Source organism: Flavobacterium sp. YO64 (assembly GCF_004119505.1).
GTDB lineage: Bacteria > Bacteroidota > Bacteroidia > Flavobacteriales > Flavobacteriaceae > Flavobacterium > Flavobacterium oncorhynchi.
Window position 1 is genome coordinate 57672 of sequence record NZ_NRQV01000010.1, and the last position, 108073, is coordinate 165744.

A 108073-nucleotide genomic window follows, 5' to 3' on the forward strand; every position below is an offset into this window, starting at 1 on the left:
TCTTGTTTCTGCCAAGCTTTAAGCGCACTGATAATATCAAAATCATCTAATTGAGAAAACAGATCCAATTTCTCAGCATCAAAATCTTCAATTGTAATTTTGTTTTGCATGAAATACAAAAGCGGTTCACTGCAAGGCAGTTTAACTCCTTTTAAAGTCAATTCTTTTGCTCTTTTTAAAACTTTCATCAAAATCAACTCAGCCACCAAACTTGTTTTATGCAAGTAAGCCTGCCAATACATCAATCTTCTTGAAAGTAAAAATTTCTCTACTGAATAAATCCCTTTTTCTTCAATTACCAAAACACCGTCAACCACATTCATCATCTGAATTAAACGTTCAGAATTCACATTTCCTTCGGCAACACCAGTATAAAAACTGTCTCGTTTTAGATAATCCATTCGATCCATATCTAACTGACTTGAAATCAATTGAAGCATGAACTTTCGATGATAATCTCCTTTAAAAACTTGAATGGCTAAACTTAATTTTCCGTCAAATTCATCATTTAACTGATTCATGAATAATAAAGAAATCGCTTCGTGATTTACATCTTCCACAATACTTTTTTCCATCGCATGCGAAAATGGCCCGTGTCCAATGTCATGCAGTAAAATTGCAATATACAATGCACTTTCCTCTTCTCCAGAAATCGCAACACCTTTAAATCTAAGTGTATCTACAGCTTTCTGCATTAAATGCATACAGCCAAGAGCATGATGAAAACGGGTGTGATTTGCTCCCGGATAAACCAAATACGACATTCCCATTTGCGAAATACGACGCAAACGCTGAAAATACGGATGCTGAATTAAATCATAAATAAGTTCGTTCGGGATAGAAATAAACCCGTAAATAGGGTCGTTGAATATTTTAAGCTTGTTATAATGAGTCACTAGTTGGCTATTTTTTGGTCAACAAATATAAGTAATTAACTATAAACAGGTTTTAGTTTTTAATTTAAAATATCGACATTTAACATCAGTATTTTCTTAATCTTTAAGGAAAGACAAAAATTACAGTAGAATTAATTTATATTTAACATTCCTAATTTTATACTATTTTTAATACTTTTTAAGTTCTATACTTCTAAATTGCATTAAAATTAATCGTTTATGGACAAAATAAAAATACTTTGGGTCGATGATGAAATCGATCTTTTAAAGCCACATATATTATTCCTTGAAAAAAAGAATTATGCTGTAACAACCTGTAACAATGGTCTTGACGCAATTGCTTTATTTGAAGAAGACAATTTTGATATCGTTTTTTTAGATGAAAATATGCCTGGAATGAGCGGCTTGGAAACGCTTTCTGAAATGAAAGAGAAAAAATCAGCTATTCCTATGATTATGATCACCAAAAGTGAAGAAGAATACATAATGGAAGAAGCAATTGGATCTAAAATTGCCGATTATCTGATTAAGCCTGTAAATCCAAATCAGATTTTACTGAGTTTAAAGAAAAATCTAGACGATTCAAGATTGATTTCAGAGAAAACCACTTTAGATTATCAAAAAGAATTCAGAAAAATTTCGATGGAATTAGCAATGGTTAATTCTTACGAAGACTGGGTTGAGCTTTATAAAAAACTGCTTTTTTGGGAATTAAAACTAGAGAATATCAACGATCAAGCGATGATTGAAATTCTGGAATCTCAAAAAGTAGAAGCCAATTCACAATTCGGAAAATTCATTGAACGAAATTACGAAGATTGGTTCGCTCCAAAAGCTGACAAGCCTATTCAGTCTCACAATTTATTCAAAGAATTAGTCGTTCCAGAACTTAAAAAGAAAGACAAACCTATTTTATTTGTTGTAATCGACAACCTTCGATATGATCAATGGAAATCATTTGAAACTGTGATTTCTAACTATTACAAATTAGAAAAAGAAGTTCCATATTTTTCAATTCTGCCTACAGCAACACAATATGCAAGAAATGCTATTTTCTCTGGTTTAATGCCTTTAGATATGGAAAAACAATTTCCGCAATATTGGAAAAACGATGTCGAAGATGGCGGAAAAAACCTGTACGAAGCAGAATTTTTATCGGCGCAATTAAAACGTTTGGGTTTAAACATTAAAGAAGATTATTTTAAAATCACCAATTATGCCGGCGGTAAAAAACTAGCAGAAAACTTCAAGGCTTTAAAAACAAATGATTTAGTTACAGTAGTTTACAACTTTGTAGATATGTTGTCACACGCCAAAACAGAAATGGAAGTTGTAAAAGAGCTGGCATCAGATGATAAAGCGTATCGTTCCTTAACATTAAGCTGGTTCAAAAATTCTCCGTTATTAGAAATTATCCAACAAGCACAGCTTTTAGGCTTTAAACTAATTCTAACAACAGATCACGGAACCATAAATGTAAAAAACCCATCAAAAGTTGTGGGTGATAAAAATACAAGTCTAAATTTAAGGTATAAAACGGGTCGCAGCTTAACTTATGAACAAAAAGATGTTTACGTAGTAAAGGAGCCAAAAACAATTGGTTTACCTGCAATAAACATGAGCAGTTCGTTTATTTTTGCCAAAAATGATTTTTTTCTGGCTTACGTAAACAACTACAATCATTATGTGAGTTATTATAAAAACACCTATCAGCACGGCGGAATTTCCTTAGAAGAAATGATTATTCCGTTTTTGGTCTTTAACCCGAAATAAAAAAATATCGCCTCGAATTTCATGAATTTTTATTTTATATAAAAAAGTAAATTTTAATTCGTGAAAATTTGTGAAATTCGTGGCAAAAATAACATAACAATGAACATCGTTTTTTCTTTAGATCAAATTCAAGAAGCAGCAACACAAATTTTAGCTTCAAATCCTAAAAAAATCATTCTTTTTAATGGTGAAATGGGTGTTGGAAAAACTACTCTAATCAAGCAGTTATGTAAAAGTTTAGGCGTTAAAGATGCTACCAGCAGCCCAACTTTTTCATTGGTTAACGAATATTATACTTCTGACAATCAAATTGTTTATCATTTTGACTTTTACCGTTTAAATAAAGAAACTGAAGCACTAGATATGGGTGTTGATGATTATTTGTATTCAGGAAACTGGTGTTTTATAGAATGGTCTGAAAAAATTGCAAGTCTTCTTCCTGAAGATACTTCAACTATTACAATTGAGTTGTTGGCAGATGGAAAAAGAGAATTAAAATTGGTCTAAAAAACTTAAAAATACCTTTGAAGAATCTTTGCCGTAAATTTTTCTCTTAAAAATATGTAATGATTCGAACTTAAGAAGCACAAAAAAGAGAATGAAGAATACCGTAGAAATAATCCCTTTTTCACAAGATCTGAAAGAGCACATTAAAACTTTAAATATAGCTTGGCTAATCAAATATTTTAAAGTTGAAGAAAAAGACAAAATAACGCTTTCAAATCCTCAGGAAGAAATTATCGACAAAGGCGGAATGATTTTCTACGCAAAATACAACGACGAAATTATTGGAACAGTTTCTTTACTAAAAGTTGACGATTCAACATTTGAACTAAGCAAAATGGCTGTTTCTGATACCGCACAAGGATTAGGAATTGGTAATAAACTACTTGAACATTGTATCGATATTGCGAAAGAAAATGACATAAAAAAACTCTTTTTATACTCTAATACAACTTTACTTCCAGCAATTCATTTGTATAAAAAATTTGGTTTTGCAGAAATCCCTTTAGAAGCAGGGGTTTACAAAAGAGCCGACATTAAAATGGAGAAAATAATATCTTAACATTTGACTTTAGTATTAGCAGAATTTTTACACTAATTCTAAAACTTTTTACGTAATTTGTACTCTTAATTTTTTGTATAACTCATGTCAATTACCTTAACTCCATTTACAAAGCAACAATTAATTCCACAAGAAGAAAAACTTGAGGTTGGTCGTTTTAAAAGAGAACTTTTTATAGGAATTCCAAAAGAAACAAGCTATCAGGAAAGGCGTATCTGCCTGACTCCAGACGCAGTAAACTCTTTAACCTATGAAGGTCATCGTGTAATGATAGAATCTGGCGCAGGAGAAAGTTCAAGTTATACAGACAAAGAATATTCTGATGCTGGCGCAGAAATCACTAAAGATACTAAAAGAGTTTTCGGTTGTCCGCTTTTATTAAAAGTAGAACCGCCTACTTTAGCTGAAATTGAAATGATAAATCCAGAAACTATTATCATTTCGGCAATTCAATTAAAAACAAAAAAAGGTCTTATTTTGAAGCTTTAGCACAAAAAAAGATTACAGCATTAGCTTTTGAATATATTAAAGACGAAGACGGTACTTATCCTGCTGTAAAATCTTTAAGCGAGATTGCTGGAACCGCTTCAATACTCATCGCTGCCGAATTAATGATTACAACTGAATTTGGTAAAGGGCTGTTATTTGGAAACATTACCGGCGTTCCTCCAACCGAAGTAGTTATTTTAGGAGCAGGAACCGTTGGCGAATTTGCTGCAAAAACCGCAATAGGGCTAGGTGCAAATGTAAAAGTATTTGATAATTCTATCACTAAATTACGCCGACTGCAGAATAATTTAAGCCAGCGTATTTTTACATCTACCATTCAACAAAAGGCATTATTAAAAGCATTACGACGTTGTGATGTTGCGATTGGCGCCATGCGAGGCAAAGAACGCTGCCCGATTATTGTTACTGAAACTATGGTAGAACACATGAAAAAAGGCGCTGTTATTGTTGACGTAAGTATTGATACTGGCGGCTGCTTTGAAAGTTCTGAAGTAACAACGCATGAAAAACCAACTTTTATTAAAAACAATGTTTTGCATTATTGTGTGCCAAACATCCCTTCACGCTATTCAAAAACAGCTTCATTGTCAATAAGCAATATACTTTCACCGTACCTTCATCAAATTGCTGAAGACGGCGGATTAGAGAGCGCCATCAGATGTAACAAAGGGCTTAAAAACGGAATTTATTTATATCATGGAATTCTAACAAATAAAGCAATTGGCGACTGGTTTGATCTGCCAGACAACGATATTAATTTACTTGTATTTTAAAGGAACTTTAATGTACCTTTGCAAAAATTTTATTTCATGAAGTTCGTACACCGTTTTGCATATTATTTGATTGGTTTAGTAATGGGTTGTTTTGTTGTAGCCCTTATTTTTAGTGGTAAAGATACTCGTTGCAACTATTTCCCAAATGCCAGAGTTTTAAATGATTTAAGAACAAAACCTTTTCAATATTCTGATAAAGCCGTTCAGACTTTAAATGAAAAATGGGTTGATACTGCCGATGTAAAAAACACATTGACGTATGGCGATGTAGATTTTGACCAAAGTAATGTTCCGTTCAAAAACGGAAAAATATACATTATTGAAGGAAAAACAGCTAAAAATCAAGAGATTATTCTAAAAGTAGTAAACTACGAAAAGAAAGCGGTATTAGAAGAAATAACTAAAAAAGAAACTGAAAAATAAATCTTTTTAAAAGTGCTATTTTAAAACCATTCTATTTCTTTAATCCCTTTTGATTTTAGAAAAGCATTTGTTTGACTGAAATGCTTGTTCCCAAACCATTTTCCTTGATTGGCACTCATAGGAGACGGATGGCCTGATTCTAAAATATAATGTTTAGAGCGATCTATTTTTAATCCTTTTTTCTGCGCAAAACTTCCCCATAACAGAAAAACAACATTTTCTTTTTGGTCAGAAACAGCCTGAATTACAGCATCTGTAAAGAGATGCCATTTTAAATGTTTGTGACTATTTGGACTATCTTTACGAACAGTCAGTGAAGCATTTAAAAGTAAGATTCCCTGCTTTGCCCATTTTTCAAGATTTCCTGATGACGGCATAAAAATCGAATCCAGGTCAGTATTTATTTCTCTGAAAATATTACGAAGTGACGGTGGAATTTTGACTGTATCATTTACTGAAAAACTCAAACCATTGGCTTCTCCTTCTCCATGATAAGGATCTTGACCAATGATTACGATTTTCAAATCGGCAAAACTGCAATTATTAAAAGCTGAAAAAATCAACTCAGCCGGAGGATAACAAGTATGCGTTTTATACTCAACATCTAAAGCCTCCATTAATGTAGAAAAATAAGGTTTTTGAATCTCGTCTTTTAAAACACCCTGCCAATCTTGAGATAAATTAATTTTCATTCCAATAAATTATAAGTTAAAATCAAAAATAGTATAAAATAAAAAGTGCGATATATTAATTTCCAGCCAATTCTCCTCTTTGCACCATGCAGAAGATATAGAAGCAGAAAAACTAAAACCGTCTCCTTCAATAAAGGAACTTTTTGACATTTTAACAACTGCTTCCTTTATTAACTCTTCGTCGAAACCAGCAACATCTACTTTTATTACATATGGATCTGTATTAATCTCATTCTTAAAATCTATATCTGAACCATTTACAAAAACTTTCGCCTTTTTATATTCTAATTTTCCATTCAAGATATTATTTCTAATAATTCCAAAAACTAAATTATCATCATAATCAACTAATTTCTTTTTCATCAATTAAAATTTTATCACAAATTACGCAAAGTTTTTTTCAAACTACTAATCAATAGTACTATTTAGTTTTTAAAACTTTGTAACTTTGAAACCTTACAATTTACGATATATAATGATATCTATTACTGAAAAAACATTACAAGATTTACAATTTCCAACAGTGCTCGAAACTATTTCGGCTGGCTGTAACACAGATATTGGAAAAGAAAAAGCTTTACAAATAACACCTTTTAGAGATAAAGAAACATTGATGCAGGCTTTAATGCAAACTTCAGAATACGTTTCTTCTTTTCAAAATAATAACGCATTGCCAAATCACGGATTTGATGCAATAACGCACGAAATTAAATTTCTGGCAATCGAAGACAGTTTTCTAGAAGTAGGAAGTTTTAGAAAAATTGCCACACTTTCGTCAACAACAAATACCTTGCTTACTTTTCTAAAAAAGTTTGATGATTATTATCCCAATATAAATGCAAGAGCTTCAAGAGTTGAATATACAAAAGACATTGTTTCTTTAATTGATGCAATTGTAGACAAATACGGGGAAATAAAAGACAATGCCTCTCCTGCTCTTTTGAGTATTCGTCAGAGCATGAATTTAGTCCGCGGAAAAGTGAACCAAAGTTTTGGTGTTGCTTTAACTCAGTACAACAGCTTAGGATATTTGGACGATATTAAAGAAAGTTTTGTTCAAAATCGACGCGTTTTGGCTGTTCTTGCTATGTATCGTCGTAAAGTAAAAGGTTCTATTTTAGGAAGTTCTAAAACAGGAAGTATTGCTTACATCGAACCAGAAGCGACTTTAAAATACTCGCGTGAATTAAGTAATTTAGAATACGAAGAAAAAGAAGAAATCACTCGAATTTTAAAACAGTTATCAAATTCAATTCGTCCGTTTTTACCGCTTTTAATTGAATATCAAGAATTCCTGAGTGATATTGATGTTGTTGCCGGAAAAGCAAAATACGCTAACCGAATTAATGCCATTTTACCAACGATTACAGAAGAAAGAAGATTGTTTTTTAGAGAAGCTTATCACCCAATTTTATATCTCAATAACAAACAAAAAAACGAGGTTACGCATCCGCAGACTATTGAACTAAAACAAGAAAATAGAATTATTGTAATTTCTGGTCCAAATGCCGGAGGTAAAACTATTTCCTTAAAAACAGTAGGTTTACTACAATTGATGCTGCAATCTGGAATGTTGATTCCTGTGCATGAGCGAAGCGAAACCTTTTTGTTTGATCGAATTTTAACAGATATTGGAGACAATCAATCGATCGAAAATCATCTAAGTACATACAGCTACAGATTAAAAAACATGAATTATTTCTTGAAGAAGTGCAACAAGAAAACCATGTTTTTAATTGATGAATTTGGTACAGGTTCTGATCCCGAATTAGGAGGCGCTTTAGCCGAAATTTTCTTAGAGGAATTTTACCATCGTGAAGCATTCGGAATTATCACAACACATTATTCTAATTTGAAAATTTTGGCAAACGAATTGCCATTTGCTACAAATGCAAATATGATGTTTGATGAAAAATCGCTTGAACCAATGTATAAACTGGCTTTAGGGCAAGCAGGAAGTTCGTTTACATTTGAGGTCGCTCAGAAAAACGGAATCCCATTTGGGCTGATTAACCGTGCAAAGAAGAAAATCGAAGTTGGAAAAGTTCGCTTTGACAAAACCATTGCAACACTTCAAAAAGAAAGATCGAAGCTTGAGAAAACTTCTTTAAATTTAAAAGAAGAAGAAACTCGAGCACGTGAGGAAAGCAAAAAGATGGAAAACATCAATGTAAAAATCAAACAAAAACTAGAAAGCTATCAGGAATTATACGACAGCAATCAGAAAACAATTTACATTGGTCAAAAAATAGAAGATATTGCGGAGAAGTACTTTAACAATAAAAACAAGAAAGAACTTATTGGTGAGTTTTTAAAAATTGTTGAAATCGAAAACTCTAAACGTAAAAAAGCAACTCCAAAAGAAAGTAAAGCAATTATTGAAAAGAAAAAAGAAGTAATTGCAGAAGTTTCTGTGAAAGTCGAAGAGATTAGAAAAGAGAAAAAGGAAAAGAAACTCAAACCCGTTATCGAAAAACCAAAACCTATTTTAAAAGTTGGCGACAGAGTTAGAATGCTCGACGGAAGATCTGTGGGAAGCATAGATTCTATCGAAAAAAATAAAGCAACCGTAAACTACGGAATCTTTACCTCAAAAGTAAGTTTAGACGAATTAGAGCTTGTTGAGGCTGTTAAGAAATAGTTGATGGTTTGTAGCGATGGCTGTTTATTAATACTTGATTCTTGATCTTCAATGGGTTTTTAGATAAATAAGACTTTATTCGGAAAACGATGAAATGAAGCGCATATATAAAATGGAAAAACAGAGTGAGATTGTTTCGCTGCTTCAAAAAACTGCAGAAAACAAAAAAATAATACTATTTGACGGCGTTTGCAATTTATGCAGCAGCGCCGTTCAATTTATTATAAAACACGATAAAAAAGATACTTTTCGTTTTGTGGCTTTACAATCTGACTTAGGAAAAGAAATTTGTATTTATATTGGTGTCGATCAAACTAAAATTGACAGCATAATTATGTATCATCCTGCTGTCGCTTATTATTATAAATCTAACGCTGTAATTGAAATTGCCGAAGATTTGGGCGGTTTATACAGTATAATGACGATCTTTAAAATTTTACCTGAAAAACTTCGAAATTACATATACGATTACATCGCAGCTAATCGCTACAAATGGTACGGCAAAAAAGAATGCTGCATGATTCCTACACCAGAACTAAAAGCAAAGTTTTTGTGAAAAACATCTTGAAATCAAAAACTAAATTTACTATTTAACTTCTTCAAAAGTAAATTTAGGGTCTTTATAATTTAAAGTTCCAGGCAAAAAGCAAGGAAGATTCATATAAGTCCCCACTACACCGCTTCCTAAAACTAGTTTATTTTCTTTTCGCAAAAAAGCCAAAGGAACTCTTTTCCAGCTTCCGCCATTAGAAATAAAATGAAAATCGCCTCTAAACGTATCTCCCTTTATATCGCCTCTTACATCTCCAGAATCTTTACCAATCCTATTATACAATATTTCATAACGTCCAAAAAAACGTTTATCACTAATATTTAAAACCAAAATTGCGGTATCATTATTAGTTACAGCACGATAAAAAACTTGTTTGTAACCTGTTTTTTCTTCCTTAGAATTACAAGAAACAATAATTGCAAAAACCGAAAAAAGAAACAAAAGTGATTTTAAATTCATAGTATATTTTTATTTTGACATAAGTTAACATTATTCATAACTCACTTGTTAAGCGGTTTACTTATATCATTTATAATAATTTAAGTAATTTACAAACGATCTTTTACAAACTCAATTTGAGTTTTTCCGTGAGCTCTAGGCTTACCATTTTCGTCTAAATTTACCATTGTAGTTTCGTCGATTGTAATAATGGTTTCACGCGTCATCATATTTCTAACTGCACATTTTAAAACTACCGAAGTATTCCCAAATTTAACCACATCAATACCAATCTCGACAATATCTCCTTGTCTTGCAGAACTTCTAAAATTAATTTCAGACATATGTTTGGTTACAACTCTCGGATTCTCTAACTGAATTATAGTATAAAGCGCCAGCTCTTCATCTATCCATGCTAATAATTTTCCTCCAAATAAAGTTCCGTTAGGATTTAAATCTTCGGGCTTAACCCACTTTCTAGTATGAAATCGCATAATTTTAATTTATAAAAGTAAAAATAGAGTTTTTTGTATTTGAAATTTTTATAAATTTAAAGAAAAAACATGGCAGATAGAGACACTTTTTTTAAAAGAATTCAGAGGCGAAACTTTAGGAACTGTAAGTGCTCAATCTTCGGCAGATGAGTTGTTTCAAAATCAAACAATTAGACCTATTTTAAAGCTTCAAAATGATTTATTCATAGCCGTTTTTATTAATTATGTAAATAAAAACAAAGCCGATTTTTATTCGTACACCATCGAAAAGAAACTCCAAACTATAGAAAATTCGATTCAAAAAGATATTAAGTTTCGAAATTCTTTAAAAGGAATTGTTATGGCCCTTTTTACGATTGAAGAATACGATACATACATTAAAAATTCATCAAGTTTAAACAAGCGCATGATGAATTTATTGATTGACAGACTAAAAAGTCAAGTGCAGTTGTTTGAATTTGATAAAAAAGAAAATTAAATTATTGTTTTCAGAAATTATTTAGCATAAAAAAACAGGTTTAGCTAGATTATTAATCTCACCAAACCTGTTTTTAAAACTATCTTTTTTTAAGAAAACTATTCCTCCGAAAGCATTAACTCTTTAATGTATTTAACTGGAGCACTTCCAAAGCTTAAAAACTTTTCATGGAACTTTTTCAAATTAAATTTATCTCCTTCTTTCTTTTTAAGTTCTTCTCTTAAATTATAAATTTCAGTATAACCTGTAAAATAAGAACATAACTGTACTTGAGATAAAGTTACACGTTTCCATTTTCCATCTGCCTCAGCTTGCTGCTGAAAAGCTTCTTTAGTCAATAAACTGATTCCAGCTTCTTTAGACATGTTTTTAGTGTGAACACTAATATCTAGAATTGTATTGCAGGTCGTTCTTAAATTCCATTTATAATACATCAACCACATTTCATCAGAATTTTTATAACCGCTTTCTAACATCATTTTCTCAGCATAAACCGCCCATCCTTCTACCATAGCGCCATTTCCTAAAATAGATTTAATGATACTTGGAGATTGATTACTGTAAACCAATTGTGTATAATGTCCAGGAATTGCTTCGTGAATATTTAAAATTTGAAGAATATAATCGTTGTATTCGCGTAAATAACTTTCAGCATTTTCAGCCGTCCATCCTGTCATACTTCCTACATTGTAATACGTATTGGCATTTTTATCATATGGTCCCGGAGCCGAAATTGATGCTCCTGCTACTCCCGCCATATAAGCAGGTTCTTTACGAACTACAAGTGGTTTTGATGGATCGATGTATAACAAATCTTTAGCTTTTACATAAGCTGTTAATTCAGGAATTTGTTTTTCGATTTCAGATTGAAACTTCTCTGGAGTTGTGTGCTGTAAAGATATTTTATCAATAACCTGCTTGATTAAATCTAATTTATCAGCTGGTTTTGGATCTTTTCCTTTGTATTTCGCCCAAAGTTTATCAGCCAGAACAAACATTTTATCGTGTAAATCTTTTTTATGATCTATTGCAATTTTGTAAATCTCATCGGCAGTATAGCTTGATTGGATATCAAAATTGAATTTTTTAGCATACAATGCAGAACCAAGTCTAAAAGATCTAGGCGTTTTGTTCGGTAAAGCTTTTAACCAAGCAGCATAATCAGTGATCGCTTTTTTAGCCACTTTAGCCTTATCCTGCATTTCTTTTTTCTCAGAATCACTCAATTTACTTTTTCCCAAAGCTTCATTAAGATCAACATCAAAAACTGTCGAACCGCCTAAGTTTTGTGCAATTGCAAGTTCTGTGTGTTCTATCGTAGGATTTTTAATATTGGCTTTTGCCGCTTCGTAATAAGCAGGAACATTGTCCATTTTAGCACCAAAAGCACGAAGACGCGCTTCTAATGAATCGTATTTTCCATTTAATATTTCAGAGAAAGCACCGCAAACATTATAATCTGCTGGATTCCATTGCGATGATTTTACTTCTTTAATGCTGAAAATTGTACTTTCAAGCTGATTTTTTATCATTTGAAAATCTGTCTTATTATTATCTGACAAATCTTCAAGCTTAAACTGCTTTAATGAATCTAATTGTCCATTTGCAAAATCAAGTTGTTTTTTTTCTTCGGCTGCGTTTGGAACAACTAAAAGATTATCAAACTTGTGATATCCTACACCAGAAGCCCAGCCAGGATTAATTTCCCACAAAGCCGTTACAAAGCCGTCTTTGTATTTATCAAATTTTTCATCTAAAGCTTTGTCAGCATTAGACTTAGCACCTTTATTACAAGAAAAAAGCAATGCAATAGCAAAAATTGAAACAAACAGTTTTTTCATAAGTCATTTTTTTTATGGTTTAAAGATAAAAAAAATGTTCATTATGCAAAACAATGTGATTTTTATAATCAATATTTCAATAATTCTAATAAAACTTCTTCGAAACGATTTTTAGGCAAAAATTGATCTTCTAAAGCTTTTGTAAACGGAATTGGTGAATCAAGACTTGCCACTCTTTTTACTGGAGCGTCTAAATGCTCAAAACATTCCTCCATAATCAAAGCCGAAATATCACTTGCAATACCTCCGAATAAAGTATCTTCTTGATAAATAATTACTTTTCCTGTCTTTTTTACTGAGGCAAAAATAGTTTCAGTATCAAGTGGCTGCAACGTTCTTAAATCGATTAAATCAGCTTTTATTTCAGGATATTTCGCTAACGTTTCCAGCGCCCAATGCACTGAAGCACCAAAAGCAATGATAGTTATCGAAGTTCCTTCTTTTAACAAAGCTGCTTTACCAAACGGAATTGTATAATAATCAGTAGGAACATCTTGATGTACACTTCTGTACAATTGCTTATGCTCAAAAAACAAAACTGGGTTTGGATCGTTAATCGCGGTATTCAATAAACCTTTTGCATCATAAGGAAAAGCAGGATAAACCACTTTTAAACCCGGAGTTTTTGTAAACCAAGCTTCATTTGTCTGCGAATGAAATGGTCCCGCCTGAGTCCCGCCGCCGCAAGGCATACGAACTACAACATCGGCTTTTTCGCCCCAGCGATAATGTGATTTTGCCAGTAAATTGACTATTGGATTAAATCCTGTTGAAACAAAATCGGCAAACTGCATTTCGACAATTGCTTTATAATTATTTATAGACAATCCCATCGCAGTCGAAACAACCGCACTTTCGCAAATGGGCGTATTTCTAACACGATCTTTTCCAAAAAACTCTACAAATCCGTCGGTAATTTTAAAAGCACCACCATATTCAGCAATATCTTGTCCCATCATGACAAGGTTTTTATGACGCTGCATCGATTGTTCTAAACTATTTCGAATAGCATCTATAAAACGAATATTCTTATTTTCAGCTGTCGAAACAACTTCTTCATATTCATATGGTTTATAAACATCTTCTAATTCACCGCTGTAAGTAGGTATGATTTCAGGTTCAGCATTGGCGATGGCAAGATTCTCGTCAATTTCCTGTTTTATTTCGTTGTGAAACCCTTCATCAAGCTCAGAAGTAAGAACGCCAATTTCAGTTAAATAGTTTCTATAATTTACAACAGGATCTTTAGTTTCCCATTCTTCCATTAATTCTTTCGGAACATATTTGGTACCACTTGCTTCCTCATGACCGCGCATTCTAAAAGTTTTAAACTCGAGCAAAACAGGATGCGGATCGTTTTGCATAACTTCTTTTAATTTTGACAGTTTATTATAAATCTCCAAAATATTATTACCGTCTATAATATAACTTTCAATACCATAACCAATTCCTTTATCGGCTAAATTCTCGCAAGAATATTGTTCTTTCGTTGGCGTAGACAATCCGTAGCCATTATTTTCAATAACAAACATTACAGGGAGTTTCCAAACTGCAGCAATATTCAACGCTTCATGAAAATCGCCTTCGCTTGTACCGCCTTCACCAGTAAAAACAGCGGTAACTTTTTTATTATCTTGAAGTTTATTCGCTAAAGCAATTCCGTCAGCAATTCCTAACTGCGGACCCAAATGCGAAATCATTCCAATAATATTATATTCTTGAGTTCCAAAATGAAAACTTCTATCGCGGCCTTTTGTAAAACCATTTGCTTTTCCCTGCCATTGCGAAAATAATCGGTGCAAAGGAATATTTCGTGTAGTAAAAACTCCAAGATTTCTATGCATTGGCAAAACATATTCAGACTCGTCTAAAACAGAAGTAACGCCAACAGAAATTGCTTCCTGCCCTATTCCCGAAAACCATTTAGATACTTTACCCTGCCGAATTAAAATGAGCATTTTTTCTTCGATTAAACGCGGCTTAAGCAGTTTTTTGTATAAGTCTAACAACTGCCCATCTGTAAGGTTTTCTCTATAAAAGATCATAGTTCTTGTTTTTTGTATATCAAATATAAAAAAATATAACAATTTTACTTGTTTATGTTATAAAATTTTAATTTTATTATAACTTTTAAAATTCAATTCTAAAATATTCTCTACCTTTGTTATATAAAGGCTTTAAAAGGCCTTTTTTTCTTAAATAAAAATGTAAAGTATGCAAAACATTCCTAGTGTAGACTTACGTGATTTCCTTTCGGACGACCCGAAACGTAAACAAAAATTTGTAAATGAAATCGGCAGTGCATTTGAAAACATTGGCTTCGTAGCCCTAAAAGGTCATTTTCTTGACGACCAATTGGTAGACGAACTTTATGGTGAAATTAGAAAATTTTTCGCCTTGCCAGTAGAAACTAAGCATAATTATGAAATTCCTGGAATTGGCGGACAAAGAGGTTATGTTTCTTTTGGTAAAGAGCATGCTAAAGGACGCAAAGAGGGAGATTTGAAAGAATTTTGGCATTTTGGCCAATACGTTGACGAAAACTCAAAATACGCATCAGAATATCCTGAAAATGTAGAAGTTACTGAGTTACCTCGTTTTAATGCTGTAGGAAAAGAAACTTACCAGATGCTTGAAAAAACTGGAGTTTATGTATTAAGAGCATTAGCTTTACACCTTGGTTTAGATGAATTTTATTTTGATCAATATGCAAAAGATGGAAACTCTATTTTAAGACCAATTCACTATCCGCCAATTACTTCTGAACCAGAAAATGCAATTCGTGCAGCGGCTCACGGCGATATTAATTTGATTACATTATTAATGGGTGCTCAAGGTAAAGGACTTCAGGTTCAAAACCACAATGGCGACTGGATTGACGCTATTGCAGCCGATGACGAATTGGTTATTAATGTTGGAGATATGTTGTCTAGACATACTAATAACAAACTTAAGTCAACCATTCACCAAGTAGTGAATCCTCCTAGAGAATTATGGGGAACTTCACGTTTTTCTGTGCCGTTTTTTATGCATCCTGTAAGTGATATGCGTTTAGATTGTTTAGAAAATTGTATTGATGAAGAAAACCCAAAAAAGTTCGATGATATTACCGCTGGTGATTATTTATACGAACGTTTGGTAGATCTAGGTTTAATCAAAAAATAAAACTTATTTAAGTTTCAATTTTAAAAATTCCAAATTCCAAATTTTCATTGGAATTTGGAATTTAATTTTTAAATTGGAACTTATTTTTTTAGAAGAAGAAAACATATGGATTTTAAAGATCAATTAAAAAATTTATTCCCCGATCATATCGAATCAAACGAACCAGAAGAGGTTCAAGAGCAGGATCATGTTCTTTACATTCAGAAAGAACCCATGATCTGCAAGTTTGAAAAACGAAAAGGAAAAGCAACTACCATAATCGAAGGTTATGAAGGAAGTGATGAAGATTTTAAACTATTGGCCAAAGAAATAAAAACCAAATTAAGCGTTGGCGGTACTTTTAAAGATGATTCTATAATTATTCAAGGTGATTATCGCGATAAAATTATGGCTATTTTAAAAGAAAAAGGATTTAAAACGAAACGCGTTGGCGGATAAATGGAAAATTTCAATTTTTTAAATTCCAAATTCCAACTTTAGAAAAAATTTAACCGCAATCCCGATAGCTATCGGGAGCAAAGAATTATAACGATAGGATTTATAAAAAACGCAAAGATCACAAGGCATTGTGTAAATTTGAATAATTGGAATTAAAAAAAAGACGCACTTCTGTGCATCTCTACAAAAAAACCTTAGAACCTTAGCCTCTCGGCCACTTAGAACCTAAAAAAAATGATACAATCATCAGAATTAATACTTAATCCAGACGGAAGTGTTTACCACTTAAACCTTCGTCCTGAACATATTGCCAATGATATAATTTTTGTTGGCGACCAAAATAGAGTTGAAAAAATCACTCAGTTTTTTGATTCAATTGAATTCTCGACACAAAAAAGAGAATTTAAAACTCAAACTGGAATTTACAAAGGCAAAAGAATTTCTGTAATATCAACGGGAATTGGCCCTGATAATATTGATATTGTTGTAAATGAGCTGGATGCTTTGGTAAACATCGATTTTAAAACCCGTGAACCAAAAGAAAACCTAACTTCATTAAATATTATAAGAATTGGAACTTCTGGTTCTTTACAAGAAGATATTCCTGTGGATAGTTTTGTAATGTCGAAATTTGGACTTGGTTTAGATAATATGCTTCGCTCCTATTTAATCGACGAAGTTTCAAATGCAGCTCTTGAAGATGCTTTTATTAAACATACTAATTGGGACAGCCGTAAAGGAAGACCTTATGTAATTCCGTGTTCAGAAAAACTGGAACAACTTATAGAATCTGATAAAATTTTTAAAGGAATTACTGCAACTGCTGGAGGTTTCTATGGTCCGCAAGGAAGAGTTTTACGTTTGAATATTCAGGATGAGGAATTAAACAGTAAAATGGATAATTTTAAATTTGAGGATGACAGAATCACAAATTTAGAAATGGAAACTGCTGCAATTTATGGACTTTCGGCACTTTTAGGTCATAATGCTTTATCTTTAAATGCCATTATTGCCAACCGTGCATCAGGAACATTCAGCGAGGATCCTTACAGAGCAGTTGATGAGCTTATTACTTATACACTGAATAAATTAGCAGGGAAATAATGTTTGGTTTTGTAATTGATCACTTGATTTTCAAACCAATAAGAAAATTCACACTAGGTATAGGAGGTTTATTTAGATGGATGTTTTTCCAAATCCTAAACGCATCTATTGAAGAAAATATCCTAAAAGTTTAGATTACTATTGGGATCATGATAATGAAAGCACCGATAATAATGGATTTAGCACATCTCAAAAGAATTTGTTTGCTGGATTTTTGCTTTTTATTTGCTTCATAATTTTAATTGAAAAATTAGAAGGTTGATGTCAAATAATCTGCTAATTTAAAAATAAGATAATTTAAAAATCTAAAATTATGTTTTTAAGAGTTGCAAGACACACAGATAACTTAGAAATAATTGAAAATTTTTATATCAATATTCTTGGTTTTGAGCGATTAGGTGATTTTCAGAATCATAAAGATTATGACGGCGTTTTTATTGGAAAAACAGGTTTAGACTGGCATTTTGAGTTTACACAATCTAAAGTAAAAGCCAATCATTCTTTTGATGAAGATGATGTTATTATCCTTTATCCAAAAACAATTTTAGATTACAATGAATTAATAGATAAGCTCGAGCATCATAACATTTCGACTATAACTGCCGTAAATCCTTTTTGGAATGAAAACGGAAAAATGTTTCAGGATCCTGATGGTTATAGAATTGTTATATCTCCATTGAAAGCAATAATAAGTGAAATTAATTAAGCAATTATAGAATTAGATAATGAAAAGAGATTGCACAAAAAAAATATTACAAAATAAATAATGGCAGAAACACATAAAAAAATCCTATTCAAATACTATAGCGATTATCTAGAAGAAACCGTTTCAGAAACTATGTGGGCTGAAATTGTAGACTTAGAAAAGGGACTTTTTAAATTAGATAATATTCCTTTTTTTGGAGCATTAATTGCTACAGACGATTTGTTTTATGCTGAATTAGATGAAAAAGAAGAACGTTTGGTCTATCAAAAAACGATTGAAAGTTCAGGAAATTCAATAGTTCAGATTTTAATTTTAGAAAAAGATTTTGACAAGGAAATTATAATCGAAAAACTAAAAGCAATTAATTGTTTGTCTGAAAGTTTAAACGATACTTTTCTAGCTGTCGAAATTGCAAGAGAAACAGATTATTCGATTGTGCGAAGTGTTTTAAATGAATATGAAACACTTTCTGTTTTTGAATTTGCAGAGCCATGTCTTTCTGAAAAACATCGAGCTGATTTATTAAAAAACTAAACAAACTTAAATACGCATACCAAACTTAACTTAAACTTAACTACAATGAAAACCGTAAAAATTGCAGGTGTTCCGGAACACTTCAATCTGCCATGGCATTTATGCATTGAAAATGGCGAATTTGAAGCAGAAAATATTGATTTGCAATGGAAAGACATTCCAGAAGGAACTGGTAAAATGTGCCAAATGCTGCGCGATGGAGAAACGGATATGGCGGTTATTTTGACCGAAGGAATTGTAAAAGATATTGTTGCAGGTAATCCTAGTAAAATTGTTCAGATTTATGTGCAATCGCCATTAATCTGGGGAATTCACGTTGCTGCAAAATCTGATTTTAAGAATATCACAGATTTAAAAAATAAGAAAGCCGCGATTTCTAGAATTGGATCAGGCTCTCAATTGATGGCTTATGTTAATGCAAACGAGCAAGGCTGGAATAGTGATGATTTGCAATTTGAGATTATAAATACAATTGATGGCGCTGTTGAAGCTTTGACAAACGGAACTGCAGATTATTTTATGTGGGAACGTTTTATGACAAAACCTCTTGTAGATAAAGGTATTTTTAGACGCATTGGCGACTGTCCTACTCCATGGCCGTCTTTTGTAATAACAGTTCGCGACGAATTTTTGAAGAAAAATCCAAAAGTTGTTGAAAAAGTCTTGGAAATTATAAACAGAACTACTGTTGATTTTGCTCAAATTCCGAGTATTGATAAAACATTGGCCGAATTATTCAACCAAAAAGCAGAAGACATTCAAGAATGGCTAAAATTAACCCAATGGTCTCAAAAACATTTAAATGAGAAAGCTTTTATCAAAATCCAAAATCAATTATTTGATCTGGGAATTATTGATAAAAAAAGTACTTTTGTTGAAACGGTAAAAGCGCTGTAAAAACTGCTTTCGATTCTTATGATAAATTTTCCTAAAATTGACTTTCCGCAATTAAAATCCAAATTACAGGTGAAATCACCTTGGGATAGGGTGATTATTATGCTGTTGAGTCTTTTGATAACGATACCTATTTTTATCATACTGCATCAAAATTTACGCGATTTAAATTGGGCATTCAATTTAGATCGTGTGTTTATTTTTATATTCGTTTTTGCTGCAATTTTCTTTCTCTTAATGTTGCTGCGAACCATAATAATTTTATGCATCGCTGTTTATTTATTGATTCTAATTTATGGAACAGTCGTTGGAAATTATGGTTTCAGCGAAATATCTGAGGATTATAATTCGATGATTTACACCATGTCAGACAATCCTTTTCCTCAAGATATTATTGTCGCAAAACTGCTGCCGTTTCCAAACAAATCAAAAATCATAAATGCGATCGAATATCAAAATCCAAAAGTTAGGAATTTTGCTATCATGGCAACTACTAAACATTTTAAAGGCATAAAAGGATATTCTGATTATAGAACTATAATTCAATGTTTTGCTGTATTTAAAGAGATAAACAGCCGCTGGAATTATGTAAATGATCCAAAAGAGGGTGATTATATTGCAACCGCCAGCGAATCATTAGAATATTTTTCTGGAGACTGCGACGATCACTCTATTCTAATGGCGGCAGCAATTCGTTCTATTGGCGGCACTCCGCGATTAATTCATACAAAAGGACATATATATCCTGAAATACTAATTGGTTCTTTAATCGATTTGGAAAAAGTCAATTACCTAATCAAAAATGTACTTTTTCCAAAGGAAAGTTATAAAAAGAAAATTCACTATCACATTGATGAGCGTGGTCAGGTATGGATGAATCTCGATTATACTGCTAAGTATCCAGGAGGGCCATTTATGTACGAAGAAATTTTAGGAGCTTTGACTCTTAATTAGCTTTTTTAATGGAAAGAAAATAGCATCTTATCAAACTCTTTCTAGAAATAAATAAAACCAAAGCAAGCAATAACAATTTCAATAAAATATTATAAATCAGATACATTAATTCATTTTGTGTTAATAAAATGTTAGGAGTAATACTTTTTTTTGTAACTTTTCCTGTCTAATTTTTAATCACAAAATCATGAAAAAATCTAAATTATTTATCTTCGGAATTGCATTGGCTGCAGTATTAATTATTTCATGCGCTAAGGGTAGAAATAAACTAGTAAATTCTTGGAAAATTACTGCTGTAGAAGCTAAAATGCCACTTTCAGATTCTTTAAAAGCAGTTATTCTAAGCGACGGAACCCTAACTTTTACAGAGGATGGGCACGTAACTGGCTTTTTAACTAGAGAGATTACAAATGGTACTTATGCATTGACAAAAGGTGGAAAAAGTTTAGTAATAAAAGATGAAGTTGGTACTCCATACCCTTGTGAAAGCACGATTACATCAGATGAACTGGTTTTAGATACAAAAGAAATGAAGCTTACACTTAAGAAAATCTAACTTAAGTTTAATGTAACATTTTTAAAATCAGAATCATAATTCAAAAAAAATAAAGACATCGAAAACTCCTAAATAAATAATTTAGGAGTTTTTTTTTGAAAAAACTTAAAAAAATATTGCGCAGTCAAATAACTGCATTATATTTGCAGTCAAATAACTGCGCAATGGAAATTAGAAGAGATGTTTTTCAAGCGATCGCTGATCCTACCCGCCGAGCTATTTTGAGCTTAGTGGCTATACAAGCAATGACTCCAGGAGCTATTGCCGAAAATTTTAAATCGTCTAGACAGACTATTTCAAAACATATACAAATATTGAGTGAATGTGAGTTACTTCATCAAACGCAAAATGGAAGAGAAATTCACTATCATTTAAATCCAGAAAAAATTAAGGAAATCGACAATTTTATTGAACCTTTTCGTAAAATGTGGGATGACAGGTTTAATAAATTAGAAAGTATAATGAAAAACTATAAACCCAAAAACGATTAATATTATGGAACCAAAAACTAAAGTCAGCGCTGTAAATGGACAGCAGCAATTAGTGATTACTAGAGATTTTGATCTTCCGTTGGAATTACTTTTCAAAGGATATACCGAAGCCGAATTTGTTGAGCAATGGATGGGAACCAAAGTACTGAAACTAGAAAATAAAAAATACGGCGGCTGGCAGTTTGAAACTTCTGATCCTAGTGGAAATGTAGTTTTTAAAGCAAACGGTGTCATACATGAATACATTCCTAATCAAAAAATAACACGAACTTTTGAAATGGAAAATACAAACTTCTCTCCTCAATTGGAGTTTTTAGAATTTGAAAAACTTACTGATGAAACCAGCAGACTTACTATTCAAATTATTTACAGATCAATTGAACTTAGAGATCAAACATTAAAAATGCCGTTTGCACAAGGTATTAATATGGCGCATAATCGATTACAAGAAATTTTAAGTAAAACTTTAAACTAAAAAATTATGAGTAAAAGAAACAAAATTATCTATTGGATTGCTACGCTTTGGCTGGCATTAGGAATGACTGCAACAGGAATCGTTCAATTATTAAAAATGAAAGATGAAGCAGAAATGATAACACGTTTGGGTTATCCTTTATACTTTTTAACTCTTTTAGGTGTATGGAAACTTCTTGGAGTTATAGCAATATTAATCCCTAAATTTTCTTTGTTAAAAGAATGGGCATATGCCGGATTCTTTTTTGCCATGACGGGAGCTGTTTTTTCACATTTTGCTGTAGGAGATGCCGCTAAGGATTATTTTGGACCAATATTGTTAATCGTTTTAACTATTGTGTCTTGGTATTTTAGACCTGCAGAAAGAAAAACCAGCGCAATCTAAAAACAGTGAAAAGCATAAAAACTTTGAACTCAAACTGCATCTATTAATTTTCGTATTAAGCGCATTAATTTATCTGTAAAGACAATAAATATTTCAATTAATTGTTTTTATAAATACACCTCAATAGTGTTTAATCCATAAATAAATAGTTCAGAGATATGAAAAAAATAGTTTTTTTAGTTATTATGTTTAGTGTTTGCTTACAAGGATATTCGCAGGACGAACTGAATGCCAAATTTAAACCGATTCCTAAAAAGAATGCAGAAATTAAAGAAGTAATTCCTCCTCCTAAAGAAAACACTCCAAAAGCAGAACCACCGGTTGCTGCCGAAAAACCAGATCCTTTAAAAGTTAATCCAGAGGAGCTTTTTAAAGATACCAATATATATAAAAAAGAATCAAATGTTGATGGTATTTTTTATAGACGAAATCAATTTTTAGGAAGTTTTAAAACAACATCTTTTACTTCTACAATTCGTTATCGTGATGCTGCTTTTGTAGACGGCGATAAAATAAAAGTATATTTAAACGATAAAGTTGTTGAGCCAGAAGTAAGCTTAGACGGCGAGTTTAAAGGTTTTAAAATCAATTTGGTAAACGGAATTAATAAAATTGACTTTGAAGCTTTGAATGAAGGATCTGCTTCGCCAAATACAGCAGAGTTTCAAGTTTATGATGACAAAGGCGTTGTGATTGAAGCTAGTCAATGGAATGTTGGTACAGGTTACAAAGCAACAATTATAATAGTGAAAGAATAAAAATCTAATTTTTTTAGTTCTTATTTTAAATTAAAAACGGTCTTAGCAGGCCGTTTTTTGTTTTTATACTATTTTCAATAGAATAACTAAAAAATCCCAATAAAACAGGAGTGTTTAGACAAATTCAAAACAATTATAACAAAAACTGAAAGACCAATTTGCACCTCAAGTTTAACTTCGCTTTTGTAAATCTCCAATTAAAATGGATATAGATCTAAAAACGATTAAACTATGAAAAAAACCTTTAACCTCTTTTTTACTGCTTTTCTAATTACCTTCAGTTCGTTTTCACAAACCAATCAAAATGATCCCTCGCTGGATTGGTTAAAAAAAACATCTGAAGTAATCCATTACCAGCTGAGCAAAGCTGCAGAAACGTATAAACCCGGAAAAAATCCTCGTTCAACAAATCCCGACGGAACAGTTAGACTTGCTGGTTTAACGGATTGGACAACTGGATTCTTCCCTGGAAGTCTTTGGTACGGATATGAATTAACCGGCGACAAAAAACTAGCTCAAGATGCACAAAAATTCACTCTAGCACTTGATTCTATCCGACATATAAAAAACACGCATGATTTAGGCTTCATGCTTTATTGTTCTTATGGGAATGCCTACAGAATTACTGGCGACAAAACTTATCTTCCAGCACTAGCAGACGGAGCAGGAAATCTTTACGCACGTTTTAGTCCAACCGTTGGAGCCATTCGTTCTTGGGATTTTGCTTGGTGGCACTACCCTGTTATTATCGACAACATGATGAATCTTGAATATTTGTACTGGGGAGCAAACCAGTTTAATAAGCCTGAATATGCAAATGCTGCCAATTTACACGCTTTAACGACAATTAAAAACCATTTTAGAAAAGATTACAGTTCTTATCATTTGGTAGATTATGATCCAAAAACAGGCAAAGTACTGCGTAAAGCAACACATCAAGGAGTAACAGACGATTCGGCTTGGGCACGTGGGCAAGCTTGGGGACTTTACGGTTATGCAATGTGTTATGCAAATACTAAAAATCAGAAGTTTTTACAACAGGCAGAAAATATCGCTTCGTTTATAATGAATCATCCTCGTATGCCGAAAGACAAAGTTCCAGTTTGGGATTTTGATGTTCATAATGCAATGGATACTGATGAACTAGCCCCAAGAGACGCATCGGCAGCAGCAGTAATTGCATGCGGATTATTGGACTTAAGCACAGAGGTTAAGAATGGAAAAAAATACTTAGATTACGCTGAAGAAATACTAAAATCTTTATCTTCTGAAGCTTATTTAGCTAAACCGGGTGAAAATAATTACTTTTTATTAAAACATAGTGTTGGCGCATTTTTATACAATTCAGAAATTGATACACCTTTAGATTATGCAGATTATTACTATCTGGAAGCATTAAAGAAATATGCGGCAATCAAAAAAATTACAATTTAAAAGAATAACTTGCCTTAACAAACTATAAAATGAAAAGAATAATAAACCAAATTGCAATACTGGTATTCATACTGCTTATGAATCCTGTAAGAGCACAAGAAAAACCTGTTACTAAAGAGAGCTTTGATAATATCAACCTCTCCTATCCAGGTCTTGAAAAAACAAAACAGCTTTATGATGCCGCAAAATACAATGATGCAGCAAAAGAATTATTAAGTTACTACCGCAATCGCAAAAACATAAAACATCCTGAATTTAATGTAGGAGATGAAAATAGATTAAAAGGGAAAGATGTTGGAAAAGCAAATCAAGAAAAAGCCGACAATGCTTTGCAACACAAATTCCAACCTATAAAAGGTTACAGCTATTTTGATTATGGCGCAGATATAGACTGGAATTATTGGCCTATAAAAGATAATGAAATGCGCTGGCAGCTGCACCGCGTAAATTGGTGGCAGCCAATGGGCATTGCGTACAGAAGTTCTGGCGATGAAAAATATGCAAAAGAATGGATTACTCAGTTTAGAGATTGGGAAAAAAAGAATCCTTTAGGACTTTCTAAAGACAATGATCGATATGCGTGGCGTCCGCTCGAAGTTTCTGATCGTGTACAAAGTCTCCCGGGAACTTTCAATTTGTTTGTGCCTTCTCCAAATTTCACACCTGCTTTTTTAATGGAGTTTTTAAACTGTTATGCTAAACAAGCGGCTTATATTCCAGCTCATTACACTAAAGATGGAAATCACTTATTGTTTGAAGCACAGCGAATTTTAGGCGCTGGTGCTTTTTTTCCAGAACTAAAAGAAGCGGCTGCATGGCGTAAAAGTGGAATTGATGTTTTAAACCGAGAAATAAAATCACAGGTATTGCCAGACGGAGTTCAGTGGGAACTTTCGCCAACTTACCATGTTGCTACGATAGACATTTTCTTAAAAGCCTATAATTCGGCTAAAATGGCTGGAGTTGAAAAAGAATTTCCAGACTCTTTTTCAAAAACAATTGAAAAAATGATTATTGCACTAGCAAACATCACTTTCCCTAACTACAACATTCCAATGTTTGGTGATGCATGGCTGGTTGAAAAAAATGCACGACTAAAACAATTTGTAGTATGGTCAAAAGCTTTCCCTGAAAACGAAGAAATCAAATATTTTGCAACAGATGGTGCATCAGGAAAACTACCGTCAAACTTATCAAATGCATTGCCAGACGGCGGTTTTTATACCTTTAGAAATGGATGGAATGAGCAGTCAACCGTAATGATTTTAAAAGCCGGTCCTCCGGGAGAATTCCACGCACAACCGGATAACGGAACTTTTGAACTTTGGAATAACGGACGTAATTTTATGCCGGACACAGGCTGTTACATTTACAGCGGTGATGCCGAAGTTACCAAAATGAGAAATTGGTACCGTCAAACCAAAGTACACAGCACCTTGACATTAGACAACCAAAATATGGTTATCACCAAAGCAAAACAAGAGAAATGGCAGACTGGACAAAATTTAGATATTTTAACCTACACAAATCCAAGTTATAAAGATTTAAACCATCAGAGAAGTGTGCTTTTTATTAATAAAAAATATTTCTTGATCGTTGATAAAGCTATTGGAAACGCGGTTGGAAAACTAGGTGTTCATTTTCAGTTAAAAGAAGACAGTAAACCATTTTTTGACAAAACTAATAATAAGGTGTATACCACTTATGAAGACGGCAACAACTTGTTGATACAATCTTTAAATTCAGATAAAACAGCTCTTAATGAAGAAGACGGGAAAGTGTCGTATGCATATGGCAAAGAAACTCCAAGACCAGCTTTTGTATTCGAAAAAAATAAAATTGATAACAAAACACAAGATTTCATAAGTATCGTATATCCTTACAATGGTTCTAAAGCACCTGAAATCAGTATTAAACCAAATGCCGATCATAATCTGGAAAAAGGAATCGTAAGCCTTACAATTAGTATTGACGGTAAGAAAAGCGATATTAAAACATCCTTGTAAAGCAGTAAAAGAAAATATTTTAAATATTCTATTTCAAAGACGTCTCAACTGGACGTCTTTTTTTTGTCTTGTTTTTATCTTGTCTTTTACAAAAAAACTAAACCAATCTTTTAGCAAATAACCAATGCATATAGTTTTTAAAATCTAGGTACAAGAAATAAGCCGTAAGAGATTAAAATGACTTTCTATTTAAATATCAGCGGCTTATATCGTCGTTATTTTTCGCTTATTTAAACACATTTTAAACCTACTTGATCTTTTGCATGAAATAGAAAAAGATAATACTAAATAAAAAGTAAGAAAAAATATTAAAAACACATTTTTACCCTTAATTTTTTGGGGTTTGAAGCTTGTTTTAATCAAAATCAATAGTATTTTGGACGTTTTCAAAACTGTCATTTTAGGTCGATTTCTATATTTGTTTCTATCAAATAATAACCAACATGACTAATCAAAAGCTAATGAATCATTTATTACAAAATCATTTTTTGTTTATACGACAGAAAATACCTAAGGCATTTTTACAAGTTCATAAATTGTTATACTTTTCTCCACAAACCACAATAAACCAATTGTGATTTATAAAGAAAACAATTTAAGCGACATTGAACCAAACCTTACTAAAGTCAATTTTTACAGCTTTCAAATAAAAGCAGTTATAACTTTTACTTAACAAGGTTAAAAAACTAACTTAAATAATAGCTATCTGGAATAATGAAAAAGTATTCCGGTAAAAAACCAAAACTATGAAAAGGACTCTATTTTTATTTTTACTGCTGACAACTTGTGTGATGTACGGGCAAGATGTTATTACAGTTAAAGGTGTTGTAACCGACTCCCAAAATATGCCTATGCCTGGGGCAACTGTTTCTGAAAAAGGAACTAAAAACAGCACAGTTACCTCTATGGATGGTGAATATCAAATTAAAGTAAAATCTAATGCTGTTTTAGTATTTACTTTTATAGGAACTAAAACTACTGAAGAACAAGTAAAGAACAGAACACTTATCAATACAAAACTTATTGACAATGCCAATAATCTTGATGAAGTTGTTGTAGTAGGATACGGGACAAAAACACGAAAAAACCTTACTGGGGCTATATCTTCTGTAAAAGGAACCGAAATAGCCAAAATTCCAGTACAAGATGTAGCGCAGGCAATGCAGGGACGTATTGCGGGATTACAAGTAACCATGCCAGACGGAACTCCTGGAGCACAGCCTACATTACGAATTAGAGGTGGTACTTCGATTACGCAGAGTAATGAACCGCTTTATGTAGTTGATGGTGTCGCACAAACTGGCGGTCTTGCTTTTTTAGATCCAATGGATATCGAATCTATTGACGTATTAAAAGATGCATCCTCTACCTCTATTTATGGTGCGCAAGGTGCAAATGGAGTAATTTTGGTGACAACAAAAAAATCTGCCGGCGGAAAACTTAGATTAAGTTACGATACGTACGGCGGTATAAAAACCATTGCCAAAACTTTACCGGTAATGAATCCGTACCAATACACACAATTGGTTTACGAAAGTGCGACAGATGACACCAGAATGCAAAAATACCTGAACACTTTTGGCACCTATGAAGAGATGGAAGGACTTTACAAAAATAGAGCGGGAATCAACTGGCAAGATGAAGTTTTTGGAAACGCTGTTGTAAATCAATATCATAAAATAGGTATCAGCGGCGGCGAAAGCGATACAAAATACAATGCTTTTTATTCGGTTAATAACGATCAAGGAATCATGATTGGCAGTGAATCTTTAAAAAACATTGCAAAATTGCAGGTAACACAAGCGATAAGCAAAAAATTTACCGTTAATGCTATTGTCAATTATTCGAATCAAAAAATTACAGGATTATCTACAAATGATGGTGGAAATGCTAGATTAAGTATGCTGCAAACACTATTACAGTATCGTCCTACTATTGGAAAAAATGGTTCTGACGATGAACTTAAATATTTACTGATTGATCCATTAGACAATCAAGCTTCACCAGCATTTCAAAGTCCGCTTATTACTATTGACAGTCAAAAAAGAGAAACAGTAAATCGTTCTATCAACATGAACTTTCAACTTTCGTACTACCTTACACCAAAATTAGTTTACAGCGGTTTGGTAAGTTACACGGATAACAGCGTTAAAAGTAAGTACTTTAATGGCGCTGATGGAATTCAAGCTATTAGATCTGGCGGAGCAAATGGAGGTATTACACATAATCTTTCAACTCGTTTAAATTACAACAACGTATTAACCTACAATAATACATTCGCTAAAAAACATAAACTTAGTGTAACAGCAGGTCAAGAGTATATTTATAATTATTCTGAAGGAATCTCTGCATCTGCATCGGCATTTCCTGATGTAAATTTAGGATGGGATAAATTACAATTGGGAACAATTGCGGCAATGCCAACCTCTTTTGCTGAAGATGATAAATTATTATCCTTTTTCGGAAAAGCAGATTATTCATTCAAAAGCAGATATTTACTGTCGGCAAGTTTACGTGCAGACGGTTCTTCTAAATTTGGAACTGAAAATCAATGGGGGATTTTCCCTTCGGTTTCTGCTGCCTGGAGAGTTATTGAAGAAGATTTCATGAAAAACATTCCTGCATTTTCTGATTTAAAATTCCGTTTAAGTTATGGGGAAGCTGGAAATAACAGAATTGCAAATTATGCCGCTTTAGGTATTTTCAATTCAGGATCATATCCACTAAACAATCAAGTAAACATTACTGCTTTTCAAAGTAATCTTCCAAACCCGTATTTGAAATGGGAATCTACTAAATCGACCAACATCGGTTTAGATTTAGGATTCTTTAAACAACGAATTTCTCTTACTACAGAATTGTATGAAAATCGCTCTAAAGATTTGCTTTACAACACTCGTGTTCCTGCAAGTTCTGGATTTAAAAAACAATTTCAGAATATTGGAGCAACTTCAAACCGTGGTATAGAATTTACCTTGAATACAACTAATGTTAAAAACGACAATTTTAACTGGAATACCACTTTTAATATTGCTTTTAACAAAACAAAAGTACTGGCGTTAAGTGAAGGCGAAACATCACTTATTACTAATAGTTATACAGACAAAAATGACTACATTCTAAAAGTGGGACAACCAGTTGGAGTAATGTATGGTTATGTAAACGACGGTTTGTATCAAGTAAGTGATTTTGATTATAACGCAACTGCCGGAACTTATACTTTAAAAAGCGGTGTAGTAAGTGATAATCTTGCCGTACAGCCAGGTTTTATTAAATTTAAAGACATCAGCGGTCCAAATGGTACTCCAGACGGTGTTATCAATGATCTTGACAGAACTGCAATAGGAGATGCAAACCCGAAATATACAGGAGGTTTAAACAATACTTTTAGTTATAAAGGGATTGACTTAAGTATCTTTTTAGATTTTACAGTTGGTAACGATATTTACAATGCCAACGTACTAAACAATTCGAGACTTAATTTAGACAATCTAAATACATTTGCCATGTTTGCTGATAGATGGACAACTATTAATGCTGCTGGACAACGTGTAACTGATCCTACTGAACTTGCCGCTTTAAATGTTGGAAAAACGAATCCTGCTTTCAACGGTAATGCTACCGGACGTTTGTACAGCGATATTATTGAAGACGGTTCTTTTTTAAGAATCAACAATATTAGTTTAGGTTATACATTGCCTAAAGCGTGGCTGAAAAAATCGTATATCTCAAATTTGAGAGTTTATTTTACAGCTTATAATTTATATGTATTTACGAAATATTCAGGATTTGATCCAGAAGTCAGCGTACTTAACAATGCGATTACCAGAGGAGTAGATTTTAGTGCTTATCCAAGAAGTAAATCCTTTATCACTGGTTTAAATATTTCACTATAATTTAAAGATTAGAAAAAATGAAAAACAAAATATTTTCCTCTGGAGCAATTATAGCAGCGAGTGTATCTTTTCTTTTACTACCGCTTAATTCATGTGAAAAAGAATTAGAAGTTACTCCATATTCTTATTTTACAACAGCCAATTTCTTTAAAACTTCAGACGAAGCCAATATGGCTGTATTAGGAGTTTATGAAGCAATGTCCTCTTTTGACAGTTATGGATGGAATATCTCTATACTTTTTGATACCGATACTGACATTCAACAAATCAACGGTTTAAGTGCCGATGACTGGCGTATGATTCCTCATTATCAAGGTATTTCGCAGACAAACGTTTTTTATGCCGTTTGGAGTAAATTATACGAAGGAATTGACAGGGCCAATGTTGCGATTGAAAGAATTCCGCAAATGACATTGTACACCGAAGGAACACAGGCTCAGAAAGATCAATTAAACAAATTCATTGGTGAAGCTAAATTTTTACGCGGCTTTTACTATTCTGAGTTAGTGCGTTTATGGGGCGATGTTCCCTTTAAAATAAAAAGTTCACAGGCAGGAGATGATTTAAAAGGCGGTCTTGTAGATCGAAAAGAAATCTACACCCAGATTATCAAAGATATGCAGGAAGCTGCCCTCGTATTGCCGGAACAAATCCCTACAGATGAACGTGTAAATAAATGGGCTGCCAAAGCTATGCTGGCAAGAGTTGCCCTATTTGCAGGCGGATATTCATTAGGTGCTGACGGTGTAATGAGCCGTCCTGCCAACTATAAAGACTTTTATAAACTGGCACAACAGCAAATCAACGAAGTAATGGCACAAAACCCGTATAAGTTGAATCCATCGTATTCAAAGGTTTTTAAAAATCAATGTCTGCACGTTTTAGAGCCTACTGAAAACATTTTTCAAGTTGCCTTTTACAATCCAGCAGGATATAGAGAAAACTCCTCTAACATTGGTAATTTTAACGGTGTAACAACTGCAAATGGTTTTTATTCTTCGACTAATTCAAGATGTGTTGTTCCAAAACCTTTTTATAATGGATTTAATGCAGCAGATCAAAGAAGAGATTTCTCGATTGCCATGTACACACTAAATGCCGCTGGAAATAAAGTAGCGCTTTTAACTACAAGACAAGACGAGAGCTGGACAGTTGGAAAATGGAGCCGTGAATTTCAAACCAATTCAATTCAAGAAAAAGCATACAGCCACATTAACTGGGTTATTATGCGCTATTCTGATTTGCTTTTAATGCGTGCCGAAGTAGAAAACGAATTAAATGAAGGTCCAAATGCCATTGCTTACGATGCCATTAATCAAGTTCGCAGAAGAGGTTTTGGTGCCGACGTACAAGGAAGTCGTATTGCTGTTGACTTAAAAACAAAAGGTACTGGATATAGTTCTGCGGCAAATGTAGTAATCCAAATTACAGGCGGCGGCGGTTCTGATGCTTCTGCAGCTGTTGTAACTTTGGCAAGCGGTGCCATCAATACAATTGCAATGCTTCGTACTGGAGACGGTTATACTTCTGTGCCAACTGTTACAATTACAAGTGTCGACGGAAAAGGTTCAGGCGCAACGGCAACAGCTAGAATTTTGCCAAAACCAACAACAGCGGAGATGAATTTGCCAACAGGTCTTGATAAAACTAGTTTTCTTAAAGCTCTTCAGCAAGAAAGAGCTTTGGAACTTTCTTTTGAAGGAATGAGAAGAGCCGATTTGATTAGATGGGGAATCTTAGGAGATAAAATAACTGAAACTGCTAATGCTGTGAAACTTATTCGCTCAAACTATTTCTATCCTTCAGTAGGAAACTTTGTAGCAGGAAAGCATGAACTTTATCCTTATCCTCAGAATGAAACTGATGTAAATAAGAACATTACACGACAAAATCCTAAATATTAAACGGGCGGTTCTTGAATATTTACAATTCATTTTCCCCTCAGAAAAAATATCTTTTTAAAACATTAATGCAGGACCTCGTTCTGCATTAATTATTTCATCCAAATTGAAAACCTCAATTTTTCATTTAATGTTACCTAAACATTCCATTCAAATTTATCCTCCGAAGCTAAAATAAACACTTCAAGAGATAATTAAAATTACAATTATGATAAACTTACATAATTCTGAACTGTCATCATCTTACGCAGTTGGAATCGATATTGGCGGTACTTCACTTAAATGCGGTCTTGTCAATGAAGAAGGAAAAATTTTGCTATCCTTTTTAGTTCCCTTACAGAATGCCCGCACCCAAGAAGAAATTATACAACTAATCGCAGACGCAATCAACCAATGCACCTTACAATTAAAAAAGCCAATTGCCGGCGTTGGTATCGGTTTTCCTGGTCTTGTTGAAAATGGTGTAATTATTGGCGGTGCGGATAATTTACCCGGTTTCGAAGAATTACCATTAGATATTATTTTAAATGAACTAACCGGTCATACAATCGTTATTGATAACGACGCTAACTTAATGGGACTAGGCGAATTAACCTATGGCGCGGCAAAAGATTGCACTGATGCTGTTTTTCTAACAGTAGGCACAGGTATTGGCGGAGCCATTTTAATTGATAAAAAACTTTACGGCGGTTTCAACAATCGCGGTGGTGAACTAGGTCATATCATAATACAGCAAAATGGTTTAGCCTGCACTTGCGGCGGACGCGGTTGTTTGGAAGCTTATGCATCTGTAACTGCTTTAATTGACGATTATAAATCTCAAAACAAGTTTTCTTCTGAAGAAGTTGACGGCAAATATATTGTCGAAAAATACCTAAATGGCGAAGAATATGCCGTTCGCGCTATGGAACGCCATTTTGATTCTTTAGCCACAGGCATCGCTAGTTTTATAAACATCTGCAGTCCGCAAAAAGTAATTATAGGCGGTGGAATCAGCGAAGCAGGCACATTTTATATCGACGAATTAAGATACCGAACAAAAACATTGTCAATTCCAGCTGCCTCAATTCATACCCAAATTGTTGCTGCCAAATTAGGAAATCAGGCAGGCATATTGGGCTGCACTGCAAATGTTTTTCAGAAACTTAAAATGGAGCACTATGAAACGAAATAATTTTCTGGTTGTAATGATTCTTGTAATTTGGTTTGTAATCTCTTTTGTAACCAATATTTTAGGTCCATTAATGCCTATAATCATTCAAACGTACAAACTCAGCCTTACAATGGCCGCTTTTTTACCATTCTCATTCTTTTTGGCTTACGGAATTATGTCTATTCCCGCTGGAATACTAATCGAAAAAATGGGCGAAAAAAAAGCAATGCTTCTAGCCTTTTCTTTAAACTTAATAGGTTCAGCAGCCTTTGCCATAAATCCTCTTTACAGCACTGCGCTAGGCTCTTTATTTGTAATTGGATTAGGAATGGCGATGCTTCAAGTTATTATTAACCCATTGATGCGTACAGCAGGCGGTGAAGAAAACTTTGCTTTTTACTCTGTTATGGCACAGCTTACATTTGGGTTGGCCTCATTTATCAGTCCGTTTGTTTTTACCTATCTCTTACATCAAAGCAATGCTTTTCTAGACTATATTTTTAATAATCTTGTCCAAAATAATCTAAACTGGACGATCTTATACTGGCTATTTACCCTAATTTTTATCGTAATTATTCTGGTAATAGCATTCCTGAAAATACCAATTGTAAAACTCAACGATGACGAAAAAACAGGAACTTCTCAAGTATATTTAGAATTACTGAAAAAACGAGAAATCTGGCTTTTCTTTTTAGGAATTGTCGCTTATGTAGGAACAGAACAATCATTAGCCAACTGGATGTCTGAATTTTTAAGAAGCTATCATGATGTTGATCCTGCGACTAAAGGTGCAAGTGCAGTAGCTTGGTTTTGGGGAGCCATGACTTTTGGCTGTTTACTTGGACTTGCCATTTTAAAACTATGGGACTCAAAAATAGTTTTAAAAACTGCCAGTATTTCCTCCATGATCGTCTTAATTGCTGCATTGTATGGCAATACCGAAATAGCGGTTGCAGCATTTATCACTTTAGGTTTTACCATTTCAGTTATGTTTTCAATTGTATTTTCGCTGGCACTCAATTCTACACATAAGCATCACGGTTCATTTTCAGGAATTTTGTGTTCTGGAATTTTTGGCGGTGCACTTGTGCCTTTAATTATTGGTACTCTCGGTGATTGCATCGGACTGCGTTATGCCATGTCTTTTCTATTTGTAACACTTGGGTATATCTTATTTTTGGCGTACAGCGCAAAACCTATCATTAATAACAAAACCACCAAACTGAAGAATATTTTCAAAAGCGAACAAAACTAAAGTGCAAAATCAGTATGAAATACCGCACAGGCATTGATTTTTAATTAAAATTAATAGCATTTTGTACAAAATCAAAACTATCTTAAATCAATGATCCCTAAATTCGTTTTGTACTTTCAAAGACTCTAAGTCCTATAAAAAGACAGCTAGCTATTAAATAAACCAGACCATTATGTTATTTAAAAAAACAATATTACTGTTATCTATTGCAGGTTTGATTACTGTTCCATTTGTGAGTAAGGCTCAAACCAGTGATCGTCCTAATATTCTAATTATAATGACCGATCAGCAGACTGCAGATGCTATGAGTATTGCAGGAAATAAAGATTTACATACACCTGCAATGGATAAATTGGCACAAAACGGTGTGCGTTTTACCAGAGCATATTGTGCGCAGCCTTTGTGTTCGCCGTCACGCAGTTCAATTATGAGCGGAAAAATGCCTTTTGAAAATGGTTTCATTGGAAATGCTCCTGAGAAAGACGGACAATGGCCAGAAGATTTACTTATGATGGGAAAAATTTTCCAAAACGGAGGATATAAAACAGGTTATGTTGGAAAATGGCATTTGCCAGTACCAACTGCAAAGAAAAGTCAGCATGGTTTTGAATATATTGAAAACACTAATTTTCAAGATTATAATGATGCTGCAACCCCATCGTTCTGTGCTCGCTTTATAAAAGAAAACAAAGACAAACCTTTTTTACTTGTTGCTTCTTTTCTAAATCCGCATGACATTTGTGAGTGGGCGCGCCATGAAGATTTAAAAATGGATGTTCTAGAAAAAGCTCCACCTGCAGCGCAATGTCCGCCCCTGCCTCTTAACTGGAAAATTCCAGATCACGAGCCTAAAATTGTGCGTGAACAGCAAAAAGTAAATCCAGGAACCTATCCTAGCGTAAACTGGACAGAAGATCAATGGCGTCAATACCGCTGGGCTTATAACCGCTTGGTAGAAAAAGTAGATGTTTATATCGAAATGGTTCTCGCTTCTTTGAAAAAATACAATATCGAAAAAAATACTATCATCGTTTTTACAGCGGATCATGGTGACGGTTATGCCGGCCACAGCTGGAATCAAAAACAAATATTATACGAAGAATCAGCAAAAATACCTTTCATAATTTCGAAAATAGGTCAATGGTCACCACGTACTGATGAAATGCTGGTATGTAACGGAATTGATATTATTCCAACCATCTGCGGATTTACCGGAGTACAAAAACCCAATTATTTAAAAGGAATCGATCTTAGCAAAAAAATAGCCAATCCAACGCAAAACCTACGCGATACTTTGGTTATTGAAACCGATTTTGCCGATAACGAAGATCTTTTAGGCATCAGCGGACGCGCTGTAATTTCAAAAGATTTTAAGTATATCGTTTACAATAAAGGCGATTTAAAAGAACAACTATTCAATCTAACCAATGATCCAGGAGAAATTACAAATCTAGCCGTTAATTCAGCCTATAAAAAACAGCTGAATGAAATGCGCCGTTATTTAAAACAATGGTGCAAAGAAAACGGAGACACTTTTCAATCTGGGTTATAAACCAAAAACAAGATTATGTTGCATAAAAAAACATTTATGTTATTACTTTTTGTAATTACATTTCAAATATATGGCCAACAGCCGGCGACAATTAAATTAACAGCTGAAACACTTCACGGCAGATTTAGAGAATGGGCTTATCCTGCTAACGGAGTAACTATCAATACAAACGCTCCTGCATTGCTATGGCCGGGAACAAATGGCGAGAAAAAAATTATGCTGCAAGGAGATATTGGAGACGATTTTACCATCGATCCAAAAATTCACCATGTAGTTTACAAAGTAATGGTGGCTTCAGATCCTGATTTTAAGCAAAATTTAATCAGCAGTGAAGAGCAAGAATGGGCAATGTATCCGCTGCATCAACCACTGAAATCTGGAAAATGGTACTGGAAATATGGTTATCGTCAGAAAAGCTCCCAAAACTGGGTTTGGTCGCCTTCATATGATTTTATCGTTAATCCAACAGCTGTAAACAACCCAGTTTCACCTACAGCCGCTACGGTTTTACAGCGTGTCAGCGGACAGCATCCGAGGCTTTGGAATATGAATAAAATAGGCAGCGATTTTTACTTAAAAAACCTGTCTAATCCTGAAGCTAAAAAATTTATCACTTATGCCGAAAAGTTAATGCTGGAGCCGCTTCCCGAAGAAAAGCCAAGACGTTACATTGATACAACCGGTAAATCTGAACTTCAGAAAAAAATCAATATTGAAGCCATGTATCACGGTTTTGGAGATATGGTGGGCAATCCTGTACGCAATCTTTGCATTGCATATCAGCTTACAAAAGACAAAAGATTCATTTTGGATGCTAAACGCAGAGCATTGAATATTGCCAATATGAACCCAGATGGTTTAGCTACGCGCGATGATTTTACGGGAGGAGCAATATTAGAAGCCGTTGCATGGTTTTACGATGCTGGATATGAATTTCTAAGCTCTGACGAAAAAACATTCTTAAAATCTGTCATCAAATTACGCGGTGAGCGAATTTATCGTCATCTTCCTAATCGCTTTGAAATCAATATAAACGACAATCACATTTGGCAGATTACGTTACGAAATTTGGCAATAGGCGCCGTAGCAACTATCGACGAAGTGCCCGAAGCCAACAAATGGCTGACTTATATTTATGAAGTCTGGTCTGCCCGATTCCCTATTTTAAGTAATAATGACGGCGGATGGCATGAAGGCAGCGGTTATTTTAAAGTAAATTTCAGATCATTTATTTATTTATCTCAATTATTAGGTGATTTAAGCGGTGTAGATTATTTTCAACTGCCTTGGATGCAAAACCTTCCATATTTCCTGCTCTACACACATCCATCGGCGGCTTCATGTATGGCTATGGGTGACATGTGGGAAAAAGAACCTAATATTGCTAAGATAGACGCTTCCTTTGCTGATGCTCTTACGTATAGAATAAACAACCCTTTTCTTAATACTTATGTAGCAGCAATTAAAAAGGACTATCCTAGCTACTTTACAGGAACAGACGATTTATTGCTTTATCGATTAATAAACTATAAACCAGAACGAAATCTGCCTGAATTGTCATTTAATGAGCTTCCGAAATCACGTTGGTTTAAAGATGTAGGTATAGCTGCTATGCATGAAAATTTATCTGATTCCTCAAAAAATTTAAGCAGTTATTTCTTTAGTTGTCCTATAGGTTCTTCGGGTCACGGTCATGCTTCACAAAATGCATTTACGATTAATTATAAAGGCAAAACTATTTTTGGAAGCACTGGCTATTACAGTAATTTCAGTGATCGTCATAACCTTTTAGATTATCGAACTTCTCGAGCCTATTCAACTATTTTAGCGGATAGTTTGGGACAGAAAATTGGTGAAGACGGTTACGGCTGGACACCTCGTTTTATTACAGGAAAACACATCCAATATGTCTTGGGTGATGCCACAAAAGCTTATGGCTCTATTACAAATGAATTTTGGCTGGATCGTTTTCAAAAAATTAATGTTGTACCAAATGAAGCAAATGGATACGGAGAGCGAAATATTACACTTTATCGCAGACATTATCTACAGTTAGAAGATGGTTATATTGTGATTTATGACGAACTCGAAGCTGAAAAGCCTGTAAAATGGACTACCCAATTTCAAGTACCTTATTACACCATCGAATCAAAAGAAACTGCCAGCAGCAAACAGCAGAATTTTACCGTAAAAACAGATGTAGGTTTAGTCAATACAAGTGTTTTTGCTAATACTGATCTTAAAATGCAAGTGCACGATAAATTTGCCGAAGCAGCCGTAAACTGGAACAAAGTAACGGGAGCAGACGGGAAAGTTTTCGAATACAAAAATCAATGGCATGCAGGGATAACTTCAACGCCAAGTAAAAAAATGCGTTTTCTGACCGTCATAAAAATCGATGGTAAAGCTGCAGAAGTCATAAAACCTGTCGCACTAAAAAATGGAAACATTCAGCTGAATTTTGGCAGCTGGGAGTTATCTGCACAATTAAACAATGACGAAGCGCCAATGTTGAATATTAAAAATGAAAAATTAAATTCGGCCTTTAATTACGGTGCCTCTTCTATTAAACTAGGAAAAAAAACGTATCAACATCAAACCAGCGGAAGCTCAATGCTTGTTGAAACTATCAATAACAAACCAATGCTGCAAGAAGTAATCGATGAATTACCAGATGTTGCAAAATATGATTCTAAAACGAAGTAATGAGTACCATGATAAAAAATATAAGTATTTCGATCTTACTAATTCTAAGTGGTAAATTATCTGCGCAGCAACCTGCAGAAATTAAACTCACTGCCGAAAAATTACATTCAAGAGTGCGCGAATGGCCATATCCTGTAAATGGAATAACGGTGCCTACAAATGCTCCTGCCCTTCTTTGGCCAGGAACAAACGGTAAAGAAATGGTAAAACCAATGGAAAGCGGCAGCGCAATTCCTGAAGATCCAAATATTGGCAACGTTCGATACAAAGTAATGCTGGCAAGTGATAAAAACTTTACTAAAGATTTAATCGCGAGTAATGAACAGCGCTGGGCAGTTTATCCTTTACATCAGGCTTTAAAATCTGGAAAATGGTATTGGAAATATGCTTATGCTTTAAAAAAGAGCAATCAATGGACGTGGTCTCCAACTTATGATTTCATTATTGATTCCAAATATGCAAACCAAAAAGTTTCACCGCCTGTAAACGAAGTTTTAAAACGAAATGAAGGAGCACATCCCGTTTTGTGGGATATGCGCACAATTGGCGAGGATTTTTACAAAAACAATCTTGATAATCCTGAGGCTAAAAAGTTTATCGCTTACGCGGAAAAATTAATGCTTGCTCCTCTCCCAACCGAAAAACCACAACGTGTAATTGATACAACCGGTAAAAATCCATTAGAAAAAAAGATCATTATCGAGCGAATGTATCATGGTTTTGGAGACGCCGTTGGTAATCCAGTTCGTAATTTATGTATTGCTTATCAGCTTACTAAAGACAAGCGTTTCATTCTAGACGCCAAACGCAGAGCCATAAACATTGCTAATATGAATCCTGACGGACTTGCAACAGGCGATGATTTTACGAGCGGTGCAGTACTTGAAGCTTTAGGCTGGTTTTACGATGCAGGATATGATTTCTTATCACCAGATGAAAAAGAGCTTTTTAAAAACATCATTAAACTTCGATCTAAAAGAGTTTATGATCATTTACCAAACCGTTTTGAATTACACGTAAGTGACAATCATGTTTGGCAGATTACTATGCGAAATCTTGCTATTGCAACCGTTTCGGTAATAAACGATGTGCCCGAAGCAAAAGAATGGCTTACTTATTTGTATGAAGTATGGTCAGCACGTTTTCCAGTTCTTGGCACAACAGACGGCGGCTGGCATGAAGGAAACGGCTATTTTAGAGTCAACTTTAAATCAATTATTTACCTGTCGCAAATGTTTGGCGATTTTAGCGGTGTTGATTATTTCAAATTACCTTGGATGCAGAATCTGCCTTATTATATGCTTTACACGCATCCTAATAAATCGGCAAGTACCGCAATTGGCGATATGTGGGAGAATATTCCTTACATTGTAAAAGGCGAAGCTTGGTTTGCAGATGCGCTGACTTACAAAATTGACAATCCTTATCTAAACTGGTATGTTGACGGGATAAAAAAAGAATATCCATCCTATTATCACGGTACAGATGATTTCCTGCTTTTCCGTCTTTTAAACTTTAAACCAAACCGAAAATTACCTGTTTCATCTCCCTCAGATTTACCAAAAACACGCAAATTTGGGGACGTGGGAGTTGTTGCCATGCATGAAGATTTAGCCAACGCCGATAAAACTTTAAGCAGTTATTTATTCAGCAGTCCGTTTGGTTCTTCGGGACACGGGCACGCATCGCAAAATGCATTTACCATTAACTATAAAGGAAAAGTACTCTTTGGAGGAACGGGTTATTACAGCAATTTCAGTGACAAACACAATCTTTTGCATTATAGATCTACAAAAGCGTACAACACCATTTTAGCCGACAGTTTAAACCAAAAAATCGGCGAAGAAGGTTACGGATGGATTCCAAGAGCGATCTCAGGAAAACGCATTCAATATGCTTTAGGAGACGCCAGCAATGCTTACGGCGAAATTAAAAGTGAATTCTGGCTGAACAGATTTGAACAAATTAAAGTTGCACCAAGCAAAGAAAACGGCTACGGAGAATCTGGCGTAACATTGTACAGAAGACATATGCTGCAATTAGAAGGCGGATATATTGTTTTATACGATGAACTGGAAGCCAAAAACCCAGTTAAATGGACAACACAGTTTCATTGTCCCTATTATACTATTGAAGGTCAGAATGCAGAAAAATCAAATCAGCAGCAATTTATCGTAAAAACTGATTTAGGAAATGTTACAGCTAATGTATATGCCGAAAGTCCACTAAAAATGGCAGTACACAATCAGTTTTTTGAAGCTGCTGTAAACTGGAACAAAGTTACCGACGATGAAGGTAAAATTAAAGATTTTAAAAACCAATGGCACGCCGGAATTACCTCAGAACCCAAACAAAAATTTAGATTCTTAACTATCATTCAAATCAAAGAAGGTAAAACAGAAGTCATTAAAACCTTATCAAACGTTAATGATTTAAAGCATTTACAAGTGGGAGATTGGGAAATTCTAGCGCAGTTAGACGGCAAAAAAGCGGCAGCATTACAAGTAATTGGTAAAACCGCAAAATCGGCATTTAGTTTTGGTAATCAATCTTTAGAATTTGAAGGAAAAAAATATACTCCAAAAATTGCAGGAAGTTCTGTATTACTAGAAATTTACAATTCTAAAGTAAACAAACAAGAAGTTGTTGACGAATTGCCAGATGCCGCTAAATACGATAAAAATTAAAAGAATAATGTGTTTTCTTTTTGTTTAAATTAGAGCTTACGTTCTTTTAAACAAGAAGCCAAACCAAACAATAAACTATAATTCAAACCTTTATGAAGAAAACGATTCTCCTTTTTACGTTTTTCTACATAACTCTTTTCTCAGCGAAAAGTTATGCGCAGGTACAAGATCGCTATTTCCGAACTATTTCGGTTGATAAAGGCTTGTCGCAAAGTTCTGTTTTTGCTATCCAGCAAGATACTTTAGGTTTCATTTGGATAGGAACACAAGACGGATTAAATCGTTATGACAGTAAAGGTTTTAAAGTGTATCGACCAATAAAAAACACTAAAAATAGTTTACAATCTTATTTCATTCGAAGTTTGTTTACAGATCATAAAGGACGATTATGGATAGGCGGAAATCAAGGTTTAAGTGTTTATAATTATGATACTGATAACTTTACCAATTACCAGTTTCCAAAAAGTTTGGGCGAATGGTATATCTCCTCTATTACAGAAGACAGTGAACACCGAATTTGGGCAGCATCAATTACAGGAGAAATTTTTGTTCTATCGCCAAAAGACGAAAAATTCACCAATATTAAATTTAAAGCCTCTTCTCACGAAATAAAAGAGATTGCTTACATCAGTTTTTGGCAGCAACAGCTTCTTATAGGAACCGATGTTGGTCTTTTTCAATTGAACCCAAAAACACATCAATTAAAAAAACTGAATTTAGGAATTAAAAAACCTTACATCAATAGTGTTTTTGCAGATAACAAGAACTTATGGATTGCAACTGAAGGTTATGGAGTGATTTTGTATAATGGTCAAAACCGCCAGACTTCTACTCTTGCACACAGTTCATCATCAAATAGTATTGCTGATAATAATATTCGTTGCGTGGGTAAAGATACAGAAGGTAATATCTGGTTTGGTACTTTTAGAGGTCTCTCTATTTATAATCAAGCCGCTAATTCTTTTACAAATTATTATCATCAAATTTCACAGCCATACACCATTGCTCAAAATTCAGTACGATGCTTTTTGAAGGATAAACAAAACGGAATCTGGCTGGGAACCTATTATGGCGGTATTAATTACTATCATAAAAACGATATTAAGTTTAATATTTTAAGCCAAAACTCAGCGAAACCATCCTTAAACGATGAAGTTATTGGCGTAATCAAACAAGATGCTAAAGGTAATTTTTGGATAGGAACCAATGACAAAGGAATAAACTATTGGAACAAAAACGCTGGTACAATCAGTTATTATTCAAATAGCGAAAACAATCCTAACAGTATAAGTTCTAATAATATTAAAGCCATTGCTTTTGATGATAATGGCAATGTACTTATTGGTACTCATAACGGAGGAATGAATCTTCTTAATCCAAAATCAGGAACAGCACAACGATTTCGTCATGACGAAAAGAATCCCAACAGTATTGCAGGAGATTTAGTCTACGCTTTGCTGAAAGATTCTAAAGGTCGTATTTGGGTGGGTACAAGGACTGGTTTAGACCAATTTCATCCCGAAACCAAAACTTTTACTCACATTCATTTAGACAAAGCAGGAAAACGTTTAACATCAGACGCTGTTACTTTTTTGTTTGAAGACAGTAAAAATCGTATTTGGATAGGAACTACAAACGGAGTTACGCTCTTTTATCCTGATACGCTTTTGTTTGGAAATGTGGGGCACGGAAAACTAAGTGAAGATATTATCAATTGTATTACTGAAGATCAAAAACACCGAATTTGGATTGGCACTAGAGAAGGCTTGCGTTTGTATGACGAAAATCAAGAATCTTTTATAAGCTTCAAAGCTCGAAAAGACTTTTTTGAAGAAACCATTTACGGAATTGTTCCTGATGATGATGGCAATTTATGGATTTCTACCAATCACGGCCTGATCAAATTTAATCCTGACAGCCGTTCGGTTCAAAATTTTGACGAAAGTGACGGTTTGCAAAACAAACAGTTTAACGAATATTCGTTTTGTAAAGCACAAGACGGTATGTTACTTTTTGGCGGTATCAAAGGTATTTCGTACTTCTATCCTGCTATGATCAAGCAAAAACCACTGCCTTTAAAACTAAGTTTTACAACACTTGAGGTTTTAAACAAAACGGTTGCCGTAAACGATGAAACCAATATTTTAGAACAACATATTGATCAGGTAAAAGAACTCGAAATTGGCTCTGAATACAAGCAGTTCAGTATCTTTTTCAACACATTCAATTACATTTCATCTAATAGAACTTATTACTATTATAAACTCGATGGCATCGATAAAGACTGGCAGCGCACAGATCAGCTAAAAGTGAGCTACAGCAATTTACCAGCAGGAAAATACAACTTTCAAATCAAAGCCGTTGGTCCAAATGGCGAAATGAGCGCTGTAAGGACTCTAACAATTGATATTCTTGCACCTTGGTATAAAACGCTTTGGTTTTCGCTGCTTTTATTAACCATTATTGGTATTGCTGTTTACATTGGTTTTAAAATTATTAAAGAAAGAATTCAAGCTGAACAACAGTTAAAATTAGAACGTATTGACAAAGAAAGAGTAAGTTATATCAACCAAGTAAAAATGGATTTCTTTACTAATGTTTCACATGAATTAAGAACGCCGTTAACATTGATTCTGGCTCCTTTAGAGGAATTATTAAAAACTCCTTTTGCAGATAAAATATCTAAAAAGAAACACGAACTAATGTTTATTAATGCAAAAAGACTATACAACTTAGTCGACCAGCTTTTTGAGTTTAGAAAAACCGAAATGGGAACGCGACAGCTTAAAGTAGGTAAAGGTGACATTGTTCGTTTTACTCGTGAAATTTATGAATCGTTTAAACCGCTTTCAGAAAAAAACGACATTCATTTTGCCTTTCATACAAACGAAGAACAGCTTTTATTTTATTTTGATAAAGATGCTATGGAAAAGATTTTGTTCAATCTTTTATCCAATGCTTTCAAATACACCAAAACGGGGCAAAGCATCACGCTGGAATTAGTAAAGAAAAATGAAACTGTAGAAATAAAAGTCGCTGACACGGGGGTTGGAATTAGTGAAGACGATTTATCAAAAGTATTCGATCGCTTTTATCAGGTAAACAATCGTGAAATGAATTTGGGCTCTGGTGTTGGTTTGGCTTTTACAAAACGCTTAGTCGAACTGCATCACGGAGAAATTTCTGCCGAAAGTACTAAAGAAGTTGGAAGTGTTTTTAAAGTAACAATTCCTGTTTCAGATCAAGTGTATAAAAACGATCAACATATCGAAGATTCATTATATGAGCTAGATATTGTTACCGATAATGAACTTGATAACGAAAATATTCTAGAAGAAGAAAATGAATTAGCAGAAAGAGATCAGCCAATAAAACTGCTTTTAGTTGATGACAATAAAGAGATTATAGATTATCTGCAGGATTACTTTGGTAAAATTTATGATGTAACAGTCGCTTACAATGGTCAAATGGCACTCGAACTTCTAGAAATTCACCAATTTGATATTATCATCAGCGATGTAATGATGCCAGAACTTGACGGATTACATTTTTGTAAACGTGTTAAACAAAACATCAATACTTCACATATTCCATTAGTGCTTTTAACCGCTAGAACCGAAACGAGCCAGCAGTTAAAAGGAATAGAAATGGGCGCTGATGATTATATTACAAAACCTTTTTCGACTCCAATATTGGCAGCGAAAATTACAAATCTGCTGCGCTCGCGTAAGCGTCTAAAGGAATATTATGCTGTAGGTAAAGAAATGGTTCCCGAAAACATTGCTTTTAATACGCTTGATGAAGATTTTCTGAAACAAGCCATACAAATTGTCGAAGATCATTTGGCCGATTCTGAGTTTTCAGTAGATCATTTCAGCAGACAAATTGGTATGAGCCGTTCTAATCTCTATTTAAAACTCAAAGCTATTACAGGTGAATCGGCAATGGATTTTATAAAAAGAATCCGATTTAAAAAAGCAGTAGAATTAATGCAGAGTAAGCGATACACCATCGCGCAAATTACCTATATGTGCGGTTTTAACTCTCCATCTTATTTTTCAACTGCATTTAAGCAGCATTATGGCTGTATGCCAAGTGAATATTTAGCCAAACTAGAGCAGCCAAAAGAATAACGAAACAACAATACAAACTAACTAATGCAAACAAAAAACATCTTTTACAATCCTCCGCCTGTTTAATTAAACAGTTGTAAAAACAAAGTCTTTACGCAAAGGCAAACTCAATAATTTCGAAAATTACAGACTCGGCAAAATGATTTCATTTTTGATCGACAAGTTCTTTTTATGCCTTTTTTTAAATCAAAACAGAAACAAAAGAAACACAAACAATAACTTCAAACAAAACAACATAACAAACTATTAATTAAAATTTTATGAAAATAATAAAATCTTTTTTTTTACTTGTTTTTATTCTACCCATTACTTCCATTGGGCAGACAAAAGCAAGTATTACTATCAAAAACAATTTGGCAGTAGACCAAACAGAAACAGTGGTTTCTATAAAATGGAAAGACATACTTTCCTCCTATCCGCAAATCGATACGGCGAACTTTATTGTAATTAATCCCAGTACAAAAAAGCAAATTCCTTTTCAATTGGAATACAAAGGTTCTGCTGCTGTTCAAAATTTATTACTGCAAGTAAATGTTAAAGCAAAATCAACACTAAATCTTTCTATTCAAAAAGGGAAACCCGAGATTTTTGCAGCAAAAACATATGCTCGCTACGTTCCTGAACGCAAAGATGATTTTGCTTGGGAAAATGATAAAATTGCATTTCGCGCTTACGGAAAAGCTCTAGAAAAAACTGAGGGTGATGCGTACGGTTTTGATGTTTGGGTAAAACGTACGGATAAGTTAGTATTAAATGACCGCTACAAACGCGATGATTACCATATCGATCATGGTGACGGCTTAGATTATTATCATGTAGGTTTTACATTGGGCGCCGGAAATATGGCTCCGTTTATCAAAGACACTATTCGATACTCAGGCAATTATCACCAATGGAAAGTTTTAGATAACGGTCCTTTACGTTCCACTTTTCAATTAAAATATGACGAATGGAATGCTGGCGGCATAAAAATGAGCGCAGTAAAAACTATCTCGCTTGATGCAGGTTCGCAGCTTAACCGAATCGAAAACATCTACACAATCAATGAAAATAAGCCTATTCCTGTTGTAGTGGGAATCATAAAAAGAGAAAAAGCAGGCGTTATTGCTTTAAATGAACAACAAGGTATTATGGGATATTGGGAACCTACTTTCGAAAAAGACGGCACAACTGCTGTAGGTTCTATTGTAACAACTCCAGTAACTTCTATGTGGAGCAGCAAAGAACAAATACTAACACAAACAACTGTCAAAAACAATGAACCGATTGTGTATTACACTGGGGCGGCTTGGGATAAAGCATCTAAAATCACTACTGCAAAACAATGGTTTGATTACTTGAATACTTTTCATCAAAAAGTAAACAACCCACTGATTGTAACAGTAAAAAAGAACTAAAACAGAATTACTATTAACTATAAACAAAAAAGAATGTCAATTAATTTATTTGATTTAACAGGGAAAACAGCATTAATTACAGGTGGTGTTCACGGATTAGGAATGGCAATGGCTAAAGGACTTGGACATGCAGGTGCAAAAATTGTAGTAAACGACCATTCGTCGCAAGAAGCTGTAAACAATGCAATCGCCGAATACAAATCGGAAGGAATTGAGGCTTACGGTTACTTATTTGATGTTACTGATGAAAATGCAGTAATCGAAGCAATTAATAAAATAGAGTCTGAAGTAGGTCCTATCGATATTTTAATAAACAATGCCGGAATTATCAAAAGAACGCCAATTATCGAAATGGAAGTTGCAGATTTTGAAGCTGTGGTAAAGGTTGATTTAACAGGTCCTTTTATTGTTTCTAAAAATATTGCTAAAGGAATGATTACACGCGGAGGCGGAAAAATTATTAATATGTGCTCGATGATGAGTGAACTTGGCCGAGATTCTGTAAGTGCTTACGCATCGGCAAAAGGCGGATTAAAAATGCTGACTAAAAACATGGCTACGGAATGGGCTAAATTCAACATTCAAACAAACGGAATTGGTCCTGGTTATTTTGCAACAAGCCAAACGGCTCCAATTCGAGTAAACGGACATCCTTTTAATGAGTTTATTATGGGAAGAACTCCAGCAGGACGTTGGGGAGATCCAGACGATTTACAAGGTGCAGCAATCTTTTTAAGTTCAAAAGCAAGTGATTTTGTAAACGGTCATATTGTTTATGTAGACGGCGGTATTTTAGCAACAATTGGAAAACCATCTAACGAAAATTAGATCGTAATTAACATCATAAAATCAACATTCGTTCGTTGAACTTACACTATTTTATAAAAAATGCTCCAGCGGAGTGGAATATATATTTTAAAAAAAAACATGCCGCTCCTCTGGAGCTTTTTATGCACGAAACTAAATTATGCTATAAATATTCAGCTCCGCTGGAGCTTTCTTCGGCAAAGCCTTTTGTTTACAGCATTAGGCTTTGCTTTTTTTACTGTTTCTGAGTATTTTACAGATAAATCTTAAAAAATTAAAAATTTCTTACTAAAAATATCGTTTTTTAAACGAAATTTGCACTTTAGTATTAAAAAATTAAAAACAAACCCCAAGTTTAATCAAAACCCTACTAATGAAAAAAACGTATTATTTTTTTCCAGTACTTGCCGTTCTGGCAAGTATCACTTTTTCGTGCAGTGACAAAGAAGACGGCGAAAATTACAAGCCAAATTATCTGCCTAGTATTGACGCCGCAACATTACCAGCAGGAAATCGTGCCTTTACAATGTTTGAAGACGCTGAAAACTCTTCAAAAATGTACGACAATAAAGACCGTTGGTTTAGAGTAAATGAGCCTTTGCAAGTAATTCAAAAAGGCAAAGATTCTGTTCAGGTATCACTGTATTCACCAGTTGGATTGACTGATGTGAAAATATATGCTAAATTACCTAACTACGAAAAACGCTTTGTTCTTTACAATTTTTCAAAAGTACCTGCTTTTCACAGATCTTTTCATCAAATTCCGTTAACAGCGGGTAAACATGACTACGAACTTGAAAACGGTAAAACAGTTACAATCGATAAAATCGAAGGATTTTCTTCGGGAGCAATCGAGTTTTATGTAGAATCTACTGATCCTTTATTTCAGAAATTTAAAAAAATCAAGTCTACACACTTAGTACAATTTAGCGCTGCGTATCACACTAATGAACTTGGTAAGTTTTTACCAATGAATCCAGTTTTGGCAAAAGAAGCCATAACTATGATCATCAATTATTCTTATGCTTTAAGTCATCCTTTGTATTACAGCACTTTTACAAATTTCAACAAATACAAACAAGAACAGGCCGCTACGGCAGGAACTGCAATAAATGGCGCACTTAATTGGCATGGTAATGCTGAAGATAAGGACGGGACTTATGACTATTTAACTAAAGAGGAAATAGAAAAAACATACTGGAATTACCTTGATGGCAGAACGGTAAATATGGCAATGGTTGGCGGTGCAGCAGCTTTAGGCGGCGGTGCATTGGCTTCTCAATGGGAATCTGGTTATGTTACAGGACATTGGTTAGGCGAAATGTCGGTTTGGTCACATGAATACTCGCATCATATTGGCTGGGGACACAGCAGTAACTTAGCAAACAGCGGTGAAGGCGGCGGTCAACAGGAAATGCTTACTGATTTTTATAAATACTTGATTTACTTAAACGATCTTCCTTTTACAGATCCTGAAGTCCTAAAAGGATACAGCAAAACAAGCTACCTAACGGGTAAATACAAAAAACCAGAGTTTAAGATCAATCCTAAAAACCCATTTTTACTAAAATATAAAGGAGAAGGAAAATGGAACTAACCCGCAAAATCAACATGAATAAACTACCTTTTTTAATACTGCTGCTTTGTTTTATTACCAGCTGCAGCAAAGATTCAGATGGTCCTGAACCAACAAATTACGACTATTACTACCCTACAAACGAAGCTTCGATTACAGCTAAACAAATTGGCGACGGAGCTGGAACGCTTGATCCTAAAGGAATCACGATTTCAAAAGAGAAATTATATGTTTGCAACGGCAATGTTTTAGAGGTTTTTAATGCCGTGACTTTAGCACATATTAAAACAATTGCAAACTACACAAAAGGAAGCACAACAATTCCGTTTGTTAATTTGACATCTGTTTCTATTGATAATGGACGAATTTATATAGGAAGTGTAGAATCGAGACTTTTTGTTCTTGACGAAACTACCACTCTTGGAATTAACACGGTTGGAAACGGACAATGGTGGCAGACTTTTGTACACGTTTTTGGCGTTGTGGTAAAGGACGGATTGGTATTTGTAAAGGAAAAAGAAAAATCTATTAAAGTTTTCGAAGCTTCACAAATTACTGAAACCAGTGACTGGAATCTAAAACCTTTTGCTAAATTAAATACTTTAAGCGGTTTCGATCAAGTATATTCTATGGATGTAACGGATGGGAATTTGGTAGTTGCAGGAAGAGACGCTAAAAGCTATTTATATTATAACATTGCTGGTATTCGTGCCAATGCTGCCGCTTCAATAACTACTCCATTAGAACCCGTAAAAGCTCCTTTTGAAGAAGCAAAACCAATTTCGGTAGTATTTAGTAAAGATTGGGCGATAACATCAGAAAACGCAGGAAACACCTCTTATTTACGTCTTTATCCAAAAGATGAGTTTAACAATAGAGAATACAAACCAAGAGTAAATGCTTCTGACATTATGGGACAAAATCCTTTTGGTACTATTGTAAGTACTGCACTGCTTAATGATCGCATCTTTTTATCTGATAATACAAATAAAACAATTCGAGTTATTAAGCTTAATAAATCAACAATTGCAGAGCAAAAGTAAAATTCTCCTCTGCCCTTGTTGAATACGTATTAAACACATAGAAACATAGACTCTATTTTTATCTATAACAAGGAGACAAAAAGAAACACGTTTCTCCTACATAGGCGCGCTATGTGCATTTAAATTAAGCGAAACACCTTTTATTGAAGTATAAAACTATGTTTCTATGTGTTAAAAATTATACGCAAAACATTTTAAACGATTCAATTACAATCAAAAACACCTCTAAAACCTTGGGCTTTAGAGGTGTTTTTATTTTATGAGAAATCGCTTTTATCGCTCTTCTTTAATCAAATACATTATGGAGGCTGACAATAAACATATTATAGAAATGACTAAGAATAAAAACTTCGTATTTCCTGTTTTTTCAATAATATACCCAAGTAAAGGCTCTCCTAAAGCTGCAAAAAGATAACCGCACATATTCATGGTTCCAATTGCAGTTCCTGTTCGCTCCCGCCCCATTATTTGCGGGCACAAAGCCCAAAAATTAGCTTGAGGTCCGTAAACAAAAAAGCCGCAGGCAATCAAAAGAAATCCTATCACAACTAGATTTGCATTATGCATAAAGAACAATAGAAATGAAAGCCCGCAGCAAACCAGCATTCCTATAAATATAGATTTGTAATTGCTTTTAAAAAGCGTTGTTGACAGCTGTCCAAAACTAAAAGCACCAAAAGCCATACCTAACGGAAGCAAAAAGGTAACCCAGATTAACGAAGGATCTTCTTTCCAGTTATCACCTAAAAAATGCACAGGAACCCAAAATATTAATCCGTAGCGCGCCATACTTTCTAACCCAAATGACAGACAGACTAATCTAAACTTTTTATGTCCCAAAACTTCACTATAACTCTTTTTTATTGCTGCAAAATCGAAACCTTTTGATTTTCTTTCTAAAGGAACAGGCGATGCTTTTATAAAAATTAAAAATACGGTGGCTGATATAAACAGTAATAAAACCGGCAGTCTAAACAACATTCTCCAGTCTAAATGCAGCGAGGTAATATAAATTGAAATACCAAAGGTCACTGCTGATGAAAATCCCGCTGCCATGGTATACAAACCAAAGGCTTTGTTCTGTTCTTCGGTTTTAAACCAATTGGCAATTATTTTTCCCCCAGGAGCCCAAGCCATCGATTGAAAATAGCCGTTTAAGAACCATAAAACTAAAATGATATAAGGCGAATGGGTAAAACTAATTCCTAAGTTGCAGGCAATAGACAAATAAGCTCCTATTGGCACTAAGTATTTTGGATTAAAACGATCGGCGAGATTTCCGTTGATAAACTGTCCTAGCGAATAACCTATCAGCATGGCAAAACTTATCCAGCCAATAAAAGTATATGAAATCCCTAAATCTTCACGCATTGCTTTTGTTGCCCAGCCAAAGTTATGTCTGCCTGTATAAAAAAACAGGTAACAAAACATGGTAATGAAAAGCATTTGGTATTTTTTTGAAATTTTACTAATCATTAAATTGTTATTAAAACCCTGTATGGTTTATGTTTAATTGCATATTGAAATGCTTCTAGGGTTTCTTGTAATGGAAATTCTTTTTCGATGAAAGTACCAAAAGGATAATCTGAAAAATGATCTTCAAAAAATGAAACGGCATTGATAAAATCTTCATAATTATAATTATGCATCCCTTTTATGCTTAATAATTTACGAATCATTACCTCAGCATTAACTTCAATACTTTCTGTTGGAGTTACGGCGCCTATCCAAATGTGTTCTGCTCCTACTGCGCTAAACTGCAAACCCGTTTTTATAGCTTCAATAGAACCGCTCATATCAATGATAACATCAAAACCTTTTTTATAAAATCCTGACGTTATTTGAGTAAGTTCTTCAATTGGATTTGAACTGTTATAAATATAATCGGCACCAAAAGATTTACTTTTCTCTAATCGCCTGTCATCAATATCAATCACCGTAACCGATGATGCTTTTTTCTGTTTTGCAATCGCTGCAGCAATTAAACCCAGAACTCCTGCGCCAAGAATTAAAACATTTTTGCTTTCAATTTGACTAATTAATCGATAAGCTGCCATTGCTGTAGCTCCAGCGCAATTAATAATTGGTGCAAATTTTTCATCTATAGAAGAAGGCAGTTTCAAAATCCCTGTTCCCTTTTTCAAAACACAATGCGTACCTAATCCGCCGTTAAACTTCTCGTTTTCGGTAAACTGAACGTGTCCGTATTTAAATAAACCAGCAGATTTTTGAGGCATTTTATCTCTTACAAACTCATCTGAATCTGTTGCAGCAAAAATGGTCCAAGTAATAAGATCACCCTCTTTTAAGATATTTCCATTTAAATCATAAAAAGGCTCGCTTTGCGATAATTCCAAAATTTCTCCTACGATCTCATGTCCTAAAACTATTGGCGACGGTTCTTTTCGTCTTCCTGTAAAAGTATGCAGGTCGCTGCCGCACAAAGTCGTGTATTTGTTTTTTACTAAAATCTCGCCTGCCTGCAATGCTGGCAAAGCCGTATATTCGGGAAGAATACTGCCGTTTTTTTCATTAAACAGCATAACACATGAACTACACATTTTTCTTTAAGTTGTTTAAGTTATCAATTGTAAAATCAGGGCCTTGCCTTTCGTCACCATCTCGCAGCAGTATATCGGAATTGAATTTATAACTGATGTTGATTTGCTTTTTACTCACTTTCAAAACAAAATAACCGTGAGCTGCAATATCATTGTAAATCATATGCGGATTAAGCTTGTATAAGAGTTTGCTTTTTTTGGCAATTTGCTCGCTGGTTAAGCGGTCATCATTTTTAGAAGTTATCGACGGCGTTAAAAACTCCCAAGCAATACGTTTATTACTGCCCGAATCTGGCGCGTTTAATTCTAAAACATGACTTTGATGATGATCTCCTGTTAAAATAATCGGCGGATTTTTCAAGCCCTCAAAAACTTCAATCAGCTGTTCTCTTTGATAAGGATAACCAGTCCACCAATCCTCTTCTTTTACCGTTTCTATTTTTTTGCTTTTATAACCTGTAAACATAACCTGATTTACAAGGAAATTCCATCTTGCATCACTATTTTTCAATTCATCTGACAAATGATCGAATTGTTTCTTGGAAATCATTTTTCGCTGCGGATTAAATTTCTCTGGGTCGCTGCTTAATAACTGTTTATCTCTGCCGTCTAATCGTTCTTCTAAGAAATAGAAATTAGCCTCCTTTCCTATTTTAATCGAACGAATCATTTCGCTTGTCGATTTAGCTCTCACAGGCATCCATTCAAAATAAGCTTGTACAGCAGCGGCACTTCTGTCAGTCCAATTCCCTTCGTTGATTTGATGATTTTTTGCTCCGCCGAAATAGGCATTATTAGCCAGTTCGTGATCGTCCCAAATACAGATAAAGGATTTTGTGCGATGTGCTTTTTGAAGCTCTTTATCTTTACGATAAAGAGCATATCTTTTTCTATAATCTGCTAATGAAATAAGCTCATGAAGCGGGTCGTTTAAACGATTACTTTCTTCAAGAAAAGCTTTATTAGCATATTGTCCTGTTCCGTATTCATAGATATAATCGCCTAAATGAAATACGTAATCAATCGCTTTATTATCTGCAATATGACGAAATGAGGTAAAATAGCCGTCTTCGTAATTGTTACAGCTTACAACTGCTATTTGAAGCGGTTTTAAAAGCGAATCAGGCAATGTTTTACAAACTCCAATATCAGAAGTCGTTTCGTTATAAATAAACCTGTAAAAATAAACCTGATTACTTTCTAGATTAGCTGCATCAATCTTAACCGTATAATCGCGGTCTTGTGATGTTGTTACGAAGCCTTTTTTTACGATATTTTTAAAAGCTTCATCATTTGCAATCTGCCATTCGACATTGCAAATCCCCGAAAATTCTGTAGTAATGCGTGTCCATAGTATTACGGCATCGTTTGTAGGATCTCCAGAAGCCACTCCATGCATAAAGTACGAATTGTTATTTTGGGCAAATAATGAAAATACTTTTACAGGAAACAACAGCGGAATCATTCCAAGCATTGACCTTTTTACAAAACCTCTTCTGTTCATCTTATCTTTATAAAAAACACAATAGTACTACTTGAATGTTACCTTTATGTTTAGAAATTATTAAAATCTATAGCTTGCTCCAATTTTACCACGAATACCGTAATACTCCACCTGCTCTGGTCTTGACACTACACCATGATAATAACGTAACTCTTGATTGTTAAGATTGTTAAGATCGATGAAGAATGTAATATTCTTAGGCGTTGTATAAGAAAGGTTCATATCGAGATGAAAATCTTTGTCCTGATATCTGTCAGCTCCTTTGTTATCGCGGATTTCCACTAAAAAGGCTTCACGATAATTGGCTGCCAATCGTGCTGCAAAACCTTTGTATTCGTATATAAGCGATGCATTAAAGATGTTTGGCGATTGATTCATTAAACCTATTTTTTCGTCGCCTCGATCTGATAATGTGGTTTCTGATTTTGTAAACGTGTAATTTGCTTTTAGACTAAAATTGCTTAAAAAACCAGGTAATTCTTTAAATTTCTTATTGAAACCTACTTCTATTCCGTACAAGAATGCATTGTCAGAATTTAAAGGTCTTGAAACTTTATACAAATCTTCGGCTCCGCCAACAGTTCTTATTTCGTCAGTTGTCGATGTATAAATTAAATCTTTAAGATCTTTATAGAAAACACTTCCTGTTACGTAATCGTTTTTGTTTAAATAATAAGAACCTACTACATCATAATTCCATGAAAATGTTGGTTTTAAATCGATGTTTCCTTCTACAACTGTATGATTATCGGGATTCACTCTATTACTCGGGCTCAATTCGTTAAAAGCTGGACGGGCAAAAGTTCTGGTAACTGCCGCTCTTAAATCCAATTTCTTTGATGGTTTGTAAATCAGATGCGCCATTGGTAAAAATGCACCGTAATTTTTACTTCCGTATATTGGTGTAACTACTTTGGTTTTATCATTAAACTCGTAGCTTTTTGCATCTACAGCTGTGTTTTCATATCGAACTCCACCCACAAAACGAAAATCGTCGTTAATATTCCATTCTGCAGATCCGTAACCTGCCCAAACTTTTTCGGTAGCATCATAATTACCTGTTGCATAACTTGAGTTAGTTACATCCTGATAGTTATACTTTAAGTTCTTAGCAATCGCAGGATTTCCCATTGGGTCAATAAAAGAGTTTTCTGTTGGATAATTGAATTTTAAATTATCATAATTATTATTCAATTCCGGAAACCAATTATTACTTGGAAATGCTTCTCTTTCCCATTGATTTAAATAGGCTTTTGGCGCTTTTGTATCGTAAATCCAGGTAATATAACGGTAGTCGTATGTACTGGTTTTGTTTCTAAATTTTCCTCCAAACTTAATTTTTAAATTTTCTTTTGCAGTATAATTAAAATCGGCGGCAGCTACTTGATCTTTCTCTTCAACATTACGAATTGAAGTTACATATCTGTCTAAATAATATTTTTCTGGATCATATGGCGCCGAAAAGTGCGGCTGAATATTATTGGATGGATCACCCACATAACCCGCTGGTCCGTCGCCTTGCAAAAACTTATAATTTGTACCGTCAACTTTTACCAAATTATCATATTTTACAGTTTGTATCCAGTTTCCGTAATAATAACCTCTATCATTTTTTGTTGCCGATGATGGACCATTATAACCTGCCCATGAAGTATAAGCAGCAACTTTGGCATTCATCTTCAACTTGTCTGATATTTTACTTTCGTATCCAAATTCACCACCATAATTTTTAAACAAATAATCTACAGTACTCCAACGCAATATGGCATTACTTGTCGTTTTATTAAAGTAGTGCATTGTTTTTCTGTTTTGCTCTTCGTCTAGAAATTGACTGTAGTAACCACGAGCGTAAATTTTGTTTCGGCTGTTAAAACGAAAATCTGTTGCAACATTAAATCCAGTATTGGTTCTCACTCCCTGATAATTTCTAACATCCAGCGTATTTACATTGTGTAATGCATTACCATAAACAACCTCATAATCATCTGTAGAATAAGTACGTCGATTGTAATTGGTCATGGCTAGAAAGCCGAATTTCTTCTTAAAAAATCGGTTACCGTATAATACTGTGCTATTATATCCCACTTTATCGTCTGCACGAAGATTAACAGGAATGGCAACAGTCGCACGAAAAGTTTCTTTTTTAGGAGAAAACTTCGGGATGTAATTAATCGTTCCTCCAATAGCATCTCCTTCATATTCTGGTGTAATTGCTTTTACAACCTGAATATATTCGAGAAATTCTGTTGGCAGTAAATCCATTGGCACGGTACGATTACCAAGCAAATCTCCTGAGGTTTTTGCCGATGGCATTCGGTCTCCGTTAATTGTGGCCGAACTCCATTGCGACGGTGTTCCTCTTACAGTTACGTATCTTCCTTCTCCCTGATCTCTGTCTATACTCACACCCGGAATTCTTTGTACGGCCTCAGCTGCACTAATATCAGGCATTTTACCCATTGCATCTGCACTAACAACATCCATAATAGCATTTGAACTTTGGCGCATATCCATCGCTTTTCGTTCTCCGCTGCTATAATATTCTAAAACTACTTCATCCAGTTTTTCTTCCCTACCAGCGAGAACAATAGTTCCTAAATCAATATTTTTTGTTGAAACGTTTACTGCAATTTTTTTTGAAGTATAGTTTTCACTTGAAATTTCTAAATGATATTGCCCTGCTTTAAGTTTAAAAGAGAAATTACCATTTTGGTCTGTGTCTACAGTTCTAGATTGCTCTATAACTAAAATCGAAGCCGGATGTAAAGGTCCGGATTCACTGCTGATTTTACCTTTAACTTCTTGTGCATACGAAGTTGTTAAGAATAATGCAGCTGCAATGTACAGTAAAGCCTTCATGAGTTTATTAATTAAAGTTTGTTTTTTAATTCTGATAAATCGTCAATAATATAATGGTGGAAGTGATGCTCTAATTCTTCTCGGCTGTATGCTCCAGTGGTTACACCAACTACTAATCCGCATTTTGCATTTTCACCTTGTTGTAAGTCTGACATTGTATCACCGACTTTTCCAACTAATGAAGCATCTGCGATATTAAAGTGCTCCATAGCTCTAAAAATCATATCTGGATAAGGACGTCCGTGCTCAACCTCATCAGATGTAATACTGAAATCGAAATCAACACCTTGTTTCCAGTTTAGTTTTTCGAAAATAGCATCGGCAATCGGACGAGAAAATCCTGTATCGAAAGCTACTTTTATCCCATTTTTTCTTAAGTACTGAATCGTTTCATGAGCATTTGAAGTTGCTTTTACATCATTGCTCTTCTCATAAAAAGCAATCATTTTTGCTACAAAAACTTGATGGATTTTATTTATTAACTCAGGTCTTTTCTCTTCCAATAAAATCGAAATCGCTACTGGTTTTTCATAACCCATTACTACATTAATCTGATCAAGAGAAAAATCATAACCAAATTCCTTTAAAACGGTTTGCAATGTTAAGCCAACTTTATTTTCATCATGGACTGTTGTGCCAGCCATATCAAATACAATTAATTCCATATTTTTGTCTATTTTTACAGTGCAATATTACTATACAAATGTTTACTATATGTAAACAAATTATGAAGTAATGTTTATTATAAATAAACTTTTGTATACAAATACTAAACATGGAAGGAGCTATTTTACTTGAAATCAGTAAGAGAATAAAACAATACCGAATCGAAAAAGGATTTACTGTACAGGAACTTGCAGATTTAAGTGACGTAAGCAAAGGCATGATTTCTCAGATTGAGAACGGAAGAAGCATTCCTTCATTAACAGTTTTACTCAGCGTCGTTTCTGCTCTGCAGATTAACTTGAGCGAATTCTTTAAGGATATGACTCAGGAAGATGAAATGGTGCTTATAAAAAGAAAAGACGAATACGACCTGTTTCAAAAGGAAGGATCAAATGGGTTTTCGTACGAGCGTTTTTTAACCCGCACCATAAAAAATTCTACTATTGATATTGTTTTCTTAACTCTTGAACCTAATAGTTACAGAGATCAGGTAAGTACTGATGCTTTTGAATATAAATACATTATATCCGGCGAAGTTGATTATTTGATAGCAAATGAAACCTACACTTTAAAAGAAGGTGATTCGCTGTTTTTTGATGGAAGATTGAAACACGTGCCGATCAACAAAAGCAAAAAGCCTGTAAAAATGCTAATCGTATATTTTTTCGATAATTAAAAAATTACTTTTTTAGCCGACAATAAAAAATCCCAAGTATCATCTTATTGATACTTGGGATTTTCTTTTTTCTAAAATCTTAAACTATTACTTCAAAGAAGCCATATCAATTACAAAACGATATCTTACATCGCTTTTCAGCATTCTTTCGTAAGCTTCGTTAATTTCCTGCATTTTAATAATTTCAATTTCCGAAACGATATTGTGTTTTCCACAAAAATCTAACATCTCTTGTGTTTCGGCAATACCGCCAATTACAGAACCTGCAACAGATTTTCTGCCTAAAATCATTGGCACCGTATTTAAAATAGGTTCTAAACCTCCTAAATAACCCACTAGAACCAAAGTTCCGCTGATACTTAACGTAGCAACATAAGGATTTACATCATGCACATATGGAACGGTATCAATAATTAAATCAAATTTTCCGCTTACTGCATTCATCTGATTATTATCTGTTGAAATTACTACAGCATCTGCACCGAGTTCTAAAGCGTCTTTTTCTTTATCTGGAGTTCTTGAAAACAAGGTAACTTCGGCACCAAGACCTTTTGCCAGTTTAATAGCCATATGTCCAAGTCCGCCCAAACCAACTACCGCGACTTTGCTTCCTTTGCCAACATTCCAGTGTTTTAATGGTGACCAAGTTGTAATTCCTGCACAAAGTAATGGTGCAACAGCCGCTAAATTTAAGTTTGCAGGCACTTTTAAAACAAAATGTTCATCAACAACTACTTTTTGAGAATAACCACCATAAGTATGTCCGCCTAAATGAACATCTCGTCCATTGTAAGTTCCTGTAAAACCATTTAGGCAATACTGCTCAAGGTCATTTTTACAACTATCACAAGTATGGCACGAATCGACCAAACACCCTACTCCTGCTAAATCGCCGACTTTAAGTTTCGTTACTTCGCTTCCTACCTTAGTTACTCTTCCCACAATTTCATGACCGGGAACAGCTGGATATTGTGTTCCTCCCCAATCGTTTCTTGCAGTATGTAAATCTGAATGACAGACACCACAATACAAAATTTCTATTTCGATGTCTTTTGCCAAAACTTCTCTGCGCGCGATTGTCATTTCTTCTAATGATGCATCGGCTGCAATGGTTCCAAATGCTTTTGCGTTAATTGTGTTCATACTTTATATATTAAATTATAGTGTAAAATTAAAAACCCTCTCTCTTTAAAAATAACAGAAAAGAAACATTTACTTATGAAATTCAAACAATTCTAAACCTTATAAAGGTAACTAATTGAATTGTTTTTTCATAACCAAAAAACAACTTAACAACTAAAAATCAATGCTTTAAAAACAAAAAAACTTCAGCAAGCATCGATTTTATACTGATAATTATATAATTACAAAGTTCAATGATATAAGCTTTCCAGCAATTATCGTTTTAACTTTGAAAAGAGCATTTTTTGAACTATAAACCGAAGATTATGGATTTATACATTTTCATACAACTGGTTTTAATTTCGGGAGCTGCGACATCAGCAATGACGTGGTTCAGTTACTTTATGTCTAAAAATTACAGAAAATTATACCGAGACCCCGTACTTCTAAACTCAGTATTAGTCCAAATGAACATTAATATCACGACTGAGTCTAAAAATAATTTGGGATGGTTTCTTCATTTTGTAATTGGCTTTCTATTTGTAGGTGCCTATCATATCATTTGGACAGAGGATATTTTAGCAGTTTCAGCACTTAGTGCTCTTATACTTGGAGTTATCAGTGGTATAATTGGTATAATCAGCTGGATGTTTATTTTTAAAATCACTCATTATCATCCCTCCATTGGATTTAGAGAGTACTATATTCAGCTGTTTTTTGCCCATATCATTTTTGCTGCCGCTGCAACAGCTCTTTACTTTCTTACTCTAATTATGCTTATTGTTACAAAAGCCTTTTTTACTGTATAAACACTGTAAAAAACTAACCAAAACACAAACAAACATTCTCAAAATAAATAATGGCGCTTTATCGCGCCATTATAACTTATTTATCCAAATTGTAAGTGTTACTTTTTATCAATTTTATAAAGCCTTCCTTGATCTGTTACAGCATACAACGCACCATCACTGCCTTGCGTAATATCTCTAAAACGCTGATTTTCGCTGGCAAGAAGTCTTTCTTCTCCTGCAACTTTATTGTCTTTAATAACAAGGCGAACGATGTGCATACCGCTTAAACAGCCAACAAACAAATTGTTTTCCCATTCTGGTATACGATTTCCGGCATAAAAAGTAATTCCGCTTGGCGATACAACGGGATCCCAATAATAAACGGGCTGTTCCATTCCTTCTTTTTGTTGAATTCCTGTACCAATTGGTTCTCCGCTATACTCAATTCCGTATGTAATTATCGGCCAGCCATAATTTAATCCAGCCTGAAGGCGATTAATTTCATCACCTCCTCGCGGTCCGTGTTCGCTCAACCAAATTTCTTTTGTAATTGGATGTACAGCCAATCCCTGTGGATTTCTATGTCCGTAAGTAAACAATTCAGGCAATGCTCCTGCTCCCGCAAAAGTTGGATTTCCAGTTGCTGCTTTTCCGTCTTTGGTGATTCTGATCACTTTTCCTAAGCTAGCTGTTAAAGATTGCGCCAAAGGTCTGGTTTCTAAAACGGAACGTTCTCCTGTGCTCACAATAAGGTTTCCAGTTTGATCAAAAAGAATTCGTCCTCCATAATGCAAATTACTAGCGTTTGCTGGACTTGAACGATAAATTACTGTAGCATTTTCGATCGTTTTCTCATCATTGGATAATTTTCCCTTTGCCACCGAAGATACATTCCCGCCCGAAACCGCTTCGGAGAAAACCCAGTAAATCATTCGGTTTGAAGTAAAATCAGGATCCAAACACAACCCTAATAAACCACCTTGTCCTGAAGCATTTACTGCTGGCAGACCAGTAATAGGAGCGCTTACAACTCCTGCAGGAGTAACAATACGCATTGTTCCTATTTTTTGAGTAACCAAAAGACGTCCGTCTGGCAGACTTTTTACTCCCCACGGATTTGTTAATTCTGATGTAAGAACAACAGCCTGAAACGCTGTATTGGTAGTCACGCCATTTACTCGGGTTTGCCCCGCAAATGCAGGTTTATAATTAGAATTTGGCTTTTCTTTTTCTACAGGATCCGTTTTTGTTCCTCCCTCATTCTTTGCTTTATCATTACTTGAACAGCTGAACATCAAAAAAGCAGTTGAAAGAACAAAAATGTATTTAATTTTTTTCATAGCAGTTATTAGTTAATTTGGGTTAATACAAACAAATATCTAAAATTAAGAATATTAAATTTTATAGGATTTTTATTTTAACTTATAGAATTTCACCAATTTACAAAAAAAAAGTCCAATCGAGTTGAATTGGACTTTTGAATTCTTTTAAAGAAAAACTTAGAGTTTTATTGCAATTTTCCCAATTGTTTTTCCTGACTCTAAAAGCTGGTGCGCCTTTTTTAGATTATCTGCTGTAAGACCTATTAATGTTTCATTTAAAGTCGTTTTCAAAACACCTTCATCTAACAAATCGGCTATTTTATTTAAAATGTTGTGCTGTTCGATCATATCTTCTGTTTGAAACATCGAACGTGTATACATTAACTCCCAAGAAAAGGATACACTTTTGCTTTTCAATTTATTCAACGCCACAGGATCACTGCTTCCAGTAATTGAAGCAATATGTCCTTGAGGTTTTATCAATTCAACCATTAAATCCCAGTACAAGTTTGTATCGACAAAGTCTAAAATAAAATCTACATTTTCAAAACCAGCTTCTCTAACAGATGCAATTAAGTTTTTATGATCAACAACAAAGTCTGCTCCTTGCTTTTTGCACCAATCTATCGTTTCTGGACGTGAAGCTGTTGCAATTACAGTTAAACCAGCGATTTTTTTAGCAAGTTGAATTGCAATCGACCCAACTCCTCCGGCACCTCCGATTATTAAAATTGATTTTCCTTTATCTTTCTCCGGATTTATTCGGATTCGATCAAACAAAATTTCCCAAGCTGTTAAGCCTGTCAACGGTATAACAGCAGCTTCTTCGATACTTAACGATTTTGGCTTTCTGCCGGTAATTCGTTCATCAATAATTTGATATTCGGCATTGCTTCCTTGTTTTGTAATATCGCCCGCATAATAAACCTCGTCTCCTTTTTTAAACAGTGAAACATTTTCGCCAACAGCTTCTACAATTCCAACAGCATCCCAGCCAATAATCTTCGGATTTTCTAAAACGGTATCTTTAGCACTGCTCTGGCGAACTTTAAAATCTACCGGATTTACTGAAATGGCATCTATTTTTACTAATAAATCATGGGCAGCAGGAACTGGTTTTGACGTTTCAAATTCAATAAAACTGTCTTTTTCCCCTATAGCCAATGATGTTTTAAATCCTATTGCTTTCATTTTTATACTTTTTTATTTCGTTATATCTGTTTTTAGTACTTACCTCAACTAGTTTACTCTAACAAAGATACAAGGAGATTAAAGTTTAAATATGGTATATTTTAATCCTATAATGGTACAAATTCAGCATTGTAAATATAAATTCATCATACGCTCTGAATATTATAATTGTAAATTTGTAAAAAGTAAAATACTCTATTATGATTATCAGAAAAGCTGTTATCTCCGATTCTAAATACATTGCGCCAATTTTGTTACTTGCAATGGAAGACATTATTTATAAATTTATCTGCAAAGACGATTATAACAGCGCACTTGACTTTCTGCAGCATTTTGTCGAAACAGAAAACAATCAGTATTCCTATCAAAATTGTTATGTAGCCGAAGCTGACAATGAAATTATCGGTGCAGTTAATCTTTATGATGGTGCCGATTTGCAAAAATTGCGCAATCCGATAATCGAATATGTGAGAAGTAATTACAATCCCGATTTTAATCCAGAAGATGAAACGCAGGCTGGAGAGTATTACATTGACTCTTTAGGCATAAATCCGAAACATCAGGGAAAAGGAATTGGTTCTGCAATTCTGCAATTTTTAATTGATAAATACGTTCATAAAAATAAAGAGACTTTAGGTTTACTTGTAGAAGAAGATAATCCAAATGCCAAAAAGTTATATTTAAAACTTGGTTTTAAACCCGTTGGACATAAAACTTTGGTAAAAAAGAATTTGGAACATCTTCAAATTAACTAAAATAAAAATAGATGAGAAACGTATCGACAGCAGATGCAGGATTAGTATTAAGAATAGTTTTAGGAATTACAATGCTTTCGGCAGTAGCAGATCGATTTGGACTTTGGGGCGCACCAGGATCTAACGCAGTTGCGTGGGGAAACTGGGAAAATTTTGTTATCTATACACAGTCTCTTAACACGTGGGCCAGTAAATCTACCGCAGAAATACTAGGCGCAGCAGCGACATTTTTTGAAATTCTGCTTGCCGTATTATTACTCAGCGGGTTTAAAACTAGAATTGCAGCTTTTGGCACCGCTGTTTTAATGCTTCTTTTTGCGCTCGCAATGGCTGGTTCTGTTTCAATAAAAGCACCATTTGATTATTCTGTTTTTACCAGTGCAGCTGCGGCTTTACTGCTTTCAACAATTGCTAAGACCACTTTTGCGGTTGATAATAGGATTTGATTGCCAATGCTTATAAATAAAAAAGAGTTTGCATAGCAAACTCTTTTTTTATGCTCATGAACTACAAACTATAAACCACCAACCATAAACTAAAAACCTTTTTAAGCCATTTTTAAGCCCCTTATTTTTTCAGGAACTGATATGTATTCGTAAATTAGCCACAAACAAAACATATCTTAATGACAGTACTTACATTTACCCTGATTATGCTTCTTGGCGCTTTTATGGCTGGTTTCATTGGTTCGTTGTCAGGATTGGGCGGTGGTATAATTATTATTCCTTTATTGACTATTATACTTGGTGTTGATATACATTATGCAATTGGAGCAGCTTTAGTTTCGGTAATTGCAACTTCTTCCGGCTCTGCGGCGGCTTATGTAAAAGAAGGAATTACAAATATGCGTCTTGGGATTTTTCTTGAAATCGCAACCACTATTGGTGCTGTTGGAGGCGCTTTACTTTCGGCAATTGCTCCTACTTCTTTCATTGCTGTTTTATTTGGACTTACATTGATTTTTTCGGCAATAAATTCTCTTAGAAAAAAAGAAGAACATATTGTTTTAGAATCAAGTCCTTTGGCTAAAAAACTAAAACTAGAAGGAACTTATCCTACTCATAACGGAGAAGTTGTTCATTACGGAACAAAAAATGTTATTGGAGGTTTCAGCATGATGGGACTTGCCGGAATGATGTCTGGTTTACTCGGAATAGGTTCTGGTGCTTTCAAAGTAATTGCAATGGATAATATTATGCGCATTCCGTTTAAGGTTTCGACTACAACAAGTAATTTTATGATGGGCGTTACAGCGATGGCAAGTTCAGTAATTTATATTCAAAAAGGATATATCGAACCCGGAATATGTATGCCGGTTGTTATTGGTGTATTGTTTGGCGCTATGGCGGGTGCTAAAATTTTGGTTAGAACAAACCCTAAAAAACTACGAATCTTTTTTGCGTGCTTGATCTTTGTTCTCGCAATTAATATGATATATAATGGACTTAATGGAAAAATCTAAAGTTATGCAGCACGAAAAATTTGGAGAAAAAGATTTTCAAACCATTATTGGTAATTTACTGCGTTACGGCGTTTGGATTTCTCTATCAGTAGCTTTTATTGGAGGTATCGTTTATTTAATGCATCATGGAAGTGACATTGAAAATTATTCCGTTTTTAAAGAAAATGACCGCAATATCTTTGAAGTAATTTCAACTGTTTATCAGGGAGTACTTCAAGGTAATGGGGAATATTTAATCTATTTTGGAATCATTTTGCTCTTCTTAACACCAGTTCTAAGGGTTATATTCTCTTTATTTTCATTCTTCCTTGAAAAAGATTATTTATATGTCGTGATTACTCTAATTGTAATTTTGATTATTATAACTAGTATTTCTTTTGGATTCTCGCATTAATTTAATCCTTCAAATTATATATCAAACAGATAGAAAAAGTGTTTTTCAGCATATTAATATAAGCTTTATTCTATTTTTCTATGTGTTAAATACTATTCCTTAGACAAAAACTAAACATAAATTTCACCTTTCAAATACAGTACAGCCTGACCAGATAATTTTACTCTCTCATTTAATAAAGTACATTTTATACTGCCTGTTCGCTCTGAAAGCTGAAAAGCACTTAACTGTTTCTTATTTAATTTTTCTGCCCAAAAAGGAGTAAGTGTTGTATGCGCAGATCCACAAACAGGATCTTCGTTTACACCAACTGCAGGTGCAAAAAAACGAGAGACAAAATCATGCTCAAGACCTGGCGCTGTTACAATAATTCCTCTTGCTTCTATTTTTTTTATAAGCGGTAAATTGGGTTTTAGTTTTTGAATATCTTCTTGTTTTTCAAAAAGCAGCATATAATCTGTTCTGCCTTTGTATACAGTAATTGGTGTTTTGTCTGTTAAAGATTTGAATTCATCTGACAATATTACTTCTTGAGGGATATCCACAGGAAAATCTAAAACAAAATTAGATTCTTCAACGGCTACAGATAAATTACCGCTTCTTGGAGAATAAAATTCAATTACATCTTTATTAAAACCTTCTTGAGTAAAAAGTACAAAAGCTGTTGCTAAAGTAGCGTGCCCGCATAAATCTACCTCAACTGTTGGAGTAAACCATCTTATTTCATATTTATTTTCTTTGGACACATAAAATGCCGTTTCAGACAAATTATTCTCTAAAGCAATTTTTAAAAGCAAATCATCAGGAAGCCATTCTTTCAATGGACAGACTGCTGCAGGATTACCTTTAAAAACACAATCTGTAAAAGCATCAACTTGATATATCGTAAGTTTCATAACTATAAATTTTAAATCGTATTTTTTATTAACTGACCTAATCGCTTTAAGTCAAATTCGGTTTTTTCATTCCATTCTACAGCAAAATTAAGCCTCATACAATTGTTGTATTGATCGTGCTGTGTAAAAATTCTGCCCGGTGCAAATCCTATTTTTTGTTTTACAGCGGTATCAAAAAGTACTGCTGTATCAATACTTTTGTCTAATTCAAGCCAAAGGAACGAACCTCCCTGCGGTTGTGAAATCTTTGTATTTTCTGGAAAATGATCCTCAATAGTTCGCTGAAAATGAAGCGAATTAGTATATAATGTGTTTCTAAAATTTCTTAAATGATGATCGTATCTTCCATGCTCTAAAAAATCAGCAACTACTTCTTGATACAATGAAGGCTGACAAATAGTCTGTACTAACTTTTCTCTGATTATCTGATCCTTAAATTTACCCGGAACAACCCATCCTACTCTATATCCCGGAGCCAAAGTTTTAGAAACAGAACCGCACCACATTACTATACCAGCTTCATCATAATATTTACACGGTTTTGGTCTTGATCTTCCAAAGAAAAGATTCCCATACAAATCGTCTTCTATAAGAGGAATATTATGATGTGTGAGCATTTTTACCAATTCGATTTTACTTTCATCCGGCATCAAACTTCCAAGCGGATTACTGAAATTGGTCACAAAACAACAGACATCAATTTTATGAATTACTTTTTTCAACGCTTCTAAATCGATACCAGTAACAGGATGAGTCGGCAATTCAATAATATTAAGTCCTAAAGTTTGGGCAACTTGAATAATTCCAAAATAAACAGGACTTTCAATCGCAATGGTATCGCCTCTTTTGGCAACAGCCATTAAACAATTATAGATAGCATTCATGGCGCCAGAAGTAATTACAAAATCATCTTCAGCTAATTTTCCATCTAATATAAATGACCATTTTGCTACATTTCGTCTCAAGTTTGCATTTCCTTGAACGGGCTCATAACTTGTACCGCTTTCAGCCCAATTGCGTGCTGCTTTCAAAAGTCCTTTGTTCAGCTTTGCAATTGGAAGCAGACTTTCATCTGGAACTCCTAATGAAAATCGGCTGATACTTTTATCCTTCAGCGTATCAAAAACCTTTGTAATCAAATCTTCTGGAGCGACTTGCTTTTCAGACAGTTTAAGCTTATTCATTGAAGGTATTGCGAGCTTTCTGTTTGATGTTTTACTAATGTAAAATCCAGATTTTGGCCGAGATTCTATCAGCGATTTACTTTCTAATTCTAAAAATGCCTGTTTTATCGTATTTAAACTTACATCGTATAACTTTTGTAAAGCACGAATTGATGGAAGTTTATCTCCAATTTTTAAAGTTTCAGAGAATATCTGCTCTTCAATTATATTTGCAATTTTTAGATATAAAACTTCTTTTGCCATCTTTTACCTCTTAATCTGTATCCTGTAAAAATATAAAAATTAAATCTGTAACCGTTTAAAATTAATTACAAACGCTTAACCAATTGGATAATTTCTCGGCTGCATTTTGAATTTTAACCGAACGCTTTTCAGCATCTTTAAATGTTGAATTAAAAATTGTTTCTGCATGAAACTTCAAACTTTGTTCTGCTTCAATGCTGTAAAATTCTTTCTCCCAATACGAATTAATTTCAGGCTCTTCTGCATTATTAATGGTAACAAAAGCATAACCAATAATTCGATTTTCAAAAGAAGCAATACTTAAAGGAATCCCCAAATTATTGATTAAGTACAATGATTTATCTTTAGAATTACTATTTAAAGCACTTTTATTTTGGTACATATTAACAACAGCTTTTAATGACGATACATTAACTTCATTAAACTGAATTTTGGCTGTATGAGTGGTTTTCATTTCTCTAGTTATTTAGTTTCAAAGCAAAATTAGCGGGCTGAACAGATTAGATACAGATACAAAAAACAATTATTTTACAGGTACAGTTGAGTAATATCAACAATCTTAAAATCGCTTTTTTTTGAGAAGAGAAAAAAATAATTTTAATATCTTTACTATTATGATAGAAATAGGAATTGACAGTTTTGCTTCGGCAATGTATGGCGACAACAACACTTTAAGCAGTGTTGATGCAATGGAACAACTGCTGCAAAGAATTGAATTTGCAGATCAGGTTGGATTGGACGTTTTCGGAATTGGAGAACATCATAAAAAAGAGTTTCTTGACTCGGCTACAGCTGTTATTTTAAGTGCGGCTGCGGCGAGAACAAAAAACATCAGACTAGCAAGTGCAGTTTCTGTTTTGAGTGCTGCTGATCCTGTGCGTGTGTATCAAAGTTTTGCGACACTTGATTTAATTTCTAAAGGAAGAGCTGAAATTGTTGTAGGCCGAGGATCTTCGATTGAAGCTTATCCCCTTTTTGGATACAATCTTAACGATTATGATGCTCTTTTTCAGGAAAAACTTGACTTGCTTTTACAAATTAGAGATAATGAATTTATAAACTGGAGCGGAAAATTTCGTCCGGCAATAAATAATCTGCCAATTTATCCTAGAGCATTACAGGAAAAACTTCCTGTTTGGCTGGGCGTTGGCGGAACTCCAGAATCATTTGTCAGAGCAGGAAGCTTAGGATTGCCTTTGATGGCTGCTGTAATTGGAGGACAAACGCATCGTTTTCGTCCGTTAATAGACTTGTATCGCGAAGCTGGAAAAGCGGCAGGTTTTAAACCACATGAACTAAAAGTAGGTTTACACTCTCCCGGTTATGTTTCGAATACAACTCAAAAAGCAATTGAAGAATATTATCCCGGCTATTCAGAACTTTGGACAAAATTAGGAAGAGAACGCGGCTGGCCTCCAGTAACAAAAGACAAGTTTGATGGATTAATAGATGATCTCGGCGTTTTAATCGTAGGAAGTCCTGAAAGAGCTGCCGAAAAAATCCTGCGTCACAGCGAGGCGCTTGGTGGAATTTCCAGATTTACTTTTCAAATGGATAATGCCGGATTAACACATTCTCAGTTAATGAATGCGATAGAACTTATTGGTACAAAACTAATTCCTTTAATACATAAAGGATAGTTTTTTTTTGCGATCCCGGTAGTTATCGGGATAAAAAGAGTAAAAGGATTGTTTTCACGCAGATTTGGCAGATTAAGCAGATTTATTTTTGATCCTAAAAATAGTGAAGTCTGAGGAGATCTGCTTAAATCTCTTTAAATCTGCGTGAAAGCTATTTTGATATAGATTTAAAAAACCTCTTAATCCGTGGCTAAAGTTATTTTATCGCAGCGTCCTCTGAATCACAGCTTAAAAGGATTTTTTATTTTATATCTCGCATTATCAAAACCGTTTAACTTCCGTAACAATAAACAACCATAAACCAAAAAAAAGCATCCGCCAAAACTGACGGATGCTTTTTTCATTTATAACAATTCTAAGGTTTTACTTAAAATTTATACGTTACACCAACTCTCACATTAATTGGCTGTTCTGTCTGCCAGTAATAAGCTGATAGATAAGAATAGTACGAACCACTGTAAAGGTATTTGTTTAAGATATTAAATACGTTTGCCGTAACTTTAAACTTTCTAGTATCATAAGATAAACCTCCATCAAGTTTAAAATAGTTAGGGAGCTTTTCAAGTCCTACACTCCAAGTATCAGTTAAACGTCCCGCAAGGTAAGTTCCTCCTATAGACGCTCCAAGACCTTTAAATGTTCCGTTTTGAATACTGTAGTTTAACCAAGCATTTGCCGTATGTTTTGCATAACCCGGAACAATAGAACCTTCTTTAATAGTTGAAACATTAGACTCTAATACAACAGATTCTGTAAAAGCATAATTTGCAATTAAATTAAGACCGTCAAAGATTTTTCCTCTCAAATCTAACTCAACACCTTGTGCTCTTTTTTCGCCTAAAACAAGACTAAACTGCTGCCCTGGCGTATTTGCAGGATCTGATGTTAATTCGTTTTTCTTTAAAATACTGTATGCAGCCAATGTTGTACTCCAAGAACCATCAAACCAGTCTTTCTTAATACCAAATTCAACATTATTTCCTGTAAGCGGTTTTACACTTTCTCCGCTTTTAATAACACCCGATTGCGGCGTAAAAGCCTGATCATATAAACCATAAACTGCTAAATTCTCAGTAATAGAATAACTAAGTCCTACACGAGGTGTAATATGGCTGTCTTCTTGCGTAGATCCCCAGCTTGATTGACTCAGCCAAGTATATCTTGCGGCAAGCGTTAATCTTAATTTATTTTCAAAAAAACCAAGTTCATCTTGAATATAACCAGCAGCATATTTAGAACTCATAAGTCCGCCTGCTCTTTGGCTTAAAGGTGTTTTATGATCAAACTCTGGAAAACCATTAGAAGGCGTTCCGTAATCTGGATTATAAACATTAAAAGGCTTGTCAACAGTATCAAGATCATGCGATTGTCCCCAATCTGCCATATAATCTTTGTTTCCTAAATCAACTCCTCCTAATACTTTATGCGATACAGAACCCGTATTGAATTTTCCGTTAACAAATATCTGCCCTAAATACATATTACTTTCAGCATCCCAAATACCAACATTTCTAATAATCTCTCCTTTTGCAAGAGTTCCTTCAGAAACACCATCAAAATTTCTATCTACATTACCTGGTCCAACTACTCCCGGCCAAGAACTATATCCTTGCTGAATGTATTTAAAATATGAAGTTTGCGCAGTAAGTTTCCATTTATCATCAAATTTATGTTCAAACATCAAATAACCGCTGTGATCTTGAATATTAGTATCTGGTAATCCAGGCTGTGTCATTGTAAAACCAACTGGCAATGTTGCATATCCATCAGATTCAGGTCCAAATACATAAAAAGAACCAACTTCAGTCATATTTGCATATTGAAAATTATACTCGGCAGTAATTTTTGTTTTATCATCAATTTGGTATGAAATAACCGGCGCAATTACGTAACGATCATTATGTTCGAAAGGACGATGTGAACCTTTTTTCTGTGCAGCACCATTAAAACGATATAAAAGTTTCCCTTTTTTATCCAATTTCCCGTCAAGGTCAATACTCGCTCTGTAAAAATCATAGCTTCCAGCCATTACAGTCGCTTCACCTTTTGTTATTCCAGTTGGCTTTTTAGTCACCACATTATAAAGTCCGCTTGGATCACCGCTTGAAAGCATAAATCCTGCAGGTCCTTTTACAAACTCAATATGATCTACAAAACTCATATCTTCTGTCAATGGTCCCCAAAAAGAAGAAACTACATTAAAGCCATTACGAAAAGCCTGAATTTGCGAACCGCGCATCGAAATATTAGTATACATATCGCCCCAATGCTCTATACGTACAGCACCACTCACATTACGAATTACTCCGTCGCTCATACTCACAATCTGCTGATCTTTTAAGGTTTGTGCGCTTACAATTTGAATGTTCTGCGGAATCTCTAAAACCGGCGTTTGAAGACGTAATGACAAAGACGGTTTGTCCTGCTTGTATTTGTTTTTTGTAATTACAACTTCCTCAAGATCTTCTTGGCTCTCTGAAAGTGAAAAATTCTTAGTTGTAATCTGATTTGCATAAATCTCAATCTCATTTTCTACTGCATGAATCCCAACTGCTCGAACACTTAAAATATAAGAACCCGGCTTAACATTTTTAATCTCGTACAATCCCTTATCATTTGTAACCGAAGTATATTTTGTTCCTTTTAGAACCACAGAAATACCTTCTGCAGGTTGTTTTCCGCTTAGCGAAACTTTACCGCTTACCTTCCCCAAGTTCTGACTTATCATGTTTAATGAACTCAAGAAAAGCATCAAAAAGCAAAATTTCTTAATCGTATTTATAATCATTTTAGTAAAATTTTAAGTTTTATTTGGCAAAAGTAATTGCTAATATTTTTCTACGCAAGTTATTTTTAATTATTCTAAATAAAATTAGTTAAAAAAAATATCTTAGATTATCAACGTCTAAATGGCATTTTTTTTCGCTGCAATCAAAATATCAATTAACTCTGCTTATCTTTAGTCTTAAAATTTATCTCATTGAAATAAAATTCTAGATATGAACAATTCCACAACACCCAGAAAAGTTGCCATTGTAGGTTATAATCGAATTCCGTTTGCAAGAGCAAATACTGCTTATTCTAATGTTGGAAACCAAGATATGATGGTTGCTTCCTTAAACGGGCTTATTGATAAATACCATCTAAACGGAAAATTACTTGGAGAAGTCGCAGGCGGAGCAGTAATAAAACATACTTATGATAATAATCTGATTCGGGAATGTGTAATGAAAACTTCTCTAGACCCTGCAACTCCTGCCTGTGATTTACAACAAGCCTGCGACACTGGAATTGAAAGCGCAATTTATATTGCTAATAAGATTGCACTTGGTCAAATAGAATCAGGAATTGCCGGCGGAGTCGATTCTATAAGTGATATACCAATGGCAATAAGCGAAAATTTGCGAAAGATTTTATTAGAAGCCCGAAATGCAAAATCATTAGGAGGAAAATTAAAAGCATTTCTAAAAATTCGTCCAAAGGATTTATCACCATTAGTACCTAAAAATGAAGAATCCCAAACGGGACTTTCGATGGGCGGACATACTGAAATCACAGCAAAATACTATAAAATATCTAGAGAAGAACAAGATCAATTCGCTCTTAAAAGTCATTTAAATATGGCAAAAGCGTATGACGAAGGTTTTTTTGATGATATGATTACGCCTTTTAACGGACTTGAAAAAGATAATAATCTGAGAAAAGACAGTTCCCTTGAAAAACTTGCAAAATTAAAACCGGCATTCGATAAAGTAAACGGAACGCTAACCGCTGGAAACTCAACTCCTCTTACCGACGGTTCTTCCTGTATTCTTCTTGCCAGTGAAGAATGGGCAAAAGAGCAAGGTCTACCTATTCTAGCCTATATTACATTTGCCGAAGTTGCCGCAATTGAATATGTAAAAAATCAGCAAAACCTTTTATTAGCACCTCTTTTTGCAGTAAGCAGAATGCTCGAAAAGGCAAATTTGAACTTACAAGATTTTGATTATTATGAAATTCACGAAGCCTTTGCTGCTCAAGTTTTAGCAACCTTAAAAATTTGGGAAAGCCCTGAATTAAGTACCGAAATTGGTTTAAAGAAAACACTTGGAGCAATCGACCGCGAAAAATTAAATATAAAAGGAAGCAGTTTGGCAGCAGCGCATCCTTTTGCTGCAACGGGTGGAAGAATAATTGGTGTTATGGCAAAATTGTTAAATGAAAAAGGCTCTGGACGCGGATTAATTTCAATTTGCGCTGCAGGAGGACAAGGCGTTACGATGATAATTGAAAAATAACATTTTACAAACTGACAATCAAACAATTACACAAAAAATCTAATCGGTTTACCTATAAAAACAATTAAAACTGTAACATAATTAAAAAAAAGGTCTCTATAGATAAAAAGCTATTATTAAATCAAAACTAATATTACTTAACCTTTTTATTATGAAAACATTAAAACTTGTTACATTACTCGTCTTTACTTTTGTTTCTTTTTCCAAAGTAAATTCTCAGACTGTACAAAACGATAGTTTAAAGCTCGATTATACTAAGATTTATTCACTCGCATTAGATGGAAATCCTAAACAGGCTTTATCTTTATTAGAAATCGACCCCAACAAAAAAATATCAAAAAAAGACTTAAAGTTTAAAACCGATTTTGAAAACCGATTTAAATTTAAAAATGACAAAAGCGATTTCCTTGAAACCCGAAAATCAAAAATCGATCAATTACTAAAAATATACAGAGATTACTGGAGAATGTCTTTTTTAGATAAGGAAAAGAAAAATGACACGCTGATTATGAAAAATGTTTTCAATTTTCTTAAAACAAAATTTCCTTCTTCAGAAAAACTAACCTTTAATGAAGATAGTATCAATGTGTATCAAAAAAAATACATTTCAAGTTTAGGTTATCACACCACAGGATTTGGTAAAACGGGAGGTTTGTACGATTTATTAGTTTGGAAAACGGAAAAAGATACTGTTTACAACCTCAATTATGACGGAAAAGAAACGGATGTCAAAATCTATTTCATGGATGATTTTGTTACTTTGGGCTGGAGCGAATATGCTACTTTAGGCCGTTATTATCCTGCAGGATGGGCAACAAAGGAAGCTTTGTTTTGTGTAAAGAAAGCTTATGATTTAAAATCTGAAACCTTTAAAATTAGCTACATTGGACACGAAGGAAGACATTTTGCTGATTATAAATTGTTTCCAAAATTAAAAGGAGTTGGTTCTGCTGATTTAGAATACAGAGCAAAATTGACTGAATTATCTCTTTATTCTCCCGATGGATTGTATAAAAGATTGCAATTCTTTATCAATAATGGCAATTATGACAGTGAAAATGGTCATTCTATCGCAGCTTTTTGTGTTATAAGAGATTTATCCAGACTATTATTTCAAAATGACTACGAAAAAGACCTGGAGAAATGGAAAGCAATTCCGGCAGCCAAAATAAATGAAGCCGCCACAAAGCTTCTAGAAGAAAATACAAAAGCATTGGAGAAAATTCCAGACGTAGAAAACCTTATCAAATAATAATCTTATCTATTCCACTTCAAACAAAAACACAGCTTAATTAAAGAGCTGTGTTTTGTTTTTATAATATTTCACATCTGAATATCAATTGGTAAGATAAAATAAAGTGAAATTTTACCGAACATTTTTACTGAATTTAAATAGTTTTTTATTTACAAAAAATCAAATTTTTATAGTAAATTAGACTTTCTTATAATTGAGTTTCTTGTTTAAGCTTTTGCATGAATTTATTTTAAACCGTAAAAGAATGATGGAATCAAAAATACCACACGGGCCTCTTCCCGAAAAATGGAGTACTTATAAAGCCAAAGCCAAGCTTGTAAATCCTGCAAATCGAAAAAAACTAAATATTATTGTCGTAGGTACTGGACTTGCGGGTGCTTCCTGCGCTGCCTCATTAGCAGAACAAGGCTATAATATTAAATCGTTTTGTTTTCAGGATTCCGCAAGACGAGCACATTCTGTAGCTGCTCAAGGCGGTGTAAATGCTGCCAAAAACTACAAAAATGATGGCGACAGCGTTTTTAGAATGTTCTACGATACTATCAAAGGCGGAGATTTTAGATCTCGCGAAGCAAATGTTTATCGCTTAGCCGAATGTTCTGCAGCATTAATAGATCATGCAGTTGCACAAGGCGTGCCATTTGCACGAGAATATGCAGGGTATTTAAACAACAGATCTTTTGGTGGTGTTCAAGTTTCAAGAACCTTTTATGCCCGCGGGCAAACGGGGCAGCAGCTTTTATTGGGTGCCTATCAAGCCTTAATGAGACAAGTTTCTACAGGAAAAGTAACCACATACACACGTCATGAAATGCTGGACTTGGTTATTATTGACGGAAAAGCAAAAGGAATTATTGCTCGAAATCTTGAAACAGGAGCATTAGAGCGTCACAGTGCAGATGCTGTAGTTTTAGCTTCGGGAGGTTACGGAAAAGTATATTATCTTTCGACATTGGCAATGGGCTGCAACAGTTCTGCCATTTGGAGAGCGCATAAAAAAGGGGCTTATATGGCAGGTGTAAGCTGGATTCAGTTTCACCCTACTTCTCTGCCTCAGCATGGTGCCAATCAATCCAAACTTACGTTAATGTCAGAATCGTTGCGTAACGACGGGCGCATCTGGGTTCCTAAAACGGCTAAAGATGATCGAAATCCAAATACAATTCCCGAAGAAGAAAGAGATTATTATTTAGAACGCCGCTATCCCTCTTTTGGAAATTTAGCTCCAAGAGATATTTCGTCACGTGCAGCAAAAGAAAGAATTGATGCCGGACATGGCGTTGGTCCAATGAAAAATGCAATTTATCTCGATTTTTCTGATGCCATAAAAGCGCAGGGAAAAAAAAGTATAGAAGCAAAATACAGTAATCTTTTTGCGATGTACGAAAAAATCACCGGAATCAATGCTTATAAAGAACCAATGTTAATTTCTCCCGCAGCACATTTTACGATGGGCGGACTTTGGGTTGATTATGAATTAATGACCACGATTCCGGGATTATTTGCTTTAGGTGAAGCTAATTTCTCTGATCACGGCGCCAATAGACTGGGTGCCAATTCATTGCTGCAAGCCTGCGTCGATGGTTATTTTATAGCGCCATATACTATTCCGAATTATCTATCGGGAGAACTTAATGCTCCTAAATTTGATAACAATCATCCCGCTTTTGAAGAGGCTGAAAAAGCAGTGAGAACACAGTTGGATCATTTTTTAAATAGTAAAGGCACTCTCAGTGCAGATTATTTTCATAAAACTATCGGAAAGCTTCTTTATGAAAAATGCGGACTTTCTAGAACCAAAGAAAACCTTGAAGAAGCGATTAGAGAAATCAAAAAATTAAAAACTTCCTTCGAAAAAGACCTGTTAATTACAGGCGACGATACACTTAACAGCGAATTAGAAAAGGCAGGACGTATTGCTGATTATTTAGAATTGGCCGAATTAATGTGTTACGATGCTTTACAGAGAGAAGAATCCTGCGGAGCTCATTTTAGAGAAGAGTATCAAACTACTGAAGGTGAAGCAGTTCGAAATGACAATGATTTTTGTTATGTTTCGGCTTGGGAATATCAAGGAAAAGAACATCCGCAGAAACTGCATAAAGAACCTCTTGTGTTTGAATCTGTAGAGCTTGCAGTAAGAAGTTATAAATAAATGATGAATTGTAAAATGGGAAATGCAACTGAAAAAAGAATGTTGCATGCAAAAACCACAAACCATAAACCACAAACTAAAAGCATATGAAACTATTTTTAAAAATATGGCGTCAGTTTGATACTTCCTCAAAAGGAGAAATCGTAGATTATGAAATAGACGGCGTTTCTGAGCATATGTCTTTTCTAGAAATGCTTGATCTTTTGAACGAATCGCTTATTCAGAAAAAAGAACGTGTTATCGAATTTGATCACGACTGCAGAGAAGGCATCTGCGGACAGTGCGGTGTTATGATTAACGGGCGTGCACACGGGCCTTTAAAAAATACGACAACCTGCCAGCTTCATATGCGAAGCTTTAAAGATGGCGAAACTATTTATATTGAACCTTTTAGAGCAAAAGCTTTTCCGGTGCTCCGAGATTTAAAAATCGACCGAAGTGCTTTTGATGCTATTATAACTTCTGGCGGATTTATTGGAGCCTCAACTGGTCAAGCGCCTGAAGCCAATAGTATTCCAATATCCTACGAAACTGCCGAAGCTTCGTTTGATGCAGCCGCCTGTATTGGCTGCGGTGCCTGTGTTGCTACTTGTGTAAATGCAAGTGCTGCTTTATTTGTCGGAGCTAAAATAACTCATTTGGCTTTGCTTCCTCAAGGAAAAATAGAAGCTTCAAAAAGAGTATTAAATATGGTGAAAGAAATGGACGCTGAAGGTTTTGGAAACTGTTCTGATACAAGAGCCTGCGAAATCGAATGCCCGCAAGGAATTTCGGTGCTTTCTATCGCAAAAATGAATTATGAATATAGCAAGGCTGTACTTTTGAGGAAATAGTTTTGGTATAATCTTTTTCAAACTCCCTATTATAGATAAAAAAATATGTCATTTCGACTGAAAGGAGAAATCGCACTAGGAATTCCCTAACAACGATCGCCAATCTTTGTCGACTCACGTGTGCGATTTCTCCTTTCAGTCGAAATGACAAATAATCTGCTTAATCAATATTTTAATACAAAACTTAGTGTCTTATTTCCTTTGCAGTAACAAAACTATTATACCGCAAAATAAGGCGTCAAAATATCTTCAAAATTATAAAGCCCTTTTTTCTTGTCTTTTAAGTTCTCAGCTACAAAAACCACTCCATTTCCAAAGGCTTCCCTTGAAATAGATTCATGAATTAACCGCACGGTTTGGAAAGGGAATCCAAAAATAACTTCGTGTTTTCCCACTATTCCTCCTGCTCTAACTGAATTTATATTTTCTTTTTCAATATCCAAGGCTTCTGCGATTTTTACCGCAGTTCCTGATGTTCCTTCTTTTTTCTTAAAATGCTCTTCATTAACTTCAATATCAACCCAAGGTGCAATTTTCTTTAAAAATTTGGCCGCAAATAATAAATAATTTACCCCTAAAGTGATATTTGGCGACCAAAAAACAGTGGTTTTATCGGCTAATTTTTTTAGCAGTTTTAATTCTTTATCTTTATAATGTGATATAGCCGAAATGATCTTAACTTTTCGATCAGCAGCAAACTCTCCATAAGTATAAATTCCCTCACTTGACGAAAAATCAATAATAACATCTACCGGATGTTTTTCTAACAGTTCTTCAACACCAGTATTAGAACTAGAATAGATTAATCCAGGTTCTTCTGATTCAATTCCTAAAAACTCCGGAACTGATCTGTGTTCTAAAACTTTACTTTGTCTTAAAACCCATTCCAAAGAGAATCCTTTATTTTCTAATAGTATTGAAGCTACTGATTTTCCAGTTTTTCCGAATCCGATTAATCCTATTTTCATATGTATTTTTTTTATTGAGTATGAAACTCGTTAACAGAAATTGACCTATTTAAGATGAAAAGTAAATCATAAAAAATGCATTTTATGAATCTTAAAAAATGTCCTAGTAAGGTAAAAATAGGGATTATATAACAGGCTGACTAACAAAAACTGCATTATATAACATTTCTTAATGCTTTTAACAGGAATAATAAGCGTATGTTTTTGAAGCAAAAAATAGTAATACTAATTCAAAAAAACACCAAAAAACATAAATTTCAAACCAAAACAACTAAATCAAACCTGCCAAATAAAGCAGAATAGTTGAAATAATTCTCATAATCTTTTATTAAAACAAATAAGATACTATATTTGCAACACTGTTGCGTTACTTGTTTTTACTAATGATACTAACAAATAGCGTACAGAAATACCACTAAATGAAAAAGAAAGTCGTAGTTGTCAATTTCATAATATCTTTAACTGTATTGTTTACAATGCTGTTTCAGACTATTCACTCCTACGAACACGTTTTTAAACAATTATCTGAGAAACACTGCGATCACAAATATACTGCTGGTCAAAATGAGATAACACACAGTCATTCTGTAGACTCAAGTTGTTCTATTTGTCATTTTGCGTTTAGCACATTTATTCCAAATAGTTTTCAGATCCCATCTTTTCATAAAGTAATTTCTGAAATATCTTATCAGTTTGTTTATTCTCAAACTGTTTCTACATTTTTCAAAGGCAGTCTTTTTGCCCTTCGTGCACCGCCCGCATTACTTTAGTTTACAAAATCTTATTCGTCACAATTTTAAAATTGCCTCATGCCTATTTCACTGTAAATAAGCAAAATCGCGTTTTATTATTATGTTATTATTTGAGCTGTTTTGTTCTAAAATCAGTTCAAACGCCTGAATAATCAATTTTCGTAAACAAATCTTCACATTTCTTTTTAACAACTAAAAATCAAGCTTTTACAAAACTGTATCAGCTCTAAGTTTCTATATCAAAAAATCAAAATAATCCATCCAAATACATAAAAAAATTATGCTGACAGCCGAGAATCTAACCAAAAAATATGGTGATAATATTGCTTTGAACAAATTGAATCTAACGATAAAAGAAGGTGAAATTTTTGCTCTTTTAGGTCAAAACGGTGCAGGAAAAACGACAACAATCAATCTTTTTCTTGGGTTTATTGAACCTACAGACGGCGAACTGCTAATCAATAATATTTCGGTTACAGAAAATACGCAGGAAACCAAAAAACACATAGCCTATATTCCTGAAACGGTTATGTTATATCCTAATCTAAGTGGTTTAGAAAATCTAAAATTCTTTTCGTCTCTGGCTGGATTCAAATATTCTGCGGGAGAACTGACCTATTTTTTAACAAAAGCGGGGTTGCAAACCACGGCGCACAACAAAGATTTAGGAGGTTATTCTAAAGGAATGCGCCAGAAAGTTGGAATTGCTATTGCCATTGCAAAAAAAGCCAAAGTGCTTTTGTTAGATGAGCCTACGAGCGGTTTGGACCCAAAGGCTTCTAATGAATTTTCACAGATTTTAAAAGAACTTTCTGCTGATGGAACGGCTATCTTAATGGCAACGCACGACATTTTCAGAGCCAGAGAAGTGGCTTCGCACATTGGAATCATGAAACAGGGAAATCTAGTTACGGTAATCGAAACTGACAAAATCTCTGCAAATGAACTTGAAAATCTGTATTTACAAACGGTATAAAAGGAAATCGAATTTCCATTAAAACAAAAAAATGAAACATTTATTCAGCCTTTTATTTTTAATAATTGGCACACATTATATACAATCTCAAACGGTTAACAGGAGATCAAAAGACACAATCGCTCTGGATTCTATCAAACGAAATGAGTTGCAAACAGTTGAAATTGTAGGCCGATCGACCAAAAAATACAACAGCGATTACTCGTTTGCTGCAACAAAAATTGCCGCTTTAAACAAAGATATTCCGCAGTCTATTTCGACAATAACTAAAGAGTTAATTGCTGATAAAGCTGCATTTTATCTAGCCGATGCAGTAAAAATGTCAAGCGGCGTTATTCCTGCCAGTTATTACAATCAATATACTATTCGAGGAATAAGTCAGAACGAAGAAGGTCAGATTATTAACGGAATGCGAACACGCCAATACTACTTTTTACAGCCTTTAACGAGTAATATCGAGCGTGTTGAAGTTATAAAAGGGCCGTCGAGTGCAACATTTTCATCTGTAGATCCAGGCGGAAGCATCAATTTAGTAACAAAAAAGCCATTGGCAATAGACAGAAAAGAAGTCAGTTTGAGCGTTGGAAGCTTCAGTACTTTAAGAGGAACTTTGGATTTTACAGGTCCATTAAACGAATCCAAAACACTTTTATATCGTGTAAACGGCGCCTATCAGCAAGCAAAATCATTTCGTGATTTAGTTAACAACAAATCGTTTTTATTCTCTCCTTCTTTCAGCTATATCCCGAACGAAAAAACGGCTATTAATACAGAATTGATTTTAAGTAATATGACAGGAATTTTAGACAGAGGTCAGCCTATTTTTGGCGCTGTTGCAGGAAAAACCAGTTTAAACAAAACTCCGATAAGCTTAAATCTTGGCGCACCAAGTGATTTCTTTAAATCGAAAGAAATGATCTTGACAACCAATTTTGCTCATAAATTCAGTTCGAAAATTGGTTTTAATGCTGTTTACATGAAACAAACCTGGACAGAAGATCTTCAGGAACATAGAACTACAAATGCTTTTGCGGTTGATATGAACAATAAACCTGTTACTAATCTGGCTATGATGCAGTTTGTACAGCGTCAGCAAAATTGGGATATTGACAACTTAAGTACTTATTTTAATTTTAATTTAAAAACCGGAAAATTAAATCATAAACTCTTAACAGGTTACGATCTAAGCAGCTGGAATAAAAACAAAGGCGGCGGACAAAATGCGGCAAGAGGTTATTTGTTGAAAGACGGAACGGTTGCAGGTTCTTTTGTCGCAGCAAATGCAGCAAATTACCAAACGGTTACCATTGACGGTGTAGTAATGCCTAAACCAAATGTTGATTATTTTAATTTGGGCAATCCTGCTTATAAAATCACAAGTCCTAACGATTATACTTTAAATGTTCGAACCGCTCTCCCATCAGCCTTAACAACTACAAATGCGGTTTATATTCAAGATCAAATACAATGGGAAAAATTTACTTTTTTATTGGGATTGCGAAATGAATGGTTTGAAGACATTACGAATTATGACACTAACAAGGAATTAAAAGTAAAAAAATCGGCTTTATTGCCAAGGGTTGGAATCACGTATGCTGTAAACGATGCAATTAATGTTTATACAACTTATCTTGAAGGTTATCAGCCACAATCAAACACGGTAACTTTAATGCCGCAAACAGGGACTTTGCCTGCCGGAAGTTTATTTGATCCGCTTGAAAGTGATTTGAAAGAAGTGGGAATAAAAACTACTTTTTTAAATAATTCGATGAGTTTCAACGCCGCGATTTACGAAATCAATCAGCGCAATATTTTAATGAATGCCAATGATCCTGCAAATCCCGATTTATTGGTGACAAGAGGTGCTGAACGAAGCCGTGGTTTTGAGTGTGATCTTGCCGGATATATTACGGCTGACTGGCAGATTAATGTTTCGTACAGCTATATCGATGCCGAAATTATTCAAGACAATAATCCTGCATTAATTGGCGCCAGAAAACAAAATACGCCAAAAAACAGCGCCAATTTATGGACACGTTACAACTTTGCTTCTGATTCTGTTTTAAAAGATCTCGGAATTGGTTTTGGAGTTCAGTATCAAAGCAGTAAAGTGCCTTGGTTTACAAGAGATTTCACACTTCCTGATTTTACCATTTTTGATGCTGCTTTGTTTTACAAACCAAGCAAAAGTAATGTACAGATTGCTGTAAATGCAGGTAATTTATTAAACAAAACCTATTGGCTTGGTGCGCAGAATTATTTGCGTTTGTTTCCGGGAAGTCCTAGAAATGCAAGCCTTACTGTAACTTATAAATTTTAATTCGTTGAGGGAAAAACATTTAAACACATAGAAACATAGATTTTTTTTCTAAAGAAGATAATTGAAAGAAACTAGTTTCTAATACATAGCTATATGAATTTATACAAATGAAACGCCTTGTAAAAATCAACCAAAAGCTATGTTTCTATGTGTTTAAACATTACACTCAACAGGTAAATTTTAATTAACATGAAATTATTACACACCGAAATACTTATTGCTAAACATTTTAAGAACTCTGTTTTTAAAAATGCGGCGATATATGTAATTACACTTTTTATTGGTGCTCTGCTCCTATTTGCAGCGTTTTCCGGCTGGGACAATTACAAAAGTCAAAACGAAACCAGCGAAAAATATCAGCATGAATCCCGCGAAGACTGGTTGAAAAATCCAGATAAAAATCCGCATAGAATGGCGCATTACGGTAATTTTGCTTTTCGAAAAAGTACCTCTTTAAGTGTTTTCGAATTTGGAATGGAACCGTTTTTTGGAAATGCGATTTTCCTTGAAGCCCACAAACAAAATACGGCTAATTTCTCTGAAGCAGGATTCTCAAACAGTATGCTTCGCTTTGGCGAAATCAGTATTGCGATGGTTTTGCAGGTTTTGCTTCCGTTATTAATCTTTTTTATTGGATTTAATTCTGTGGCTTATGAAAGGGAAAACGGAACTTTAAAAATCCTTTTAAGTCAAGGAATCAGTTGGAAACAACTTTTGTTTGGTAAAATCCTAGGCATTGCAAGCGTTGTTATGCTGCTTTTTGTTCCAACCATTATTGTTTTGGTTCTGATTTGGTCACTTCTTCAAAACTTCTCCATTTCGGCAGATGAATCAATTAAAATGCTGTTGTTTATTGCATTCCATTTTATTTATCTAATGTTCTTTTGTGTTGCTGCCGTTTTGATTTCGGCTTCAAGCCAAACATCAAAAAAAGCGTTGGTTTCTTTAATTGGAATCTGGTTAATTTTTACCATTATTCTGCCAAGAACAACTCAGGCAATTGGAGCGTATTTGTATGAAGCACCTTCAAAAATTCAGTTTAACAGCGATATCGAAAAAGATATTTTAAAACAAGGCGACAGCCATAATCCAAATGATGTGCATTACAAGGCTATAAAAGATTCTTTATTGAGCGTTTACAAAGTCGATTCCGTACAAAAACTTCCGTTTAATTATTCTGGGTTTATTATGACTGAGGGCGAAAAAATCAGCTCAAATATTTACAATAAACATTTAGAAAATCTTCTAAAAATTTATGCTGAGCAAAATAGTTTTTCTAAAGCCGTTTCGTTCCTAAATCCTTACATCGCAATGAAAAATCTTTCGATGGGATTATCAAATACAGATTATGATTCGTATATCGATTTTCAGAAACAAGCCGAGAAATATCGTTACGAAATGGCGCAGAAAATGAATGCTTTACAAATAAAATACATCAGCAATAAAAAACCGCAGCCTAACGATAAACCTTTAACAATTGGTAAGGAACATTGGGCTGATGTTGAAGAATTTCATTATGAACCTAAAAGCATCTGGGAGGTTTTGAAAACCGAAATCGCCTCTGTTATTTCTATTCTTTTGTGGGTAATTCTGTTGTTTATTTTGATCAGAATTGCTGCTAAAAACCTAAAAGCCATTTAATATGTTAGTACTCTTATTTAAAAATTTTATCCGTTCAAAAGGCACCAAAATTGGATTGCTTTTTTTACTCGCAATTGGCTTTATTAGTCTTTTAATTGGACATCAGTTTCAGGAAAAACAACAGAACAATATTACCGAAGCTGCAATTTACCAAAAGGAACATATAGCGAGAAATGCCGCTTTTCATAAAGACGAAATTGGACTTCTGCTCTACTACATCAAGTTTTCATTGGTTAATAAAACACTGCCTATAAACAGTTTATCGATTGGGCAGCGCGATGTAAATCCATCCATTCAAAGCGTTACCATTCGCGGTTTGGAAGCTCAGAAATACGATTCAGAACTTAATAATCCGAGCAATCTTTTAGCAGGAAATATCGATTTTAGTTTTGTGCTTTTGTATTTATTTCCGCTTTTGATAATCGCTTTTTCATATAATATTATTTCTGAAGAAAAAGAATCTGGAACTTGGAAAATTGTGGCAACACAAAGTCCAAATACCTTTTTATACATCTTGAAACTATTCTACGTTCGAATTTTAATTTTAATCGGACTTCTGACTTTGATTCTTTTAACAGCGGTTATCTTTTTACAAATTCCAATTGACAAATCATTTATGGTATTTTACGGACTTTCTGTTTTGTACCTATTGTTTTGGTTTGCCGTTTGTTTTTTTATTGTTTCGCTTCAAAAAAACTCAAACTTTAATGCGGTCATTCTATTGACGATTTGGTTATTCTTGATTATAATTCTTCCTGCAGGAATTAATACATACATCATCAATACATACAAAGTTCCTGAGGCTTTAGAATTAACGCTTACGCAGAGAAATGCTTACCATGAAAAATGGGATATGGACAAGCAGGAAACGCTGGATAAATTCTACAAACATTATCCGCAGTTTAAAAATTATCCTTTGCCTGATAAGGAATTCAGCTGGCTTTGGTATTATGCAATGCAGCAAATGGGTGACGATGAATCTGCTGTTCATTCAAAAGAATTAGAAACTAAACTACAGCAGCGTAATAATGCCGGCGAATTTATTGCACAGTTTATTCCAACGCTTCATACTCAAATTCAGTTAAATGAAATTGCAAAATCAGATTTACGAAATCAGCTTTTATTTTTAAAAGAAACGACACAATTTCATGAAAAACTGCGTTTGTATTTCTATCCAAAAATATTCGACAATGCTCCGGTTAATCAGGAAAAATGGGAGAATTTTAAAGTTGAAACTTTCAATGATAACTCTGAAACTAGTTTTGTAAAAGCGTTTTTACCCTTACTGCTTTTTAATTTATTGCTGATTGGTTTTGGATGGCGAAATTTTAAACGTAAGGTTATTTAACCGCAAAGAGCGCAAACAATTACGCAAAGTTCGCAAAGTTTTACACAAAGCTTTGCGAACTTTGCGTTTTTACTAAGCTTTTTTTAAACTCACAGATTTGTCATTTCGACGAAGGAGAAATCGCACTAGAAATTCCGTTGCTATTGCTGCCAAAACTTTGTAGATATACTTGTGTGATTTCTCCCTTTGGTCGAAATGACATTACTTTGTCTTAAATAAAACTTTCTAAACCTATTCTGAATAAAATCATTCGAATTAACCTTTATTTGAATTTTATTTAGAATTAATATAAATAAACTTTTATATTTGCCGCTTTCTTAGCAAATCGAAGTACTTTTCAAAATTTACTTAATATTGCTTTTTCAAAGTAAATTTCGTTTAATGAACAATAATACCAGTTTCGAATTAAATCTATTCCTGTCCTTTAAGGAAGGTGATGAAACTGCGTTTAAATTTTTCTACGACAAGTATTTCAGACGAATTCAATCTTTTAGTGTTCAATTTATTTACGACTCAGATGAAGCTGAGAACCTTGCGCAAGAAGCTTTACTTCATTTGTGGCAAAATAGAGAAAGCGTAGATTCTATCAACGGAATTCAGGCTTTTTTGTTTACTTACGCCAAATCTAAATGTTTGAATTTAATTCGTCATAACAAGGTAAAGGATAAATTTAAAAATGATTTATTGAACTATAAAGAGAGAGAACTGGATATTGAGGTTTTAAATTCGCTTCAGTTTGACACTTTAGAATTGACTGAACTTGAACATATAATTCAAGAATCGATTAACGATCTTCCTCCTAAAACCAGAGAAGTTTTTATAAAAAAACGCTTTGAGAATAAAAAAAATGCAGAAATCGCCGAAGAAATGCAAGTCACTTTAAAAGCTGTTGAAGCCCATATGACAAAGGCTTTGAAGATTTTAAAAACAAAACTATCCGATTATTTATTCCTTATTTTTATCCTTATTTATAATAATTAAGAATAAAAGGTAGGGTTTTTTATTTCTGAGGTGTACTTACTATAACCAGAAGTTTAATATTTAAATATGACATCAGAACTAATAAATAAATACCTTTCTAACGAAGCTTCAGAGCAAGAAGTTCAGGCACTTTTTGAATGGATTGAAGCTTCTGCTGAAAACAAAAAACAATTTATTGCAGCAAAAAAAGCGTCGGTTCTTTCCGGTTTATCAAACGTTGCTGCAACTGATGCTGTTTCTGTAATTCAAATGAAACCAAAAAACAGACTGAAGCAATACTTAAATTATGCTGCAGTATTTTTAGTTCTTTTAGGATTAGGAACGACATTTTTATTATTAACTAATACTTCTAAAACTTCAAAAGAGATTGTTCTAGAACTTGGCGACGGCCGTTTAGAATATTTTTCTGAGAAAAATCAAACTACACTTTTAAATGATAAAGGAGATTTAGTGGCTAGAAAATTTCCTAACGAAATCATTTATTTTGGTAAAACTTCTGATGAAAAAGTGGTTTACAACACACTTACGATTCCGTACGGAAAACGATTCAAACTTAAACTTTCAGATGGTACTATTGTGAATTTAAATGCGGGAAGTACTTTGCGTTATCCACAGCAGTTTGGCATCAACGGCAATAGAAATGTTTATTTAACTGGTGAAGCATTTTTTGATGTTGCCAAAGACAAGGAACATCCGTTTATTGTAAACGCTAATCAGGTTGATATTAAGGTTCTTGGTACAAAATTTAATATCAGCGCTTATCCAGAAAACCCAACTGTTAACAGTACTTTGATAGAAGGGAGTATTGAAATGTTTGAAACTGCAAATCCTGCAAATGTTGTTTTACTTGAGCCAAACCAAATGGCTACTTGGCAGCATAATGCAAAAAAAATTACTTTAAAAAATGTTGATCCTGCCTTTTACTCAGCCTGGACAAAAGGAGAATTAGCGTTTAAAGACACCCCATTTTCTACAATCGCAAAGATTATTCAACGTACCTATGACGTTGAGATTATCAATGAAAATTCTGAATTGGCCAGACAGAATTTTACTGGTACTATAAAAATCAGCGAATCGAGTGTCGAGAACATTTTAGATCTTCTAAAACGTGACACGCCTTTTAATTATTCAATTGAACAAAAAACCATTACCATTACCAATCCTCGATAAATAAATAAACATGACATTTACGATACAACCCGTTTTAAGAAAAATTCTATTTTTCTTAGCCATACTTATATCTGGATTTAAAGGATTTTCTCAAAATAAATTAATAACGTTACATGTAAAAAACAAACCTATAAGCCTAATTATCAAATCGATTGAAGAGCAGACTGATTTTAGAATAATTTATAATGCCAGAAAAATAGATGCTGATCAGCTGGCTGATTTAGATGTCAATAATGCATCTCTTGAAACCACTTTGAAACTGTTATTGAAGGATAAAAATATTTCTTTCTACATTCAGAAAAAACAGGTTTTATTAACGAATGCTGTTCCTGACGTTACTGTAAATACGCAGGAAACAGAAAGATTTATAAGCGGTACGGTTTATAATGCAAAAGACAAACTGCCGCTTCCGGGTGCAACTATACGCATTAAAGGAACGGGAATGGGAGCTATTACTGACTTTAACGGAAAATTTGTTTATCTGTTAAAAGGAAATAATATCAATGATCTTGTTCTTGAAGTTGGCTTTTTGGGTATGGAAACGCAATCGCAGAAAGCGGACAATAAAAAGCAATTTGTTTTTCACCTTCAAGAAACTACTGATGAGCTGAATCCGGTTATTATTACCTCATCATACGGTACAACAAAGTTAAAAGAGGAAATCGTGGGAAGTATCTCTACTTTGAACGCAAAAGATATTGCAGTTGAACAAGCTTCTGAATCTGTTGATAAAATGATTACGGGACAAATTGCAGGAGTTTTGGTTGAAAATACAACAGGAGTTGGAGGTCCAGTAAAAATTAATATCCGCGGACAAGGTACTCTGCCTTCTTTTACAAATGCTAGAACTGGAACTTCTACACAGCCTCTTTTTATTGTTGATGGTGTTGTTATGAGCGAAGAGTTTGGTTTAGATAGTACTTTTTTTAGTGGAAATGGAGATGCGACAGAAACCTTTTCTAACCCGTTAATGAAGATTGCCCCGGAGAATATAGAAAGCATTTCGGTTTTAAAAGATGCCGCAGCAGTTGGTATTTATGGTGCTGATGGTGCAAATGGTGTAATTTTAATTACAACTAAAAAAGGAAAAAAGGGAAAAACACAATTTGGATTTTCAAATCAGCTTGGTATTTCGTCAGCCATTAATCAAATTAAATATTTAAATGGCGAACAGTATAATGAACTGCGCAATGAGTTTATAAAAAACACTTCACCCGGAAGTGCTTTAACGCCTTATAACGGGGTAAACACAGATTGGTTTAGTTTGCTGAACAGAACTGGTGTTTACAATAAATATAACTTTAACGTTTCGGGCTCAACTTCAAAATTTTCATACCGCACTAATGTGAGTTATACCAAAATTGATGAACCTCAATTGGGTAATGATACGAAGCAATTAAATGCAGGAATTAATCTAGGTTTCCATCATAAAAATCTAAATGTAAGCTTAATGCTTAATCCAAGTTTTGTACAGCAGCACGCTCCAAATATCTTTTATTCATTTGCTTACCTTCCTACTCTGTCTCCTTATAACGCAGATGGTTCTTACTCTTTTTTAGGCTCAAGCGGTATTACCAGGGGAAATCCTTTGGCGGCAATTGAACAAAATAAAAATGAAACTAATACTTACGGTCTTTTAAGCAGTTTGAATGTTTCTTATCAGCTTAACAAAGCGATAAAGTTCTCTACTCTTTTTGGTATTGATTATACGGATAAAGAACAGGATCGCTACTATTCTGCTGAAAATGAAAGCGGACAGTTTTTGAATACTTTTAAGTTGAATGGTATTGATTATCCTAGATGGGGACGCCGTCTTATTAACCAACGAAATTCTACAAAATGGAACTGGCAGGGACAACTTTTGTTCGAGAAACAACTTACTGAAATTCATGGTATTGATGGAGTTTTAGGTTTTGAACTTGCTGAGGATAAAACCAATTTTAATTATAAATCTGCTTTGGGTTTTGTGAATCCAAATCAAGTTAATGCTATTTCGGATGCTGTTATGGATGACAACCCAAATACGCCGGAAGATGAATCAAAAAACAATCAAACTTTTGGAAATGACATAAGTTATAATTCGAGAGTTTCGGCATTTGCCCAGGTAAATTATAACTATAAAAAGCGCTACTACTTTTTAGCTAATTTCCGTCGTGACGAAAGTTCTGTTTTTGGTGTCGACAGCAATGTTGCTTTCAATGGCGGCGCAGGTGCAAGCTGGATTATAAGTAATGAAAATTTCCTTAATTCTAATTCTTGGATTGATTTCTTAAAATTGAAAACCAGTTACGGTTCTACAGGAAATTCAAGAATTGGTTCTTATAGATCTAAAGGTTTATACACAATTCATCAAAATGGTTATAATGGTCTAGACGGCGCAGTTCCGAATATGGCTCCAAATGGAGATTTAAGCTGGGAAAAAAACATAAAATTCAACGGCGGAATCGATTTTAATATTTTTAAACGTCTAGAATTTTCTGTTGAATACTATTATAATAATTTGAGCGATTTGATTGCAACACGAGATATTCCTACTGAAACTGGTTATAATTCTCTTCAATTAAATGCGGCAACTATGTATAATAAAGGTTTTGAATTTTCAACCCGAATTAAATGGGTTAAAAGTGATGCTTTTAAATGGACTACGGCTTTTAATATTTCTACAATAAAAAATAAAGTAACAGAATTAAAAGGTTTAGGAAGCGATTATTCTCAAGCCGAAATGGCACTTGCGCAAAAAATAGGTTACAGCACCACCACCATTTGGGGATTAAACTGGGTTGGCGTTGATCCTGCAACGGGAAGAGATTTGGTACAAAAAGATGGTAAAATCTACGATATTATGACTTATAGATCATTGTATACTATCGCAGATTGGGAGCCAATCGGCGACCGCCAGCCGGATGCTTTTGGAGGATTTTACAATAGTTTTTCTTTTTACAGCAATCTTGTTTTGTCATTTAGAGGAGATTTTCAAATTGGCGGCGAATTCTTAGCAAAAGATGTTCTTATCGATAAATATTCAAATACATTCAACAGAAACCTTTCTGTTAATGCTAATGATCATTGGAGAAATCCTGGAGACATTGTTTCGCAGCCGGCAGTTACTTCAACTCCAATCGTGGCAAACCTCAGTAAATATGTTTATGACGCGACTTATATCAGATTGAGTAATATTAATTTAAGCTATAATATACCGCTTAAAAATACATTTCTAGATACACTTGCAGTTTTTGCAGATGCAACTAATGTAGCATATTGGTACAAAGAAAAAAGCCCAAAAGGAATGAACGGAATACGCGAGTTTAATTATACATATCCACAAGCCAGAACAATCTCGCTTGGTGTTAATGCTAAATTTTAAGAAAATGAAATATTTAAAATATATAACAATTGCTGTCCTGATATTTTCAGTACAAAGCTGCAGTGACTTTTTAGAGCAAGAACCTGGATTACAAACTTCTATAGACGAACTTTTACAAAACAAAAAAGGTGTTTTAACTGCTTTAAACGGATTGTATCGTGAAGTAGAAGCAAATACCAGAGGCGAACGTTTTGCTGTTTATGCCGATATGCAGGGAGGAAACATAAAATTTACTCCTGCTTCAGCTGGAAACAGCAAAGGACAAATTACGGCTGCGCCAAATGTTAGAGCCGTATATTCTTTTGAAGATTTATCTGAAACCAGCAACTTTAAATTATTTTACGATGACAGCTATGACATTATAAATCAGGCCAATTTAATTCTAGAATATATTCCGTCGCTGCGTGATGCCACTGATGTTGAGAAAAATCAAATAAAAGCCGAAGCCTTGGCAATAAGAGCTTATACACACTTTTTACTTTCCTTAGTTTACAGTCAAAATTACGGTTACACACCAAATGCATCGCATTTAGGAATTGTTTATAATACTGAATCTATTAAATCTGGCTTAAAATATCCGGCAAGAAAAACAGCTGCCGAAACTTATTCTTTAATTATTGCCGATTTAAAAACGGCTTTAGACAATTATTCCAACAACGCCGCTTTAGCGGGACCTTCGTATTCATTTTTCAATAAAAACAATACAAAAGCACTTCTTGCAAGAGTATATCTGTATAAAAAAGACTGGGCAAATGCTTACGAAACTGCAAATGATGTTATTGCAAATTCAGGTATAACATTAGTAAACTCTTCAAATTTAATTGCACAATGGTCGCAGGCAGATATTCCTATTTCTGAAACATTATTAGAATTTTCGATTCCAAAAGATGCCGAAGGTTCTGTATCATCATCAATGTCTTCTTATTTTGGTTACGACGGAGCTAATTATGCCGCATATGTTGCTTCAAATGACTTAATTAATTTATATGAAAACGGCGATTTAAGAAAACAACTTTTTGTTACTGCTTCTCTCTCTACTTTAGTAAACGGAGTGCTTACTGGAGCAAATTACAACTTTACTAAAAAATTTCAGGATAACGCCGGATATGTTGCTTTTAGGTTAAGCGAAATGTATTTAATACGAGCCGAAGCTGCCTTAGAAAACAATAGATCTGATCTTGCATTTGCTGATATTAATACCATTCGCAGCCGTGCAAATGCCTCACTGCTTACCAATACAACCAATTTAAAAGAGGCACTATTATTAGAAAGAAGAAAAGAATTGTGTTTTGAAGGGCAACTTTTCTTTGATTTAACCCGTAATCAAAAAGGAATTACAAGAAATGACGGTTGTATTTCAAGCAATTGCAGCATCGAATATCCATCGCTAAAATTTGTACTGCCTATTCCAATCTATAATATTAATCTTAATGAAAACTTACAGCAAAATGAATCGTATTAAGATATTCAGCATATTAACTTTCACCGCATTATTTATTTTTTCTTGTTCTAAAGATGATTACAAAATGGGTTCTGAAATTGACCCGCATTTGAGATTTAACTTTTTTGTAAAAAGCGACAATACTCCTTTAGAATACCCTGCGATTAATGGAACTCTTATTCCACAGTCAAACTATGTAAACAAAGCAATAAAAACATTAAAAGTTCCTGTTGCTCTAACAGCCTATTCCCTAAAAAATACCGTTACAGCCAATTTCAGCTCGACGATAACAGGCGACAATTCAGGTTTCAGATTAAATCCTGTCAATGAACTTGTTTTTCAAGGAAACAAATTAACCGACACGATTTCTATTTCGTTTGATAAAAGATGGGCGGCAAACCAAAGTATTACATTGAAAATCGAAACAATATCAGATCCAAGTATTCATATTGGAAACCTAAATACGGAGGCTAAAAATGATACGTTCAAAATTGATTTGGCTCCGATAACAACAAATTATACATTTCCAATAAGCCGATTTGATATCAAAGGAGAAGCAGGAGAAAAATTTGACTTTAATGTTAATTTTCCAAACGGGTATTTTCCTTCTGAAATGGAAAATCTTGAAATATTTGAATCCTTAGATGGATTTAATTATTCATTAACTCATGATCCTTTTAAAGCAAACAGCAATTCTGTTACTTATCATTTTACCCTTTTAGAAAACATTAAAAACGATGATGTGTATTACGAATCGGCTATTTCATTAGTAAATGCCGGTGATTATACGGCAACAGGAAACACGATTTTACAAATCGTAAAACCAATTAAATCAATAAGAGATGTCAATGCAAATCCAGCATCTAAATTTTATGATTTATCAAATGCTTTTTACCTTACTTACGGCGAAACTTGGTTTGATAGAAGCGGTGTTTGTGCATGGCAGGCTTACAATGCCTTTACCTTTCCTATTGTTGTTCCTAAAAGTCATGAAAATGCTGTTTTATACAGCGATAAAGGAACCGCAAATCCAAATGACGACGTTTATCACGATGCATTCAGAATTGGTTTTAATGTGGCTTCTGGAACAAATACCACAAATTCATTCAACCTAAAAAGATGGTTCAGCAACGAAAGTACAACTGCGGCAAATTCGCCTGGATTTAATATTTCATCCGCATTAGAGTTTTTTCCAGCAAACGGAAACAGTAAAACGAACGGTAATGTTTTAGTAATTCCGCAATACATTACCATTACAGGAAGCAATAAAAACAAACATATAATTGCAATTTCAGGATCAGGAACTTACAAAGAAATAAGTACTGGTTTATTTGAGATTTCGTTCGAATTAAAACTGACAAACGATGCGCTTTTTGGAGGAACTGTCTCTACACAATATAGAATATACAACAATAGAACATATCCTAAACCAGCAGCTTTAGACATAAACTGTCCTAAAGAAGTTGATCTATAATTTTTGATTGACAGCTTTAGGTTTGCAGATCAAACAAATCTAAAGCTGTTAAAAAAAATACATTCAAAAAAAGAACAAAAACACAAAAAACAAAATTGAAAAAGCTAATCTTCCCTATTCTCTTTTTGGTAAGTTTAACGGCTTACAAAAGCATTGAGCAGCCAAATTACATTGATATTCAGGAATTACGAAAAATCTACTCTAGCGGGGATTTGTCTAAATGGCCTGCGGCAGAATTACATGAAAGCATCGATAAGTCGAAATTTCAAGATATTGGAGTTTTACCTGCCGTTCCTTATCCTGATTATAATCCATATTCTAAAGAAAAAGAAAGTTTAGGCAAAATATTGTTTTTTGATCCGAGGTTATCTCGAAGCGGACAAATTGCCTGTGCCTCCTGCCATAATCCAGAATTAGGATGGACTGATAATTTAACGCGTTCTTTTGGTCACGACCGCCAAACAGGAAAACGTAATTCTATGACGATTTTAAATTCGGCATACGCTACTTCCCTATTTTGGGATGGACGTGCAAAAAGTTTAGAAGATCAAGCACAATTTCCTATTGGAGATCCTTTAGAAATGAATGAGAAACTAACAATTGCCGTAGATAAAATTGCCAAAATTAAAGGCTATAAACCACTTTTTGAAGCCGCATTTGGAGATAAAAAAGTTTCTTTAGAACGTATTCAATATGCGATTGCTACATTTGAAAGATCGATTAATAGTCCCAAAAGTAAATTTGATCAATTTGTAAGTGGAAAATCAGACATTTACACCGATCAGCAAGTAAAAGGGCTGCATTTATTTAGAACCAAAGCACAATGTATAAACTGCCACAATACACCTTATTTTAGTGACAATGAATTTCATAATGACGGACAGACTTTGTTTGGAACAAAAAATGAAGATTTTGGACGTTATAATGTTACTAAAGATGTAAAAGATATTGGCAAATTTAGAACGCCTACGCTTCGTGAAGTAGTAAATACAAAACCATGGATGCATCACGGGCATTTTCCAACGTTGCTTGATGTTGTTGAGCTTTACAATTTAGGAAACCCCTCTCCTGTTCAAAAAAAATATTTGGGAACAGCACGAGATTCTTTGATTCCGAAAGTTGATCCTGCACTTAAAAAGTTGAATTTGACCAAAGAAGAAATAAGTGATTTATTAGCTTTTATTGAAACTTTAAGTACACCAACCAGAAGAATTATGACACCTGAAATGCCAAAATAAATCAGTTAAAAACAATAATCTTAAAAGCCTGTTTTCAGTTAGAAAACAGGCTTTACTTTTATACAAAATCTAAACTGTACTTTTCCTTTTTCTGATAACAATTTGCTATTCTCACATTGAAGTATAAAATGACACAGCAGCTAAAATGATATTGTCATTTTTTAAATTTGTTTGAAACAAAAAGAAACTCTCCTTTTTATAAAAAACACCACTTATGAAACTTGAACACATTCAACTTCAGACTGCAGATATTAAACAGACGGCATTATTTTATCAAGATATTCTTGGTTTATCGATTATAGAAAACAACTCCGAATTTGTTACCATCAAAGCAGGAAACTCAACTTTAAAATTTGTTAAAAACAGCAATTTCAATTCAATATATCATTTTGCCTTCAATATTCCTGAGAACAAACTTGATGAAGCTATTGAATGGTGCAAAGCCAAAGTCGATTTAATTGTAATTGAAGACCGAAATGTTATTACCAATTTTGAAAACTGGAACGCTCACGCGGTTTATTTTTATGATAATAATGGAAATTTATTAGAGTTTATTGCCAGACATGATCTCGATAATTTTCAAACGGAAGAATTTAGCGCTAAATCCATTTTAAATATCAGTGAAATTGGAATCGTAAATGAAAATCCACTAGAATTAGGAAATCAATTAATCGCAAAACACGGCTTAAACTTCTTTACTAAAAATACAAACAGCGAAGTTTTTGCTGCACTTGGCGATGACGAAGGTTTATTGATTGTGGTAAGACCCAATCGAAATTGGTATCCTACCCAAACTCCTTCTGAAAGTAATAAAACAGATATTAGACTTGAAAATAATGGGCAGATTATTGATTTAAAATTTTAAACAACTTCAAATTTCAGTTCATAATTAATTTCTTATTTTTATAAAAAGTTGACACTATTATACCAATAACATAAAAATATCTAAAATGCCATTTGTCCGAATCAGTCTGCCCAAAAAACTTTCTCAGGAAACAAAAAACACTATTTCAGAATCGATCCATCACTCTTTGATCGAAGAGTTTAATATTCCAAAAGAGGATTATTTTCATGTTATTGAAGAATTAGAACCTCATCAAATAAAATATCCTGAGAGTTATCTCGGAATTTCACATTCTGATGAAATAGTTTATGTTCAAATAACGGCTGGACAAGGAAGAACTTTAGAGCAAAAGAAAAAGTTATATTATCAAATTGCTACAAGAATTGCTTCAACAACATCAATTTTAATCAATAATGTTATTATTGTTTTATTAGAAAATAACGGACATGAAAATTGGTCTTTTGGAAATGGTGAAATTCAAGAACAGAAACATTTAAAAAAGTAATACTATTAAAAAGATAAAGCCCAATTCAAGTAATTTGGATTGGGCTTTATTTATGTTTAAAGTTAAAATTTCATCTTCTGAATTCTCACGGCATTCAATATCGCCAGTAAGGCAACTCCAACATCGGCAAAAACGGCTTCCCACATTGTTGCTAATCCGCCTGCGCCTAAAATCAGCACAAAAGCCTTTACAACAAAAGCGAGCGTAATATTCTGCCAGACAATTTTTTTGGTTTGTTTTCCAATATTAATTGCCATTGCTATTTTACTTGGTTTGTCGTCTTGAATTACAACATCGGCAGTTTCGATTGCTGCGTCGCTTCCTAAACCTCCCATTGCAATTCCAACCGTGCTTAAGGCAATAACAGGCGCATCGTTTACGCCATCACCAACAAATGCAACGGTTTCATTTTTGGCTTTGATCTCGTTTACTTTATCAACTTTATCTTCTGGAAGTAAATCTCCAAAAGCATTTGTAATACCTAATTTATCAGCTACAAATTGAACTACATTCGTTTTATCACCGCTTAACATGGTCACTTTTACACCTAATGCTTTTAGTTTTGTAACTGTTTCCTGCGCGTCTTTTTTAATTTCATCTGCAATGGTCAAATAACCCGCAAATTTTCTGTCGTATGCAATGGCTATTGTCGTGTAAACAACTGTACTGGGATCTATGTTGTACGGTATCGCAAATTTATCCAAGAGTTTAAAATTACCAACATGTAATTCCTTTCCGTTAAAAAGTGCTTTTAATCCATGTCCTGAAATTTCCTCAACATTTTTCAATTCAATCGATGAATCAATCTGTCCCACATAATTATGAATTGCGGTTGCAACAGGATGCGTACTATGGCTTTCTAAGACATTTACCAAATTCAGAATTTCTTCTTTATCAAATTCGGGATTAATAATTACTTCCTGAACTTTAAAAACACCTTCTGTCATTGTTCCGGTTTTATCCATTACAACATTCTGAATCGTCGAAATACTGTCTAGATAATTACTGCCTTTAAACAAAATTCCGTTTTTACTTGCCGCTCCAATTCCGCCAAAATAACCGAGCGGAATACTAATTACTAAAGCACACGGACAAGAAATAACCAAGAAAACTAAAGCGCGGTAGAGCCAATCATTAAATACATAATGATCTACAAAAAGCATTGGCAATACACAAATTGCAATTGCGAGATAAACGACAATTGGAGTGTAGATTTTGGCAAACTTTCTAATAAACAATTCTGCAGGCGCTTTTTTGGTTACAGCTGTTTGAACCAATTCTAGAATTTTAGACAATTTACTATCGCTGTATGCAGTTGTTACCTTTACTTGAACAATTGTATTCTCGTTTATCATTCCCGCAAGAACTGTTTCGCCTTTCTTTTTGGTGTCTGGTTTACTTTCTCCTGTTAAAGCTGCCGTATTAAAGGAAGCTGTATCTGATAATAACTCTCCATCTAATCCCAGTTTTTCTCCAGCTTTAAGCTGAATAACTGATCCTATTTTTACATCAAAAGCTCTAACTTTTACAGCAATGTTATTTTCAAAAATAGTAACCTCATCAGGGCGTGAATCTAGTAGACTTTTAATATTCGATTTTGCTTTGCTGACTGCCATTCCCTGAAATGTTTCTCCAATGGTATAAAACAGCATAACAGCAACACCTTCAGGATATTCTCCAATTGCAAATGCTCCTATTGTGGCAATACACATTAAAAAAAACTCTGAAAAAACATCTCCTTTTATAATGCTTTCGTAGGCTTCTCTCAAAACAGGAAAACCTAACGGAAGATAAGCGGCAACATACCAAGCAATCCTTACATAACCTGAAAACCATGTTTGGGGAAAATAGTTGTCTAAACCAATTCCTATAAGTAATAAAACAAAGGATATGATGGCAGGCAGAAACATTTTAAACAAACTTCCTTCGCTGTTATGTTCGTGATCATGTCCATGATCGTGTCCGTCATTATCAGAATGTACAGGTTCATCATGTGAACAGCTGCAGGATGGTTTTGCTTTATTTTTTGTGTTTTTTATTTCTTTATCTTGATGTATCATGAGGGAAAACTTCTTGTTTAAACTTTTTCTAAATAATGCATTAAATTTACGGTTTTTATGTCAAAGTTTGTTGCTGCAAAGACACTAAGCCACCAAGTTTTTTATTAAAAAAAACATCCTAGTTTGTCATTTCGACTGAAAGAAGAAATCACAAACGTTACTCTACAAAGATTGGCAACACACTTTGTCAAAATTCTAGTGTGATTTTTCCTTTCAGTCGAAATGACATAAAATGAGAAAAAACTTGGCGCCTTCATGGCAAATAATCTAGTGACTATGCTCTCCTCCGCCTTTCATGGCAGACAACAAATAAAAAGCTCCTTTTGTAACAATTTTAGCTCCTGATTCAATTGCACCAACAAACTTAATTTCTGTAAAACCCAAATCTGTTGTTCCTGGAACCACTTCAACCGCTTTAAAATGGACTTCTTTCTCGTGAGCTTCTTCTTTTTCACCTGCTGCATGTTCGTGTTTTTCTTCGGCATGAGCTTCTTCCTGCACAAAAACAAAGTATTTATCGGCATTTCGAACTACAGCATCTTTTGGTAAAGCCGGAACAGTTGCATTAACAATATTAATATTTGCTGAAACATACATTCCTGGAATCAGTCCTTTTGCGTCGGCTGGATCAATTTTGGCATGAACTGCAACCGTTTTACTTTCATTAGAAAATGATTTATTGATTCCGAAGATTTTTCCTTTAATTGATTTATTGGATTGGTTTGTTAATACAAAATCGATAACCTGACCAATTGAAATTGAACCTAAATCTTTTTCATAAACATTCAAATCTAAATGCATTTGACTGTTGTCTACAACTTCAAACAAAGAAACTCCGGTTTGCGCAAAAGCACCTTTAGCAATATTAATTTTTCCCACATAACCGTTAATCGGTGCCACAATTGGAACTACTGAAGTACTCCCTTTTGTAGAAACATGCAAAGCTTCTAATTTGTTTTTCGCCGCTTGCGCTCGCGCTCTTTCGGCAGCTAATTTGGCTTTTACTTCTTGAAATGTTTTTCTCGGATTTACGTTTTCGTCACTCAATGTTTTCTGACGATTGTATTCTAATTGCAGATATTCAACATTGGCTGTTGCCGAATGATATTCTTCCTGCATTTCGATAACTTCAAGATTTTGAATAGTTGCCAAAACTTTTCCTTTATTGACAAATGTTCCTTCTAAAACAAAAATATCCTTCACCGTTCCGCCAATTAAAGTCGAAACTTCGGCAGAATTTTGAGGAGGAACTGTAGTATATCCATTTGCTTTGATAACCTTATTAAGGTTTCTGTCTTCTACAAATCCTGTTTCAATACCTACAGTTTTGTATTGCGATTCTGTTAATGCAACTTCTGTCGTAGATTTTTCTTCTTCTTTTGTTTCTTCTGTCTTTTTTTCATTGCATGAGATTAATATTCCGCTATAAGCTATAAGCAGTAGGCTGTAAGCAATTTTTCTTTGCGAACTTTGCGTTAAAATCGTTGCGAACTTTGCGGTTAAAGAATTATATATATTTTTCATTTTAATTGTTTTTGATGGTTGGAAATTGGAGTTCGACGGCACTTTGATTAAAACTGTGTGTTGCTTCTGCAAGTTGTTTTTTAATATCAATTGCCTGATTTAAAAAACTTATGTAAGACCAATAACTCAAATCGCCGTTTGCATAACTTTTTTGTGCAGTTTCGATAATTTGATTGGCGTATTGCAATCCTTCATTTTGGTAGTAATCCAGATTCTTCTGTTGTTTTTTGAAGTTATTCTGTAATTCTTCTTTTTGCAGGTTCAATATAATTTTGTTTTTATCTAATGCTAATTGCGACTGCGAAATACTGATTTCCGCAGCTTTTGCTTTTGCTGTATTTACGCCTCCAAATAACGGAATCTGAAGTCCAGCGGTAAACCCCTGAAATAAAGACACTTTATCAATCGTTTGGGCAAAATATCCTAAGCCTACTTTAGGAGTTCTCATGGCTTTAAATGTTTTAGCTTCTTTTTGAAAAACCGAAATCTCCTGTTGATACAGATCTGTCATTATACTTTCGGCCTTTGAATCCTGATTTTCTACAAAAGGATATTTTAGCGAAGTTGACTCATCTGGCAGTACATTTTCATTGGTTTGAATAAAAAACTGAAGTTGTTTTTGATAAATTGCCATATCATAAGCCAATTGTTCTTTCTGAGTTTCAATTTCCTTTACTTTCGCTTTGGCACTTATTACCTCAATATTACCACTTTCTCCAGTTTTAAAGCGAAGCTCGGCATTTTTTAGAAATTTCGTATAAATCTCATTTAGCTCAGAATTTAACTTCTGAATCGAAATTCCATACAAATATTGATAATAAGCCAATGTCACAGCTTTTTCAATTTCATAAGAAGATAAAGCTTTGCGTTTCTCTGCCAATTTTGCTAATTCTTCCTGTAACTGTCTGTTAGCCTTTGTAATATTTCCTAACGGAAAAAATTGCTGCACCGAAACATTATGATCATAATCCGCACTATTAAACTGTCCGCCTTGATATTGCACCTGAAGCGGATCCGGCTGAAAGGCCGTTTTTTGTAAAGTCTTTTGCTTTTCTATTTCCTTATCAGCAATTTTTAAATCAATGTTGTTAGATTTGGCAAGCTCAATTGCTTTTTCTAAAGATATTTTAGTTTGCGCTGATGTCAGTGTGGTTATCATTAAAAATGTGATTAACCACAACGTTTTATTCGCCAATATAAACGTACTTAACCGTGAAGTTCGCAAAGAACATGCGAAGTTTGCAAAGGTTAAGTTTCTGTGAGTGTATGTTAAGTTTTTCATCTTTTTTTAAATTTTCTTTATATCCTTTGCGTAAATCTTAGCGTTCTTTGCGTTTAAGTCTCTCTAACATTAAATACAAAATCGGCAAAACGATCAAAGTCAGTAAAGTTGCCGAAAACAATCCGCCAATTACAACTGTAGCCAACGGTTTCTGCACCTCAGCTCCGCCGCTTGTAGACAATGCCATTGGCAAAAATCCTAATGAAGCTACTGCTGCAGTCATTAAAACTGGACGTAATCTCGTTTTGGTTCCAATTAAAATTCTTTGCAGCGGATCTAAAATTCCTTCTGTTTTTAATTGATTAAAGTACGAGATCAAAACAATTCCGTTAAGAACTGCAATTCCGAATAAAGCGATAAACCCAATTCCTGCCGAAATACTAAACGGCATTCCGCGCAGCGAAAGAGCAAATACACCTCCAATAGCTGATAAAGGAATGGCTGTAAAGATTAAAAGTGCCTGCTTGTAACTTTTGAATGTGAAATATAGCAGTATTAAAATTAAACTTAAAGCAATAGGCAATGCAATCGAAAGCCTTTTTGTGGCTTCAACCAAATTTTCAAATTGTCCGCCATACGTTACATAATAACCTGCAGGAAGTTTGAAATTTTTATCCAGCTTTTGCTGAATCTCTTCAACAACCGTTTTAATATCACGCCCGCGTACATTTAATCCCACTGTAATTCTACGTTTTCCATCTTCACGAACTACTTGAACCGGACCTTGCTCGTAATCGACTGTAGCCACCTGAGAAAGCGGTACCTGTTGTCCGTTTGGAAGCGGAATAAACAAATTACTCACATCAGTAATATCAGCACGATTATCTTCATCCATTCTAACTACGACATCAAATCGTTTGCTTTCGTCGTAGATTTTTCCAGCGCTTTCTCCTGCAAATGATGAGCGAATAATTTGATTAATATCTGAAATATTCAATCCGTATAAAGCGATTTTGTTGTAATCGTATTTGATCGTTATTTGCGGCAGACCTGTTACTTTATCCGCTTTTAAATCTCCAATTCCTTCGATACCTTTAATTTTCGAAATTAACTCGGCAGCTTTTGAATCTAGAATTTCCAAATCGTCTCCAAAAATCTTGATCGCAATATCACTTCGACTTCCAGTCATCAATTCGTTGAAACGCATTTGAATTGGCTGTGAAATCTCAATATTAGCTCCTGGAATTACTTCCATCTCTTCTTTCATGGCATTTGCCAGTTCTTCCCAATTACGATACTTGCCACTCCATTCTTTTTTATCTTTTAAAACAATAATCAAATCACCGCTTTCTATTGGCATTGGATCTGTTGGAATTTCACCACTTCCTATTTTGGTTACGATTGTTTTTATTTCAGGAAATTTAGCTTTTAGAATCTGCTCGTACTTAGTGGTAGTTTCAACCATCTGCGTAAGCGAACTTCCTGTCATAATTGTTGCATTAATAGCCAAATCACCTTCTTCAATCGTAGGGATAAATTCTCCCCCCATATTCTGAAAAACAATAACACCTAATACAAACAATCCTAAAGAAGCTCCTAAAACTACTTTTTTAAACTGAAGCGCTTTGCTTAAAAATGGTGTGTATAAATTCTCGAACCAACGCATCATTCTATCGCTGAAATTTTCTTTATGTTCTGTTTTTTTTGAAAGAAACAAAGCACTCATCATTGGTACATAGGTCAGCGAAAGTATAAATGCACCAATAACAGCAAAACCAACTGTCATTGCCATTGGTTTGAACATTTTTCCTTCGGTACCCACTAAAGCTAGAATTGGTAAATACACAATCAAAATTATGATTTCGCCAAAAGCGGCACTATTTCTAATTTTTGATGCCGAATTGTAGATTTCGGTGTCCATTTCTTCCTGCGAAAGTTCCTTTTTACGTTTGAGTTTTTGCAAATGATGCATGGAAGCTTCGACAATAATCACGGCACCGTCAACAATAATCCCAAAATCAATTGCTCCTAAACTCATTAAATTTCCGCTTACGCCAAAGGCATTCATCAAAATAATAGCAAAAAGCATCGCAAGCGGAATTACAGAGGCTACAATTAATCCTGCACGAAGATTTCCTAAAAATAAAATCAGTACAAAAATGACGATTAAAGCTCCTTCTAATAAATTTTTTGTGACGGTTCCGATAGCATTATCTACTAATTTTCCACGATCAATAAAAGCTTCGGCAACAACCCCTTCTGGCAGACTTTTATTAATTTGAATCATTCTTTCTTTAACGCGATCAACAACTGCGCTGGAATTCTCTCCTTTCAACATCAAAACCATTCCTGACACGATTTCACCTTTACCGTCTTTAGTTGATGCTCCGTAACGTAATGCTACGCCTTCGCGAACCTGTGCTACGTCGCGGACTAGAACTGGCGAGCCATTTCGGTTTTTAACCACGACATTTCCAAGATCTTTAACTCCTTTTGCCATTCCGACGCCGCGAATAAAAAATGCGTATTGGTCTTTTTCAATATAAGCACCGCCAGTATTTTGATTGTTTTTTTCTAAAGCATCAAAAATCTCGGTAATGGTTACGCCAAGACTGTTTAATGTATTTGGATTTACGGCAATTTCATATTGTTTTAATTTTCCACCCCAAGTACTTACGTCTGCAACTCCTTTAATTCCTTGTAATTGCGGAATAATGATCCAATCCTGAATGGTTCTTAGTTTTACGGCATCGTATTTATTTTCATACCCTTTTTTGGCATAAACATCGTATTGGTAAATCTCACCTAATCCTGTAGAAATTGGCGCCAATTCAGGCGAACCCGCATATTCTGGAATGTTTTCTTCGGCTTGTTTTAAACGTTGAAATATTTGTTCACGTGCCCAATAAATATCGACATCGTCTTCAAAAACGACGGTTACTACAGATAATCCAAAACGGGAAATACTGCGAAGTTCTATGATATCCGGCACTGTTTTTACAGCCTGCTCTAACGGATATGTAATTAATTGTTCGACCTCTTGACTAGCCAAAGTAGGTGCCGTTGTAATAATTTGAACTTGATTATTGGTTACGTCCGGCAAGGCATCAAGTGGTAATTTTTTAAGCGAATAGCTTCCCCAAGCTATCAAAACAAGGGTAAATAGTAGTATAACGAATTTGTTTCGTATACTAAACTGAATGATTTTATCTAGCATTTGAAATATTTAATGACATGAGAAATTAGACAAAAATTTGTCCTATAATTTTGTGGAAAGTCCACAATTCTCTGACCCAAATATTTTAGTTCTAAATTTTAAAACTAAACAATCGGGCTATCATTATGCTATTTGAGGCGGCTGCCAAATACTTCCATAAAAATTAGAAGCAAATACAGAAATGTAATTTGGTAAAGAAGTTGAAATAATGGCGTGAGCAGCAGGAAAATCATAGCTCACAGAATATTGAAAGCTTAAAATTTGTGCTCCGCAACAGTTGCAAGTGCAAAACGGAGAACATAAATCAGTGTCTTTGTCATGAGAATGATTGGCTTCTGATGAAAATTGAGCTGTTTTATGCATAGCACTATCCACTTCCATATCTGCACAGGGCATATTTGAAAGTATAGTCAAGTAAATTGATAATACTATTGTAATCCATTTCATGACTGTAAAAATAATACTTTATCTCTTTATTTGAAACAAATTATTTTCTAATCCTGTTTTTTAATTGCATTTTCTAAAAAAAATAGTACAAGTCAAAAGAAAATTTATTTAACTTTAACACTAATTAACATAATATTATACATTCAAAATTTCAATCTTTTACATCCTAAATATCTAAAAAACAAAATCGTACATACATCTCAGTTTAAGAATACATTAGTTCTATTTTATTTTGCGCAGTTTTATTAATTAACAAATACCACAATCAATGAAATGCAACACAGTAATATCAGCCTTTTTATTATTCTTTAGTGTACAAATTTTCGGTCAGGTTTATACCGATAAAATCGTAGGACAAAAAAATCAACAATTAAAAGACAGCCTTAAAATAGAAGAATACCCATACGCTCTTCCAATATGGGGCGAAAAAGTTGCTCAAAAGGGCTATAAATTACCTTACTCAGCGGGATTATCAATAAATTATTTTTGGCAGGATTCTCAAATCGATATTAGTCAATTGAATGTTGGTTTTAATAATGGGCCGCAATACAACTTAGATGAAATTGTGCGTTTTGACAAATCTTCGGTCGAAGCCGGTGCACTTACAATACGACCTGATATCTGGCTGTTACCCTTTTTAAATATTTATGGAATATTTGGTAAAGCAAATACTTCAACAAAAATTAATGCCGGTATATGGGTTCCGGATGCCGATAATAATTGGTCGCAAGTTGCTTCTTTCAGCACTAAAGCCAATTTTAATGCAACAACATTCGGTTTTGGTATGACACCAACAATTGGTATTGGCGGAGGCTGGCTTGCATTAGACATGAACATGGCATGGACAGACATCAGCTCTTTAGATAAACCTGCTTTTTCTTATGTTTTTGGACCTAGATTAGGTAAAACTTTTAAGTTTCATAAGCAAGATCAAAATATTGCTTTATGGGTAGGAGGCTTTAGAGTTCATATTTCTGGCGATACTAATGGAAATATTGCAATGTCTGATATTTTTGATTTAACTACCGCACAAGGCAAAGTTGATGATGGTTTAGAAAAAGTAGCCGAAAATCAAACTAAAGTTGATACTTGGTGGAACGGTTTAACTCCTGCACAACAAGCTAATCCTATAAATGCGGCAAAGCATAATACAGCAAATCGAGCTTTAGAAAGAGCGGGAACTTTTTTAACTAATCTTGATGGAGCTCTAAGTACTGCTGGCACTTCTTCTGTTCAATATTCGCTGCAAAAAGCTCCAAAAGATATGTGGAATTTTATTATTGGAACTCAGTTTCAATATAACAAGCACATTATGTTTAGAGCAGAATGTGGATTTTTAGGAAGCCGTACACAGGTTTTAGGCGGACTGCAATATCGTTTTGGACTTTAAACCCAATTATATGAAAAAAGGTTTGCTATTGCTTGCTGCATTATTAAGTATGTCACAAGCGAAGTCTCAGGTGCTGATTTCCTTAATTTTTGGAGACAAACTAAATTCTCCCTTTTTAGAATTTGGATTAGAAGGCGGTATAAACCTTTCGACAATTTCTGATTTGGATAGCTCTGGAAGTAATCCTGGTTTTAATCTTGGTTTTTACTTTGATCTTAGATCGAAGCAAAATCCAGCTTGGATGATTAATACGGGAGTAATCGTAAAATCTCCTATGGGAGCACGCCATATTCCTATGTATTCTTTAAACGATGCGAATTTAGATAATACTTTTGCTGGAGGAACTGTAAATCGGGAAATTCGATATTTTAATGTTCCTATTTTGATCAAGTACCAATTCAAAAATAGAATTTATCTGAAGACGGGACCACAATTTGGTTTGTTAGCCAAAGCTTTTGATGAATTTTCAAAAGATGTAAACAAAGATGATGTAGTTTACAAAAAGAACATCAGAGACCAAATACGTGTTATTGATGTAGGAGTTGCTCTAGGTACTGGATATCATATGAATGTGGGCAATGGATTGAATCTAACGGTTCAATATTATTATGGGTTGGTTCCTGTAATGAAAGGCGACGGCCCAAATGTATACAACAGGTCTTTATATATAACTGCTGGTTTGCCTATTGGAAAAGGAAAAGCGGCTCAAAGAAGAGCTGAAAAAGATGCTGAAATGAACAAAGTTATTCTTCCTGAAGATGAAATGCCTAAAAAATAATATGTATTAATTAAAGAAAAAATCCAAAAAAAAATCACTAC

At 34.2% G+C, this 108073-nt stretch carries 84 protein-coding genes and 1 pseudogene (1 of these 85 running past the window's edge); 60 read left to right on the plus strand and 25 right to left on the minus strand.

Annotated features, from left to right (window positions below; all coding sequences use genetic code 11):
• On the minus strand, nucleotides 1-896 hold the 5' portion of the coding sequence (locus BOW57_RS09155) for an HD domain-containing protein (protein ID WP_089055489.1). The gene continues 334 nt to the left of window position 1, outside the view; 896 of the gene's 1230 nt are visible here — the first part of the coding sequence; the start codon lies at nucleotides 894-896; its stop codon lies beyond the left edge, outside the window.
• 219 nt (nucleotides 897-1115) lie between these two features.
• On the opposite strand from BOW57_RS09155, the gene BOW57_RS09160 reads away from it, so the two are divergent.
• The 5 genes and pseudogenes from BOW57_RS09160 to BOW57_RS09180 all read left to right on the plus strand — a co-directional run bounded on the left by BOW57_RS09160 (nucleotide 1116) and on the right by BOW57_RS09180 (nucleotide 5441).
• Nucleotides 1116-2669: a bifunctional response regulator/alkaline phosphatase family protein gene (locus BOW57_RS09160; protein WP_129053863.1), complete on the plus strand. Its 1554-nt coding sequence runs from the start codon at nucleotides 1116-1118 to the stop codon at nucleotides 2667-2669.
• 99 nt (nucleotides 2670-2768) lie between these two features.
• Entirely contained in the window at nucleotides 2769-3176 is a 408-nt protein-coding gene (tsaE, locus tag BOW57_RS09165; RefSeq protein WP_129053864.1) for a tRNA (adenosine(37)-N6)-threonylcarbamoyltransferase complex ATPase subunit type 1 TsaE, read from the plus strand.
• Between the two features lie 91 nt (nucleotides 3177-3267).
• Nucleotides 3268-3735: a GNAT family N-acetyltransferase gene (locus BOW57_RS09170; RefSeq protein WP_129053865.1), complete on the plus strand. Its 468-nt coding sequence runs from the start codon at nucleotides 3268-3270 to the stop codon at nucleotides 3733-3735.
• A gap of 84 nt (nucleotides 3736-3819) precedes the next feature.
• Nucleotides 3820-5018: pseudogene (locus tag BOW57_RS09175) on the plus strand (alanine dehydrogenase).
• 36 nt (nucleotides 5019-5054) lie between these two features.
• Nucleotides 5055-5441, plus strand: a complete 387-nt coding sequence (locus BOW57_RS09180) for a DUF4258 domain-containing protein (RefSeq protein ID WP_129053866.1) — start codon at nucleotides 5055-5057, stop codon at nucleotides 5439-5441.
• 20 nt (nucleotides 5442-5461) lie between these two features.
• Here BOW57_RS09180 and BOW57_RS09185 read toward each other — a convergent pair whose 3' ends face one another.
• Together BOW57_RS09185 and BOW57_RS09190 are read right to left on the minus strand one after the other, a co-directional pair.
• Entirely contained in the window at nucleotides 5462-6133 is a 672-nt protein-coding gene (locus tag BOW57_RS09185; RefSeq protein WP_129053867.1) for a uracil-DNA glycosylase, read from the minus strand.
• A gap of 9 nt (nucleotides 6134-6142) precedes the next feature.
• A complete protein-coding gene (locus BOW57_RS09190; RefSeq protein WP_129053868.1) occupies nucleotides 6143-6496 on the minus strand; it encodes a hypothetical protein in 354 nt (117 codons plus the stop codon).
• Nucleotides 6497-6608: 112 nt separating this feature from the next.
• Between BOW57_RS09190 and BOW57_RS09195 the strand changes: the two genes are divergently transcribed.
• Together BOW57_RS09195 and BOW57_RS09200 are read left to right on the plus strand one after the other, a co-directional pair.
• Nucleotides 6609-8774, plus strand: a complete 2166-nt coding sequence (locus BOW57_RS09195; protein WP_129053869.1) for a DNA mismatch repair protein MutS — start codon at nucleotides 6609-6611, stop codon at nucleotides 8772-8774.
• Between the two features lie 112 nt (nucleotides 8775-8886).
• Complete coding sequence (locus BOW57_RS09200) at nucleotides 8887-9330, plus strand: thiol-disulfide oxidoreductase DCC family protein (protein ID WP_129053870.1); 444 nt, start codon at nucleotides 8887-8889, stop codon at nucleotides 9328-9330.
• Between the two features lie 30 nt (nucleotides 9331-9360).
• On the opposite strand, the gene BOW57_RS09205 is transcribed toward BOW57_RS09200, so the two are convergent.
• Nucleotides 9361-9786 carry a hypothetical protein gene (locus BOW57_RS09205; protein WP_129053871.1) on the minus strand — a complete coding sequence of 142 codons (426 nt, stop codon included), beginning with the start codon at nucleotides 9784-9786 and terminating at the stop codon, nucleotides 9361-9363.
• An 89-nt stretch (nucleotides 9787-9875) separates the two neighbouring features.
• Complete coding sequence (locus BOW57_RS09210) at nucleotides 9876-10259, minus strand: acyl-CoA thioesterase (RefSeq protein WP_089055500.1); 384 nt, start codon at nucleotides 10257-10259, stop codon at nucleotides 9876-9878.
• Between the two features lie 151 nt (nucleotides 10260-10410).
• Between BOW57_RS09210 and BOW57_RS09215 the strand changes: the two genes are divergently transcribed.
• A complete protein-coding gene (locus BOW57_RS09215) occupies nucleotides 10411-10737 on the plus strand; it encodes a glyoxalase (RefSeq protein WP_371413521.1) in 327 nt (108 codons plus the stop codon).
• Nucleotides 10738-10835: 98 nt separating this feature from the next.
• On the opposite strand, the gene BOW57_RS09220 is transcribed toward BOW57_RS09215, so the two are convergent.
• The gene (locus BOW57_RS09220) at nucleotides 10836-12578 is read right to left on the minus strand and encodes a DUF885 domain-containing protein (RefSeq protein WP_129053873.1); all 1743 of its coding nucleotides are present in this window, start codon (nucleotides 12576-12578) and stop codon (nucleotides 10836-10838) included.
• A 68-nt stretch (nucleotides 12579-12646) separates the two neighbouring features.
• Nucleotides 12647-14623, minus strand: a complete 1977-nt coding sequence (locus tag BOW57_RS09225) for a thiamine pyrophosphate-dependent enzyme (RefSeq protein WP_129053874.1) — start codon at nucleotides 14621-14623, stop codon at nucleotides 12647-12649.
• A gap of 169 nt (nucleotides 14624-14792) precedes the next feature.
• Here BOW57_RS09225 and BOW57_RS09230 point away from each other — a divergent pair, with 169 nt between their 5' ends.
• The 26 genes from BOW57_RS09230 (at nucleotide 14793) to BOW57_RS09355 (ending at nucleotide 50583) form a co-directional block, all read left to right on the plus strand.
• The gene (locus BOW57_RS09230) at nucleotides 14793-15743 is read left to right on the plus strand and encodes an isopenicillin N synthase family oxygenase (protein ID WP_089055504.1); all 951 of its coding nucleotides are present in this window, start codon (nucleotides 14793-14795) and stop codon (nucleotides 15741-15743) included.
• 105 nt (nucleotides 15744-15848) lie between these two features.
• Entirely contained in the window at nucleotides 15849-16181 is a 333-nt protein-coding gene (locus BOW57_RS09235; protein WP_089056753.1) for a translation initiation factor, read from the plus strand.
• Nucleotides 16182-16415: 234 nt separating this feature from the next.
• On the plus strand, nucleotides 16416-17285 hold the full coding sequence (locus BOW57_RS09240) for a nucleoside phosphorylase (protein ID WP_129053875.1): 870 nt from the start codon (nucleotides 16416-16418) through the stop codon (nucleotides 17283-17285).
• Nucleotides 17286-17598: 313 nt separating this feature from the next.
• On the plus strand, nucleotides 17599-17991 hold the full coding sequence (locus BOW57_RS09245; RefSeq protein WP_089056750.1) for a VOC family protein: 393 nt from the start codon (nucleotides 17599-17601) through the stop codon (nucleotides 17989-17991).
• Nucleotides 17992-18051: 60 nt separating this feature from the next.
• Complete coding sequence (locus BOW57_RS09250) at nucleotides 18052-18525, plus strand: DUF4265 domain-containing protein (RefSeq protein WP_089056749.1); 474 nt, start codon at nucleotides 18052-18054, stop codon at nucleotides 18523-18525.
• Between the two features lie 45 nt (nucleotides 18526-18570).
• Nucleotides 18571-19422, plus strand: a complete 852-nt coding sequence (locus tag BOW57_RS09255; protein WP_129053876.1) for a substrate-binding domain-containing protein — start codon at nucleotides 18571-18573, stop codon at nucleotides 19420-19422.
• 18 nt (nucleotides 19423-19440) lie between these two features.
• Complete coding sequence (locus BOW57_RS09260; RefSeq protein WP_129053877.1) at nucleotides 19441-20373, plus strand: transglutaminase family protein; 933 nt, start codon at nucleotides 19441-19443, stop codon at nucleotides 20371-20373.
• A 187-nt stretch (nucleotides 20374-20560) separates the two neighbouring features.
• Nucleotides 20561-20929, plus strand: coding sequence for a hypothetical protein (locus BOW57_RS09265; protein ID WP_089055511.1), 369 nt, complete (start codon nucleotides 20561-20563; stop codon nucleotides 20927-20929).
• A gap of 164 nt (nucleotides 20930-21093) precedes the next feature.
• Nucleotides 21094-21420, plus strand: coding sequence for a helix-turn-helix transcriptional regulator (locus BOW57_RS09270; RefSeq protein WP_129053878.1), 327 nt, complete (start codon nucleotides 21094-21096; stop codon nucleotides 21418-21420).
• A 4-nt stretch (nucleotides 21421-21424) separates the two neighbouring features.
• Nucleotides 21425-21895 (plus strand): SRPBCC domain-containing protein, encoded by a 471-nt coding sequence (locus BOW57_RS09275; protein WP_129053879.1) that lies wholly within the window; start codon nucleotides 21425-21427, stop codon nucleotides 21893-21895.
• A gap of 6 nt (nucleotides 21896-21901) precedes the next feature.
• Nucleotides 21902-22279, plus strand: coding sequence for a DoxX family protein (locus BOW57_RS09280; protein WP_129053880.1), 378 nt, complete (start codon nucleotides 21902-21904; stop codon nucleotides 22277-22279).
• Nucleotides 22280-22437: 158 nt separating this feature from the next.
• The gene (locus BOW57_RS09285) at nucleotides 22438-23037 is read left to right on the plus strand and encodes a hypothetical protein (RefSeq protein ID WP_129053881.1); all 600 of its coding nucleotides are present in this window, start codon (nucleotides 22438-22440) and stop codon (nucleotides 23035-23037) included.
• Between the two features lie 231 nt (nucleotides 23038-23268).
• Nucleotides 23269-24471, plus strand: coding sequence for a glycoside hydrolase family 88 protein (locus tag BOW57_RS09290; protein ID WP_129053882.1), 1203 nt, complete (start codon nucleotides 23269-23271; stop codon nucleotides 24469-24471).
• 29 nt (nucleotides 24472-24500) lie between these two features.
• Entirely contained in the window at nucleotides 24501-26477 is a 1977-nt protein-coding gene (gene hepC / locus BOW57_RS09295; RefSeq protein WP_129053883.1) for a heparin-sulfate lyase HepC, read from the plus strand.
• Between the two features lie 746 nt (nucleotides 26478-27223).
• Nucleotides 27224-30373: a TonB-dependent receptor gene (locus BOW57_RS09300; protein WP_164973683.1), complete on the plus strand. Its 3150-nt coding sequence runs from the start codon at nucleotides 27224-27226 to the stop codon at nucleotides 30371-30373.
• Nucleotides 30374-30390: 17 nt separating this feature from the next.
• Nucleotides 30391-32277, plus strand: coding sequence for a RagB/SusD family nutrient uptake outer membrane protein (locus BOW57_RS09305; RefSeq protein ID WP_129053884.1), 1887 nt, complete (start codon nucleotides 30391-30393; stop codon nucleotides 32275-32277).
• A gap of 205 nt (nucleotides 32278-32482) precedes the next feature.
• Nucleotides 32483-33448, plus strand: coding sequence for an ROK family protein (locus tag BOW57_RS09310; RefSeq protein WP_129053885.1), 966 nt, complete (start codon nucleotides 32483-32485; stop codon nucleotides 33446-33448).
• Entirely contained in the window at nucleotides 33435-34682 is a 1248-nt protein-coding gene (locus BOW57_RS09315; RefSeq protein WP_129053886.1) for an MFS transporter, read from the plus strand. The genes BOW57_RS09310 and BOW57_RS09315 overlap by 14 nt, the downstream gene beginning before the upstream one ends.
• 172 nt (nucleotides 34683-34854) lie before the next feature.
• A complete protein-coding gene (locus BOW57_RS09320; protein WP_129053887.1) occupies nucleotides 34855-36234 on the plus strand; it encodes a sulfatase in 1380 nt (459 codons plus the stop codon).
• Between the two features lie 36 nt (nucleotides 36235-36270).
• Entirely contained in the window at nucleotides 36271-38940 is a 2670-nt protein-coding gene (locus BOW57_RS09325; RefSeq protein ID WP_129053888.1) for a DUF4962 domain-containing protein, read from the plus strand.
• A complete protein-coding gene (locus BOW57_RS09330; RefSeq protein ID WP_241687421.1) occupies nucleotides 38940-41627 on the plus strand; it encodes a DUF4962 domain-containing protein in 2688 nt (895 codons plus the stop codon). The genes BOW57_RS09325 and BOW57_RS09330 overlap by 1 nt, the downstream gene beginning before the upstream one ends.
• A 92-nt stretch (nucleotides 41628-41719) precedes the next feature.
• On the plus strand, nucleotides 41720-45760 hold the full coding sequence (locus tag BOW57_RS09335) for a two-component regulator propeller domain-containing protein (protein ID WP_129053889.1): 4041 nt from the start codon (nucleotides 41720-41722) through the stop codon (nucleotides 45758-45760).
• A 260-nt stretch (nucleotides 45761-46020) separates the two neighbouring features.
• Entirely contained in the window at nucleotides 46021-47157 is a 1137-nt protein-coding gene (locus tag BOW57_RS09340) for a DUF4861 family protein (protein WP_241687422.1), read from the plus strand.
• 33 nt (nucleotides 47158-47190) lie between these two features.
• Nucleotides 47191-47985 carry a gluconate 5-dehydrogenase gene (locus BOW57_RS09345; RefSeq protein WP_129053890.1) on the plus strand — a complete coding sequence of 265 codons (795 nt, stop codon included), beginning with the start codon at nucleotides 47191-47193 and terminating at the stop codon, nucleotides 47983-47985.
• Nucleotides 47986-48337: 352 nt separating this feature from the next.
• Nucleotides 48338-49561 carry a hypothetical protein gene (locus BOW57_RS09350; RefSeq protein WP_129053891.1) on the plus strand — a complete coding sequence of 408 codons (1224 nt, stop codon included), beginning with the start codon at nucleotides 48338-48340 and terminating at the stop codon, nucleotides 49559-49561.
• On the plus strand, nucleotides 49552-50583 hold the full coding sequence (locus BOW57_RS09355; protein ID WP_129053892.1) for a hypothetical protein: 1032 nt from the start codon (nucleotides 49552-49554) through the stop codon (nucleotides 50581-50583). Before BOW57_RS09350 ends, BOW57_RS09355 begins: the two co-directional genes overlap by 10 nt.
• Nucleotides 50584-50856: 273 nt before the next feature.
• Here the strand turns inward: BOW57_RS09355 and BOW57_RS09360 are convergent, their stop codons facing one another.
• Genes BOW57_RS09360 through BOW57_RS09380 form a run of 5 tightly spaced genes read right to left on the minus strand, consistent with a single transcriptional unit; the run spans nucleotide 50857 to nucleotide 58172 of the window.
• Nucleotides 50857-52029 carry an MFS transporter gene (locus BOW57_RS09360; protein WP_129053893.1) on the minus strand — a complete coding sequence of 391 codons (1173 nt, stop codon included), beginning with the start codon at nucleotides 52027-52029 and terminating at the stop codon, nucleotides 50857-50859.
• Nucleotides 52030-52058: 29 nt separating this feature from the next.
• On the minus strand, nucleotides 52059-53144 hold the full coding sequence (locus BOW57_RS09365) for a zinc-binding dehydrogenase (protein ID WP_129053894.1): 1086 nt from the start codon (nucleotides 53142-53144) through the stop codon (nucleotides 52059-52061).
• The gene (locus BOW57_RS09370; protein ID WP_129053895.1) at nucleotides 53137-54648 is read right to left on the minus strand and encodes an alkaline phosphatase; all 1512 of its coding nucleotides are present in this window, start codon (nucleotides 54646-54648) and stop codon (nucleotides 53137-53139) included. Before BOW57_RS09370 ends, BOW57_RS09365 begins: the two co-directional genes overlap by 8 nt.
• A 60-nt stretch (nucleotides 54649-54708) precedes the next feature.
• Nucleotides 54709-57507 carry a TonB-dependent receptor gene (locus BOW57_RS09375; protein ID WP_129053896.1) on the minus strand — a complete coding sequence of 933 codons (2799 nt, stop codon included), beginning with the start codon at nucleotides 57505-57507 and terminating at the stop codon, nucleotides 54709-54711.
• Between the two features lie 11 nt (nucleotides 57508-57518).
• On the minus strand, nucleotides 57519-58172 hold the full coding sequence (locus tag BOW57_RS09380; RefSeq protein WP_129053897.1) for an HAD hydrolase-like protein: 654 nt from the start codon (nucleotides 58170-58172) through the stop codon (nucleotides 57519-57521).
• A gap of 110 nt (nucleotides 58173-58282) precedes the next feature.
• On the opposite strand from BOW57_RS09380, the gene BOW57_RS09385 reads away from it, so the two are divergent.
• Nucleotides 58283-58849, plus strand: coding sequence for a helix-turn-helix domain-containing protein (locus BOW57_RS09385; RefSeq protein WP_089055530.1), 567 nt, complete (start codon nucleotides 58283-58285; stop codon nucleotides 58847-58849).
• An 87-nt stretch (nucleotides 58850-58936) separates the two neighbouring features.
• Here the strand turns inward: BOW57_RS09385 and BOW57_RS09390 are convergent, their stop codons facing one another.
• Nucleotides 58937-59992 carry an NAD(P)-dependent alcohol dehydrogenase gene (locus tag BOW57_RS09390; RefSeq protein ID WP_129053898.1) on the minus strand — a complete coding sequence of 352 codons (1056 nt, stop codon included), beginning with the start codon at nucleotides 59990-59992 and terminating at the stop codon, nucleotides 58937-58939.
• Between the two features lie 305 nt (nucleotides 59993-60297).
• Here BOW57_RS09390 and BOW57_RS09395 point away from each other — a divergent pair, with 305 nt between their 5' ends.
• Entirely contained in the window at nucleotides 60298-60780 is a 483-nt protein-coding gene (locus BOW57_RS09395; protein WP_129053899.1) for a hypothetical protein, read from the plus strand.
• Nucleotides 60781-60878: 98 nt separating this feature from the next.
• On the opposite strand, the gene BOW57_RS09400 is transcribed toward BOW57_RS09395, so the two are convergent.
• Nucleotides 60879-62102: a PQQ-dependent sugar dehydrogenase gene (locus BOW57_RS09400; protein WP_129053900.1), complete on the minus strand. Its 1224-nt coding sequence runs from the start codon at nucleotides 62100-62102 to the stop codon at nucleotides 60879-60881.
• Nucleotides 62103-62261: 159 nt separating this feature from the next.
• Entirely contained in the window at nucleotides 62262-63275 is a 1014-nt protein-coding gene (locus BOW57_RS09405) for a zinc-binding alcohol dehydrogenase family protein (protein WP_129053901.1), read from the minus strand.
• 200 nt (nucleotides 63276-63475) lie between these two features.
• Here BOW57_RS09405 and BOW57_RS09410 point away from each other — a divergent pair, with 200 nt between their 5' ends.
• The 4 genes from BOW57_RS09410 to BOW57_RS09425 all read left to right on the plus strand — a co-directional run bounded on the left by BOW57_RS09410 (nucleotide 63476) and on the right by BOW57_RS09425 (nucleotide 65886).
• Nucleotides 63476-64030, plus strand: coding sequence for a GNAT family N-acetyltransferase (locus BOW57_RS09410; RefSeq protein WP_129053902.1), 555 nt, complete (start codon nucleotides 63476-63478; stop codon nucleotides 64028-64030).
• An 11-nt stretch (nucleotides 64031-64041) separates the two neighbouring features.
• Complete coding sequence (locus BOW57_RS09415) at nucleotides 64042-64476, plus strand: DoxX family membrane protein (protein WP_089055536.1); 435 nt, start codon at nucleotides 64042-64044, stop codon at nucleotides 64474-64476.
• A 179-nt stretch (nucleotides 64477-64655) separates the two neighbouring features.
• Nucleotides 64656-65492 carry a sulfite exporter TauE/SafE family protein gene (locus BOW57_RS09420; protein ID WP_089055537.1) on the plus strand — a complete coding sequence of 279 codons (837 nt, stop codon included), beginning with the start codon at nucleotides 64656-64658 and terminating at the stop codon, nucleotides 65490-65492.
• Nucleotides 65479-65886, plus strand: coding sequence for a DUF1634 domain-containing protein (locus tag BOW57_RS09425; protein ID WP_129053903.1), 408 nt, complete (start codon nucleotides 65479-65481; stop codon nucleotides 65884-65886). Before BOW57_RS09420 ends, BOW57_RS09425 begins: the two co-directional genes overlap by 14 nt.
• Before the next feature lie 110 nt (nucleotides 65887-65996).
• Here BOW57_RS09425 and BOW57_RS09430 read toward each other — a convergent pair whose 3' ends face one another.
• From BOW57_RS09430 to BOW57_RS09440, 3 genes are all read right to left on the minus strand, one after another.
• Nucleotides 65997-66782 (minus strand): PhzF family phenazine biosynthesis protein, encoded by a 786-nt coding sequence (locus BOW57_RS09430; RefSeq protein WP_129053904.1) that lies wholly within the window; start codon nucleotides 66780-66782, stop codon nucleotides 65997-65999.
• Between the two features lie 11 nt (nucleotides 66783-66793).
• Nucleotides 66794-68209, minus strand: coding sequence for a PLP-dependent aminotransferase family protein (locus tag BOW57_RS09435; protein WP_089055539.1), 1416 nt, complete (start codon nucleotides 68207-68209; stop codon nucleotides 66794-66796).
• 61 nt (nucleotides 68210-68270) lie between these two features.
• The gene (locus BOW57_RS09440; RefSeq protein ID WP_129053905.1) at nucleotides 68271-68663 is read right to left on the minus strand and encodes a hypothetical protein; all 393 of its coding nucleotides are present in this window, start codon (nucleotides 68661-68663) and stop codon (nucleotides 68271-68273) included.
• A 163-nt stretch (nucleotides 68664-68826) separates the two neighbouring features.
• Here BOW57_RS09440 and BOW57_RS09445 point away from each other — a divergent pair, with 163 nt between their 5' ends.
• On the plus strand, nucleotides 68827-69849 hold the full coding sequence (locus BOW57_RS09445) for an LLM class flavin-dependent oxidoreductase (protein WP_129053932.1): 1023 nt from the start codon (nucleotides 68827-68829) through the stop codon (nucleotides 69847-69849).
• A gap of 367 nt (nucleotides 69850-70216) precedes the next feature.
• Here BOW57_RS09445 and BOW57_RS09450 read toward each other — a convergent pair whose 3' ends face one another.
• Entirely contained in the window at nucleotides 70217-72577 is a 2361-nt protein-coding gene (locus BOW57_RS09450) for a TonB-dependent receptor (protein WP_241687423.1), read from the minus strand.
• 271 nt (nucleotides 72578-72848) lie between these two features.
• Here BOW57_RS09450 and BOW57_RS09455 point away from each other — a divergent pair, with 271 nt between their 5' ends.
• The 4 genes from BOW57_RS09455 (at nucleotide 72849) to BOW57_RS09470 (ending at nucleotide 78372) form a co-directional block, all read left to right on the plus strand.
• Nucleotides 72849-74129 carry an acetyl-CoA C-acetyltransferase gene (locus tag BOW57_RS09455; protein ID WP_129053907.1) on the plus strand — a complete coding sequence of 427 codons (1281 nt, stop codon included), beginning with the start codon at nucleotides 72849-72851 and terminating at the stop codon, nucleotides 74127-74129.
• A 151-nt stretch (nucleotides 74130-74280) separates the two neighbouring features.
• Entirely contained in the window at nucleotides 74281-75381 is a 1101-nt protein-coding gene (locus BOW57_RS09460) for a hypothetical protein (RefSeq protein ID WP_129053908.1), read from the plus strand.
• A 247-nt stretch (nucleotides 75382-75628) separates the two neighbouring features.
• Entirely contained in the window at nucleotides 75629-77539 is a 1911-nt protein-coding gene (locus tag BOW57_RS09465) for a fumarate reductase/succinate dehydrogenase flavoprotein subunit (protein WP_129053909.1), read from the plus strand.
• Nucleotides 77540-77625: 86 nt separating this feature from the next.
• Entirely contained in the window at nucleotides 77626-78372 is a 747-nt protein-coding gene (locus BOW57_RS09470) for a succinate dehydrogenase/fumarate reductase iron-sulfur subunit (protein ID WP_089055545.1), read from the plus strand.
• 218 nt (nucleotides 78373-78590) lie between these two features.
• Here BOW57_RS09470 and BOW57_RS09475 read toward each other — a convergent pair whose 3' ends face one another.
• On the minus strand, nucleotides 78591-79340 hold the full coding sequence (locus tag BOW57_RS09475; RefSeq protein WP_129053910.1) for a 4-hydroxy-tetrahydrodipicolinate reductase: 750 nt from the start codon (nucleotides 79338-79340) through the stop codon (nucleotides 78591-78593).
• 419 nt (nucleotides 79341-79759) lie between these two features.
• Between BOW57_RS09475 and BOW57_RS09480 the strand changes: the two genes are divergently transcribed.
• The 13 genes from BOW57_RS09480 to BOW57_RS09540 all read left to right on the plus strand — a co-directional run bounded on the left by BOW57_RS09480 (nucleotide 79760) and on the right by BOW57_RS09540 (nucleotide 97394).
• Nucleotides 79760-80110: a hypothetical protein gene (locus tag BOW57_RS09480; RefSeq protein WP_129053911.1), complete on the plus strand. Its 351-nt coding sequence runs from the start codon at nucleotides 79760-79762 to the stop codon at nucleotides 80108-80110.
• 262 nt (nucleotides 80111-80372) lie between these two features.
• Complete coding sequence (locus tag BOW57_RS09485) at nucleotides 80373-81068, plus strand: ABC transporter ATP-binding protein (protein WP_129053912.1); 696 nt, start codon at nucleotides 80373-80375, stop codon at nucleotides 81066-81068.
• A 31-nt stretch (nucleotides 81069-81099) separates the two neighbouring features.
• Nucleotides 81100-83388 (plus strand): TonB-dependent siderophore receptor, encoded by a 2289-nt coding sequence (locus BOW57_RS09490; RefSeq protein WP_129053913.1) that lies wholly within the window; start codon nucleotides 81100-81102, stop codon nucleotides 83386-83388.
• Between the two features lie 189 nt (nucleotides 83389-83577).
• Nucleotides 83578-85029, plus strand: a complete 1452-nt coding sequence (locus BOW57_RS09495) for a DUF3526 domain-containing protein (RefSeq protein ID WP_129053914.1) — start codon at nucleotides 83578-83580, stop codon at nucleotides 85027-85029.
• Between the two features lies 1 nt (nucleotide 85030).
• Nucleotides 85031-86377, plus strand: a complete 1347-nt coding sequence (locus BOW57_RS09500; RefSeq protein WP_129053915.1) for a DUF3526 domain-containing protein — start codon at nucleotides 85031-85033, stop codon at nucleotides 86375-86377.
• Between the two features lie 381 nt (nucleotides 86378-86758).
• Nucleotides 86759-87358, plus strand: coding sequence for an RNA polymerase sigma-70 factor (locus tag BOW57_RS09505; RefSeq protein ID WP_089055552.1), 600 nt, complete (start codon nucleotides 86759-86761; stop codon nucleotides 87356-87358).
• A 66-nt stretch (nucleotides 87359-87424) separates the two neighbouring features.
• Entirely contained in the window at nucleotides 87425-88528 is a 1104-nt protein-coding gene (locus BOW57_RS09510; protein ID WP_129053916.1) for a FecR family protein, read from the plus strand.
• Nucleotides 88529-88538: 10 nt separating this feature from the next.
• Nucleotides 88539-91892 carry a SusC/RagA family TonB-linked outer membrane protein gene (locus BOW57_RS09515; RefSeq protein ID WP_129053917.1) on the plus strand — a complete coding sequence of 1118 codons (3354 nt, stop codon included), beginning with the start codon at nucleotides 88539-88541 and terminating at the stop codon, nucleotides 91890-91892.
• A gap of 4 nt (nucleotides 91893-91896) precedes the next feature.
• Nucleotides 91897-93354 (plus strand): RagB/SusD family nutrient uptake outer membrane protein, encoded by a 1458-nt coding sequence (locus BOW57_RS09520; protein ID WP_241687424.1) that lies wholly within the window; start codon nucleotides 91897-91899, stop codon nucleotides 93352-93354.
• Complete coding sequence (locus BOW57_RS09525; RefSeq protein ID WP_129053919.1) at nucleotides 93341-94807, plus strand: hypothetical protein; 1467 nt, start codon at nucleotides 93341-93343, stop codon at nucleotides 94805-94807. Before BOW57_RS09520 ends, BOW57_RS09525 begins: the two co-directional genes overlap by 14 nt.
• Before the next feature lie 95 nt (nucleotides 94808-94902).
• A complete protein-coding gene (locus BOW57_RS09530; RefSeq protein WP_129053920.1) occupies nucleotides 94903-96045 on the plus strand; it encodes a cytochrome-c peroxidase in 1143 nt (380 codons plus the stop codon).
• 214 nt (nucleotides 96046-96259) lie between these two features.
• On the plus strand, nucleotides 96260-96910 hold the full coding sequence (locus BOW57_RS09535) for a VOC family protein (protein WP_129053921.1): 651 nt from the start codon (nucleotides 96260-96262) through the stop codon (nucleotides 96908-96910).
• 85 nt (nucleotides 96911-96995) lie between these two features.
• Nucleotides 96996-97394, plus strand: coding sequence for a tautomerase family protein (locus BOW57_RS09540; RefSeq protein ID WP_129053922.1), 399 nt, complete (start codon nucleotides 96996-96998; stop codon nucleotides 97392-97394).
• 62 nt (nucleotides 97395-97456) lie between these two features.
• Here the strand turns inward: BOW57_RS09540 and BOW57_RS09545 are convergent, their stop codons facing one another.
• The 5 genes from BOW57_RS09545 to BOW57_RS09565 all read right to left on the minus strand — a co-directional run bounded on the left by BOW57_RS09545 (nucleotide 97457) and on the right by BOW57_RS09565 (nucleotide 105864).
• A complete protein-coding gene (locus tag BOW57_RS09545) occupies nucleotides 97457-99454 on the minus strand; it encodes a heavy metal translocating P-type ATPase (RefSeq protein WP_129053923.1) in 1998 nt (665 codons plus the stop codon).
• 267 nt (nucleotides 99455-99721) lie between these two features.
• Nucleotides 99722-100978 (minus strand): efflux RND transporter periplasmic adaptor subunit, encoded by a 1257-nt coding sequence (locus BOW57_RS09550; RefSeq protein ID WP_129053924.1) that lies wholly within the window; start codon nucleotides 100976-100978, stop codon nucleotides 99722-99724.
• A 1-nt stretch (nucleotide 100979) separates the two neighbouring features.
• A complete protein-coding gene (locus BOW57_RS09555) occupies nucleotides 100980-102137 on the minus strand; it encodes a TolC family protein (protein WP_241687425.1) in 1158 nt (385 codons plus the stop codon).
• A gap of 160 nt (nucleotides 102138-102297) precedes the next feature.
• Nucleotides 102298-105417, minus strand: coding sequence for an efflux RND transporter permease subunit (locus BOW57_RS09560; RefSeq protein ID WP_129053926.1), 3120 nt, complete (start codon nucleotides 105415-105417; stop codon nucleotides 102298-102300).
• Nucleotides 105418-105540: 123 nt separating this feature from the next.
• Entirely contained in the window at nucleotides 105541-105864 is a 324-nt protein-coding gene (locus BOW57_RS09565) for a DUF6660 family protein (RefSeq protein ID WP_241687426.1), read from the minus strand.
• 268 nt (nucleotides 105865-106132) lie between these two features.
• Here BOW57_RS09565 and BOW57_RS09570 point away from each other — a divergent pair, with 268 nt between their 5' ends.
• Both BOW57_RS09570 and BOW57_RS09575 read left to right on the plus strand, forming a co-directional pair.
• Nucleotides 106133-107254 (plus strand): hypothetical protein, encoded by a 1122-nt coding sequence (locus BOW57_RS09570; protein WP_129053927.1) that lies wholly within the window; start codon nucleotides 106133-106135, stop codon nucleotides 107252-107254.
• A gap of 10 nt (nucleotides 107255-107264) precedes the next feature.
• Nucleotides 107265-108032, plus strand: coding sequence for a porin family protein (locus BOW57_RS09575; protein WP_129053928.1), 768 nt, complete (start codon nucleotides 107265-107267; stop codon nucleotides 108030-108032).
• Nucleotides 108033-108073: the final 41 nt, after the last annotated feature.

Coding starts and splice junctions, on each gene's coding strand:
- BOW57_RS09160 (WP_129053863.1), top strand. CDS start 1,116: ATGGACAAAATAAAAATACTTTGGGTCGATGATGAAATCGATCTTTTA.
- tsaE (WP_129053864.1), top strand. CDS start 2,769: ATGAACATCGTTTTTTCTTTAGATCAAATTCAAGAAGCAGCAACACAA.
- BOW57_RS09170 (WP_129053865.1), top strand. CDS start 3,268: ATGAAGAATACCGTAGAAATAATCCCTTTTTCACAAGATCTGAAAGAG.
- BOW57_RS09180 (WP_129053866.1), top strand. CDS start 5,055: ATGAAGTTCGTACACCGTTTTGCATATTATTTGATTGGTTTAGTAATG.
- BOW57_RS09185 (WP_129053867.1), bottom strand. CDS start 6,133: ATGAAAATTAATTTATCTCAAGATTGGCAGGGTGTTTTAAAAGACGAG.
- BOW57_RS09190 (WP_129053868.1), bottom strand. CDS start 6,496: ATGAAAAAGAAATTAGTTGATTATGATGATAATTTAGTTTTTGGAATT.
- BOW57_RS09195 (WP_129053869.1), top strand. CDS start 6,609: ATGATATCTATTACTGAAAAAACATTACAAGATTTACAATTTCCAACA.
- BOW57_RS09200 (WP_129053870.1), top strand. CDS start 8,887: ATGGAAAAACAGAGTGAGATTGTTTCGCTGCTTCAAAAAACTGCAGAA.
- BOW57_RS09205 (WP_129053871.1), bottom strand. CDS start 9,786: ATGAATTTAAAATCACTTTTGTTTCTTTTTTCGGTTTTTGCAATTATT.
- BOW57_RS09210 (WP_089055500.1), bottom strand. CDS start 10,259: ATGCGATTTCATACTAGAAAGTGGGTTAAGCCCGAAGATTTAAATCCT.
- BOW57_RS09220 (WP_129053873.1), bottom strand. CDS start 12,578: ATGAAAAAACTGTTTGTTTCAATTTTTGCTATTGCATTGCTTTTTTCT.
- BOW57_RS09225 (WP_129053874.1), bottom strand. CDS start 14,623: ATGATCTTTTATAGAGAAAACCTTACAGATGGGCAGTTGTTAGACTTA.
- BOW57_RS09230 (WP_089055504.1), top strand. CDS start 14,793: ATGCAAAACATTCCTAGTGTAGACTTACGTGATTTCCTTTCGGACGAC.
- BOW57_RS09235 (WP_089056753.1), top strand. CDS start 15,849: ATGGATTTTAAAGATCAATTAAAAAATTTATTCCCCGATCATATCGAA.
- BOW57_RS09240 (WP_129053875.1), top strand. CDS start 16,416: ATGATACAATCATCAGAATTAATACTTAATCCAGACGGAAGTGTTTAC.
- BOW57_RS09245 (WP_089056750.1), top strand. CDS start 17,599: ATGTTTTTAAGAGTTGCAAGACACACAGATAACTTAGAAATAATTGAA.
- BOW57_RS09250 (WP_089056749.1), top strand. CDS start 18,052: ATGGCAGAAACACATAAAAAAATCCTATTCAAATACTATAGCGATTAT.
- BOW57_RS09255 (WP_129053876.1), top strand. CDS start 18,571: ATGAAAACCGTAAAAATTGCAGGTGTTCCGGAACACTTCAATCTGCCA.
- BOW57_RS09260 (WP_129053877.1), top strand. CDS start 19,441: ATGATAAATTTTCCTAAAATTGACTTTCCGCAATTAAAATCCAAATTA.
- BOW57_RS09265 (WP_089055511.1), top strand. CDS start 20,561: ATGAAAAAATCTAAATTATTTATCTTCGGAATTGCATTGGCTGCAGTA.
- BOW57_RS09270 (WP_129053878.1), top strand. CDS start 21,094: ATGGAAATTAGAAGAGATGTTTTTCAAGCGATCGCTGATCCTACCCGC.
- BOW57_RS09275 (WP_129053879.1), top strand. CDS start 21,425: ATGGAACCAAAAACTAAAGTCAGCGCTGTAAATGGACAGCAGCAATTA.
- BOW57_RS09280 (WP_129053880.1), top strand. CDS start 21,902: ATGAGTAAAAGAAACAAAATTATCTATTGGATTGCTACGCTTTGGCTG.
- BOW57_RS09285 (WP_129053881.1), top strand. CDS start 22,438: ATGAAAAAAATAGTTTTTTTAGTTATTATGTTTAGTGTTTGCTTACAA.
- BOW57_RS09290 (WP_129053882.1), top strand. CDS start 23,269: ATGAAAAAAACCTTTAACCTCTTTTTTACTGCTTTTCTAATTACCTTC.
- hepC (WP_129053883.1), top strand. CDS start 24,501: ATGAAAAGAATAATAAACCAAATTGCAATACTGGTATTCATACTGCTT.
- BOW57_RS09300 (WP_164973683.1), top strand. CDS start 27,224: ATGAAAAGGACTCTATTTTTATTTTTACTGCTGACAACTTGTGTGATG.
- BOW57_RS09305 (WP_129053884.1), top strand. CDS start 30,391: ATGAAAAACAAAATATTTTCCTCTGGAGCAATTATAGCAGCGAGTGTA.
- BOW57_RS09310 (WP_129053885.1), top strand. CDS start 32,483: ATGATAAACTTACATAATTCTGAACTGTCATCATCTTACGCAGTTGGA.
- BOW57_RS09315 (WP_129053886.1), top strand. CDS start 33,435: ATGAAACGAAATAATTTTCTGGTTGTAATGATTCTTGTAATTTGGTTT.
- BOW57_RS09320 (WP_129053887.1), top strand. CDS start 34,855: ATGTTATTTAAAAAAACAATATTACTGTTATCTATTGCAGGTTTGATT.
- BOW57_RS09325 (WP_129053888.1), top strand. CDS start 36,271: ATGTTATTACTTTTTGTAATTACATTTCAAATATATGGCCAACAGCCG.
- BOW57_RS09330 (WP_241687421.1), top strand. CDS start 38,940: ATGAGTACCATGATAAAAAATATAAGTATTTCGATCTTACTAATTCTA.
- BOW57_RS09335 (WP_129053889.1), top strand. CDS start 41,720: ATGAAGAAAACGATTCTCCTTTTTACGTTTTTCTACATAACTCTTTTC.
- BOW57_RS09340 (WP_241687422.1), top strand. CDS start 46,021: ATGAAAATAATAAAATCTTTTTTTTTACTTGTTTTTATTCTACCCATT.
- BOW57_RS09345 (WP_129053890.1), top strand. CDS start 47,191: ATGTCAATTAATTTATTTGATTTAACAGGGAAAACAGCATTAATTACA.
- BOW57_RS09350 (WP_129053891.1), top strand. CDS start 48,338: ATGAAAAAAACGTATTATTTTTTTCCAGTACTTGCCGTTCTGGCAAGT.
- BOW57_RS09355 (WP_129053892.1), top strand. CDS start 49,552: ATGGAACTAACCCGCAAAATCAACATGAATAAACTACCTTTTTTAATA.
- BOW57_RS09360 (WP_129053893.1), bottom strand. CDS start 52,029: ATGCTTTTCATTACCATGTTTTGTTACCTGTTTTTTTATACAGGCAGA.
- BOW57_RS09365 (WP_129053894.1), bottom strand. CDS start 53,144: ATGTGTAGTTCATGTGTTATGCTGTTTAATGAAAAAAACGGCAGTATT.
- BOW57_RS09370 (WP_129053895.1), bottom strand. CDS start 54,648: ATGAACAGAAGAGGTTTTGTAAAAAGGTCAATGCTTGGAATGATTCCG.
- BOW57_RS09375 (WP_129053896.1), bottom strand. CDS start 57,507: ATGAAGGCTTTACTGTACATTGCAGCTGCATTATTCTTAACAACTTCG.
- BOW57_RS09380 (WP_129053897.1), bottom strand. CDS start 58,172: ATGGAATTAATTGTATTTGATATGGCTGGCACAACAGTCCATGATGAA.
- BOW57_RS09385 (WP_089055530.1), top strand. CDS start 58,283: ATGGAAGGAGCTATTTTACTTGAAATCAGTAAGAGAATAAAACAATAC.
- BOW57_RS09390 (WP_129053898.1), bottom strand. CDS start 59,992: ATGAACACAATTAACGCAAAAGCATTTGGAACCATTGCAGCCGATGCA.
- BOW57_RS09395 (WP_129053899.1), top strand. CDS start 60,298: ATGGATTTATACATTTTCATACAACTGGTTTTAATTTCGGGAGCTGCG.
- BOW57_RS09400 (WP_129053900.1), bottom strand. CDS start 62,102: ATGAAAAAAATTAAATACATTTTTGTTCTTTCAACTGCTTTTTTGATG.
- BOW57_RS09405 (WP_129053901.1), bottom strand. CDS start 63,275: ATGAAAGCAATAGGATTTAAAACATCATTGGCTATAGGGGAAAAAGAC.
- BOW57_RS09410 (WP_129053902.1), top strand. CDS start 63,476: ATGATTATCAGAAAAGCTGTTATCTCCGATTCTAAATACATTGCGCCA.
- BOW57_RS09415 (WP_089055536.1), top strand. CDS start 64,042: ATGAGAAACGTATCGACAGCAGATGCAGGATTAGTATTAAGAATAGTT.
- BOW57_RS09420 (WP_089055537.1), top strand. CDS start 64,656: ATGACAGTACTTACATTTACCCTGATTATGCTTCTTGGCGCTTTTATG.
- BOW57_RS09425 (WP_129053903.1), top strand. CDS start 65,479: ATGGAAAAATCTAAAGTTATGCAGCACGAAAAATTTGGAGAAAAAGAT.
- BOW57_RS09430 (WP_129053904.1), bottom strand. CDS start 66,782: ATGAAACTTACGATATATCAAGTTGATGCTTTTACAGATTGTGTTTTT.
- BOW57_RS09435 (WP_089055539.1), bottom strand. CDS start 68,209: ATGGCAAAAGAAGTTTTATATCTAAAAATTGCAAATATAATTGAAGAG.
- BOW57_RS09440 (WP_129053905.1), bottom strand. CDS start 68,663: ATGAAAACCACTCATACAGCCAAAATTCAGTTTAATGAAGTTAATGTA.
- BOW57_RS09450 (WP_241687423.1), bottom strand. CDS start 72,577: ATGATAAGTCAGAACTTGGGGAAGGTAAGCGGTAAAGTTTCGCTAAGC.
- BOW57_RS09455 (WP_129053907.1), top strand. CDS start 72,849: ATGAACAATTCCACAACACCCAGAAAAGTTGCCATTGTAGGTTATAAT.
- BOW57_RS09460 (WP_129053908.1), top strand. CDS start 74,281: ATGAAAACATTAAAACTTGTTACATTACTCGTCTTTACTTTTGTTTCT.
- BOW57_RS09465 (WP_129053909.1), top strand. CDS start 75,629: ATGATGGAATCAAAAATACCACACGGGCCTCTTCCCGAAAAATGGAGT.
- BOW57_RS09470 (WP_089055545.1), top strand. CDS start 77,626: ATGAAACTATTTTTAAAAATATGGCGTCAGTTTGATACTTCCTCAAAA.
- BOW57_RS09475 (WP_129053910.1), bottom strand. CDS start 79,340: ATGAAAATAGGATTAATCGGATTCGGAAAAACTGGAAAATCAGTAGCT.
- BOW57_RS09480 (WP_129053911.1), top strand. CDS start 79,760: ATGAAAAAGAAAGTCGTAGTTGTCAATTTCATAATATCTTTAACTGTA.
- BOW57_RS09485 (WP_129053912.1), top strand. CDS start 80,373: ATGCTGACAGCCGAGAATCTAACCAAAAAATATGGTGATAATATTGCT.
- BOW57_RS09490 (WP_129053913.1), top strand. CDS start 81,100: ATGAAACATTTATTCAGCCTTTTATTTTTAATAATTGGCACACATTAT.
- BOW57_RS09495 (WP_129053914.1), top strand. CDS start 83,578: ATGAAATTATTACACACCGAAATACTTATTGCTAAACATTTTAAGAAC.
- BOW57_RS09500 (WP_129053915.1), top strand. CDS start 85,031: ATGTTAGTACTCTTATTTAAAAATTTTATCCGTTCAAAAGGCACCAAA.
- BOW57_RS09505 (WP_089055552.1), top strand. CDS start 86,759: ATGAACAATAATACCAGTTTCGAATTAAATCTATTCCTGTCCTTTAAG.
- BOW57_RS09510 (WP_129053916.1), top strand. CDS start 87,425: ATGACATCAGAACTAATAAATAAATACCTTTCTAACGAAGCTTCAGAG.
- BOW57_RS09515 (WP_129053917.1), top strand. CDS start 88,539: ATGACATTTACGATACAACCCGTTTTAAGAAAAATTCTATTTTTCTTA.
- BOW57_RS09520 (WP_241687424.1), top strand. CDS start 91,897: ATGAAATATTTAAAATATATAACAATTGCTGTCCTGATATTTTCAGTA.
- BOW57_RS09525 (WP_129053919.1), top strand. CDS start 93,341: ATGAATCGTATTAAGATATTCAGCATATTAACTTTCACCGCATTATTT.
- BOW57_RS09535 (WP_129053921.1), top strand. CDS start 96,260: ATGAAACTTGAACACATTCAACTTCAGACTGCAGATATTAAACAGACG.
- BOW57_RS09540 (WP_129053922.1), top strand. CDS start 96,996: ATGCCATTTGTCCGAATCAGTCTGCCCAAAAAACTTTCTCAGGAAACA.
- BOW57_RS09545 (WP_129053923.1), bottom strand. CDS start 99,454: ATGATACATCAAGATAAAGAAATAAAAAACACAAAAAATAAAGCAAAA.
- BOW57_RS09550 (WP_129053924.1), bottom strand. CDS start 100,978: ATGAAAAATATATATAATTCTTTAACCGCAAAGTTCGCAACGATTTTA.
- BOW57_RS09555 (WP_241687425.1), bottom strand. CDS start 102,137: ATGATAACCACACTGACATCAGCGCAAACTAAAATATCTTTAGAAAAA.
- BOW57_RS09560 (WP_129053926.1), bottom strand. CDS start 105,417: ATGCTAGATAAAATCATTCAGTTTAGTATACGAAACAAATTCGTTATA.
- BOW57_RS09565 (WP_241687426.1), bottom strand. CDS start 105,864: ATGAAATGGATTACAATAGTATTATCAATTTACTTGACTATACTTTCA.
- BOW57_RS09570 (WP_129053927.1), top strand. CDS start 106,133: ATGAAATGCAACACAGTAATATCAGCCTTTTTATTATTCTTTAGTGTA.
- BOW57_RS09575 (WP_129053928.1), top strand. CDS start 107,265: ATGAAAAAAGGTTTGCTATTGCTTGCTGCATTATTAAGTATGTCACAA.